A 114,298-nucleotide genomic window follows, 5' to 3' on the forward strand; every position below is an offset into this window, starting at 1 on the left:
CGGAACCCGTGAAGGCCACCTTCCCGAGGTGGCCTTCACGGCTTTTCCGTGGTTTGCGGTGCGGGAGCGCTGACTGACCTCGCGTTTTCAGGCGGCTTCCCCGGCGACGACGGCCACCGCTCTGACGCTCGTCATCCGGCTGTCCACAGCCCACGGCGATTGTGGATGGATCCGGCCGCGGACCCCTCGGATCGCCAGGATTGTCCGGGCTCACCGATAGACTGAGCGGGGCTCGTCCCCCAGGGATGGGTGGGGCGCGGTAGGTGGGGGCCTGGTGGCCGGAAAACACCTCCGGGGCCGTCACCGCACCTCGTCGCCGAGGTCCGCCGCGACCAGCCGGGACGGTCGCAGGTGCCGGGATTTCCGTGCCGGTCCACCGCTTTTCGTCGGCACCCAGCCGCGCGCGACGTCGAACGGACGCAACTCTGCATCGCCGGTCGCCGCCTGCGGACGACTCACGTGTCACGCTCGCGGTGAGCACGATTCGCGGCCGCGCCGGCAGTGTGACCACGGGCCGGTCAGAGAACGCGTTGTCTTCCCGCAGGTATCACGTGGACGGCCGCCGGTGGCCGGGTGAAGGAGTCGTCCGATCGATCAGGTGACCAGCAGCGTCTTTCCCACCGTGGCGCGGGATTCGATCGCCGCGTGGGCGTCTGCCGCCTTCTCCAGGGGGAATCGCTGGCCGATCACCGGGACCAGTCTTCCCGCCGCTGCCTCCGCCAGGGCCGACTCCGTGAACGCCCGCATCCGGTCCGGGCTGCCGATCGAGCGCACCAGGGAAACTCCGCGGGCCGCAGCGTCCTCTTCGGACACTTCGGTCCAGGCGCCGCCCGCCAGGCCGTACAGCGCCATCCGGCCGCCCGGGCGCAGCAGGCCGAACGCCGCCGTGCCGATCCGGCCGCCCACGCCGTCGAACACGACGTCCACCGGGTCGATCGAGGACGTCCAGTCCGGCCGCAAGTAATCGGCCACTGAATCGGCACCCAGCACCCGGGCCACCTTCGCCGGGCCGCCCGCCGCTCCGATCACCGTTGCGCCCGCCGCCTTCGCCAGCTGGACCAGGAGTCCGCCCACGCCGCCCGCCGCCGCTTCGACCAGCACTCGATCGCCCGGGCGCACGCTGGTCGCATGCACCAAGCCGGTCGCGGTGCGGCCGTCCGCGAGCACCGCCACCGCCGCGTCGAGGTCCAGGGCGGGCGGCACCTCGAACACCGCCGCCGCATCCACCGCGACGCGCTCGGCGTACGCGCCGGACCCGCCCGTCGACGTGACCACGCGCCGGCCCGTCAGCTCCGGGTCCACGCCCGGGCCGACCGCGCTGATCACGCCCCCGACGCCGTTGCCCGGGATCACCGGCAACGCGACCCGGAACGGCCCCGGCGCGCCCGACCGGAGCTGCGTCTCCACGAACGTCGTGTTCGCGAACACCACCTCCACCACCACCTGGCCCGGCCCGGCGACCGGGTCCGGCGCCTCCCCCGGGACGAGCACTTCCGGACCACCGAACTCCCGCAACCACACTGCACGCATGGGATGACCGTGCGACTTCAAGTGAAGTTGAAGTCAAGGGGCTTGTCCGCACAGCACCACGATTCCCGCGAAGAACTGTCCGGTCAGCACGATGACACCGCCGTCCGGGTGGTTCACCGTGAGTGGCAACACCGCACCGAATCCGGACGCAGACCGACCCAGGAGGCCGACCGTGCGTATCGCCGTTCCCCGTGAGATCAAGAAGCACGAGTACCGGGTCGCGCTGACCCCGGCGGGCGTGCACGAGCTGGTCGGCCGCGGGCACGACGTCTTCGTCGAGACCGGCGCCGGTGCGGGTTCGTCCATCACCGACGACGAGTACGTCGCCGCCGGCGCGAAGATCCTCGCCACCGCCGACGAGACCTGGGCCGAAGGCGAGCTCGTCCTCAAGGTCAAGGAACCCATCGCCGAGGAGTACCCCCGGCTGCGCGCCGACCAGGTGCTGTTCACCTACCTGCACATCGCCGCCGACCGGCCGCTGACCGACGCGCTGCTGGCCGCCGGCACCACCGCGATCGCCTACGAGACGGTGCAGACCGTGTCCGGCGCGCTGCCGCTGCTCGCCCCGATGTCCGAGGTCGCGGGCCGGCTCGCCCCGCAGGTCGGCGCGTTCTCGCTGATGAAGCCCAGCGGCGGCCGCGGCGTGCTGCCCGGCGGCATCCCCGGCGTCCACCCGGCGCGCGTCGTCGTCATCGGCGGCGGTGTCGCGGGCCTCAACGCGGCCCGCGTCGCGCTCGGCCTCGGCTCGGACGTCGAGATCCTCGACACCAACGTCGACCGCCTCCGTCAGATCGACAACGACTTCGGCGGCCGCATCCGCACGGTGACGTCGAACCGGCTGTCGGTCGAGGAGTCCGTGCTGCAGGCCGACCTGGTCATCGGCGCGGTGCTGGTCCCCGGCGCGAAGGCGCCGAAGCTGGTCTCGAACGAGCTGGTGGCCCGCATGAAGCCGGGCAGCGTGCTCGTCGACATCGCGATCGACCAGGGCGGCTGCTTCGCCGACTCGCGCCCGACCACGCACGACGACCCGACCTACACCGTGCACGAGTCGGTCTTCTACTGCGTCGCGAACATGCCGGGCGCGGTGCCGCGGACGTCGACCTACGGCCTCACGAACGTCACGCTGCCGTACGCGGTGCAGCTCGCGGAGCACGGCTGGAAGGCCGCGCTGCAGGCCGACGCCGCATTGGCGAAGGGCCTCAACACCCACGCCGGCGCGCTGACGAACGGCCCGGTCGCGGTGGCCCACGACCTGCCGCACACGCCGCTGGACACCGTCCTCGCCTGAGCCATCCCACCCGAGCGGGCCCTTGTCGCACTGCGGCAGGGGCCCGCTCCCCTTTTCGGCACGCCTGCCCTATCACCGATAGAGACAACCGACAGACTGCGTCCCTATCAGTGATAGAGGCGCCAGAAAGTGGTTACCCAGCACTAACAACGTGATAGCCGGCCCCACGCAAGGTCCGGATGGTCTCCACTCCGAACGGCAGATCGATCTTCCGACGCAGAACACTGACGTGCACCTCGACGAGATTGGCGCTGGCCGAAGACGCGAAATCCCAAAGGTTCTCAACGAGTTCAGCCTTGGTGACGACCTGCCCGGCCCGCTGCATCAGGTAGGAAAGCGGCGCAAACTCCTTGAGCGCGCGAAGCCGCGAAAGAAGCACCCCGTACGAAAACGGCTAGGCCAGGAAGTCATCGGCCCCGGTATCAAGGGCCTCGATCTCGTCGTCCTTACCGTCTTCGGCGGTGAGCATCAGAATCGGGGTGGAGTCCCCCGTTCCCGAAGCCGCCGGCACACGCGGTACCCGTTGAGCCCGGGCAGCATGATGTCGAGAACGATGGCCCCATAGGAGTGCTCCCCGGCAAGCCAGAGAGCATCCCGCCCGTCCCCGCAACATCAACGGCATAACCTTCGGCCCCCAACCCGGCCCGAAGAGCTTCAGCAAGCCGCCGTTCATCCTCAACGAGCAAGATCCGCATCCCCAACGATCCCACGCCCACACACACGGCAGAGCCCAATCCATAAGGCGGCACGCACACACCGGGAGACGCCCCTGCCGGACAACGCTGGAAGGGGAACCAGAGGCACCGTGGGGGGTCCGGGGGGCTCGGCCCCCCGGGCAGAACGACAAAGTCGAAGCGAAGCGAAGACGAAGGGGCGACCCGCTCAACCAGCCTGGGGGTCACTGGGAGCGGGCCGCCGGGTCCTAGCTTAGAGGGGTTGGGGCGAGTTTGCTCCACCGGGTCGGCAAGTCGCACGAATTCTTTACCGAGTTGATCTGACGGCCCCCGCAAAGGCCCCGGTCAGGGCTTCGGCACCGGTACCGGCCGGTAGCGGAACGTGACGAAGGTCGCTCCGGGCGGGTTCGGGTGTTCCGTGCGCGCGGCCTGGGTGGTTAGGGCAGGATGACGGCCCATCAGCGGGGAACGTTAGGGGACGGTATGCACGACGGCAGTGGCCGGATTGTGGTGCAGAACCTGAGCAAGCGGTTCGGCACGGTGAACGCCGTGCAGGACCTGAGCTTCACGGTCGAACCGGGTTCGGTGACGGGGTTCCTGGGGCCGAACGGCGCCGGGAAGACGACGACGTTGCGCATGCTGCTCGGGTTGGTGACGCCGACGTCGGGGTCGGCGACGATCAACGGGCGGCCGCACTCGCAGCTGGGGAATCCGGCGCGGGTGGTGGGTTCGGTGCTGGAGAACGAGGGGTTCCACCCCGGCCGGACGGCTCGCAACCACCTCCGGGTGTACGCGGCGGCCATCGGCGTGCCGGACCGGCGCGCGGACGAGGTGCTGGGCCTGGTGGGGCTGGGCAGTGCCGCGGACCGGAAGGCGGGCGGGTTCTCGCTCGGGATGCGGCAGCGGCTGGCGCTGGCGACGGCGTTGCTGGGTGATCCGCAGGTGCTGGTGCTGGACGAGCCGACGAACGGCCTGGACCCGGAGGGCATCCTCTGGCTGCGGAACTTCCTGCGCTCGTACGCGCGGGAGCAGCGACGGACGGTGCTGGTGTCGAGCCACCTGCTGAACGAGGTCGAGCAGCTGATCGACCAGGTGGTGATCATCAGCCAGGGTGTCACGCGGTACTACGGTCCGCTGGAGCAGCTGCGGAAGGGCCAGCAGTCGCGGGTGCTGGTGCAGCCCGCGGATCCGTCCGCGCTGGTGAAGGCGTTGCAGGAAAACGGTGTCCAGCAGGTGTCGCCGACGCCGGACGGCCGGGTCGCGGTCGCCGGGTCGAGCGTGCAGCAGATCGGTGACCTGGCCGCGAAGGCCGGGATCGCGGTCTACGGGATGCAGGAGGAGCACGCCGATCTGGAGCGGATGTTCTTCCAGCTGACGCAGGGTCAGTACACCGGTGGCCCGGCCGGGTACCCGCCGCCGCAGCAGTACCAGGGGCCGCCGCCCGGGTATCCGCCGCAGCAGTACCCGCCGTCGGGTCCGCAGCAGCAACAGCAGTACTGGGGAGGGCCGCAGCGGTGATGGGCAATCTGGTCAAGGCGGAGTTCCGCAAGACGCTTTCGCTGAACACGTGGTGGGTGCTGCTGATCCCGCTGGCGCTGGTGGCGTTCTGGCTGACGTTCGTGTGGGGCAAGATCACGAACGACTTCGCGGACTTCATCGGGTCGAGGGACGCCCGTGAGGTCGCGGGCGCGGTCGGCCTGGACGCGAGCAAGCTGCCGGTCGGGCTGCTGGCGTTCGCGCACGGCGTGAACATCGCGCAGCTGATCCCCGGCCTGTTCGGGGTGTTCGCGCTGGCCGGCGAGTACCGCAGCAAGACGATCACGACGACGTTCCTGACCGCGCCGAACCGGATCGCGGCGCTGACCGCGAAGATGCTGACGTACGTGGCCTGGGGCGCGATCTACGGCCTGGTGAGCTTCGGCGTCTCGGCGATCGCGGTGATGGCGTCGGTCGACTCGGGCCGCTGGCCGTCGGCCGGGCAGTGGCTGGCCGCGCTCGGCGGGACGGTGCTGGCCTCGGTGCTGGTGACGTTGTTCGGCATCGGGTTCGGCGCGGTGCTGCGGAACGTGCCGCTGGCCGTGGTGCTGTTCCTGGTGTGGTTCCTGATCGTGGAGAACGTGCTGGTCATCGCGCTGTGGGGGCCGGCCGACATCCTGGGCGGGATTCTGCCGAACGGCACCGCCAACGGGATCGTGGGCGGGATCGCGGCGGACGCGTTCGGGATCAACTCGCTGAACCTGCCGGGCGGGGTCGACCACTGGTCGGCGCTCGGCCTGCAGCTCGCGGCGGGCGCGCCGGGCGTGCTCTCGTGGTGGGCGTCGGCGCTGATCTTCTTCGCGTGGACGATGCTCTTCTTCGGCCTCGGCTGGGCGGGCAACCAGAAGCGCGACATCACGTAGTCCCGCTGTCGTCGAAGGCCACCTCGAGCAGGTCGAGGTGGCCTTCTCGGCATTCGGGGAAATATTTTGTCGGTGGTGGCGCTTAGTGTGACAACGTGACCATCGCTCCGCCCCGCTCCCGTCAAGAGCTCCCACCCGCCGAGACGACCGGCTGGATCCGCCGGCTGTCCGCGGCCGCGTGGGAGCACCGCCTGCTCGTGGTGCTGTCGCTGCTGGCCGCCGCGTTCGGCGTCGGCGTGCAGGCCGCGACCCCGCTGCTGGTGCGCACGGCGGTGGACGACGCGGTGGCGGGGCGGACCGGCGGACTGCCCGGGATCGCCGTCTTCCTGGTGGCGCTGCAGGTGATCGCGTTCGGCACCGCGTTCGCGCGCCGCTACCTCGGCGGGAAGCTGGCTCTCGACGTCCAGCACGACCTGCGGCAGCGGGTCTTCAACGCCGTTTCGCGGCTGGACGGCGGCAAGCAGGACGCCCTGCGCACCGGCCAAGTCGCTTCGCGCGCGATCTCCGACCTCCAGCTGGTGACCGGGATCCTGATGCAGGTCCCGCTGTCCTTCGGTTCGGTGGTCTTCGCGCTGCTGTCCTTCGGCGCGATGCTGTGGCTGTCGCCGGTGCTGACGCTGATCGCGCTGGTCGTCACGCCCGCGGTCGGCATCATCGTCACGCGCAGCCGCAAGCGCCTGTTCCCGGCCACGTGGTCGGCGCAACAGCGCGCGGCGGACGTCGCGCAGCAGGTCGAGGAGACCGTCACCGGCGTCCGGGTGGTCAAGGGCTTCGGCCAGGAGACGCGGGAAGTCTCGAAGCTGGAGGCGACCGCGCGCAAGCTGTTCGGGGAGCGGCTGCGCGCGGCGAAGCTGTCCGCGGTCCCGGCGGCGACCACCGCCGCCCTGCCGGCCGCCGGCCAGGTCGCCGTGCTCGGCATCGGCGGTGTCCTCGCGCTGAACGGGTCCATCACCCTCGGCACCTTCCTGGCGTTCGCGACCTACCTGGCGACGCTGATCGGCCCGGCGCGGATGCTGTCCGGCCTGGTCGTGCAGGCCCAGCTGACCCGCGCCGGCGCCGAGCGCGTGTACGAGCTGATCGACGCGCAGCCGGAGGTGGTCGACGCGCCCGACGCGCGGCCGCTGCCCGACGGCCCGCTCGGCGTCGAGCTCGACGGCGTCCGGTTCGGCTACACCCGCAGCGAACCGGTGCTGGCCGGGCTTTCGGTCACTGCGAACCCAGGCGAGACGCTCGCGTTGGTCGGCACCGCCGGCTCCGGGAAGTCCACGATCTCGCTGCTGCTCCCCAGGTTCTACGACGTGCACGCGGGCGCGGTGCGGGTCGGCGGCCTCGACGTACGGGACATCCCGCTGCGGCAGCTGCGGCAGGCGATCGGCGTCGTGTTCGAGGAGGCGTTCCTGTTCTCTTCGTCGATCCGGGACAACATCGCCTACGGCCGCCCGGACGCGAGCGAGGAGGAGATCGTCGCGGCGGCCAAGGCCGCGGAGGCGGACGGCTTCATCCGCGCCCTGCCGGAGGGCTACGACACGCTGGTCGGCGAGCGCGGGCTGACCCTCTCGGGCGGGCAGCGGCAGCGGCTCGGGCTGGCCAGGGCCCTGATCACCGACCCGCGGATCCTCGTCCTCGACGACGCGACCTCGGCCATCGACACCGTCACCGAAGCGGCGATTCACGACACCCTGCGGTCGGTCACCGCGGCCCGGACCACGCTGCTGATCGCCCACCGGCGCTCCACCCTGGCCCTGGCCGACCGGATCGCGGTGCTCGACGAAGGCCGCGTCGTCGACGTCGGCACCGAGGCCGAGCTGATGGCGCGCTGCCCGCTGTTCCGCGAGCTGGTGGCGGGCCCGGGTGACGACGTCGAAGAGAAACACCGCTGCGAGGGCCTGGACTGCGGCCAGGACGGCGTCACGCCGTCGCTGTGGCCGCGGGACGAGAGCCACGACGAGGTCGACGCCCTGGCCGAAGCCGCGCGGATGCGCAGCGGCGACCCGAACAGCAGCGGGTTCGTCGGCGGGGGCGGCGGCCTCGACGTGCCGCCGACGCCGGAGCTGATCGAGGGGGTGCGCAAGCTCCCGCCGGCCGTCGACGAACCGCGGCTGCCCGGCGTGGACGTCACCGCGCCCGATCCGAAGTTCCGGCTGGGCGGGCTGCTGCGGCCGGTGCGCGGGCCGCTGGCCGTGGTGGTCGCGCTGGTGGCGGCGGACGCGCTGGCGTCGATCGCGTTGCCGGGGCTGTACCAGTTCGGCGTCGACCACGGCGTGCGGACCGGCGTCGAGTGGATCATCTGGCTGGCCGCCGGGATCGGCGCCGCGGTGATCGCGGCCGACTGGCTGGTGGTGTTCGCGCAGACGCGGCTGACCTCGCGGGTCGGCGAAACGGTCCTGTACGCGCTGCGCGTCCGCAGTTACGCGCACCTGCAGCGGCTCGGGCTCGACTACTACGAGCGGGAGCTGTCCGGGAAGATCATGACCCGGATGACGACGGACGTCGACGCGCTCTCGACGTTCCTGCAGACCGGGCTGGCCACCGCGGTGGTCAGCGCGCTCACGCTGGCCGGGATCACCGGCGCGCTGCTGGTCACCGACGCCGGGCTGGCGCTGTACGCGCTGGCGATGGTGCCGGTGCTGGCGGTGGCCACGGTGATCTTCCGGCGCTCGGCGTCGAAGGCGTACAACGAGGCCCGCGAGCGGGTCAGCGTGGTGAACGCGGACATGCAGGAGAACGTCAGCGGGTTGCGCGTCGCGCAGGCGTACACGCGCGAAGACCGCTCCGCGCAGGCGTTCGCTTCGCGCAGCGACGACTACCGGCGCTCGCGGCTGCGGGCGCAGCGGTACGTGGCGACGTACTTCCCGCTGGTGGCGCTGCTGTCGGACCTGGCGACGACGACGGTGCTGGTGGCGGGCGCGAACCGCGTCTCGGCGGGCACGCTGTCGGCCGGTGTGCTGCTCGCGTTCCTGCTGTACCTGCAGCAGTTCTTCTCGCCGATCCAGCAGCTGTCGGCGGTGTTCGACGGGTACCAGCAGGCGAGCGTCGGCCTGAACCGGATCGGTGACCTGCTGCGGACGCCGACGTCGGTGCCCGCGGCCGAGCACCCGGTCGCGGTGCCGGCGCGGCTGCGCGGCGAGGTGTCGTTCAAGGAGGTCGACTTCGCCTACGCCGGCACGGACGCGCCGGCGCTGGAGCAGTTCTCGCTGGACGTCGCGGCCGGCGAGACGATCGCGCTGGTCGGCGCGACCGGAGCCGGGAAGTCGACGGCGGTGAAGCTGGTGGCGCGCTACTACGACGTCACCGGCGGCGAGGTCCGGCTGGACGGCACGGACGTCCGCGAGTACGAGCTGGCCGGGATGCGGCGCCGGATGGGCGTGGTGCCGCAGGAGGCGCACCTGTTCTCGGGCACGGTGGCCGACAACGTCCGGTACGGCCGCCCGTCGGCGACCGACGCGGAGGTCGAGGCGGCGGTCCGGGCGGTGGGCGCGCTCGACGGCGTCGCGGCCCTGCCGTCGGGCTTCCTGCAGCCGGTGGGCGAGCGCGGCCGGTCGCTGTCGGCGGGCCAGCGCCAGCTGGTCGCGCTGGCCCGGGCGGAGCTGGTGGACCCGGACGTACTGCTGCTGGACGAGGCCACGGCGGCCCTGGACCCGTCCACCGAGGCGGCGGTCCTGCGCGCCACGGAACACGTGGCCCGCCGCCGCACGACGTTCGTGGTCGCCCACCGCCTCGCCACGGCGGCCCGCGCGGACCGCATCGTGGTTCTGGACCACGGCCGCATCGTGGAGACCGGAACCCACGACGAGCTCCTGGCCGCGGACGGCCACTACGCCCGCCTCTGGGCCCTCGGCTGACGTACCGGGCCGGTCGGCCCGTGTACCTGCAGCGTCGGATGGCGAGCCGACCCTCCCGGTACGCGAACCGACCCCCTGGGTACGCGAGCCGACCCTCTTGGTCATTCGTGCCCTCTTGCGCACGAAAGTTCGTGGTCCGGCGGGACCGGCGCTGGGAGCATGGCGGGCATGTTCGAAGAGAAGCGGGTGCCCGACCGGCAGATCCGCGCCGCCCAGACCGGCTCGACCGTGCGGGTCTACCTGGCCTGCTCGCCCGCCGTCGCCGATGTCACGCTCGAGAAGCAGGCGCTCGGGCACGGCGGGGCGGTGCAGGTCACGCCGTCGTTCCGGCTCGCGGCGCACGACAGCGGCAACGGGCGCGAGCCCGGCCACGAGCGCATCCTGGCGGTCGACCTCACCCGCGAAGGCTTCGAGCGGCTGCTCGCCGAGCACGTCGAGTGGGTGCCGGAGCGAGATCTCGACCACACGGCGCTGGACTTCCAGGCGATCCGGATCCTCGGCGAGCCGGAAGACGAGTGGGTGACCGCGATCACCGACGTCACGCCGGTGGTACGGGACATCGCCGGGCTGCTGGCCACCGACCAGCTGCACCTGGCCGTCAAGCTCGTCCCCTACGAGCCGCCGTACGAGCCGGCCGCCGGTTGAGGCAGCGCCCGGGAACCTGTACCCGGTCCAGCGCTTAAGGTTCCCTTAGCACATCTTGATCGAGTCAGTGATTGATACCCTAGTGCGCCACGCCTCACACAGGCCGGTTCCATCACATCGCGGTCACCGAGGGGGTTAGCCTGGTAGGCGCATCAGCGGATTCAAGATCGAGATCGAGACGGATAGAGGCGAGCCCAAGCCGTGTCCAGCAGCAGCCCTGCGTCGCAGTTCGGCCCCAATGAGTGGCTGGTCGAAGAGATGTACGACCAGTTCCTCGCCGACCCCTCCTCAGTCGATGCCGCCTGGCACGACTTCTTCGCGGACTTCAAGCCGACGCAGAGCGCCCAGGCCAAGGCGGACACCGCCCGGCAGCAGGCCGACGCCAAGCCGGCCACCAACGGCCAGGCGGCGGCGCAGCCGTCGGCCAAGGCCGTGCAGAACGCGGAGTCGGCGGCCCGGCAGGCGGCGCCCACGAAGGCGGCTCCGAAGCCGGCACCGAAGGCGGCCCCCAAGCCCGCCGCCGCGAAGGCCGGGCCGAAGGCCGACGCCAAGCCGCAGGCGAAGGAAGAGCCGGAGTCGAAGCAGCTGCGCGGCGCCGCGGCGGCCATCGCCAAGAACATGGACGCCTCGCTGAGCGTCCCCACCGCGACCAGCGTGCGCGCGGTCCCGGCGAAGCTGATGGCGGACAACCGCATCGTCATCAACAACCACCTCAAGCGCACCCGCGGCGGCAAGATCTCCTTCACGCACCTCATCGGCTACGCCATGGTGCGGGCGCTGAAGGACTACCCGAACCTGAACCGGCACTACCAGCAGATCGACGGCAAGCCGTTCGCGATCACGCCGGAGCACGTCAACTTCGGGCTCGCCATCGACATGAAGGGCAAGGACGGGTCGCGCAACCTCGTCGTGGCCTCGGTCAAGGGCGTCGAGGACATGACGTTCCTGCAGTTCTGGCAGGCCTACGAGGACATCGTCAAGAAGGCCCGCAACAACAAGCTGACGGCCGACGACTTCTCCGGCACCACGATCTCGCTGACCAACCCGGGCGGCATCGGCACCAACCACTCGGTGCCGCGCCTGCAGGCCGGCCAGGGCGCCATCATCGGCGTCGGCGCCATGCAGTACCCGGCCGCGTTCGAGGGCACCAGCGAGAAGACCCTGGTCGACCTCGGCATCAGCAAGATCATGACGCTGACTTCGACCTACGACCACCGCATCATCCAGGGCGCGGAGTCGGGCGAGTTCCTCAAGCGCATCCACCAGCTGCTGCTCGGCGAAGACGGCTTCTACGACGACGTCTTCACCAGCCTGCGCCTGCCGTACGAGCCGATCCGCTGGGTCGCCGACATCCCGGACGGCCCGGTCGACAAGACCGCCCGCGTGATCGAGCTGATCGACGCGTTCCGGATGCGCGGCCACCTGATGGCCGACACCGACCCGCTGAACTACCGCCAGCGCAGCCACGCCGACCTGGACGTCCTGTCCCACGGCCTGACGCTCTGGGACCTCGACCGCGAGTTCCCGGTCGGCGGCTTCGCCGGCCAGGAGCGGATGAAGCTGCGCGACATCCTGGGCGTGCTGCGCAACTCCTACTGCCGCACGGTCGGCATCGAGTACACCCACATCCTCGACCCCGAGGAGCGCCGCTGGATCCAGGAGCGCGTCGAGATCCCGCACGAGAAGCCGGACCCCGCGGTCCAGAAGTACGTGCTCTCGAAGCTGAACGCCGCGGAGGCGTTCGAGACGTTCCTGCAGACCAAGTACGTCGGCCAGAAGCGGTTCTCGCTCGAGGGCGGCGAGACGGCGATCCCGCTGCTCGACACGCTGCTGGACAAGGCCGCCGAGCACGAGCTCGACGAGGTCGTCATCGGCATGCCGCACCGCGGCCGCCTGAACGTGCTGGCCAACATCGTCGGCAAGCCGATCAGCCAGATCTTCCAGGAGTTCGAGGGCAACCTCGACCCGGGCCAGGCGCACGGTTCCGGTGACGTGAAGTACCACCTCGGCGCCGAAGGCAAGTACTTCCGCATGTTCGGCGACGGCGAGACCAAGGTGTCGCTGACCGCGAACCCGTCGCACCTGGAGACCGTGGACCCGGTGCTCGAAGGCATCGTCCGCGCGAAGCAGGACCTCCTGGACAAGGGCGGCGAGGGCTACACGGTCCTGCCGGTCCTGATGCACGGCGACGCGGCCTTCGCGGGCCAGGGCGTCGTGGCCGAGACGCTGAACCTGTCGCTGCTGCGCGGGTACCGCACCGGCGGCACCGTGCACGTGATCGTCAACAACCAGGTCGGCTTCACGACCGCGCCGGAGCACTCGCGCTCGTCGCAGTACGCCACCGACGTCGCGAAGATGATCGGCTCGCCGATCTTCCACGTGAACGGCGACGACCCGGAGGCCGCGCACTGGGTGGCCAAGCTGGCCGTCGAGTACCGGCAGGCGTTCCACAAGGACGTCGTGATCGACCTGATCTGCTACCGCCGCCGTGGCCACAACGAGGGCGACGACCCCTCGATGACGCAGCCGGCGATGTACGACATCATCGACACCAAGCGCTCGACGCGGAAGACCTACACCGAGTCGCTGATCGGCCGTGGCGACATCTCCGTCGAAGAGGCCGAGGCCGCGTTGCGCGACTTCTCGAGCCAGCTGGAGCACGTCTTCAACGAGGTCCGGGAGCTGGAGAAGCACCCGGCGAAGGCGAGCCCCTCGGTCGAGGAGGAGCAGCAGGTGCCGGCCAAGGTCGCGACGGCGATCACGAACACGACGCTGGAGCACATCGGCGACGCGTTCGTGAACGTGCCGGAGGGCTTCACCCCGCACCCGCGCGTCAAGCCGGTCATGGAGCGCCGCCACAAGATGTCCCGCGAGGGCGACATCGACTGGGCGTTCGGCGAGCTGCTGGCGTTCGGGTCGCTGGCGATGGAGGGCCGCCTGGTGCGGCTGTCCGGCCAGGACTCGCGGCGCGGCACGTTCACGCAGCGGCACTCGGTGTTCATCGACCGCAAGACCGGCCAGGAGTACTCGCCGCTGCAGAACCTGGCCGACGGCCAGGGTCGCGTGATGATCTACGACTCGGCGCTGTCGGAGTACGCGGCCGTCGGCTTCGAGTACGGCTACTCGGTGGCCAACCCCGAGTCGCTGGTGATGTGGGAAGCGCAGTTCGGCGACTTCGTCAACGGCGCGCAGACCGTCATCGACGAGTACATCTCCTCGGGCGAGGCCAAGTGGGGCCAGCGCTCGGACGTCGTGCTGCTGCTGCCGCACGGCCACGAGGGCCAGGGCCCGGACCACACGTCCGGCCGCATCGAGCGGTTCCTCTCGCTGTGCGCGGAGGGTTCGATGACGGTGGCGGTCCCGTCCACCCCGGCGAACTACTTCCACCTGCTGCGCCGCCACGCCCTCGACGGCATCCAGCGTCCGCTGGTGGTCTTCACGCCGAAGTCGATGCTGCGCAACAAGGCCGCGACGTCGGCGGTCGCGGACTTCACCGGCGAGAGCCGCTTCATGTCCGTCATCGACGACGTCACCCCGGACCCGGCGAAGATCCGCAAGGTGCTGCTGACCTCCGGCAAGCTGTACTGGGAGCTGGTGGCCGAGCGGACCAAGCGCGAGGCCGACGACGTCGCGATCGTCCGGATCGAGCAGTACTACCCGCTGCCGAAGAAGAAGCTGCTGGCGGCCCTGGAGCGCTACACGAACGCGACGCAGGTCGCGTGGGTCCAGGAGGAGCCGGAGAACCAGGGTGCGTGGCCGTTCTTCGGCCTGAACCTGCCCCGGAAGTTCCCGGAGGTCCTCTCGGGCCTGCAGGTCGTGTCCCGCCGCCCGATGGCGGCCCCGTCGGCGGGCTCGTCGAAGGTGCACGAAGTGGAGCAGAAGGCGCTGATCGCGAAGGCGTTCGACTGATCGCTTGACCACGGCGAAGGCCCCCTCCCGGTTCACCGGCGAGGGGGCCTTCCCCGTATCGGGCCCGGAACTGTCGGTGCCCACCGCTAGCGTGGCAACCGGGGGCGCAGCCCAAACCCGATTGCCCTCGGCCGCCGGTTCGGGGCAAGGTGGCGATCATGCTGATCCGCCGGGAGACGCCCGCCGACCGGGCCGTCGTCGGGCACGTCTGCTGCAGCCGCGCCCGCCTCGGTGACGACCCGGCGGCCGCCGTCGGGCTCGGTCCGCTCGGTGTGCTGCCCGCGCATCAGGCCCGCGGGGTCGGGTCCGCCCTCATGCACGCCGTCATCGGCGCGGCGGACGCCCTCGGTTACGGCCTGGTCGTCCTACTCGGCCACCCCGCCTACTTCGGCACGGCGTCGGACCTGTCGATCACCGCCCCCGAACCGCGGTGGAGCGCGAACTTCCAGGCGCGGACGCTGGCCGCGTACGAAGCCACCCAAGCGGGCGCGTTCGAGTACGCGCCCGCGTTCTCCCGGATCTGAACAGGAGCCGCGCGTGTACGCACCGACCTCTTCCGTGGGTGTCCGGATCAACCGCGAACAACCGCCGGCCAAGCTGCGCGACCTCGCGCGGCAGGCCGAAGACGCCGGCCTCGACGAGCTTTGGCTGGTCGAAGACTGCTTCTGGGCCGCGGGCATCGCCACCGTCGCGACCGCGCTGGCGGTGACGTCGACGATCAAGGTCGGCATCGGTGTCCTGCCCGCGGTGGCGCGCAACCCGGCAATCGCGGCGATGGAGCTGGCGGCCCTCGCCGAGCTGCACCCGGGCCGCCTGATCGGCGGACTCGGGCACGGCGTGGCGTCGTGGATGCGCCAGATCGGCGCGTACCCGGGGTCCCCGCTGGCGGCCCTGGACGAAACGCTGGTGGCCGTCCGCCGGCTCCTGGCGGGCGAGCGGGTCACGATGCGCGGCCGGCACGTCGAGCTGGACGAGGTCGAGCTGGTGTTCCCGCCGAAGACGGTGCCGCCGGTGCTGGCCGGGGTCCGCCGGCCGAAGTCCCTGGCCGTGGCGGGTGCCTCGGCGGACGGGACCGTCCTGGCCGAGCCGTCCCCGCCCGAGTTCGTCCGGACGGCGCTGGCCGGCATCGCGGCGAAGGGCCCGCACACCGTGGTGACGTACAACTGGCTGGCCCTCGGCGACCGCGAGCGGGCGCGCACGACCGTCGCGGAGTCCCTGAACCCGGGCTCGCGCGTGCAGGTGGAGGGCCTGCCGTTCGCCGCGGAACTGCTGGACCTGATGGATTCGACGTCCACAATGGACGAGCTGGCGGCCGGCCTGCGTCCGGAGTGGATCGATCGGCTGGCCATCTGCGGCGACCTGGACACCTGCGCGGCCGCGGTCCGCTCCCTCCACGAAGCCGGCAGCGGCTCGGTGGTGCTGCTGCCGCTGCCGGAGGAGCCGCCGGAGCGGGGCATAGAAGACGCGGCCCGCGTCGCCGCCGCCGTGCGCGGCTAAGGCGGCCGAAAAAGGGGTTCGTGCGCGGCGGCCGGCGTGCCAGGATCGGGTCATGCCGGTCGACCAGCACCTCCTCCTGGCCTTCCTGGTGACCACCGCGGTCGCGATGGTCACGCCGGGGCCGGACATGCTCTTCATCCTCGGCTGCGGCATGCGCGGCGGCCCGAAGGCGGGGCTGCTCGCCACCGCCGGGGTCGCCACCAGCGAGGCGATCCACGTCGCCGTCGCCGCGGCCGGGCTCGCCGCGCTCTTCGCCGCCGTGCCGGTCGCCTTCACCGTCGTGCGGCTCGTCGGGGCCGCCTACCTCATCTACCTCGGCGTCCAGGCCATCCGGAAGCGCAAACCGCTCGTCGAACGCAAAAGCGACCGCGCTTACCTCAGCGGCCTGCTCACCAACCTGCTCAACCCGAAGATGGTCACCTTCACCATCGCGTTCCTCCCGCAGTTCGTCGACCCGGCACGCGGCCACGTCTGGCTGCAGTTCGCCGTCCTGGGCGCGATCATGATCGTGTTCGAGTTCCTGGTCGACGGCGCCGTCGGCGTCCTCGCCGGCCGCGTCGGCGGGTGGGTCCGGCGGAAGAAGAACCAGCGGCGGATCGAGGTCACCACCGGCGGCATCTTCATCGGCCTCGGCGTCCGGCTGGCCGTCGAGCGCTAGTTCCGCGCGAGGAACTCCTCGGCGATGTCGAGCGGGTTCCGCTTTTCCTCGCTGAACTCGACGTTGAGCCGCGTGAGCTGTTCGGTCGTCAGCGCCGCCGAGACGCGGTTCAGCGCGGCCACCTCGGCCGGGGACAGCGTGCCCCGCGCCACCAGCGGCACGATGTTCTGCGCCGGGAACATGTTCTTGTCGTCGACCAGGGGCACGAACCCGTTCGCGGCGATCGTCGACGACGTGCTGAACAGGTCCGCCACCTGCACGTCACCGGACTTCAGCGCCGCCACCGTCACCGGGCCGCCCGTGTCCGTCGTGCGGATTTCCTTGAACTCGCAGCCGTACAGCGTCTTGATCTTGTCCTTCCAGCGGCTGCTCCACTGGCCCGGACCGCCGAACACCAGCTCGCCGCAGCGCTTTCCCAGGTCGGAGAACGTCTTGATGCCCGAGGAAGCCAGTTGCGGCCCGACCACCAGCAGGTCCTTGTCCTCGGCCGGCGCCTGGTCCAGCACCTCGAACCCGGGCGGGAGCTGCCGCCGCAGCTGCGCGTAGACGTCCTGCGACGTCGTCGCCGTGGTGTTCTTGTCGAAGTATCGCAACAGGTTCCCGCTGTAGTCGGGCACGACCGACAGCGACTTGTCCTGCAGGGCCTTGACGACGACCTCGCGGCTGCCCACCGGCGGCCGCACGGTCACGTTGGAAGCACCCGCCTGCCGCAGCGCGCCGGCGTAGATCTGGGCCAGCAGCAGGCTTTCCCCGACGTCGGACGCCCCGATGATGATGTCCCCGGACGCGCCGCCCTCGCCGCCGCCCGCCAGCGGGTTGCCGCAGCCGGCGGCCAGGAACAGGACGGCCACCAGGGAAACCAGCCGCTTCACGCTGCCACCTTCTTCACGGCCGCCGCGAGCCGGACGCCCCGGGGCACCAGAGCGCGGTTCAGCACCGCGAACAGCAGGTCGAGGACGATGGCCAGCACCGTCGTCAGCAACGCGCCCGCGATCACCTCGGCGTAGTCCAAAATGGCCAGTCCGTCGAGCAGGAACCGGCCAAGGCCACCAAGTCCGACGTAGGCGGCGACCGCGGCGGTCGCCACGAGCTGCAGCACGGCGTTGCGGATGCCGCCGAGCACGAGCGGCAGGGAGATCGGCACCTCGACCTTCCACAGCCGCTGCCAGCCGGTCATCCCGACCCCTTCGGCGGCGTCGACCACGCCGTGGTCGGTCGCCTGCAGCCCGGCGTACGTGCCGGCCAGGATCGGCGGCACGGCCAGCACGACGAGCCCGATGATCGTCGAGGTGACGCTCTCGGTGAAGAGCAGGAACAGGAACGTGACCAGGCCCAGCGTCGGCAGGGCGCGGATCGCGTTGCCCGCGCTCACCAGCGCGACGCCGCCGCGGCCCGTGTGGCCGACGAACAGTCCCAAGGGGACGGCGATGACCAGCGCGATCACCAGCGACAGCGCGGTGTAGCCGAGGTGCTCCAGCAGCCGCTGCGGGATGCCGTCCGGGCCGGACCAGTGCGCCGGGTCGCCGAACCAGTGCAGCAGATCGGTGATCATGCGGCAGTCACCCGTTCCCACGGCGTCAGGAGGTTCCGGATCCCCACCAGGACGAGGTCGACGACCAGCGCCAGCAGCAGCGTCAGCACGATACCGACCACGATCGGCGAGAAGTACTCGCGCTGGAAGCCGTCGGTGAACAACACGCCGAGCCCGCCGGTGCCGATCAGCGCGCCCACGCTGACCAGGCTGATGTTGCTGACCGACGCGACCCGCACGCCGGCCGCCAGCACCGGCACCGACAGCGGCAGCTCGACGGCGAAGAACCGGCGCACCGGCTTGTACCCGACGGCGGTGGCGGCGGCGACCACCGGCGGCGGCACCGCGTCGAGCGCGTCCAGCACCGGGCGGACCAGCAGCGCCGTCGTGTAGACGGTCAGCGCGACGACGACGTTGACGCTGTCGAGGATCTTCGACCCGATCAGGCCGGGGATGACGACGAACAGCGCCAGCGACGGGATCGTGTAGAGCAGGTTCGCCAGCACCATCAGCACCTGCCGGGCGGGCGGCCAGCGGTGGCCGAGCCAGCCGGCCGCGATCGCCAGCACGACGCCGAGCACCAGCGGGAGCAGGGCCAGGTACACGTGGTCGCCCAGGTCGCCGAGGAGCTGGGCGCGGTTGTTGGCGCTGCCGAGGTAGCGCCCGAGCTCGTCGAAGAAGCTCATGACGCCTGCGGGGTCGCCTCGATCACGTCCAGTACCTGCCGCGCGACCACGGCGCCGAGCACGCGGTGTTCCTCGTCGACCACGACGCCGAGACTGGCGGGCGACGACAGCGCCGCGTCCAATGCGCCCCGGATCGGCGTGCCCCGGATCCAGAGCGAACCGCCGGCCACCAGGTCGTCTTCGTCCAGCGGACCATCCACAGTGGAGCCTGGGGGCAGCCAGCCGCGGGGGTGCTTGTCGGCGTTGACGGCGAGCCGCCAGCCGTCGCTCGCCGGGACGGTGGTGCCGACCTCGACCAGCTCCAGCTCCTTGACCTCGACGCCTTCGGCGGAGAGGAAGGACAGGCCGCGGTAGCCGCGGTCCCGGCCGACGAACGACGCGACGAAGTCGTCCACCGGGTGGCGCAGGACGTCGGCGGGCGTGCCGTACTGGGCGAGCTTGCCGCCGACGCGCATCACCGCGACCTTGTCGCCGAGCCGGACGGCCTCGTCGATGTCGTGCGTGACGAACACGATCGTCTTGCCCAGCTGCGACTGCAGCCGCAGGAGCTCGTCCTGCAGGCCCTCGCGCACCACCGGGTCGACCGCGGAGAACGGCTCGTCCATCAGCAGCACCGGCGAGTCCGCGGCGAGCGCGCGGGCGACGCCGACACGCTGCTGCTGACCGCCCGAAAGCTGCGCCGGGTACCGCTTGCCGAGCTCGACCGGCAGGCCGATGATCTCCAGCAGCTCGGCGGCCCGCTTGCGCGCCTTCGCCTTGTCCCAGCCGGAAAGCAGCGGCACGGTGGCGATGTTGTCCAGCACCGTCCGATGTGGAAAGAGCCCGGCGTGCTGGATGACGTAGCCGATGCCGCGGCGCAGCAGCGCCGGGTCGCCCTCGGCGACGTCCTTGCCGTCCAGCAGCACCTGCCCGCCGGTCGGCTCGACCATCCGGTTGATCATCCGCAGCGACGTCGTCTTGCCGCAGCCGGACGGGCCGACGAACACGGTGATCGTGCCGTCTTCGACCGTCAGGTTCAGCTTGTCGACGGCGACCGTCCCGTCCGGATACTGCTTGGTCACGTCGCGGAATTCGATGGTCACTGCCACTCCCCACGTCCCGGTCGGTTCGACCGTAGCCGAGTCGGCGGTGGTTGGCACGCTGTTCCGGCAGGTGGTGACTACGCTCTGAATCCGTGAAGGCTCTCGACGACGTCCTCGCCGCGCACGGCGTCGGCGTCCGCCCGCTGTACCGCGTCCTCGACCTGCTGCGCACCGGCGACCACGACCTCGGCGAGCTGGTCCGGCTGTCGACGGCGCCGCGGCGCAGCGTGGAGGCCGTCCTCACCGCCCTCGGCGACGACCTGGACCGCAGCGGCGACCGCCTGCGGATCGCCCCCGGCGTCGCGGCGTCGTACCTGCAGTACACCGCGCCGCGCTTCGCCGACCCGCTGGACGAAGCCGTCGCGGGGCACGAGCTGCTGCCGAAGGTCGCCGAGTGGGTGGCCGAGGTGCCGTCGCCGCTGGCCGCGCTCGACCACGTGCAGGCGACGCCGGAGACCGTGCTGCGCCGCGCGCTCTGGCTCGACGCGCAGTACGACCTCGCCTCGGCACGGGTGCTGTTCCTCGGCGACCACGACCTGACGTCGCTGGCGGTGCGGGCGGTCTGCCCGGCGGCGTCGCTCACCGTCGCCGACCTGGACGAGCGCGTCCTGGCCTACCTCGACGACCGCGGCGGCCGCGAGATCCGGACCGCGCACGCGGACCTGCGCGTCGGCCTGCCGCCGTCCCTTTTGGGCGGCTTCGACCTGGTGTTCAGCGATCCGCCGTACACGCCCGAAGGGATGGGGCTGTTCGCGGCGCGCGGGGTGCAGGCGCTGCGGGAGCCGAGCGAAGGACGGCTGCTGCTGGCCTACGGCTACAGCCCGCGCCACCCGGCGCTGGGCGCGCAGGTGCAGCGGTCGCTGGCCACGCTGGGGCTGACGTTCGAGGCGATCCTGCCGGGCTTCAACCGGTACTTCGGGGCGCAGGCGATCGGCAGCGCGGCGGACCTGTACGTCTGCCAGCCGACGGCGAAGGCCAAGAAGATGCGCGGCGGCAAAGCGATCTACACGCACGGACCGCAGTCGGTGGAGGCGGCCGGGACGAAACCGGCGTTGCTGGAGAAGCTCAGGGAGATCGCGGTGGCCGGCGGCCTGGCGCTGGAGTCGCGGCCGGTCGACTGGTCGATTTCCGGGCCCGAAGGCGACGCGATCGCGATGGACCTTTCGGGCGACCCGGGCCCGTGGCTGCTGCGGACGCTGCTGGGCACGAACGCCCGGCGCCTGGCCCTCCTGCTGCCCAACGCCCACCCGGACCTCGCGGACGAGCGGTCGCAGACGGCCCTCGCGGACCTCATCCGGGGCAAGTACACCCTGCGCTACCTGCGAAGCACCCCGGACAACCGGCACGCGGTGGTGGTCGCGGACGCGGTGGAGCACCAGGACGAGATCCTGACCCGCGCCCACGCCCGCTTGGCGAACGTCTCCCTCGACGTCCCCGAGGACCTGGTCGACCTCCGCCTGGTCGACGTCCCCCGCCACCGCCTGCCCGACCTCCTGGCCTGACCCCGGCACTTTGGTGCTGGAGTGGGGTCAAGCTGTGACGCCGTCGGCTTCGGCCGCCTTCGCGACCGCGGCCGCGACCTCCGGGGCCACCCGCGGGTCGAGCGGGGACGGGACGATCCGGTCCGGGCCCAGGTCGTCCATCGCCACCGAGACGATCGCCTCGGCCGCCGCCAGCTTCATGTTCTCCGTGATCGCCCGCGCGCCCGAGTCGAGCGCGCCGCGGAAGACGCCCGGGAACGCCAGCACGTTGTTGATCTGGTTCGGGAAGTCGCTCCGGCCGGTGGCCACGATCGACGCGTACCGCGCCGCCGCCTCCGGGTGCACCTCCGGGTCCGGGTTGGACAGTGCGAACACGATGCCGCCGCCCGCCATCCGGCCCAGCAGCGACTCGTCGATCGTCGCGCCCGACAGGCCGAGGAACACGTCCGCGCCTTCCAGCGCCTCCGCCAGGCCGCCCTGGAGACCCGCCTTGTTCGTCGACGCGGCCAGGCGCTCCTTGACCGGGTTCAGGCCGTCGCGGCCGGCGTGGATGATGCCGCGGGAGTCGAGCACCGTGACGTCCCCGATGCCCGCTTCCTGCAGAATCTTCGCGCAGGCCACGCCCGCCGCGCCGGCGCCGGAAACGACCACGCGCTGGTCGGCGATCGCCCGGTCGAGCACCAGGTTCGCCCCGCGCAACGCGGCCAGCGTCACGATCGCCGTGCCGTGCTGGTCGTCGTGCATGACCGGGCAGTCCAGCGCCGCCTTGAGCTTGTCCTCCAGCTCGAAGCACCGCGGGGCGGAGACGTCCTCGAGGTTGACGGCCCCGAACGACGGCCGCAGCCGGACCAGCGTCTCGACGATCTCGTCCACGTCGGTCGTGTCCAGCACCAGCGGGATCGAGTCCAGCCCGCCGAAGGTCTTGAAGAGCACCGACTTGCCCTCCATCACCGGCAGCGACGCGCTCGCGCCGATGTCGCCGAGGCCGAGCACCGCCGTCCCGTCGCTGACCACGACGACCAGCCGGTCCGCCCACGTGTAGCGCTTGGCCTTCGCCGCGTCCTCGGCGATCGCGCGGCTCACTTTCGCCACCCCGGGGGTGTACGCGATCGAAAGGTCACGCGGGCTGGAAATGGGGCGGGTGGCCGCCACCGAGAGCTTGCCACCCTCGTGCCCGGTGAAGATCTCTTCGTCGGTGACCGGCGCGACAGTGCCGGTGGGGTCGGTCATGGGGTTTCCTGTCGTCGTTTCCGTCATTCGTCCAGTGGGAATGACGGAACTCGCGGTTCGGACGTGGGTCACTGGAATTCTCCTGGGCATGCGAGCTGGGACCACGGTCCGCAGGGGGGAAACCGTGGGGGATTCCCGGCACGGCAGCCCAGCGCGGTAGCGCCGGCCTGTCGGCGAGGCGTCACGTCGGCCATCGGTGCCGTGGGTCTGGCGATGGCCGCGGACGCGGCGGTCCCGTCATTGTGACAGGTCCCGTGCCGCGGGTGACCCCTCGGTGCGGTTCATGTCACACCGGCGCGCTTTTCCCGGCAATTCCCAAGACGTCCGTCCGGTTTTGTAGCGCGCCCGATAAGGTGACGCCATGCAATTCCGCCGGCTGCGCGTCCCGGACGCCTACGAGTTCTCCCCCCGGGCGTTCCCCGACGACCGGGGCCTGTTCGTCGCCCCGTTCCAAGACGACGTCTTCCGCGCGGCGGCCGGCCACCCGCTGCGGCTCGGCCAGGCGAACCACAGCGTGTCCCGGCGCGGCACGATCCGCGGCATCCACTTCGCCGACACCCCGCCCGGCCAGGCCAAGTACATCTACTGCCCGCGCGGTTCGCTGCTCGACGTCGTCGTCGACCTCCGCGTCGGGTCGCCGACCTTCGGCGAATGGGACACCGTCGTCCTCGACGCCCGCGAATTCCGCGCGATGTACCTCGCGGAGGGGCTCGGGCACGGATTCGTCGCCCTCGAAGACGACACCGTGATGTCGTACTTCTGCTCGGAGCCGTACAACCCGGCCGGCGAGCACGGCATCACGCCGCTCGACCCGACCCTGGACCTGCCGTGGCCCACGGACATCGAGCCGGTCCTGTCCGACAAGGACCGCAACGCGCCGACCCTGGCCGAGGCCGTCGACCGCGGCCTCCTCCCGGTGTACGCGGACTGCGTCGCCTACTACGACAAGCTGCGCTCGGCCCACTGAGCACCGCCCGGCCGGAAGGCCGCTTGCGCGTTTAGTAAGCGTGCATATAGTCTGCTCGCATGGCACTTTACGAGTACGAGCACAGCGAGACCTCCGCCGCCCCCGCCGCCGCGATCTGGCCGCTCTGGGCCGACACCACCCGCTGGCCGGAGTGGGACGCGGGTGTCCGGTCGGTCGTCATCGACGGCCCCTTCGCCGTCGGGACCGGCGGCACGATGACCATGGACGGCATGCCGCCGATCCCGTTCACCCTCACCGAGGTCACCGAGGGCCGGAGCTTCACCGACGAGACCGTGCTGCCGGACGCGCACCTGCGGTTCGAGCACGTCCTGACCGACATCGACGGCGGCACGCGGATCACCTACCGCGTCACCATCGACGGTCCGGAAGGCTTCGGCCCGCAGGTGACCGAAGACACCCCGGACGCCATGCGCGCGCTGGCGAAGCTCGCTGAGGCGGTGACATCCGGGGCTTCGCCCCGGGCCGGGGGCTCCGCGACCCGGAACCCCCGAAGGGCAGGAGCCCGGGTATGACCGCCCCGGAGTCCCGCCTGCCCGGCCCCGAGCGCAGCCCCGGCTTCCTGCTGTGGCGCGTGACCCTGGCCTGGCAACGGGCGATGCGGGCCGCACTGGCCCCGCACGACCTCACGCACGTCCAGTTCGTGCTGCTGACGACGACGTGGTGGCTCACCCGCGCGGGCGAGCCACCCACCCAGCGGCAGCTCGCCGACCAGGCCGGCACCGACACGATGATGACCAGCCAGGTCGTCCGCAAGCTCGCCGATCGCGGCCTGCTCGCGCGCACCGACGACCCGGCCGACGCCCGCGCGAAGCGTCTGGAAGTCACCCCGGCCGGCCTGGAACTGGTCGCGAAGGCGCTGAAAGACGTCGAAGCGGCGGACGCGGAATTCTTCGCGTCCGCCGGCGACGGTTTCGTCGACGCATTGGCCCGGCTCGGCCCGTGAGGAAATCCCGGGCCTCCCCTGGGGGCGATCCCGGATGTCCGGAATGCGCGAGCCGAGCAGGCTCACCGCCATGAAACTTCTCGCACTGGGGGCGGCCGCGGCCGCCATGGCCGCGCTGGCGTTGACGCCCGGAACCGCGTCCGCCGACGAAGTCCCGGCCTTCGACTTCACCGATTGCCCGGCACCGCCGTCGAACGCCGATCCGGGCACCTGGCGCTGTGAAGCCTTTGTCTCGCAGGGGAAGCTGTCGATCGACGGCCAGGAGATCGCCCTGGGCGAGATGCGGCTCACGTTCAGCGAAGGCCGGGTGAACGGCCAGTACGCGCAGGTGTTCGGCGCGCTGCGGCACGCCCCGGTGACCGTCCCTGGCCTGGCGGGGACGACGCTGCAGCTGCACTACGGCGGCTACTCGGACTTCCAGAGCAACGACGCGCGACGCGGCGAACTGGACGTCTACGCGACACTGCGGCACCCGTTGCTGCGCAAGGGCTGCACCCTCGGCGTGCTGCACACGGTCGTCCACGACGACCCGGCGGTGCCGCCGACGGTCATCTCGAAAACCCCGCCGACCATGCACTTCGGTGTCGTGGACCCGGATCTCGCGCTGCCCGCCACGCACGGCTGCGGCGTGCTCGGCCCGCTCGTCGACCGGCGGCTCGGCCTGCCGTCACCGTCCGGGGCGAACACGTTCCACCAGACGACGTACGTGCAGTACAAGCAGCTCTAACGCTTCTTCGGCGTCACCCAGATGGTGATCGTCCCGGTGACCACCGGCCGGCCGTTCGCGTCCGAAATGGTCACCGGGACTTCGAGGTCGAAGCCGTCGGCGCCGAACTCCGGCAGCTCGGGCAGCGCCGCGACCGCGCGCAGGCCCGTCTCCGCCTTGGCGACGTATCGGACGTTCATGCCCTTCGGCAGCCAGCGGTGCGTCGTGGGCACGGTGGCCTCCGCGAGCATGCCCATCGCGATCTCGGCGAGGTTGCAGGCGGCGATCGCGTGGAACGTGCGGATGTGGTTGTAAACACCCCACCACTTCGGCGCGGTCACCTCGCAGTGACCCGGACGCAACTCGCGCACCGACGGCAGCACCGTGCGGAAGTACGGCACCCGGAGGCACATCGCGGCGCTGAACAGCTGTTTCCCGCCCGGTTTCCCGGCCAGCCGGTGCCACATCGCGAACGTCGGCGTCTGGGACATGGGATCTCCTCGAACTAAGCTACCGTTCAGTAGCTAAGCAGACGGCCAGCCGACGCGCAAACCGCCGGATATATTCGGGCCCGTGACGAACCGTCTCTTCCTCCTCCGGCACGGGCAGACCGAATGGTCGCTGAACGGGCGGCACACCGGCCGCACGGACATCCCGCTGACGCCGGCGGGCGAAGGCCAGGCGCGCGCCGCCGGCGGCACCCTCCGCAGCCTGGTGGGCGGCCCGTCGCTGGTGCTCTCGAGCCCGCGCGCCCGGGCGCTGCGCACGGCCGCGCTGGCCGGGCTGCGCGTCGACGACGTCACCGAAGACCTCGCCGAGTGGGACTACGGCAACTACGAAGGCGTCACCACGCCGAAGATCCGCGAAACCGTGCCGGGCTGGACGGTGTGGACCCACCCGAGCCCCGGCGGCGAAAGCGCGGCGGACGTCTCCGCCCGCGCGGATCGCGTGCTGGACCGGGCCCGTGGCGACATCGAGGCCGGCGACGTGATCCTGGTGGGCCACGGGCACTTCAGCCGGGTCCTGGTCGCGCGCTGGCTCGGCCTGCCCGCCACCGCCGGCGTCCACTTCGGACTGGACGCGGCCGGCATCGCGGTGCTCGGCGACGAGCGTGGCGAACCCCAGATCGAACACCTCAACCTGCTGCCCGCGGAGGACTGACGTGCCCGACGACCGCATCCGCCGCATCCGGCCCGACGACGTCGAGGCCGCTGTCCGCCTGGTGTACGACCTGGCGGAGTACGAGCGCGCGCCGGACGAGTGCCACCTGACGGTTCCCCAGCTCCACGAGGCCCTGTTCGGCGAAGCGCCGAAGCTGTTCGGGCACGTGGCCGATGTGGACGGCGAGATCGCCGGCTTCGCGGTCTGGTTCCTGAATTTTTCCACCTGGCGCGGCGTGCACGGGATCTACCTGGAGGACCTGTACGTCTCCTCGGCCCACCGCGGTTCCGGGCTGGGCAAGGCGCTGCTGGCGGCGCTGGCCGCCGAGTGCGTCGCGAACGGCTACGCGCGGCTCGAGTGGTCGGTGCTGGACTGGAACCCGGCCACGGAGTTCTACAAGGCCCTCGGCGCGGTCCCGATGGACGAGTGGACCGTCAACCGCCTCACCGACGCACCCCTGCAGGCCCTGGCCGCCCAGGCGTAACTCACGTGATCCGAACCGGAACTCGCGTGATCGAGCCCGGATCTCGCGTGATCGAGCCCGGAACTCGCGTGATTGAGCCCGGATCTCGCCAGTTACGGGCCTGATCACGCGAGTTACGGGCCTGATCACGCGAGTTACGGGCCTGATCACGCCAGTTACGGGCCTGATCACGCGAGTTGCGGGGTTGGGCAGGGCGGGAACCCGGGTTCAGTCCTCTTCGGGGCCTTCGCGCTCGGCGCGGCGGCCGGCGAGGCCGCCGCGTTCGGCGGCCTCCGTCTCGGTCTCGCCTTCGCGCAGGCCCAGCGCCCAGGCCCGGGACGGGCGCCGGAACAGCAGGGCCAGCGCCGCGATGCCGAACAGCGCGACCGGCACGCCCCACAGCGGCTCGCCGGACGGGCCCAGCAGGTACCAGCCGAGCCCGATCACGATCAGCGCGATCACCACGCCGGGCGAGCGCGCCCACGTCTGACCCAGGACCAGCCCGGCCGACGCGGCCAGGAAAGCCAGCGCGACCACGATGAACGTGCCCGACTCGACGAACACGTTGTTGCCCGGCTGGGCCGGCGTCCCCAGGCCGTTCACCAGCACGATCACCCCGAACACGAGCAGGGCGAGCGACGGCACCGCGGTGACGGCGCCGGCCAGCCGGACCTCGCGGGGAGCGGGCGAGAGCTTCACTGCGGCGGCCTTCCGGAGCGGCTTCGGGGAGTGCTTTGCGCGAGCACAGTGGACTCCACCAGGGCGAGTCACCGTGCGTGAGCTCTTTCGATCGTATGCCACCCGGTCGGCCGTTTTCCCGGGGCCGCCCGGGCGTCGAAAATCCAGGGGTCGTCGATGAGCGGGCGGTCGGCCCGGGTGCACTTGTCACGACGAGCGGACACTCGTGTGCGTGAAGGAGGACCGCCCGGCACAGGGTCTCGAAGGTGCGGATCCCCGGGGTTGCGCCCGTCACCATGGGGCGCCGGAAGGTTCTCGGGCCGCCGGAAGTCACTTACCCTGCGGTGGTGCGCGCAATCCTCGTGGTTAACCCCCAGGCCACCTCGACCACCGCCGGTGGCCGGGACGTGCTGGCGCACGCGCTGGCCAGCCAGGTGAAGCTCGACGTGGTCGAGACGGACTACCGCGGCCACGCGATGGCCGTCGCCCGCTCGGCCGCCCGGGACGGCATCGACCTGGTCGTGGCCCATGGCGGCGACGGCACGGTCAACGAGGTCGTCAACGGCCTTCTAGCCGACGCAGTGACATCCGGGGCGCCGCCCCGGGCCGGGAGCTCCGCCACCCGGACCCCCGAAGGACGTAGGAGTGGCGACCCCGCCGAAATAGGGCACGTCCCCGCCCTGGGCGTGGTGCCCGGCGGCTCGGCCAACGTGTTCGCGCGGGCCCTCGGCATCTCCGCGGACTCGTTCGAGGCCACCCACCAGCTGCTCAACGCCCTGGAGCACGACCGCTCGCGCCGGGTCGGGCTGGGCCTGGCCGACGGGCACTGGTTCACCTTCAACGCCGGCCTCGGCTGGGACGCCGACGTCGTCGGCCGGGTCGCCAAGCGCCGCGGCAAGCAGACCACCGCCGGCCTGTACCTGCGGGCCGCCGTCCGCTCCTACTTCCGGCCGCCGCTGGGCCGGCCGCCCCTGACGATCCGCGTGCCGGGCGAAGAACCCGCCGAAGCGTTGACCGCTTTCGTGTCGAACACAGATCCGTGGAGCTATTTGGGGCAGCGCGCGGTGCACCTCAATCCGGGTTGCTCGTTCGAGACGGGATTGGGTTTGTTCGCGTTGAACGGTCTGGGGTTGCCCACGGTGTTCAAGCATGTACGCCAAGCTTTGGCTACGAAGAGCAACCAGCGCGGCCGGCGTCTCGTGCGTCACGACGACGTGCCGATGGTCCGCATCGACGCAGCTGAACCGGTAAACTTCCAGGTGGACGGCGACCTCGTCGGCCAGCGGACCAGAGTGGAATTCTTCAGCGTCCCGGATGCACTGTCGGTAATCGTGTGACGACGGGACCGCTGATCGCCTGCGGCAAAGTAACAGGTGCCGTTCGTCGACGGAGAAGCTCCACTCAGCGCATCAGCCTTCCCTTCGGCGGGCTGTTTCGGAGAGAAACCGCAGGTCAGAGGGGTCGCTCGGCCGGGTGACCTGACTCACCGATCTCCACGAAACCCTTGTCGAAAGCGGTGCTTCGTGAAAGCATTCACAAGCACCCAAAAACGACCGCCATGACGACTGTGGCGCGGCCCTCCCGCGCCATATGAAGGAGCTCACGAACATGGACTGGCGCCACGACGCGGCCTGCCGAGACGAGGACCCCGAGCTGTTCTTCCCGGTGGGAACCAGCGGTCCTGCTCTGTCGCAGGTTGCTCAGGCGAAGGCCGTGTGCCACCGCTGCCCCTCCGCTTCCGACTGCTTGGCCTGGGCTTTGGCCAGCGGCCAGGACGCGGGCGTGTGGGGCGGTATGAGCGAGGACGAGCGACGCGCGCTCAAGCGCCGCCGTACGCACATCGGCACGCGTACCAACGCCTGATTTTTGCTGCTTGCACCACCGAGCCGTGCAGGAATTTTCACCCGGCGGGCACAGCTGTGCCCTCGCTGTCTGGGGTGATACCTACCCGGTTCAAGCCTAACAAGTGAGGCGAAACCACCTGGCAACGGGTGCGCTGAAACCTCACCGGGACTTCAGGTCCCTCCGCAAACGTCGAACGGCCCGGCACCACGCACCTGGTGCCGGGCCTTCAACGTCTCACCCCACAACATCCCGAGCCGACCCTCCAGGTACGCGAGCCGTCCGTCTGAGTACGCGAGCCGACCGTCCGGGTACGGCCCGCGGTCAGAGCCGGCGCGACAGCGGGATGCGCAGCGCGGCTTCCGTCCCCGACGCCCGGGGCGACGACGCCTCCGCCCGCACCTTCCGCAGCGAAAGCGAGCCCCGCAGCTCCGACTCCACCAGCGTCCGCACGATCTGCAGCCCCAGGCCGTCCGACCGCTCCAGCGAGAACCCCGCCGGCAGGCCGCGCCCGTTGTCGCGGATCACGACGTCCAGCCAGCGGGCGGAACGCTCCACGATCAGCTCGACCTTGCCCGAGCGGCCCGCCGGGAACGCGTGCTCGATCGCGTTCTGCACCAGCTCGGCCAGCACCATCACCAGGGGCGTCGCGATCTCCGCGACCACCACCCCGAACGAGCCCTTGCGCGACAGCCCGACCTGCGACTCCGCCGTCGCCACCTCGCCGACCATCGGCAGCACGTTGTCGAGCAGCTTGTCGAGGTCGACGCGCTCGTCCACGGAAATCGACAGCGCCTCGTGCACCAGCGCGATCGACGTCACCCGGCGCACCGACTCCGCCAGCGCCAGCCGCGCCTCCTCCGACGTCGTCCGCCGGGACTGCAGCCGCAGCAGCGCCGCCACCGTCTGCAGGTTGTTCTTCACCCGGTGGTGGATCTCCCGGATCGTCGCGTCCTTCGACAGCAACGCGCGGTCACGCCGTTTCACCTCGGTGACGTCGCGCACCAGCACCAGCGCGCCCGCCGCCTGGCCCGCCGGCCGCAGCGGCAGCGCGCGGAAGAGCACCACGGCGCCGCGCCGCGAATCGGCCTCCGTGCGGCTCGACGGCTTCCCGTCGAGCGCCTCGATGATCCGGTGGGACACCTCCGTCGCGTCGAACGGGTCGCGGATCAGCGACCGCGTCAACGGCGCCAGGCGCGTCCCGACCAGGTCGGATTCGTGGCCCATCCGGTGGTACGCGGACAACCCGTTCGGGCTGGCGAACACGACCGTGCCGCTCGAGTCGAGCCGGATCAGCCCGTCGCCGACCCGCGGCGACGTGTGCGTGTCGGTCGCGTTGGTGCCGTTCGGCGGGAACGTCCCGTCGACGATCATCTGGCACAGGTCGCCGGCGCTGCCCAGGTACGCGATTTCCAGCGGCGAAGGCACCCGCGGCGCGGCCAGGTTCGTCTCGCGGCTCATCACGGCGATCACCTGGTCGTGGAACCGGACCGGGATGGCCTCGCGCCGCATCGGCAGGTCGCGGTACCAGTGTGGGTCCTCTTCGCGGCAGATCCGCACTTCGCGCATGGCCTTCGCCAGCTGCGGGTGCTCGTCGACGGTGAACCGCGTGCCGACGACGTCCTCGGGGTGCGCGGTGGGCGCCGTCGTCGGGCGCGCGTGGGCGACGCAGACGAAGTCGCCGCCGTCGGGCTGCAGTTCTTCGGTCACCGGGACCCAGAGCAGGAAGTCCGCGAAGGACAGGTCGGCCAGCAGCTGCCACTCGGCGACGACGGTCTGCAGGTGGTCCGCGGCCTCACCGGGGAGGCCGGTGTTGTCGGCGAGCAGTTCGGCGAGCGTGGACACGTCCCCCATCCAACCAGAACGGGACGTCATGACACACTTGAGAGGTTGACCAGCTTTGACGACGAGGAGTGAACATGTCGAAGCGCGCCCGCAAGCGTCGCAGCCGGAAGAAGAACGCCGCGAACCACGGCGGTAAGCCCAACTCCTGAGCCGGCGCCGGCACGCAAAAGGCCCCCACACGATCGTGCGGGGGCCTTTGTCGTGCTCGGGCGCGTTATTCGGAGCGCTGCTCGAGGGTGATCTCGGTGCGTTCCACGGTGACGCCGCCGCGCGTGGCCACGGTCTGGCGGATCGACGCGCGCAGCCGGCTCTTCAGCTCGGCCGGGGCGTGGTCGCCGCCGCACTTGCGGGCCAGCAGCTGCTTGATGTGCTCGTCGATGCCGTACTCCTCGAGGCACGGCGGGCAGTCGTCGATGTGGGCGCGCAGGGCGGCGTCCCGCTCGGGGCTGCACTCGCGGTCGAGCAGCAGGTAGATGTCGGCGAGCGCCTCTTCGCAGCGGACCTTGTCGGACGCGCCTTCGCACATGTCGCTCATCGCCCCGCCACCTCTTCCTGGGCACCCCGGACGAAGCCGCGCTCACGCGCGACGTCGGCGAGCAGGTCGCGCAGCTGGGCGCGGCCGCGGTGCAGGCGGGACATCACGGTGCCGATGGGCGTGTCCATGATCTCGGCGATCTCCTTGTACGCGAAGCCCTCGACGTCGGCCAGGTAGACGGCCAGCCGGAACTCCTCGGGCAGCTTCTGCAGGGCGGCCTTGACGTCGGTGTCGGGGAGGTTGTCCATCGCCTCGACCTCGGCCGACCGCAGCCCGCTGGAGGTGTGGTTCTCCGCCTTGGCGATCTGCCAGTCGGTGATCTCCTCGGTGGGCGCCTGCACGGGCTGCCGCTGCCGCTTGCGGTAGCCGTTGATGTAGGTGTTGGTCAGGATGCGGTACATCCACGCCTTGAGGTTCGTGCCGGCCTTGAAGGACGCGAAGGCGGCGTACGCCTTCAGGTAGGTCTCCTGGACCAGGTCCTCGGCATCGGCGGGATTGCGGGTCATCCGCATCGCGGCCGAGTACAGCTGGTCGAGCAGCGGCATCGCGTCCCGCTCGAAGCGCTCGGCGCGCTCGGCCTCGGTCGCTTCTTCCGGCGCTGAGTTCTGCGTGCTCGGCAAACCGTTCCCTTCCCGCTCGGCGTCGATGCGCGTGCGCGCATACGGCGGACCCGAGTTTACGCGGGGACCGGGCACGCCGCGGTTCGCCGGTGCCTCGGGACGGCGGCGGCTGCTGCGTGAGCGTGTGGTGGCGAGCGTTGTGGTCACGTCCCGTACAACCGATCGGGCGGATGGGGCATTCCCTAGACTTCCGCCATGGCTGGCAAGGGCACCCCGGCAACGGCGCTGCTGGTGAAGCGGAAAGTGGCACACGACCTGCACGCGTACGACCACGACCCGCGCGCGGAATCGTACGGCCTGGAGGCGGTGGAGGCCCTGGGCCTGGACCGGGCGCGGGTGTTCAAGACGCTGGTGGCGGAGGTGGACGGCCGCCTGGTGGTGGGCGTGGTCCCGGTCACGGGCCAGCTGGACCTGAAGGCGCTGGCGGCCGCGGCGGGCGGGAAGAAGGCGAAGATGGCGGATCCGGCGGCGGCCCAGCGGGCGACGGGGTACGTGCTGGGCGGGATTTCACCGTTGGGACACCGGAGCCGCCTGCCGGTGGTGATCGACGCCTCGGCGGAGGGGTTCGAGACGGTGTTCTGCTCGGCGGGCAGACGGGGGCTGGAGGTGGAGCTGGCCCCGGGCGACCTGATCCGGCTGACCGGGGCGGTGGTGGCGTCGATCGCGGCTTGAGCTGCTTCGAATCTCACCGGAGCGGGCCGAACACACTGGCCGGCGGCCTCACCCAGACCTCCCCCGCCACCCCGATCCGTAGCCACAATCGGGCTTCGGGGTGGTGGGCCCATTGGCCGATCACGGCCTGACCGGCGGATCTCCGTCACCGGAGCAGTAGGCCGAGCGCCCCGAGCAGCATCGCACCAGCCAGGAGCTGGATCGCCGCGGTCACGAAGCGATACTTGCGCACGGCGGCTCGCGAGAAGGCCCAGATGTGCCGGCTGAGGTTTTCGGCCAACCGATCAGTGTCGGCGAGAATCGTCGCGGCGGCGTTCCGGTAGTCGGCGGCCGACCTGAAGGCGGCAATGGTCCCGTAGTGGGAAATCGATTCGGTCTTCAGCCACCGTGCCCGCGGCACGACGGTCCAGATAGCCAGGAGGACGCTCGCGGAACCCAGCGCAATCGCCGCGGTCAGTGCGATGACGGCGAGCACGCCGGGGCCCGGCGAGTCCCGAAACCGGGAGGTCACGACGGCCAGGATCGCGCCGTCGATGGCCAAGGTCGCCCCGGCCTTCGTGTCGGCGGTCCGGATCCACTCGCTCACGATCTGCAGGGTCCGCCAGAGGTCGTCGTGCGCGGTTCGATCCGCATCGCTGCCCATGGCCGGAACATCGGTCGGCAGGCCGCGACGATTGCGCCCCCGGTGGCGGCGGCACCTGGCTGGGCCAGCGAATTCACGCCAACGGCCGCAGCACCCGCGAAAGCCACTCCGTCGCCGCCCGGGAAACCGACTCCAGATCCGCCGACAGATTGTGGTCCCCCTCGACGACCACGACCTCATGATGCGGCCCCGCCGCCGGCCGCCCGAACGGGTCCCGCTCTCCCTGGACCACCAGAACCGGCACCTCCACCGCGTCCAGCTCCGGCTGGCGCGTCTTTTCCGGCTTGCCCGGCGGGTGCTCCGGGAACGCCAGGCACAGCACCGCCACCGCCTGCCCCGCCGACGCCGTCCGGCAGGCCACCCGCGCGCCCGATGAGCGGCCGCCGAACACGAACGGGAGGCCGTCGAACCGGTCCGACAGATCGTCCGCCACCGTCAGCCAGGCCGTGTCCAGCTGGTTCGCCGGGGCCGGGGCTCGGCGGCCCGCCACCCGGTACGGCTGCTCCACCAGGGCCACGTGCACGCCCGCCGCCTGGGCCGCGCGCGTCACCTCCACCAGGTCCTTCGCGCCGAGGCCGCCGCCCGCGCCGTGGCCGAGCATCAGGACCGCCGTGCCCTCCTCCGCGCAGTGCAGGTACGCCCGCGCCGGGCCGTAGGCCGTCTCGATCGGGATGGCCGTCATGACTTCGGCGCGTCGAACAGCGCGCCCTCTTGCGCCGGTTCGACCCGCTCCAGTAGCTCGGGCCCGTTGTTGCGGACGTTGTTGACCCGGGTCGAGATCGGTCGCAGCTCCAGCGACGCCACGATGTCGTCGGGCGTCGGCACCAGCAGGTCGGTGACGTCGTCGCGGTCCGGGTCCAGCCAGCCGTCCCAGTGCGAGCGGGGCACGATCAGCGGCATCCGGTGGTGGACGTCGGTGAGCTGCCCGGACGCGTCGGTCGTGATGATCGAGAACGTGATCAGCGGCGCCGCGTTGTCGTCGTCCTTCGGGCGCCAGCTCTCCCAGATCCCGCCGAACGCGATCGACGAGCCGTCCGGCTCCGTCATGTAGAACGGCTCCTTCTCCTTGCCGGTGCGGCGCCACTCGAACCAGCCGTCGGCCGGCACCAGGCAGCGGCGCGACACCAGCGCGCGGCGGAAGGCGGGCTTCTCGGCGGCTGTCTCGGCGCGGGTGTTGATCATCCGCGAGCCGACCGACGGGTCCTTGGCCCAGAACGGCACCAGGCCCCACTTCATCATCCGCAGCGAGCGCTCGGCGGGCTCGTCCTCGAGGACGTGGCCCTCGCCGTCACGCGGGTGCCGCTGCACGACCGTCACCACGTTCTTCGTCGGCGCCACGTTGTGGTCGGCGCGCGCGTGCCCCTCGGTGAGGTCGATCGCGTCGAACTCCTCGATCAGCTTCGCCGGGTCCTTCGTGGCGGCGTAGCGCCCGCACATGACCAACCTCCTAGTGCCGGATACGTCCGGGACGCCATCGTTACACGCAGGCCAGGGCCCTGGCGAGCGACGTGGGATCATTCGGGTGGGCACCGGCGCACGAGAGGACGAGGGTTTGGCGCGCAACGACTGGAGCAGGCTGGACGAGTCCGACGTCCGCGTGCGTCCGGGCAAGGGCACCCGGCCCCGCAGCAAACGCCGTCCCGAGCACGCCGACGCCGTCACGGCCATGGTCATCGGCAAGGACCGCGGCCGCTGGACCTGCGCTATCGACGCCGATCCCGGCCGGGTGATCACGGCGATGCGAGCCCGCGAGATGGGCCGGACCCCGGTGGTCGTCGGCGACCGGGTCGGCATCGTCGGGGACGTCTCCGGCAAGCCGGACACCCTCGCGCGGATCGTCCGGGTCGACGACCGCAGCAGCTCCCTGCTGCGCACGGCCGACGACACCGACCCGTACGAGCGGCTGGTCGTCGCCAACGCCGAGCGCCTGCTGATCGTCACCGCGCTCGCCGATCCCCCGCCGCGCACCGGCTTCATCGACCGCTGCATCGTCGCCTGCTACGCGGGCGGCGTCGAGCCGGTCCTGTGCCTGACGAAGGCCGACCTGGCCAGCCCGGACGAGCTCCTGGCGGGGTACGCGGGCCTCGACGTCCCGGCGATCGTGACCCGGTTCGACGAAGAGCCCGAAGGCCTCGCCGACATGCTGAAGGACCGCGTGACGGCGCTGGTCGGGCATTCCGGCGTCGGCAAGTCCACGCTGGTCAACCGCCTGGTGCCGGCCGCCGAGCTGGCCACCGGCGTGGTGAGCGCGGTCGGCAAGGGGCGGCACACGTCCGTCGCGGCGGTGGCGCTGCCGCTGCCGGACGGCGGCTGGGTGATCGACACCCCCGGCGTGCGGTCGTTCGGGCTGGCCCACGTCACCGCGGACGACATCGTCGACGCCTTCGAGGAGTTCGCCGAGGCCGCCGAGGAGTGCCCGTCGGGCTGCGGGCACCTGGGCGCGCCCGAGGACCCGGACTGCGCGCTCGACGACGTCGTCACCGAAGGCCGGGCGAGCGCGGAACGGCTGACGTCACTGCGGCGGCTGCTGGCCTCCCGCGGCGGCCACGAGGTGACCCGCATCACCGAATCCTGAGACAACCGGGAACCGACTGCGGATCGTCACCGTCACAGGTGTAATTATTCGCCCGTTCGGGCGATATGCCGAGCGGACCCATCCGACTCTGAGGGGATTTCGATGCGCAAGACCACCCTGGTCGCCGCGAGCGCGGCCGTGCTGGCGCTGACGCTGACGGCGTGCAGCGGCAACTCCGGCACCGCCCAGCCGGTCGCCGGCCAGTCCCAGGCCGACGGCGGCAGCAAGGGCCTCGCGTCCCCGTTCACCGACGCGATCCAGCTGGCGTCGGCGTCGAAGCAGGGCACCGAGCAGTCCAAGTCGGCGAAGTTCAGCATGGAGGGCTCGGCCGCCGGCCAGACCATGACCGCCACCGGCGCGATGGCGTTCGGCGGCACGGACACCAAGTTCTCGATGACCACCACCTCGGCCGGCCAGACCACCGAGATGCGCATGGTCGACAAGGTCATGTACATCAAGCTGCCCGCCGACGAGCAGAAGCAGATGGGCACCGACAAGGCGTGGGCCAAGATCTCGGCCGACGGCACCGACCCGGTGTCGCAGTCCCTGGGCGGCGCGCTGTCGCAGTCGGCGGACCAGAGCGACCCGAGCAAGATGCTCGAACAGATCTCCAAGGCGGGCCGGATCATCTCGTCCGACCAGACCGAGCTGAACGGCGAGCAGGTCAACCACTACAAGGTGGAGCTCGACGTGGCCAAGGCCGTCGACCAGTTCACCGGCCAGGCCCCGGCCGCGACGCGCGACAAGATCGCCGACATGCTCAAGGGCAAGGACATCAAGATCCCGGCCGAGCTGTGGCTGAACAAGGACAACCTGCCGGTGCAGGTCACCATGGACCAGGGCCCGATGATGCAGGCGCTGGGCGCGCCGGCGGGCGACTCGAAGTTCACGATGAAGTACAGCGACTGGGGCACCCAGGTCGACGTGACGGCCCCGCCGGCCGACCAGGTCGTCGACTTCGGCGAGCTGATGAAGAAGGCCGGTCGCTGACGCCGGCGACACCGCGTAGCAGCGGCTCCCCCGAACGAGTTCGGGGGAGCCGCTGTGTTTTTGTTGGCGCCATGCGCAAAGCCGCCGTGGTGCTGCTGTTCGCCCTGCTCGCCGGGGCGTGTTCCGACCCACCGCCGCGACCGGCGTTCGACGACGCGCGGGCCCTGGCCGACGCGGCCACGACGGCCACGACGACCGCGGGCTCGGCGAAGTTCGGCACGGACGTCGCCGTCGGCTCGGTCCGCTCGAAGGGCCAAGGCCGGGCGCGGTTCGGCGCGGGCGGAACGGCCCAGGTGATGACGACCGACTTCATCGGCGAGCCGATGGAGCTGCGCGCGGTCGCCGGGAAGCTGTACGCGAAGGTGCCGGAAGGCTCGCGCGACGAGGTCGGCGCGGGCAAGCCGTGGATCGTGGTCGCGGCGGCCGGGACGGACCCGTTCTCCCAGGTCCTCGGCGGCAGCCTGACCCAGCTGACCACGCAGAACGACCCGGCGCACACGCTGGGCGAAATCCGCACGGCGGGCACGCTCGTCTCGGCGGAGCGCGGGCAGCTGAACGGCGTGCCGGCGGAGCACTACCGCGTCGACCTGGACCTGGCCCGCCTGGGCACCGACCTGCCCGCGGGCCTGCCGCCGGACGCGGCGGGCCGGGTGGGCGGCAAGTTCCCGGTGGAGCTGTGGCTCGACGACGCGCACCGGCCGCTGCAGATCGTCCTCGACCTCTCGCCGATCCTGCCGGGCTCCGAAGCCCGCATCACCACGCGCTATTCGGACTGGGGCACCCCGGTGGACGTCCAGCCGCCGCCCCCGGGCGAAGTGGGGTAGTCACGTTTCCGCCCGCTGTCTCGTCCGGGGGTCATCAGGAAGGAGACGGACATGCGGGTGCTGGTGATCGGGGCAACGGGCGTGCTGGGCGCGCCGGCGGTGGCGAAGCTGCTCGCGGCGGGCCACGAGGTGAGCGGCCTGACCCACTCGAAAGGCGTGGCGGCGACCGGCGCGAAGCCGGTGACCGGGGACTTGTTCTCGGCGGATTCGCTGGTCACGGCGTTGCGCGGGCACGACGCGGTGGTGAACCTGGCCACACGCATCCCCCGCAAGATGACGAGCAAGGCGGCGTGGGCGGCGAACGACCGGGTGCGGGTGTCGGGAAGCGCGGCGCTGGCGGAGGCGGTCCGGCAGGTCGAAGAGGTGCGGATCGTGGTCCAGGAGGGCATCTCGTTCGTGTACGCGGACGGCGGTTCCCGGCTGCTCACCGAGGACGCTCCCCTGCGTCCCGGGGTGGTGACGGCGTCTTCGCTGGTGGCGCACGAGAACGTGGCGGCGCTGACGGACCGCACGGTGGTCCGCCTGCGGATCGGCCAGCTGGTGGGCCCGGACGCGGCAACCTCGGCCCTGCTGGCGGCGGCCCGCCGCGGAGCGCCGCTGATCATGGGCGCGCGGGAGGATTGGACAACGGCGATCCACCCGTCGGACGCGGCAGCGGCGGTGGTGGCGGCTCTGGAGGCCCCGGCAGGGGTCTACAACGTGGGGGCGCCACCGGTGTCGAAGGCAGAACTGGGGGCGGCCATGGCCGCGGCGGCGGGGGTGCGGCGGGCGCGGGCGTTGCCGAAGTGGCTCGTGTCGCGGATCGCGCTGGCGGAGCCGATGGGACGGTCGCAGCGGGTCGACTCGGGGAAGCTGGTGGATGCGACCGGGTGGAAGTGTGAACGGCCGGTTCCGGGCCCGGAGTGGTTCGTGGACTGAGGTTCTTTGCGGTCCGACAACCGGGGCTCAGGGCGGGCGGCCAGTACCCCTCGACCTGCTCGGCCACCGGTTTTCCGTTGCCGGAGAGAAACTTTCGCGATCGCGGTGAGTTCGCGGTAACCGGCCTTGGCGATGCCGGCCACCGCAACGGGACAGCAGCTCCAGCACCGCCGGGTGGCTGATGCCGGGGCCGATGGCATGTTCAAGGGTGGGATGAAACCTCACCAGCTCGGCCAGCGTCTCGTCGCCGGCATCAACAGGCCGCAGGGTGTGGCGCCGGGAACGTCTTCGACCGGCCCGGATGGAGATCGGCGATACGGCGCATCGCCAGGCCAGCAGGTGGGTGACCTGAGGACCGGCCGTGCGCACGACCGCCACCGGCGGCGGAACCCCTACTTCGAGCCGAGTTGTCCACAGGTGACCACACCTGTGGACAACTCAGAGCAGCTCCAGCAGGAACGGCAGCTCCTGCGGCGCGTACCAGGCCAGCTCGTGGTCCTCGGCATCGCCCAAAGTGAACTCCGCGTCCGGGTCGCCCAGGTCCGCCGCGTCGATCACCGCCGCCGCGGCCGAGACCGCCTCGGCTGCCTCGGGTGCGTCCACGTGGATCGCCGCCACCGCTTTCAGGGGGATCGGGCCGCCGATGCGGACCACCGGTGCGTCCAGGTCGGGGCGCAACGTCACGCCCTCGACGTCCGCCGAGACCACCACGCGGCGTGGCTCGCCCTTCTCCTCCGCCGCGATCAGGCGCAGGGATGCGCGGGCCGCGTCCAGCAGGGCCGCGTACTCCAGCTCCTCGTCCGAACCGCTCACGTACGCCTCGCGCAACGCCGGCGTCAGCGCGAAGGCCGTTCCGCTGCGGGCGCGGAACTCCCCCGATGACTCGAGGTCGCGAAGCATCGCGATGGTCGCAGGCAGATAGACCCTCACCAGTGCGCACCCTTCAGCTCTTCCAAGGACTCTTCGATCATCCCGGCCACCAGGTCCACGTCGAACGCGGCCTTGCGGTCGCCGTTGAGTCCGAAGTAGACGCCACCGTGGTAGGACGTCACCCCGATCGCCAGCGCCTGCGTGCGCATCAACGGCATCACCGGGAACATCTCGACCAGTCTGGCCTCTCCCGCGTACATCGGCACCTGCGGGCCCGGTGAATTGGTCACCATGACGTTGAAGATGCGCCCGGACAGCGACCCCGCCGCGCGTGCGCCGAGGGAGTGCAGGGTAGCCGGGGCGAAGCCGCCCACCTTGAGCAGGCCGCGCGCCGCCACCGAACGGCCCGAATCGAGGTGCTCGGCCATCGCGTGGCCGATGTGCTGCAGCCGCAGGACCGGGTTCGGCTCGCCGACCGGCAGGTCCACCAGGTACGCCGCCACCTGGTTGCCGACCAGGGCCGGCGTCGAGAACTCGGCCGTCTCCGCGTCGCGGACCGCCAGCGGCACCAGCGCGCGGATCGTCGTGTCCGGCGTCAGCTGCTCCTCGCGCGAGAGCAGCCACTCGCGCAGCGCGCCGGTGATGGCGGCGAGGACGACGTCGTTGACCGTGCCGCCGTGCGCCGCGCGGATCTTGCGGAAGTCCTCCAGGCGCGTGCGCACCACCGCGAACACGCGGCCGCCCGAAACCCGGACGTTCAGCGGCCCGGGCGGCGCCGGGCTCACCAGCGTGCGCAGCGTCGACGCCACGCCGCCGACCGTCTCGGCGAACTTGCCCGCCGCCGCGAACGCGTCGTTCGCCGCCGAGCGGACGTTCTCCACCACCTCGCCCGGCCGCTGGACGCCCTCGCTGATCGCGTCCATGACCAGCTGGGTGCGGCTCGGCTCGCGGCGCGGTGCCCAGATGTCCTCGAACGGCTCCGGCTCGGCCGGCGCCGGGTCGAGGATGAGCTGGCCGAGGTCGATCGTGCCGACACCATCCACAACGGACTGGTGAGTCTTCGTCACCAGCGCCACCCGGTCGCCGGCCAGGCCCTCGATGAAATACGCCTCCCAGAGCGGCCGCTCCGGCGCCAGCCGCCGCGACATCAGCCGCGCGACCAGGTCGAACAGCTGCTCGTCGCTGCCCGGCTGGGGCAGCGCCGAACGCCGGACGTGGTAGCTGAGGTCGAAGTCGACGTCGTCCACCCACACCGGCCGCGCCAGGTGGCCGGGCACCTCGAGCACGCGCTGGCGGTACCGCGGCAGGTACGCCAGCCGGCCCCCGATGAGGTCGAGCAGCTGCGCGTAGCCGAACCCGGACCGCGGCCGCTCGAAGATCGCCACCCCGCCGACGTGCATCGGCGTCGCGTGGTCCTCGAGGTAGAGGAACGAGGCGTCCAGCGCGGAAAGGCGGTCGGGCATGGGCCGATCCTTTCATGACGAACCTTATTCTGGTCAGGCCGGCGCCACGGGCCGCGACCTGCACATCCATCGCAACTGTCGCGCCGGCCGACGGCTGAACAAGGTTCGATGCGAGACTGCCGGTGTGGGTGATGAGTCGACGATCTCGCCGAAGGACCGCTTCCTGACCGTCTACGGCCGGAAGCCGGTGCTCGAGGCGCTGGCGGACGCCGGTCTGCGCGTGGACAAGGTGATCCTCGCCGACACCGCGCGCGGCCCCGGCGCGGCCGAGATCCAGCGCGCGGCGAAGGCCGCCGGCGTGCCGGTGCAGCGCGCCAGCGAGCACCGGGTCAAGGTCCTCGCCGGCAACGGCAAGCAGGACCAGGGCGTGCTCGCCGACGTCGTCGCGCCGCGGATGCGAGCGCTTTCCGCGGCGCTGGCCGACCGGCGCCCGCCGTCGCGGGTGCTGCTCCTGGACGGCATCACCACGCCGGCGAACGTCGGCATGATCCTGCGCACCGCGACCGCGGCCGGGCTGGACGGCGTGATCGTGCCCCGGCGCGGCGTCGCGGCGCTGGACCCGATGGTCGTCAAGGCGTCGGCCGGGGTGGCGTTCCGCGCGCCGGTGCTGCGCTGCGGGTCGGCGCGGGAGGCCGCGGAACTGCTCAGCGAAGCCGGCTACGGGGTCTACGCGCTGGGCGCGTCGGCGCGCACCACGGTGTTCGACGTGGACCTGCCGCAGCGCGCCGCGTTCGTCCTCGGCGGCGAGACGGCCGGGGTCGGGCCGGAGGTCGGCGAGCTCGTCACGGAGTGGCTGTCGATCCCGATGCCGGGCGACGCCGAGTCGCTGAACGTCTCGGCCGCCGCCGCGGTGCTGTCGTTCGAGCTGGTCCGCCGCGCGCGCTGACCCTCACCCGCCGGGGAACAGCACCGCGAGCTCCGCCAGCGTTTCGCCGACCGACCGGTGCTGCACCCCGACCATGCCCGCCTGCACGGCGCCGCGGATGTTCGTCGCGGAGTCGTCGACGAACGCGCAGTGCGTGGCGGGCAGGCCGAGCCGGTCGGCCGCGATCAGGTAGACCGCCGGGTCCGGTTTGGCCACGCCGACCTCGCCGGAGAACACCAGAGCGTCGAAATAGTCGGACATCGTGTTCTTGACCTCGTCCGAGGCCCCGGGGGCGTTGGACAGCAGCGCGGTGCGGACGCCGCGCTCGCGCGCGGACGCCAGGTAGTCGTAGAACCGGCCGGCGTCGGGATCGGTGAGAACTCCGGCGAAATCGACCAATAGCCCTTTCAGCACCCGGCACACCATAGCCGGGGCGGCAACGCGTGTCTCGCAGTGCGCAACAACACGGCCGCCAGTACCGCATCGGGTGCGGGGAATCCACGGCTTCGGCGGTTCCGGCCCGGATCGAGCGATTCCGGTGTCCTTTTCGGCCGGTTGCCCCCTCCAAGGGAATGCCGAGTCAGGGAGGGAAGGAAAATGATCGAGGAACACCGGTTGCGGACGCTGTCCGACTACGAAGCGCCACGCCCGGCTGATCAGGCAGTGACCCCGCAGGAGCACCGCCGCGGCGGCCGGTGGCCGGTGCCGAGGCAGCTCGACGCGGGCGAACTGGGCCACCTGCTGAACATGCTGCTGGAGGCGTACGACGGCCGACGCCCGGCGGCGCAGGTCAGGGCGCTGGTGGCCCCGGAGGTCTACACCGGCCTCAGCGGGCCACGCCTGCCGAGGCCACGCCACCGGACGCAGACGATCCACACGTGCACGCCGGCACCGGACGTGCTCGAGGCGTGCGCCCGCGTGGAGGCGGACGGCCGGTCGTTCGCACTGGCGGCCCGCTTCACCCGCACGCCGACGGGCTGGCGGTGCGAGCGGTTCGCGCTGCTGCGGCCCCAGGAGCCGGGCACGCCGAGCCGGCGCGCGGCGTGAGGCGGCTGTTCGGTGCTCGCTCGCCACCGCAGCCCGAGACGGGAATCGCGCGGTGCCGGGCTGGATCGGTGCGGCGCGAGCCGGGAGATTGGCGTTCGCCGAGCCACGCCCGCCTCGGGCGGAGGCGAACCACGCGTGTGTCGTTTTCGGACACTTTGGCGCGAAACTTTTTCGGATTCAGCGCCGGCGTCCGGTTCCCGGATACGAAAAACGGGGCGCGCGGACCGGCCGCGCGCCCCGTTTCCGCTCGTATCAGCGACGCGGGCCCTTCTTGCCCTTCTTCGCCGCATCACGCTGGGCCGCACGACGGTCGCGGCGGGTTCCCCCGGCGCCGCCGCCCGCGGCCTGGGCCCCGCCCTCGGCGTGCGACTCGACCTCGCCGTCCTCGCCCGGGCCGGACAGCGTCACGCCCGAGGGCTGACCGCCGCCGCCGAGGCCCTTGCCGCGCAGCGCGGCCGGAACCGACTCGGTGTCGGTCGTCGGCGGCTGCGGGGGCGCCGGCCGCGCGTGACGGCCCTCGGTCGCCTGGCCGTTGCCCGACGGGACGCCCGTGGGCAGCGCCGCCGCGGCCTCCGCCGGCGGAGCTTCGGCGCGCTCGACCTGCAGGTTGAACAGGAAGCCGACGGCCTCCTCCTTCAGCGAGTCCAGCATCGCGCGGAACATGTCGAAGCCCTCGCGCTGGTACTCGATCAGCGGGTCGCGCTGCGCGAGCGCCCGCATGCCGATGCCCTGCTTGAGGTAGTCCATCTCGTAGAGGTGCTCGCGCCACTTGCGGTCGAGGACCGTCAGCATCACCTGGTGCTCCAGGGTCCGCATGCCCTCCGGGCCGACCAGCGCGTTGATCTCCGCTTCGCGCTTGTCGTAGGCGTTGCGGGCGTCCTGGACCAGGGCCTCGCGCAGGGTGCTCTCGTCGAGGTCGCCGTCCTCCATGAGGTCGTCCCACTCGATGTTCACCGGGTACAGCGTCTTCAGCGCCGTCCACAGCTTCTCGTGGTCCCAGTCCTCGGCGTACCCGTTGGACGTCGCACCGTCCACATAGGCGTTGACGACGTCGACGAGCATGCCCTCGATCTGGTCGCGCAGGTTCTCGCCGGCCAGCACGCGGTGGCGCTCGGCGTAGATCACCTTGCGCTGCTCGTTCATGACCTCGTCGTACTTGAGGACGTCCTTGCGCTGCTCCATGTTGATCTGCTCGACCTGGGTCTGCGCGCTCTTGATGGCCTTGGAGACCATCTTGTGCTCGATCGGCACGTCGTCGGGCAGCCGCATGGTCGTCATGACGCGCTCGACCATGGTCGCGTTGAAGCGGCGCATGAGCTCGTCACCGAGCGACAGGTAGAAGCGGGACTCGCCCGGGTCGCCCTGACGGCCGGAGCGGCCGCGCAGCTGGTTGTCGATGCGGCGCGACTCGTGCCGCTCGGTGCCCAGCACGTACAGGCCGCCCGCGTCGCGGACCTCTTCGCCTTCGGCCTTCGACTCCGCCTTGACCTGCTCCAGGACCTCGGGCCAGGCGGCCTCGTACTCCTCGGAGTGCTCGACCGGGTCCAGGCCGCGCTCGCGCAGCACCTGGTCGGCGATCAGGTCCGGGTTGCCGCCCAGCACGATGTCGGTACCGCGGCCGGCCATGTTCGTGGCGACCGTGACGGCGCCCTTCTGGCCCGCGCGCGCGACGATCAGCGCCTCGCGGTCGTGGTGCTTCGCGTTCAGCACCTCGTGCGGGACGCTCAGCTTCACCAGCAGCTTCGACAGGTGCTCGGACTTCTCGACGCTCGTGGTGCCGACCAGGACCGGCTGGCCCTTCTCGTGGCGCTCGGCGATGTCCTCGGCGACGGCCTCGAACTTGGCCTGCTCGGTCTTGTAGATCAGGTCGGCCTGGTCGACGCGGATCATCGGCCGGTTCGTCGGGATCGGCACCACACCCAGCTTGTAGGTCTGGTGGAACTCCGCGGCCTCGGTCTCGGCCGTACCGGTCATGCCGGAAAGCTTGTCGTAGAGCCGGAAGTAGTTCTGCAGCGTGATCGTCGCGAGGGTCTGGTTCTCGGCCTTGATCTCGACCTTTTCCTTGGCCTCGATCGCCTGGTGCATGCCCTCGTTGTAGCGCCGGCCGTGCAGGATGCGCCCGGTGAACTCGTCGACGATCATGACTTCGCCGTTGCGGACGATGTAGTCCTTGTCCCGGTGGAACAGCTCCTGGACCTTCAGTGCGTTGTTCAGGTACCCGACCAGCGGGGTGTTCGCGGCCTCGTACAGGTTGTCGATGCCGAGCTGGTCCTCGACGAACCGGACGCCCTTCTCGGTGACGGCGACGGTGCGCTTCCGCTGGTCGACCTCGTAGTGGTACTTCGAGTTGATCAGGTTCGTCTTCTCGACGCGCTCGCGCGACCCCATCGTGGTCGTGTCGATGCCCTGCATCAGCGGCGCGAGCCGGGCGAACTCGACGTACCAGCGCGACGACTGGTCGGCCGGGCCGGAGATGATCAGCGGCGTGCGGGCCTCGTCGATGAGGATCGAGTCCACCTCGTCGACGATGGCGAAGTTGTGCCCGCGCTGCACGCAGTCGTCGAGGCTCCACGCCATGTTGTCGCGCAGGTAGTCGAAGCCGAACTCGTTGTTCGTGCCGTAGGTGATGTCGGCGTTGTACTGGGAGCGCCGCACGTCCGGCTGCTGCTCCGAAAGGATGACGCCGACCTCGAGGCCGAGGAAGCGGTGGATGCGGCCCATCCACTCCGAGTCGCGCTTGGCGAGGTAGTCGTTCGTCGTGACGACGTGGACGCCCTTACCGGGGATGGCGTTCAGGTAGGCCGGCAGGACGCAGGTGAGCGTCTTGCCCTCGCCGGTCTTCATCTCGGCGACCTGGCCGAGGTGCAGGGCCGCCCCGCCCATGAGCTGGACGTCGAAGTGCCGCTGGCCCAGCACTCGCTTGGCCGCTTCCCGGACGACCGCGAAGGCCTCCGGGAGCAGGTCGTCGAGGGATTCGCCGTCGCCGTTCCGCTTGCGGAACTCCTCGGTCTTGGCCCGCAGCTCGGCGTCGGTCAGGTCCTTGACGTCGTCTTCGAGGGTGTTGATGTGATCGGCGATGTTGCGCAGCCGTTTCACCATCTTGCCCTCGCCCGCGCGGAGCAGGCGGTTCAGCACCATCCGGTCGACCTCACTAGCTGATCATGAGTGCGCCCAGGCCGGTCCCGGGCAGGTTCTCCCGCGGTGGCGGCCGTGTTCGGCGCCACCTTCCCACCCCCATCGTAGGGAACGCGGGCCGTCGTGTGCACACGCCGTACGTCCTGAGAACCTTATTCAGCCGTCGGCCGGCGCGAATGTCACGGAGGTGGACGGCCTGCGGTCCGTAGCGCCGGCCTGACCGGAATAGGGTTCTGACATGCGGAGGGCCCGCACGCGAGCGCGTGCGGACCTTCCGGCTGACCTCCTTTGTCCCCGGCTCAGCCGAGCCGGATGACGCCGTAGTCGAAGCCTTTCCGCCGGTAGACCACGCTGGGCCGGCCCGCTTCGGAGTCGTTGAAGAGGTAGAAGTCGTGGCCGACCAGCTCCATCTCGTAGAGAGCCTGGTCCACCGTCATGGGTTCGGCGGTGTGCTGCTTCTCGCGGACGACGCGGCCGGGCTGGTGACCCAGGTCGTCGTCGGCCCAGCTCTGCTGCTGGGGCAGGTGGAATTCTTCGGCACTCGCGAAGCCGTTCGGCTGCGGCTCGGCTTCGGGTGCGTCCAACACCGCGGTACGCGCGGCGGGACTGGCTGCGGCCGGGGATCCACCACCCGGCAGTGCCGAGGTCGCTTCGGCGACCGATTCCGGGCGGCTGCGCCCGTAGTGAACGCGCCGCCGGTCGTGTGTCCTCCGCAGCCGGTTTTCGAGCTTCGTGACTGCGGAATCGAGCGCCGCGTAGAAGTCGGCGGCACACGCTTCGGCGCGTACGGCCGGGCCTCGCCCCTTTCCGGTGATCTCGACGCGCTGGCAGCTCTTGGCCTGGCGCCGGTTGGGTTCGTGGAACAGTTCCACGTCGTACCGGATGACTTTCCTGTCGTAGCGCTCGAGGCGGGCCAGCTTTTCGCTGACAAGTGCCCGGTAGTGGTCGGGCACCTCCACGTTGCGGCCCTTAACGACGATGTCCATACACGACCTCCCTCGCTGAGATGACTGCGAGCTGTTGTGTTCACACACGGCGCCGGTATTGCGGGGACGTAAGCCCGGATCGCGGGCTGAGAAGGAACTCGGAAACGGTGGACGACGTCTCGTTCCGGTGACCGAGCGCGGACTCAGCGCACCTCCGGCGCCAGGGACATGGGCTCGTCACCTCCCTGCCTGCGGGGATTGCTGATTGCGGAGCACGTTAGCTTCCTCACGCCCGTTACAACAGCCCCCGAGCCGGGGGATGTCAGGGGATGGGACTCCGTCACCCCGCGCAGTGATCGCGAAGCAGGCACCGCAAAACACCCGCTGGTCGGACGCGGCGCGATCACCGTGCTTTCACACGGACGGCGCATCGTCGATCGACAGTGGACGCCGAGGGTGACAGCCCGATCCCCCGCAGCCGCCACTCCGGTGGAGTGGCGCGGCAGCCGAGTGATCGTGATCGACACCCTCATGCCCGGACAACGGGCACCGGTCCGTTCGCGTTCCCGGCCGACGTCACTCGTGTAGGTGATGCAAGCTCACCCGGGCGCGCGGGGTGCGGGATTTTGCGAGGTTTTGCGCGCCCGACCTGGGCGGTGGGTGTTTTCCGCGGAACCGGTACCGATGTTTTTGCGCCGGCGCCGTGCGCTTTTCCCGTCCGGGGGCCACAGTGTGGGTATGGATCACGCCTTCTCCGGTCTCCGGTTCAGCCGGCTGCGAGCAGGGTCAGGACGGCGGAGACCGTAAAGCCCTCCGCCTGAAGCGCCCGGGCGCAGGCGGCCGCGGTGGCTCCGGTGGTGACCACGTCGTCCAGCACCACGATCGGAACCCCCGGAGGCGGCCGCCCGGCCTCCCGAAACCGAAGACGGCCGGCGAGGTTGGCGATGCGCTGGTCGCGGCTCAGGCCGACCGCGTCGCGGACACCGCCGGTGAGTTCCAGGGCCGGGGCGACGGTCGCCTTGATGCCGTGGGTGGCCAGGATGTTCGCCGCCGCGTGGGCCAGGCGCTCGACGTGGGGGCCGCCTCGCACGCGCGCCGCCGATCGCCGGCTGGGGGCGGGAACCAGGCACAGGGCCCGGGGTGGGGTGGTGGGCGCCGGCCGCGCTTGCGGATGGCCGACGGCTGGAACCTGCGCTGCCGAGTGGCTGCTGGGCAGCGGGGGCGGGATGGCGGGCTCGACCCGAACCTGCCCTGCCGGAGCCGGGCAGCCGGCCGAAATCGGGGGCGCCGCCCGAATCCTCGCCGCCGACCGGGGGCCGGTCACCCGGGGCGAAACTTCCGCCGGCGGTCCCCCGCCGACCACCACCCCCAGCGGCAGCTCCACCAAAGCCTCCGCCAGCACCCGCCCCAACGACGGCGCCAGATCCCGCCGCCCTCGCTCCTTGTACGCGATCAGCAACTTCCGCCCCACCCCGCGGTACCGGGACAACGCGAACACCCGCACCAATCCCACCGTCGGCGCGCGCACCACCTCCCGGGCCGCGCCCCACACTCCCTCGCAGCTCGCACAACACGGCTCCCCGCGCGCTCCGCACGCCGCGCAGCGCCCCGGGATCAGCAGGTCGATCAGTCTCTTCAGCACACGGACAGTGTCACGACCGGCACCGACAGTTTCCGCCGCCCGGCCGTCACTCACCCGAGTGAAAAGATCAGCCCGGGTAGAAGGGGTCCGCGTCCTTCATCGTGTGGCTCTGCGGGCGCCACACCTCGCCCAGCACCGACGCCGTCCACAGGCCGTTCGCGTCCGCCACCACGATCGGACGGCTCGGCGCCGCCGTCACGCCGTGGACCGTGGGGGTGAGGTTGCTGCTGTTGAACGCGTCCATGCGCTGGCCGTCGACCGTCACCCGGACCACCGGCTGGGACGGCGACTTCGTCACCGCGACCAGGCCGTCCTGGGCGACCCAGTCCACGTCGACCACGTCCGCCAGCTCGTGCTGCTGGAGGTGGCGGGGCTCGCGCAGGGACACCGAATCGCCGTTGACGACCACCGAGGCCACCCACAACTCGCCCTTGATCACCGCCGCCACGCGGGCGCCGTCGCGGGAGAACCGCAGCTCCGTCACGCCGCCCTGCTGCACCAGGTCCGTCGCGTTGACCTGCAGGGCCGTCCAGTGGCCGTTCGGGTCGAGGACCATGCGACAGACCGTCAGCTCGTCGATCACCGTCCACACCTCGCCGGTGGCCGGGCGCCACGTCGGGCGGGTCAGGGAACTGCCGGCGAGGGTGGTCAGGGCCAGGTCGTGGCCGAGGTCGCCGATCCGCAGGCGCACGCCGCCGTCGCTGCGTTCGACCACCGCCAGGCGCTTGCCGTCGATCGACTGGGCCGCGTTCACCACGTCGTACCCGCCGTTGCCCGCCGGGCCGGGGACCGGAGCGCCGTCGCCGAGGGAGCGGACCCGCCCGCCCACCGTCATCAGGCCCAGGAGCTCCTGCCCGATCGACAGCGACGCGCCGTACGCGGGCAGCTCGTTCAGGCGCCAGTCCGGGTGGTTCGGCACCAGCGGGGCGCCGTCGGCCAGGATGCGGATCCGCGCCGACGTCACGTACTGCAGCGACAGCACGATCTGCGCGGCGATCAGGTGCCGGATGTCGTCCGGCACCCCGGTGAGCCCGGTCAGCGGCACCACCAGCGTCCCGTCGTCGAGGCTCTTGACGTTGGTGTCGATCTCGATCGGCTCGCCGAGCAGGTTCTTCACCGCGCCGGCCAGGCTCGTCGACGGCCCGCTGACCAGCAGGTCCATCACCCGCCCCGGCAGCCCGGACTGCGGTTTCGCGACGACGTACCGCCGATCCGGGACGAAGGTGTTCGACGACTCCGAGTAGAAGCTCACCGGCACCGGCGTGTAGTTCTCGCTGAAGTCGGACTCGGTCGCGTACAGGTCGGGGGGCGGGTCGACGATCCGCCACTGGCCGCTCGCCTGCTTGCGCACCTTCACCTGGAGCAACGCCGCGCTGTGGTCCGGCACGAACGCGCTGTTCTGGTCCAGCGTGCCGATGTCGACCCCGCGCACGTTGACGACCTGGGTGTTCGGGTCGGGCGGCGGGTTCGTGTCGTAGACCGTGCCGAAGGTGTCCTGGATGATCGTCAGGCTGCGGCTCGGCCGCCAGGCCGCCCGCCCCGGCTCGTCGAGGTAGGCGCGGGCGGCGGCGTTGTTCTGGCCCGGCTTGAGCGTCGCCCCGACGAAGGCGCGCACGAGCGACAGCGGATCGATGCCCGGCTGCGGCTCCGGCACGACATCACCGGAGCTCTGGCCCTGGCGCTCGCCGGGGACCACCTGCGGCTGCGATTCCAACGGCACGTTCGCGCACCCGGCGAGCAGCACCAGACACAAGACCGAAAGAAGAACGCGTGACAACCGGGGCTGCGCCCCGGGCCGGGGGCCTCGCCACCCGGACCCCCGAAAAGCGTCGCGTTTCACTGACCGATTCCTTCACGTTCCGCAAAGATCGCCTCCGGCGCCGGCGTGACGTCGATGATGCCCAGCGGCACCTCGGCCGCGAAGCGGTCCGGCGGCGGCAGGGTCAGCGGCGGGTCGCCGGCCGGCACGTCCTGGCTGCGCGGCAGCAGGAGGCGGAAGCAGGCGCCGTGGCCGGGCTCGCCCCACGCGTCGAGCTCGCCGCCGTGCAGCCGCGCGTCCTCCTGGCTGATGGCCAGGCCGAGGCCGGTGCCGCCGGTGCGGCGGTTGCGGGACGGGTCGGCGCGCCAGAACCGGTTGAACACCAGGCCCGCCTCGCCGGGCCGCAGGCCGACGCCGTGGTCCCGGACCGTGATCGCGACGGTGGTTTCGTCCGCCCCCACGGTCAGCACCACCGGCTTGCCCTCGCTGTGGTCGACCGCGTTGGCCAGCAGGTTGCGCAGGATCCGCTCGACGCGCCGGGCGTCGACCTCGGCGATCACCTCGTCCTCGGGCAGCACGAGCTCGACCGAGGAACCGGCGTTGCCGGCGATCACCCGCACCTGCTCGACCGCGCGGGTGGCGATCGGGCGGACGTCGATGAACTCCGCGGCCAGCTCCTCGACCCCGGCGTCGAGGCGGCTGATCTCCAGCAGGTCGCCGAGCAGCGCTTCGAACCGGTCGAGCTCGTCGACCAGCAGCTCGGTCGACCGGGCGAGCCCGGCCGGGAACTGCTCGCGGGACGCGTGCAGCACGTCCGCGGCCATCCGGACGGTGGTCAGCGGGGTGCGCAGCTCGTGCGAGACGTCGGAGGTGAACCGGCGCTGCAGGCCGCCGAACTCCTCGAGCTGGCGGATCTGGCGCTGGATGCTGGCGGCCATCTCGTTGTAGGACACCGCGAGCTTCGCCAGGTCGTCCTCGCCGAGCACGGCGAGCCGCTGGTCGAGGTCGCCGCCGGCGAACTGCTCGGCCGCCGCCGCGGCCTGGCGGACCGGCCGCACCACCTGCCGCGTCACCAGGTTCGTGATGCCCGCCAGCAGGAGCAGCAGCACGAGCCCGCCGACCAGCAGCGTGTTCTGCACGGTCGACACCGTGTTCTGCTCGGTCGTCAGCGGGAACAGCAGGTACAGCTGCAGCGGGCTGGCCACGGTGTTCAGCGGCGTGCCGACGATCAGGTACGTCGTGCGGCCGCCGCCGGCGTCGGTGACGGTGTGCTCGAGCCAGCTCGTCTGGTCGGCTTCGACGAACTGGCGCAGCCGCGGCGGGACGTTCTCGAACGGGCCCGCCGACGACGGGTCGCTGCCGGCCTGGTCGCGGCCGCCGCTGGCGAGCACCGGGACGAACGTGCCCGCCGCCGAACCGGCCGCGTCCTGGCTGGTCGGCGTGATCGCGATCTTCTTCAGCGCGTTCTCGAGCCGGTTCTTCAGCGCGTCGGCGTTCTCGGCGCCGAGGCCGACGAGCTCACCCGCGGCCGTCTCGGCCGCTGCGCGGGTCTGCGCGATCGCCGCGTCACGCTTGGTGTCGAGCAGCCGTTCGGTGATCTGGTTCTGCAGCACCATGCCCAGCACGAAGACCACGGCCGACGACAGCGCCAGCGTCGACACCGTGACGCGGAACTGCAGCGAGTGCTTCCACAGCTCGTTGAACGCGACCGCCCGGCGGCGCGCGAAAACGACGACACGCCGGAGCAGGCGTGCCGTCGAACGCGCGAACGCGGGCAGCCGTCTGCCGCTCGCGGGAGTCATCGACCCATCACGGCGGGCCGGCCTTGTACCCGACACCGCGAACGGTCAACACCACCTCGGGGTGTTCCGGGTCCTTCTCGACCTTGGACCGCAGGCGCTGGACGTGCACGTTCACCAGCCGGGTGTCGGCCGCGTGGCGGTAGCCCCAGACCTGCTCCAGCAGCACCTCGCGGGTGAACACCTGGCGCGGCTTGCGGGCCAGCGCCACCAGCAGGTCGAACTCCAGCGGGGTCAGCGGGATGGCCTTGCCCTCGCGGGTGACCTCGTGGCCCGGCACGTCGATCGCCAGGTCGCCGATGGTGAGCGACTCCGCCGGCTCGGCCTCGGTGCGGCGCATCCGGGCCCGCACCCGCGCGACCAGCTCCTTCGGCTTGAACGGCTTGACGACGTAGTCGTCCGCGCCGGACTCCAGGCCGAGGACGATGTCCACGGTGTCGCTCTTCGCGGTGAGCATGACGATCGGCACCCCGGACTCGCCGCGGATCGCCTTGCAGACGTCGATCCCGTTCATCCCGGGCAGCATCAGGTCGAGGAGGACGAGGTCGGGTTTCAGCTCACGCAACGCGGGCAGCGCGCGCGAGCCGTCGGCGACCACGGCCGTGTCGAACCCCTCCCCGCGGAGCACGATGGTGAGCATCTCCGCGAGTGCGGGGTCGTCGTCGACCACGAGAACACGTGCCTTCATGTCCACATATTCGCACTAGTTCCGGCGCCCGTACGCACGACCCGCGTGTTTGACCACCAGAAAGATCAAGATCGCCGCCTCCTCCTGCTCCATCCGGGTGCCGGTGGACGGTCCGCGAGGGCCGCGCCGGGGGCTGGGAGTCCCCTCGGCGCGGCCCTCGCGGACCTGCGGGAGAAAGGTTCGGGGAAGGGCCGGGGCCGGCGTCATCGGGGGCTCCCGGAGAACGACTGGCGGAATGCCGGGACGGTAGGTGAAAGTTGCGCAGTGCGAGACGCCGTGCCTCTTGCGCAACAATCCGGGTCCGGGGGTGTCCTCGTCAAGAGATTCGCCCACTCAGCCGATAGGAAGTCCACGAAACGGATACTGTTGCGCTATGCGGAACCAGGACCCGGGCAACGCAACTCAGAGCCAGGTGCAGTCGGTCGACCGGGCCATCAGCGTGCTGGAACTGCTCGCGCGCAACGGCGAAACCGGCATCACCGAGATCGCGGGCGAACTGGGCGTCCACAAGTCGACGGCGTCGCGGCTGCTCAGCGTCCTGGAGACGAGAGGGCTGGTCGAGCAGCTCGGCGAACGCGGGAAGTACGCCATCGGGTTCGGCGTCGTCCGGCTGGCCGGCGCCGCGACCGGGCGGATGGACCTGGCGAAACTGGGCCGGGCCAGCTGCCTGGCGCTGGCCGGGGAACTGGGCGAGACGGTCAACATCGCCATCGCCGACGACGGCGTGGCCATCAACATCAGCCAGGCCCGCGGCTCGGCCGCGATCACCACGCAGAACTGGACGGGCCAGCGGACGCCGCTGCACGCGACCTCCAGCGGCAAGATCCTTCTGGCGTACATGGGCGAACCCGAGCGCAAGCGGGTGCTGAAGCGGAAGCTGGAGCAGTACACCCCGCGCACGACGGTCGAGCCGGAGGAGCTGCTGACCGAGCTGGACCGGGTGGTCGAAGACGGCTACGCGGCCTGCTACGAGGAACTCGAACTCGGCATGCACGCCGTCGCCGTGCCGATCCACGGCCCGGGCGGGGACGTCGTCGCCGCGATGAGCGCTTCCGGGCCGTCGTACCGGCTTTCGAAGCAGCGCGTGAAGCAGATCGTGAAGCCGATGGCCGAAGCGGCGGACGAGCTTTCCGCGCAGCTGGGGTACTTCCGGGACTAGGGGTACAGCCCCGCCATCGCGCGGATCGTCTTTCCCATGTGCGCCACCAGTTCCGCGGGGGCCAGCACCTGCGCATCCGCGCCCAGCCGCAGCAGGCCGGCCGCGGCGTGGGGCACGCTTTCCAATGGCACGCGGGCGCGTCGCCACCCTTCGGCGTCTTCGGGTTCGAGGGTGCGGGCGACGAGCCGGGCGGCTCGCGGGCCGAGGATGTCCGGCAGGGCGGCGATCCCGGCGGCCGACAGCCGCACGAGCGCGGTCTCCCCTTCCTCGCTGTCTTCGTAGCGCTCGACGTGCGCGCGCCAGAACCCGGCCAGCTCGAACCCGGCCGGGCGGGTGAAGTGCTCGTCGAGCGCGCGGAACTCCTCGATGTTGCCGACGCGGTAGGTGCGCGGCTCCGGGCCGGCGACCAGGTACCAGACGCCGGCCTTGAGGACCAGGCCGAGCGGGTGCAGCCGCCGCGTCACGACACCGGGCGTGGGCGACCAGCGGCGGTACCGGACCTCGGCGACCCGGTCCTGCCACAGGGCTTCCGCGGCCGCGAGCAGCTGCGGCACCGGGTCCGCCTCGCGGTACCAGCCGGGCGCGTCGAGGTGGAACCGCTGCCGGATCCGCATCGACGCGTCCCGGTACGGCGTCGGCAGCGCGGCCATCAGCTTGAGCTCGGCCGCCGCCACCTGGGCACCCAGGCCCAGCTCGGCGGCCGGCTGCGGCAGCCCGGTGAGGAACAGGGAGCCGGCCTCGCCCTCGGTCAGGCCGGTCAGCCGGGTCCGGTAGCCGTCCATCAGCCGGTAGCCGCCGTCCGGGCCGGTTTCGGCGTAGATCGGGACGCCGGCCGCGGCGAGCGCTTCGACGTCCCGGTACACCGTCCGCGGGCTCACGCCGAGCTCCGCCGCCAGCCGCGCGGCGCTCATCCGCCCGCGGTTCTGCAGCAGCAACAGCAGGGACACCAGCCGGCTCGCACGCACCCGGCGAAGTCTGCCAGCGACCACTGACAGAAGGTGTCAGTGGTGACGGCCCAAGATCGCCGTCATGAACGACTTCGGCTTCTTCATCGGCTCCTGGACCGTGACGAACCGGCGGCTCACCAAGCCGCTGACCGGCAGCGACGACTGGACCACCTTCCCCGGCACGTCGACCTGCCGGCCGCTGTTCGAGGGCGGCGGCAACTTCGACGAGATCACCTTCCCCACCCTCGGCTTCCGCGGCTGCACCCTCCGGCTCTTCGACGTCGGGCGCGAAGAGTGGTCGCTGTACTGGGCCAACAGCCGGACCGGGGTGCTGCAGCCGCCGGTCACCGGGCGCTTCGACGGCGGCCGCGGCGACTTCTACGGCGACGACACGCACGAGGGCGAGCCGATCAAGGTCCACTACGCCTGGACGGGCACCACCACCGGCACCCCGCGCTGGGAGCAGGAGTTCTCCGCCGACGGCGGGCGGACCTGGGAAGCCAACTGGGTCATGGAGTTCGCCCGCGCTTGACAAGCGCGTCGCGCACCACGCACGTTGTTGCTGAAGACGCAACTGCGGAAGGGTGCCATGACGCACTACGACGTGATCGTCGTCGGCCTCGGCGGGATGGGCAGCGCCGCGGCGTACCGGCTGGCGCAGCGCGGGCAGCGGGTGCTCGGCATCGACCAGTTCGCGCCGGTGCACAACCGCGGGTCGAGCCACGGCGGTTCGCGGATCACGCGCCAGGCGTACCTCGAAGGCCCCGAGTACGTGCCGCTGCTGCTGCGAGCCCACGAACTGTGGGACGGCCTCGAACGCGACAGCGGACGGCGGCTGTTCACCCGCTGCGGCGGGCTGATGGTCGGCACGGCCGATTCGCGGACCGTCACCGGCAGCGCGGCGTCGGCGCGGGCCTTCGGCATCCCGCACGAACTGTTGGACGCGCCCGGAATCCGCCGCCGGTTCCCGACCATGACGCCGTCGGGGGGCGAAGTCGCGTTGTACGAACCGGGTGCCGGGCTCGTGTCGCCCGAAGGCACCGTCGCCGCGCACCTGCAGCTGGCCGCGCGGTGCGGTGCCGAACTGCACCACGAGGAGAAGGTGTTCACCTGGAGCACGATGGCCGGCGGGGTGCGCGTCGGGACGTCGCACAGCTACTACACGGCCGACCGGCTGGTGCTGTGCCCTGGCGCGTGGGCCGCCGAACTGCTGCGCGGCTTCGGTGTCGCCTTCACGATCCGGCGGCAGGTGCAGTACTGGTTCGCGCCGTCCGGCGGGATTGCGCCGTTCCGGGAGCACCCCGTCTACATCTGGGAAGGCGACGGCTACACGTTCTACGGCTTTCCGGCGCACAACGCACCCGCGGACGGCGTGAAGGTCGCGTTCCACGGTGGCGGCCGGACGTGCACCGCCGACGGCATCGACCGGACGGTGTCGGGCGACGAGGTCCACGAAATCGCCGCGGTGCTGAAGCGGCACCTGCCGACGTTGCCCGGCGCGTTCCTCCGTGCGGCGACGTGCATGTACACCGACACGGCCGACGAAAGCTTCGTGCTCGCCCCGCACCCGGCCGAGGAGCGGGTGGTGCTCGCGTGCGGCTTTTCCGGCCACGGCTTCAAGTTCGCCCCGGTGATCGGCGAAATCCTCGCCGATCTGGTGGTCGACGGCGCGACGGCGTACCCGATCGCGCAGTTCGACCCGGCCCGGCTACTGGCCTAGCAGCGACGTCGCCAGCGCTTCGGAATCGACACCCGCGACGCCGTCCAGGACGTGCCACGGCGCGAGCCAGCCCGACGCGGCGAGCTCGTCGTAGACGGCCGCGCACCGCCGCTGCAGGCCGTCGTCGGTCTCGAAGGCGTCGCGCTCGCGGCCGGTTTCGGTCTCCGCGCGGCGTTCGGCGCGCTCGGCCGCGACCGCCGGCGCGACGCGCAGGAGCAGCTGCGCGTCCGGGCGGGGCAGGCCGAAGCGGTCGACTTCCAGCTCCCACACCCACTTCACGACTTCGCCGGTGGCGTCTTGGCGCAGCCGCGCGGCCGCGTACGCGGCGTTGGAAGCGACGTACCGGTCGAGCAGGACGACGTCGTGCGTCTCCCGCAGGGCGCGGATCTCGTCGGCGGCGCCGCTGCGGTCCAGGGCGTAGAGCATGGCCATGCCGTAGACCGAGTCGGCGAGGTCGCCGTGCCCGCGGTGCAGCGCCTCGCGGACGAGGTCGGCGTGCACGCTCTTGCCGTAGCGCGGGAACGCCAGGGACGTCACGCTCGCACCCTTGGCGCCCAGCGCCGCCGTCAGCCCGTCGGCCAGCGTGCGCTTGCCCGCACCGTCGAGCCCTTCGATGACCACCAGTCGACCCACGGGCGTCACCCTAGCGTTGGTGGACCGGCGGGCTCGGTGGAAGGGATCGACGCCGAGCCCGCCGGTTCGTCTATGCGGGGTTACGCCGCAGGTGGAACACGTAGCCGGCGCCGCTGACCGCGAGCACGCCGACGAGGATCAGCAGCGGCACCCAGCCGGTGTCGTGGCCGGCCGGTGCCGGGCCGCCGTCGCCGCGGGGCATCACCTGCGAGGTGGCGTCGTAGCCGCCGGCCTCGCCGTTGCGGTCGTACGCCGAGCCGGGGAGCTTGTCGGCGTAGCGGGCTCCGACGGTCCGCTGGTAGCCGGCGACCGGTTTGCCGTCGGCCAGCGACGTGACACGGCCGCCGTCGACCGCGTACCAGGCGTCGATCTGCGGTTCGTGCAGGAGCTGGGCGCCGGCGGGCAGCTTACGGGCGTACTCGCCCTCGACGTCACCCGAGGCGATGTTGCCGATCTGCCAGCTGCCGTCCGCGCCGCGGACCGACCAGAGCGTCGCGGTCCGGCCGTCGGAGGCCCGCGCGGGGATCGCGAAGTAGGCGAAGTCGCCCGGGGCCGCGCCGGGCTTGCCCGCGACGAAGTCCGGCGAGAGCTCGTAGACGGGGAAGGCGTCCGGTGCGACTTCGACCGTCACCGGTCCCTTGGCGTCCGGCGCCTCGGCGAAGAACCGCACGAGGGTGTCACGGAGACCCGCGGCCGCGGTGTGCGCGGCCACGGCGTCGGCGCTGCTGATGCCGGCGGCCTGGGCCGCGCCTGACACCGGAGCCGTCATCAGCAGCGCCGCGCCGGTCAGCACGGCGAGCACGAGCGCCCGCCTGCTCATCGGGCGATCCCGGTGAGCGTGTGCGTCCAGGTGAACGACGAGTTGTGCGTGTAGTAGCCGTAGGTCGACCAGTTGTAGCGCTTGGCCGCGCCCGGGTCGGCCCAGAACACCCAGCCGCCGCGCGAGTCGTAGCCGTAGAGGACGTTCGCGTGGCCGCCGCCCGAGCGCCAGCCGACGCGGGTCTCCACCGGCCGGTTCGCCGCGGTCTGCGTCCGGACGTCGGCGTAGGGGATGCGCCGGTCGAGGTAGCGGCCCGGCGAGGTGAAGCCCAGCCGGGCGAAGGCGCGCTGCGGGTCGGCGAGCGTGCCGGGGAGGTTCGCGCAGTCCGCGCCGGATCCGCCGTGCGCGAGCTGGCAGAACCGCGTCTGGCTGACGACCGCGCCGTGGAAGGCGGCGATGGTGTTGCCCGCGCCCGCCCAGCACCACTGGTTCTTCTGCTGGGCCTGGACGGTGATCTGGGTCCGGTAGGTCGACGGCACTCCGGGCGCGGCTCCGGCGGTGACCGGCGCGACCAGGCACAACAGCAGGCTCACAGCCAGCACGGCGTGGACCTGGCTCGACTTCACCAGCACAGACGGCCTCCGGTGGAGGAGTGGGCGAACCAGCGGTGGTCACAACGGTGAACAACGCGGTCACAAGGAGCAAGAACGCCATCCGGAGGAACGGACCGTTCCGGGGCCCAGCCGGAACGCGGAACAGTCACCTCAACGAGGCCAACCACCCTGAACGGGGGTCGGCACGCCCACCCTACGCTGCTAACGTGAACGTTCCGCGGTGTTCACGCCCAGCGCACACACTGGTCGGGTGAAGGGACGAGCGGTGGCACAAGACGGGAACCTCCCACTGATCATCGATGGCGCCCGCACGACCCGGGCATCGGTCGCCGAACTGCCCAAAGAGCTGACCGAGGCGCTGCGCACCGGCGAGTTCCACCACGCCCTGCGGCTGGCGATCGCCTACCGCGGGCTGTCACTGGCCCGGCTGCGGGCGCACCTCGCGCTGCGCGGAGTCCAAATCGGACAGTCGACGCTGAGTTACTGGCAACGCGGGCTGCGTCAGCCCGAGGTGCCGAAGGCGCTGCCGGCGGTCCGGGCCCTGGAATCGGTCCTCCAGCTGCCGGCGGACGCCCTGGTGGTGCTGATCGGGCCCCGCCTGGTCCGCCGCGGCCACCAGCCGGCGGCGTCGTTCCACGACCTGCGTTCCGGCGACATGGGCTCGATCGTCGAGGACCTCCTGGCCGAGCTGGGCGCGTACCCGTCGTCGAACCACTACAACGCGGACCTGGAGCTGCTGTCGGTCCACGACACGATCACGTTCGACGCGGAACACCGCCAGGTGAGTTTGCGCACCCGCCTGGTGACGCGCGCGCGACGCCACGGCCCGGACCGGTACCTGACGGTGTACAACGGCGACCCGGGCTGCCGCATCGACGACGTCGAGCTGATCACGGACGAGGGCTGCCGGGTGGGCCGCATGCGCCGCAACCCGGACGCGGACACGATGGCAACGGAGCTGCTGTTCGACCGCAAGCTCGCCGAGGGCGACATCCACGTGTTCTGCTTCGAGGTCCGGGACGACTCGGGATCGGCGTCGCCGGGCTACTACCGGATGCTGCGCGACCGGTGCGCGAGTTACCTCGTGCAGCTGCGGTTCGACCGGAACGCGCTACCGGCACGGTGCACGCGTCAGGTGCGGGCGCGGGATGACGCGTTGCCGGTGGTGGCGGAGGAGCTGGCCTGCGATATGGGCGGGGTGAGCAGCGCGTTCTTCAGCGACGCCGGGCCTGGGTTGGCCGGGGTTGCCGTGGAGTGGAACTGACGTAGTCGCCAGTCACGCGAGATGCCCCTTCAATGACGTGAGATGTCCTCCAGACACGGATGATGCCCGGTTGAGCGCGGTCGGCTCGCGTACCTGGCGGGTCGGTTCGCGTGATCCGGGGCGTGACTCGCGTGATTGAGCGCGTCACTCGCGTGATTGGACGCGTGACTCGCGTGTTCTCGGCCGCGTGCTGGGTGACCGCCTCGCGTAAAGCGCGCTGGGCGGCCGTGCCGATGCCCTCGTCGTCCTGCGCTTTCTTCGCCGGTTTTGCGAGACGCCCGGCGTTGAGACGGGCCGTCGGACGCTGGTCGAGCGGGACCGGCGGGGCCTCCAGGCGTGACGGATCAGCCTGGCGTCACCGGTTTCCTGGAACGGTACAACGAGCCCTGTGCGAGCCGCCCGGACTACCCACCGGGCCGTGAGGTTCGTGATGCCAAGAACGGCGGTGAGTCTACGCGAGCGTCACAGCACTTCGAATCCGTTGGCCTTGGCCGCGTCGGCCTGCCGCTGGTCGCGGGTCACGAACGTGACCGGTCCGCCGGCGGTCAGCTCGGCCGTGGAGTGCATCGCGACCGCGATGTGGATCGCATCGAGCGTGCGTACCGGGTAGTTCTCGGTGACCAGGCGGCGCGCGGCGGGAATCACCCGGCCCGGGTCGAACGGGATCAGCGCCAGGTCCCCGTCCGGCGAGGCCAGGTGGTCGAAGTGCGCCAGCACCGCCGCAGGATCGGGGATGCGGCCGGTCCGCTTGGCGGCCGTCATCGCGCCGGCGAACTCGATGCGGGTGAAGTCGCTGCTCATGATCGGGTCACCGCCTTCGAGGAGCAGCTCGCGGAACTTGTCGTGCTCCGGCTCGTCTGCCATGTAAGCGGTGACCAGCGCACTGGTGTCGAGGTACAGCACGGTCACCACTCCCCTCGGGTCCAGTCGAGCGCCTCGCTGACCGCCGCGCCCCACCCGCGGGACAGTTCTTCGATTTCGTCGAGCGTCGGCACCTGAGCCGGCGGCTCCACGTGCACGACCTTGCCTTCGGCGATCAACCGCCGCTTCCAGTCCGCTCGGGTTTCCGTCTTCGCCACTACGCCCCTCAACGCTTCCGTGACCAGGTCGTTCATGCTGCGCCCTTCGGCTTCGGCTCGGGCCTTCAGCCGGGCGTGCAGCTCGTCGTCGATCCTCGTGATCAACTGTTTCACCCCACCATGATAACACTTCACCCATTCGTGCTATCACTGTTCACGGCGCATGACAAAGGCCGCCCCGAACGTTCTCGGGGCGGCCCTGAACTGCGGAAACCTCAGTACCGGTAGTGCTCCGGCTTGAACGGGCCCTCGACGTCCACGTCGATGTACTCCGCCTGGGCCTTGGTCAGCTTCGTCAGCTCACCGCCGAGCGCGTCCAGGTGAATCTTCGCCACCTTTTCGTCCAGCTTCTTCGGCAGGCGGAACACCTCGTTGTCGTACTCCTCGTGCTTGGTGAACAGCTCGACCTGGGCGATCACCTGGTTCGAGAAGCTGTTCGACATCACGAACGACGGGTGCCCGGTCGCGTTGCCCAGGTTCAGCAGGCGGCCCTCCGACAGCACGATGATCGTGTTGCCGTTCGGGAACACCCACTCGTCGACCTGCGGCTTGATGGTGATGCGGCGGATGCCCGGGTAGCGGGCGAGGCCCGCCATGTCGAGCTCGTTGTCGAAGTGGCCGATGTTGCCCAGGATCGCCTGGTGCTTCATCTTCGCCATGTGCTCGACCAGCACGACGTCCTTGTTGCCCGTCGTCGTGATGACGATGTCGGCCTCGGGCAGCGCGTTCTCCAGCGTGCGGACCTGGTAGCCGTCCATCGCCGCCTGCAGGGCGCAGATCGGGTCGATCTCCGTCACGATCACGCGCGCGCCCTGGCCGCGCAGGGACTCCGCCGCGCCCTTGCCGACGTCGCCGTAGCCGCAGACCACCGCGACCTTGCCGCCGATCAGGACGTCGGTGCCGCGGTTGATGCCGTCGATCAGGGAGTGGCGGATGCCGTAGCGGTTGTCGAACTTCGACTTCGTCACCGCGTCGTTGACGTTGATCGCCGGGAACAGCAGCTCGCCCGCCGCCGCCAGCTGGTAGAGGCGCAGGACGCCGGTCGTCGTCTCCTCGGTGACGCCGCGGATGCCCTCGCCGATCTTCGTCCACTTGCCGGTGTCGGCCGCGACCGACGTGCGCAGCAGCTCGAGGAACACGCGGAACTCGTCCGAGGTGTTCTCGTCCGGGGTCGGCACGACGCCCGACTTCTCGAACTCGGTGCCCTTGTGCACCAGCATCGTGGCGTCACCGCCGTCGTCGAGGATCATGTTCGGGCCCTCGCCGTCCCAGGTGAGCATCCGCTCGGTGCACCACCAGTACTCCTCGAGCGACTCGCCCTTCCACGCGAAGACCGGGACGCCCTTGGGCTCCTGGGTCGTGCCGTGCGGGCCGACGACGACCGCGGCGGCCGCGTGGTCCTGCGTCGAGAAGATGTTGCACGAAGCCCAGCGCACCTCCGCGCCCAGCGCCACCAGCGTCTCGATCAGCACCGCGGTCTGCACCGTCATGTGCAGCGAGCCGGAGACGCGCGCCCCGCGCAGCGGGTAGACCTCCGCGTATTCGCGGCGCAGCGCCATCAGTCCGGGCATCTCGTGCTCGGCGAGGCGGATCTCCTTGCGGCCGAATTCGGCGGCATCGAGGTCGGCGACGGCGAACTCGATGCCGTTGCGGGTCTCGTGCCGCTTGGCAACGCTTTCGGGGGTCATAGTGGCGATTCCTCCAAGACTCGATGACACACGAACACTACCGTTGTCCGCTCGACTGTCCCTAGAAGTGTTAGGAGGCCCTTACCGTGCCCATGCCCGGCCCCGACACCCGCGTCGTGGAAATCCGCGTCGCCGGTCTCGTGGGCACCAGCGGCGAGACCCTGCTCGACGCCGTCTCGACCGTCGACGTCGCCGGCGACGGCCTGGGCCGGGTGGTCCGCCCGGCGGACCGGCTGCGCCGTCCCGCACCCGGGCCGGTGCTGCCGGCACTGGGCCGGTCGATCCCGCGGACCCTCGAAGGCTACCTGTGGCACGGCATGACCTCCGGTGGCGCCACGAAGGCCACCTGGGCACTGCTGTTCCCGTTCTCGCTGGCCAACGTCGCCTTCTGGATGCTGCCACCGGTCCCGGACCGCCGGCTCGCGCGTGTCCTCGGCGTCGTGTGCCGCGGCCTGCTGCGCGTCGGTGCCCTGCTGCTGACGATGCTGCTGATGGGCCAGCTCGCGGCGATCGCGCTCGACCTGTTCGCCACGCAGTGCCTCGCGCCCGCCTCGGGCTGCCTGCCCGCGGTCCCCGACGTGGTCCGCACGGTGCCCGCCAGGATCGCCGTCGGCGTGCTGCCGCTGCTCGCCGTGATCTTCGTCCTGCACCGGATTTCCAGCGCGACCTGGGCGGTGCACGCCGACGGCGACCTCACCGGCGGGCCGCTGCGGATGCGAGCCGACCCGGAAACCCCGGCCCTGCGCTGCCTGCACACCGTCGCGGCGCTGGCGTCGGTCGCGTTGCTGCTGCTCGGCGGCCCGTTCCGGGTGCCGGGCGACACCGTGGACCTGATGGCCTGGATCGTCACGCTGGCCGTGGTGTTCGCCACCGTCGTCGCCGCCGCGATCGGCGTCGACACCGGGCGGTTCGCCCGCCCCGGCGTGCTCGCCTTCGCGACCCTGCTCGTGGTCGTCGCCGCGGTGCGGTTGCGGCCGGGCGCGGCCCCGCTGCCGGGCACGAACGGCGTCGTCGAAGGCCTCGGCGCCGCCCTGGTCGCCGTCACGGTGCTGTTCGCGCTGTTCCTCGCCCCGGCCGCGCTGCTGGCCCGGCCCGGCTGGCAGCAGAAGCCGCAGCGGCTGCGGCCGTGGATGGGCGGCTGGGCGGCCGCGCCGGCGCTCGCGCTGGCCGGCCTGCTCGGCGGCGGCTTCGGCGCCGGCCTCGCCGAAGCCCTCCGGCGCCTGTCCGGCGCGGAACACCTGCAGGTGCCGACCACGTACCTGCTGGTCACGGTCCTGTGGGGGGCGGGGCTGGCGCTGGCCGCGGTGCTCGGCGTGCTGGGCTTCGCGGTCGCAGTCCCGCTGCGCCGGCTGCGGCGCGGCGTCCCGGAGATCGTCGAGCTGATGGAGCACGACCACCGTCAGGAAGCCCAGGCCGCGGCGGCGTGGGCGCGCTCGGCGTGGGAACGGCGGCACCTGCACCACCTGGCACTGGCGGTGGCGTCGGCGATGTCCGCGGGCGGCGCGGCCCTGCTCGTGCTGCGGTTCGGGTTCGGGCTGGTCCCGGGCTGGTTCGGCCCGCTGTCGGCGATCGGCGTGTTCGCGCTCGGCGCGCTGGCCGCCGGCCTGCTGCGGGTGGTCTACACGGCCGCGCGCACCCCGCAGCGCAGCCGCCACCTCGGCGCGCTGGCCGACCTCGTGTGCTTCTGGCCGCGGGCGGCGCACCCGACGGTGCCGCCGTGCTACGCGCTCAAGGTCGTTCCCGAACTGGCCGCGCGGGCGCGCGAGCACCTCGCCGAACCCGGGACGCGGGTGGTGCTGTCCGGCTACAACCTCGGCAGCCTGCTCACGCTCATGGCCGCCGCCCGCCTCGCCGCCGAGCTGCCGGCGGCCGACCTGGAACGCGTCGGCGTGCTGACGGCCGGTTCCCCGCTGCAGTGGGGCTACCAGCGCGCGTTCCCGGCGTTGCTGCCGCAGGAGGCGCTGGAGCGGCTCTTCGCCGACCTCGACGGCCGGTGGCGGGCCCTGTGCCGCGGGACCGACATCTTCGGCGGCGGCGTGACGACCTGGCGGCACTCGGTCGCCGGCCGGCGGCTGCACGGCGTCGGGTTCCTCGCCGAGGGCGGCTGCGGCCCGGTGTCGGCGACGGCGGACGGCAACGGGGTCCTGATCCTCGGCGGCGACCACTGGCTGCCGGACCCGCTGCGCGGCCCGACCGGGCGGCACCGGTGGGCGCCGGGGGTGCTCAAGCACCAGGACTACGTGGTGGACGCCGAGTGGGACCACGCCGTCGCGATGGCCGCCGGCCTCGGCAAGCCGTCCTGGGGCGAGCAGGGCTCGCTGTTCGGCGACATTCCCCCAAAACGGTGAAGGCCCCTCGCGCGCGGAGCGAGGGGCCTTCGACCGTGGACTAGCTCAGCTTCACTCGGAAGCCTTGCGGCGGAACTTCAGCAGCGCCAGCAGGCCGCCACCGGCGACCAGCAGCAGGCCGGCCACCCAGATCAGCCAGCTGTTGTCGAAACCGGTGTTGGCCAGGCCGCCACCGGTGCCCGACTCGTTGCCCGCCGGGACGGCGGCCGGAGCGGTGGTGGTGCTGGCCGGCGAGACGGAGGTCTCCGAGGTCGCCGGGGCGCTCGGCTTCGTGGTCTCGGTCGGCTTCGACGGCTTGGTCGGCGGCGCCGTGACGGTCTCGGTCGGCTTGGTGACCTTCTTGCCGCACAGGAACCACTTGTCGATCGTGGTTTCCTGGCGGTGGCTGGTCAGCGTCGGCTTGAGGTTCTTCCAGGGCGCGTCCTTCGACAGGCCCTTCTTGCCCGGGATGTACTCGTTGAAGCCGTCGTCGCCACCGATGACGACGATGCGGTTCACCGTGACGCCGTCGTGGACCTTCGTGATGGTCAGAGTCTTCTGGCCAACGCCGGTCGCCTTGTCGATGTCGACGTCGTCCTGCGTGAGCTTGTCCTGGCCTTCCGCGCACTTCGAGTGGCTGCGGTCCGGGATCGGGTTCGACCGGTCGTCGGGGCTCCAGCAGGCCAGCGCGGAGCCGGCGGTGCCGACGAGGGCTGCGGTGGTGAGCGCCATGACCGCAACGGCGCCGCGGAAGGTACGTCTGCGCATTGAGTGTCTCCTGTACCGAACGGGGGAAGAACGGCAAATTCGGGGGATCGTTGCGCCACCGCACGTGGTAATCACGCGGCTGTAATTCACCCGTCAGTGGCACACGAGGCTCGAAAGGTATCGCACGTCACCCCGGCGCTCACGCGGGGTCCCCCGTTACGCACAAACCGCAAGATCGTCTTGATCGAGCCGTAACCTCGCGTTTGCTACCCGAACACAAAAAAACCCCGCCGACCTGGGAATCCAGGCCGGCGGGGCTTTTCCGCCGCAAGTCAGGTGCGAGGCGCGTTCACGGGCTCGTCGAGGCCGCCGGCCTGCCGCTTGCCGACCAGCGAATGCCGCCGGCTGTAGGCGAAGTAGAACACCACGCCGAGCACCATCCAGGCGAGGAACCGCAGCCAGGTCAGCACGGTCAGGTTCAGCATCAGCCACAGGCAGGCGAGGATGGCCAGGATCGGGACCAGCGGCACCAGCGGCACCTTGAACGCGCGGGGCAGCTCCGGCCGCGTCCGCCGCAGCACCAGCACCCCGGCCGAAACGAGCACGAACGCGAACAGCGTGCCGACGTTGACCATTTCCTCGAGCTTGTCCGCCGGGAAGAAACCGGCCGCGACCGCGACCAGGCCGCCGACGATGAGCGTCGCGCGCTTCGGCGTGCCGTGCTCACCCGTCTTCGCCAGCCCGCGCGGCATCAGGCCGTCGCGCGACATCGCGAAGATGATCCGGACCTGGCCCAGCATCAGCACCATGACGACGGTGGTCAGGCCGGCCAGCGCGCCGAAGGAGATGATGTTGGCCGCCCAGTCGACGCCGTTCGCGGAGAACGCCGTGGCGAGGGTCTTGTGGCTGCCGTCGCCCGCCTTGGTCGCGAGGTCCTTGTACGAGGTCATGCCGACGACCACGAGCGAGACGGCGACGTACAGCACGGTCACGATGGCCAGCGACCCCATGATCCCGCGCGGGACGGCCTTCTGCGGGTTCTTCGTCTCCTCCGCGGTGGTCGCGACGATGTCGAAGCCGATGAACGCGAAGAACACCAGCGAGGCGCCGGCCAGCAGGCCGAAGACGCCGAACGAGCTGCTCGCACCGCCCGCGACCAGGGAGAACAGCGACTGGTCGACCCCGGTCTGGCCGGCCCCGCCGGTCTCGCCCGGCGGGATGTACGGCGTGTAGTTGGCGCCCTTGATGTAGAAGAGGCCGAGGATGATCACGAACAGCACCACGGCGACCTTGATGCCGGTGATCACCATCGACACCCGCGACGACAGTTTGGTGCCGACGACCAGCAGGAGCGTCAGGACCGCCACGACGAGCAGCGCGCCCCAGTCGACCGTCACGCTCCCGAGGTCGAACGTCGTCTTCGTGCCCTTGCCGAACAGGTAGCCGAGCACCGTCTCGAGGTACACCGACCAGCCCTTGGACACCGCGGCCGCGCCGACCGCGAGCTCGAGGATCAGGTCCCAGCCGATGATCCACGCCATGAACTCGCCGAAAGTGGCGTAGGAGAACGTGTACGCGCTGCCCGCGACCGGCACGGTCGAGGCGAACTCCGCGTAGCACAGCGCCGCCAGCGCGCAGGCGATCGCCGCGAAGACGAAGGCCAGCGAAACCGACGGGCCGGCGTAGTCACCCGCCGTACGGGCGGTCAGCGTGAAGATGCCGGCACCGATGACGACGGCGACGCCGAAGACCGTGAGGTCCCACGCGCTCAGGTTCCGCCGGAGCTTGGTGTCCGGCTCGTCGGTGTCCGCAATGGACTGTTCGATCGATTTGGTGCGCCACAATCCCGTTCCGGGCACGGTTGACCTCCTGCGGCTGGCCTGCATGTATCGCGGTAGGTCACCCTATCGGGTCAGGTCCGTGACGGCTTGCCGAAGACGGCGAAGTGGATCTTGGCTACCGGGTGAGGCTGCGGTCCAGGTCCGGCTCGAGGTAGATCAGCTTCGCGACCGGCACCTTGGCGCGGACGCGCGCTTCGGCGTCGTCGATGGCCGTGGCCAGCCCGGCGGTGTCGAGCCCCGGCACCATGGCCAGCTTCGCCGCGACGAGCAGCTCGTCCGGGCCCAGGTACTGGGTGCGGATGTGGATGACCCGCTCGACATTGCCCGCGGCGAGCTCGTCGACGATGGTCGCGAGCACGCCCTCGGTGGCGCCTTCGCCGATGAGCAGGCTCTTCATCTCGATGATGAGGATGATCGCGATGACGCCGAGCAGCGCACCGATCGCGAGGGTGCCGACGCCGTCCCAGACCGGGTCGTCCGTGACGACCGACAGCCCGACGCCGAGCAGCGCGAAGACCAGGCCGAGCAGCGCGCCGGCGTCCTCGAGCAGGACCACGGGCAGCTCGGGTTCCTTCGCCTGGCGGATGAACCCCCACCAGGTCGCGTCGCCCTTGATCTTCTTCGACTCGCCGACGGCGGTGTAGAAGCTGTAGCCCTCCAGGCCGACCGCGACCAGGAGGATGATCACGGCGACGATCGGCGACTCGAGCGGCTCCGGGTGGCCGATCTTGTGGATGCCCTCGTAGATCGCGAACGCGGAGCCGAGCGTGAACAGCATCAGCGCGACGATGAAGGAGTAGAAGTACCGGTCGCGGCCGTAGCCGAACGGGTGCTCTTTGTCCGCCGCCCGCTTCGACGTCTTCTGGCCGAGCAGCAGCAGGCCCTGGTTGGTCGTGTCGGCGAGCGAGTGCACGGACTCGGCCAGCATCGACGACGACCCGGTGACGAGGAAGCCGGCGAACTTCGCCGCCGCGATCCCCGCGTTCGCCCCCAGTGCCGCGATGATCGCCTTGGTTCCGCCTCCAGCTGACACGAGCGCTCCCCTGCCGACGTTCCCGAATTGCCGGTTTGGAGCCTAGAGGACCCACCCCGGTTCCCGCCGCACCGGCCGGTTTTGTCGGACCCCTTCGCTACGGTGGCCGTTCCGGCACGGGAGGGTGGCCATGGCTCACTTCGGCGTGCTCGGGCCGCTCGCCGTCGAAGGGCCGCCCGGGCACTGGGTCGCGTTGCGCGGCGAACGGCAGCGCACGCTGCTGGCCGTCCTGCTGCTCAACGCCGGCCGCGCCGTCCCGGCCGACGTGCTGGTCGAGGCGCTGTGGCCGGACGGGCCGCCGAAGTCGGCCACCTCCAACCTGCACACCTACCTTTCGCGGCTGCGCGAGCGGATCGACGGCCTCCGCGTCGAGCACGGGCCGCTCGGCTACCGGCTGGTGGTCGAGCCGGCGGAGCTCGACCTGCTCGGCTTCCGCGCCGCCGTGGCCGCGGGGCGGCAGGCGGCGGATCCGGTCGCCGCCGCGGGGCACTACCGGCGCGCGCTCGGGCTGTGGCGGGGGCCGGTGCTGGCCGGGCTGCACGTACCGCGGCTCGACGCCGACGTCGCCCGGCTGGAGTCCGAGCGGCTCGCCGTGTTCGAGGACTGCGTCGACGCGGAGCTCACCGCGGGGCGGCACGGGGAGCTGACCGGCGAGCTGCAGGCCGTGATCACCGAGCACCCGCTGCGCGAACGGCCGGCCGCGCAGCTGATGACCGCCCTGCACCGGGCCGGGCAGCAGGGCAGCGCGCTGGAGGTCTACCGGCGGCTGCGGGCCACGCTGATCGAGGAGCTCGGCGTCGAACCGGGCGCGGAGGCCCGCCGGGTGCACGCGGCCGTCCTGCGCGGCGAGGACCCGGTGCCGCGGCTGCCGCCCGCGGTATGGCCGGTGTGCCAGCTCCCGCCGGACATCGGCGACTTCACCGGCCGCGACACCGAACTGGCGGAGCTGACCCGCGTGCTCGGCGCCGGCGGCGGCGTCCCGGTCGCGGTGCTCAGCGGCGAGCCCGGTGCGGGCAAGAGCACCCTCGCCGTGCGCGCCGCGCACCGGCTGCGCCGTCAGTTCCCCGACGGCCAGCTGTACGTGCCGCTGGCGGGCCGTGACATCGGGGAGGTGCTGGCCGACCTGCTGCGCGCGCTGGGCGTTCCCGGGCCGGCCGTGCCGGACGACGTCCGGGCGCGCGCGGCGGTGTTCCGCGGCCGGCTTTCCGACCGGCGGGTGCTGGTGGTGCTCGACGACGCCGTCGACCCCGGACACGTCCGCACGCTGCTGCCGGGCACGCCGGGCTGCGCGGTGCTGGTGACGAGCCGCCGCCGGCTGAGCGGGCTCGCGGGCGCGCACCGGCTGGCCCTCGGGCCGCTGTCCGGCACCGACGCCGCCGAGCTGCTGGACCGGCTGGCCGGCGCGCGGGTGGCCCGGGAGCGCGCCGACGCCGAGCGGATCATCACGGCGTGCGCGCGGCTGCCGCTGGCGCTGCGGATCGCGGGCAGCCGGCTGGCCATCCGCCCGCACCTGCGGCTCGGCGAGCTGGCCGACCGGCTGGAGGACGAGGTCCGCCGGCTCGACGAGCTGACGGTCAGCGACCTGGCCGTCCGCAGCAGCATCGCGTTGAGCTACGAGGGCCTGCGGCCGCCCGCGCGGCGCGCGTTCCGGCTGCTCGGCCGCTGCCGGCTCGCCGACCTGCCGGCGTGGGCGGTGACGACCCTGGTGGACGACCCGGACGCGGACGAGGCGGTCGAGGAGCTCGTCGAGGCGAGCCTGCTGGAGGCCCGCGGACCGGATCCGACCGGCGAAGGTCGTTACCGGATGCACGACCTCGTCCGGCTGTACGCCGCGGAGCTGGCCGAGCCGTCGTCCGCCGAGGGCGTCCGGACGGTGCTGGCGGCGACGCTCGCCCTCGCCGACGCGGCGGCGGCCCGGCTGCCGCGCACGGTGCCGATGCCGTCGCCGGCCCACGAGCCGCCGCCGCAGCCGTTGCCGGCCGAGCTGGTGGAGCGGCTGCTCGCGCGTCCGGACGACTGGTTCGCCGCCGAGCGCGCGAACCTCGTGCTGCTGATCGGCACGCTGGGCGCGCGGGACGCGCTGCTGCTGCTCGACCGGTTCGGCGTGTACCTGTACCTGCACGGGCAGTACGCCGACATGCGCGCGGCGTACGAGACGGTCACGGACGCGGATCCCCCGCTGGCCACGGTCGCCGAGGCCACGCTGACGTTGTTGCGGCACGCGCGTGGCGAGTACGAGGAGGCCGCGGTCCGCTACCGGGCGTGCGCCAAGGAACTCGAGGCCCACGGCGACCGCCGCACGCACGCGTGGGTCTCGGCGAACCTGGCTCACTGCCTGATCGGCCTCGGCCGCGCGGAGGAGGCCCTCGAGACGGCGGCCCACGCCCGCGAACTGTTCACCGCCGACGGTTCGCCGGCCGAGCTCGGCTGGGTATGGGCCGCGGAGTCGGCGGCCCTGCTGCGGCTCGGCCGCATCGCGGACGCCCGCGAAGTCGACCGGACAGCACTGGCGGCGGCCCGCGCGGCCGGCGACGCCCGCGTGATCGGCGAGGCCCTGCACGGATTCGCGTGGTCATCCCTGCTGACGGGCGACGACCGGGGAGCAGCGGCGGCGATCACGGAGTCGGTGACGTTGCTGCGCGGCACGAAGGCGCGCTCGGCACTGGCGAAGTCGTTGCGCACGTTGGGCGCAATCGCGGCGGCAACGGGCTCCCGGGAGGAGGCGACGGCGGCGTTCGAGGAGGCGCGTTCACTGGCCCGGGAGCTGGACGAGCGGCCACGGGAGCTGTCGTGCACGAGGGCACTGGCGGCAGGCTGGATCGGCGAAGGCCGCGCGGCCCAGGCCATCCCGGTGCTGCGCGCGTGCCTGGACGAGTTCCGCGAGATGGGCGGCCGCCCCGCGGCGGGGCTGACGCTCCTGGTGCTGCACCGCGCGTATGTGGCGGTGGGTGAGGCGGAGCGGGCGGAGGAGGCAGCGGAGCAGGCGGCAGAGTTGCTCGACCCCCGCGACGCCAGCGCGGCGGCCCTTCGCCGGGCATTGCTGGCCCTGACCGAGCCGACCTGACGGCACCGGGGATCGGCTGGCGCTGCCCGCGCCGGTCCACCGGAACGCTGGCGGGTGATGCCGCATGCGCGCACCGGCCCGCCTGCCGTCCTTGCCCGCACTGGCCCCACGGGAGGCCGCGAAGAGGGGTGCTGCCTGCGCGCACCGGCCCACCGAAGCCCTGGAAACCAGGGTCGGGCCCTCCCCGCACTCGGCCCACGGACCCCGCGAAGCGGGGGGTGCCCCCTCTCGGACCGGCCCACCGAAGCCTTGGCAAAACGGGATACCGCCCCTCCCGAAGCGGTCCGGCCGGTACCCCTGGCGAGGCGGGGTGGTGCGCCCCTCACCGCACCACCCGCCTCGCGTCCGCCCCCTCGTCCGGCTGGCGGCCACGGAGGTGGTGCCGCCCCCTCGCGGCACCACCTCAAGCCCACGGGCGCCGGGCGAAAATCCGACCGGCGCCACCCCCAGCGGACTGGCCGCGCGCACCAGCGCACCAGGGTCCCCCGTTGGTGTCGATCGTGGCGGATGCCGCCACACGGAACGCACACAGAAACCCGGCCCGGCCCGCGCACCCAGACGGTCGGCTCGCGTACCCAGGCGGTCGGCTCGCGTACTCAAAAGGTCGGCTCGCGTACCTGCACGGTCGGCTTACGAACCGACCCCCCAGGCACGACAACCGACCCTCCAGATACGCGAGCCGCCCCTCCGGGTACGGCGGCCGAAACCGGGCGGGTCAGTCCTCGCAGGTGCCGGCCGTCGCGCGGAAGAGCTGGGCTCGGGATCCGCCCACCGGGCGGATCTTCACCGGGGGGTCCGCCGCCGGCAGCCACACCGACTGGCCCCTCCGCAGCTCGACCTTCTCGCCGTCGTCCGCCGTCACCAGCAGGTCGCCCGCCGTGCACAGCAGGATCTGCGGGCCCACGCTGTCGACCGAAATCTCGTCGTCCTGGCCCTCCGGCCACTCCACGCGCGACAGCTCGAACTCCGGGGCGTCCGTGTGGTACACCGCCACGCGCCCGCCGGAATCGCCGCACTGGACCGGCATCTCGCCGCACGCGAAGTCCACCACCCGCAGCAGCTCCGGGACGTCCACGTGCTTCGGCGTCAGGCCGCACCGCAGGATGTTGTCCGAGTTCGCCAGGATCTCCACGGCCGTCCCGTGGAGATACAGGTGCAGGTTGCCCGCCGGCAGGTAGATCGCCTCGCCCGCGCGCAACGTCAACCTGTTCAGCAACAGCGCCGCCAGCACACCCGCGTCGCGCGGGTGCGCCTCACCGAGCTCCAGGATCGTCCGGCACTCCACCGCGAACTCGCCGTGCTCCTGGACGTGCCGGACGCACGCGTCCAGCACCTCCGGCAACAGAGCGTCCAGCGACGGCTGCGGCAGCGTGATCCACGTCGTGAACAGCGCGCGCAGCCCGGACGGGTCCGGCTGGGCCTCCAGCAGCCCCGTGTACTTCGCCAGTCCCGGCGTCTCGATGGCCTTCAGGAGCTTCACCGTCCGGTCCGGGGTGCGGAACCCCGCCAGCGCGTGGAACTCCGTCAGCGCGCACACCAGCTCCGGCTTCGCCGTCGGGTCCGGGTAGTTGCGGTTCGACGCGTCCCGCGGGATGCCCAGCCGCTCCTCGCGGGCGTGGCCCTCCGCGGCCTGCGCCGCCGACGGGTGCGCCTGCATCGACAGTGGCTCCTCCGCCGCGAGGATCTTCAGCAGGAACGGGAGCCGCCCGCCCCAGCGCTTCGCGCACCGCTCGCCGAGCTGGGTCACCGGGTCGGCCTCCACCAGCTCGAGCAGGCTCCGCTCGGTCCCGTCGGGGCCGATGACGTGCGACGGGTCGCCCGGGTGGGCGCCCATCCACAGCTCGGCCTCGGGGTGCGGCGCGGGTACCGGACGGCCCAGCAGCTCGGGGATCGCCGTCCGCGATCCCCAGGCGTAGGGCCGCACCGCGTTGCGCAGCAGCTCCACTGTCACCTCAACTCCACTCCTTCGGCACCGGCCGGGGCCGGTGCTCGGCGGGTCTCACGCCGTCGCGGGTGCGAAGCGGCCCGCGCCGCCGATGCTGCCCGCGGCCAGCCCGAGGTAGACCGCCGCCAGTTCGAACCGCAGTGCCAGCACCGCGGCCCGCACGATTTCGTCGGCCTCGATCTCCTCGGCCGGCGCGATGACGTCCGCACCCGGCAGCAGATCCTCGGCCTGGAAGCGCGCCGCGTCCGTGGCCGGACCGGTGCGCACCGAGAGCAGCAGCACCCGGGTGGGGATGTCACCAGAGGGATCGTCCGGATCGGCGAAGATGTCACGCTCTCCGCCGCCTGATTGCGCCGCGCGCCGCAATGCGGGACGCGCCAGCGCCTGACGATAGTCCTCGACGTCGCACACGGTAGCCGCGTGGGCCGCAAACGCGTGCGCAGCGTGTTCGCCGACGGCGACCGCGACCGGGTCCAGCCCCCACAGCAACGGCACGCGATCGGCGACGCGCAGCGCCAGCGCCTTGGCCGGGTTCGCGAACGACTCCCGGGCCAGGTAGTCCTTCTCGGCTTCCAGGTCCAGCTGGTCGGCCAGCGCTTGGACGTCGGAAATAAGCAGGCCCAGCGCGTTCGCGGTGAGCAGCCCGGCGGCCAGGCCGCGCGGGAACGCCAGCTCCGGCGGCACCGGGATGCGCGGCGCCAGCAGGATGCCCTTGCCGGCCACGGCGGCCGCCACCGGGCCTTCCGACGGCGCCGAGAGCACCACCGAAGCGCCATAACGGGCCGCGCGCTCCAGCGACGCGGCGAGTTCCCGGTCACCCGGGTCGTCGGTGTGCGCGAAGACGACGTCGAGCGCACCGATCCAGCTCGGCACCACCTCGGCGACGACCACCGGCACCGGGCACGACGGCGCCAGCAGGGCGGCCAGCAGCCGCGTGAGCGTGCGGCTGACCCCCGGCCGGTCGATCAGCACGACGGCGCGCGGGCGGCCCATGTCGAGCCGTTCGGACAGCTCCAGCTCCGCGGCCAGCTCGGCGGTCGCCCGCACCTGGGCGCCGGCCATCGCGGCGGCACGGAGCAACCCCGCGCTGTCGGCCTCGGCCAGCCGCGCGGGATCGTCGAGCAGCGAGTCGTCAAGCACTGTCGGCATCGGGATTTCCGCCGTTCCCGGGCAGGGTCGCCTCGTCCAGGAGCAGCACCGGGATGCCGTCACGGACCGGGTACACGCGACCGCACTGGGTGCACGTCAGCGCGTCGGCCTCGGGGTCGTCCGGGGTGCCCGGCCGGAGCGGGGCGTGATCGGGCGACGGGCACGCCAAGATCTCGAGGAGCTGGGCGTCGAGCGTGATGGCCATGGTTCCTCCATACCACGCTGGGAGGTGTGATGAAGGGCACCTTCAGGACACAGTTCGGCCCGGCGGCCCGCCCTTCATCGTGGACGGGGTCAGTTGCGGATGATCGCGAGCACGTCTTCCACCAGCGCCTGCACGGCTTCGGCGTTCGCCGCTTCGACGTTCAGCCGGAGCAGCGGCTCGGTGTTCGACGGGCGCAGGTTGAACCAGGCGCCACCCGGCAGCTGCACGGTGAGGCCGTCCAGCTCGTCGAGCTCGACGCCGGAGCGGGTGCCGAAGATGTCCTTGACGGCCATCATCTTCGCGACCTGGTCGTCGACCGTGGAGTTGATCTCACCGGACGCCGCGTAGCGCGAGTACGCGCTGGTCAGCTCGGACAGCGGGCCGTTCTGCTCGCCGAGGGCGGCGAGGACGTGCAGCGCCGCCAGCATGCCGGTGTCGGCGCGCCAGAAGTCGCGGAAGTAGTAGTGCGCGGAGTGCTCGCCGCCGAAGATGGCGCCGGTGCGGGCCATCTCGGCCTTGATGAACGAGTGCCCGACGCGGGTGCGGACCGGCTTGCCGCCGTGTTCGGCGACGATCTCCGGCACGCCCTTGGACGTGATCAGGTTGTGGATGATCGTGCCGCCCGGGTCCTTCGCCAGCTCGCGGACGGCGACCAGCGCGGTGATCGCGCTCGGCGAAACGGGTTCGCCGCGCTCGTCGACGATGAAGCAGCGGTCGGCGTCGCCGTCGAAGGCGACCCCGGCGTCGGCGCCGACCTCGCGCACCTTCGCCTGCAGGTCGACGATGTTCGCCGGGTCCAGCGGGTTGGCCTCGTGGTTCGGGAAGGTGCCGTCGAGCTCGAAGTACATCGGCACGACGTCGATCGGCAAGCCGTCGAAGACGGTCGGGACGGTGTGCCCGCCCATGCCGTTGCCGGCGTCGACCACGATCTTCAGCGGCCGGTTGCCGGACAGGTCGACGAGGTTGCGCAGGTAGGCGGCGTAGTCGGCGAGGACGTCCCGCTCGGTGATCGTGCCGCGCTGGCCCTCGAAGCCGGGCACGCCCTGCTCGACGGTGTCGCGGATCTCGGCGAGGCCGGTGTCCTGGCCGACCGGCGACGCGCCGGCGCGGCACATCTTGATGCCGTTGTACTTGGCCGGGTTGTGGCTGGCGGTGAACATCGCGCCCGGCATGTTGAGCGAGCCCGAAGCGAAGTACAGCTGGTCGGTGCTGGCCAGCCCGATGCTGACCACGTCGAGCCCCTGCGAGGTGACGCCCTCGGCGAACGCCGCCGCCAGCGCCGGTGAGGAGTCGCGCATGTCGTGGCCGATCACCACCGAGGGCGCTTCTGGCTTGATGAGCAGGGCGAACGCGGCGCCGAAGTCGCGGACGAGGTCCGCGTCGAGCTGCTCGCCGACCACGCCGCGAATGTCGTAGGCCTTCACGATGCCCGAAAGGTCTGGCACGCCGTCTCCCCGCGAATAGTCGTCCCGGCGCCCGCTGCGCCGCGCGGAAAGCCTACCGGCGAGGTGAGTGGGTTACGCGTTCAGGCGCGACCGGGCAGGACCCGCAGGTGGCCGCGGCGCCCGGACGGGCCCTCCGGCTCGGGCGCGGGGGCCGGTTTGCCGGGGCGGCCGGCCTCGCGCACGGCCTCGGCCAGCGCGGTCAGTTCGTCGGCCGACGGGTCCGGCGCGGCGAAGGCCCCTTCGTGCCGGACGACTTCCCACCCCTTGGGGACGGTCAGCCGCAGCGCGTGGGCTTCGCAGAGGTCGTACGAGTGGGGCTCGGAGGCGGTGGCCAGCGGGCCGACGACGGCGGTGGAGTCGCTGTACGCATACGTCAGCGTGGCCACAGCTGGCTCGAGACAGCCAGTACGCGAACACTTCCGTACGCTCCGCACGAATCGAAACGATAGCGCGTCGCCGCAAGCTCCCGAGGAGCGACACGCACTGGGACACGCCGACCGCATAGACTTCGGTGGTGGCGACGGCTCGTGACTACCGACAGCGGCGGCGCTCGCGACGGGACCGGCACGGCCGGGGCCTGCGCGGGACGCTGTATCCGGCGACCCTGCCCGCCGCCGCGAGCCGCGCGGAACGCTTCGACGCCCTGGTGCTGGACGCCCTGGAGCCGATCGAAGCCCGCTGGCGCCACGAGCTGACCAAGCTCGACGTGGCGGTCGACGACGTACCGGAGGTCCGCGAGAACGGCCACTCCCCAGCGGACGGCGTGCTACACGACGGCGCGGTGCCGTTGTCGCGGCTGGTCCCGGCCGGGGTGGACCGGACGGGACTGCCGACACGGGCGCGAATCGTGCTGTACCGGCGGCCACTGGAGGCGCGGGCGAAGGACCCGTCAGAACTGGCGGAGCTGGTGCACGACGTGCTGGTGGAGCAGGTGGCGGGGTACTTGGGCGTGGAGCCGGACGTCATCGAAGGCGAGTAGCGCCCACTCGACGGCCGTTGCGGCTCTACGGGCTTTACGGGGCCCGCTGCAGAACCGCCGGCCGGCAACGGAAGACGACCAGAGACGTCACCAGACCTCCCCCGGCCCTCATCCCAGCCGCAGTTCAGTCGACCCACAACCCCCGCGCGCGTAGTGGGGACCCCCGGTTCTTACGCTACCGCCCACCACCGACAGTTTCCGGCCGCCGCCGAGGCGGAACGGCCGTCAACAGCGTGAACAGGACCGCCGCCAGCTGGGCCAGCAGCAGCAGATTTCGTTCCGTTCCCGGGTACTCCACCGTCACCTCCGACGACGCCGGCGGCACCGACACCGCCACCTGGTGGCCCCACGCCGGCACGATCGGTACCGGTTTGCCGGCCACCGCCGCCTTCCAGCCCGCCTCCTGCTCCGCCGCCAATACCAGCAACCGCCCGGTGGGGCCGTCGGATACCCGGACCCGCACGTCCGGGAGGTCCGCCCGGACCGGCGCCACGCCCGGAGCGTTGCCCGGTGCGCCGCCGCCCGTGACCGCCGCCTTCGCCTGTTCCGGGGAGATCAGGATCACCTGGCCCGCCGGCGGGAGGAGGCGGAGCACCGCGCGGCCGTCCGATGTCGGCGCCGCCACCGAGAGGAGGTCCTTGGCCAGCGGCAGGTACGCCTGCGGGTCCACGCCGGGCGGGAGCACCACGTACTCCACGCCCGCGGCCGCGGCGGCGGCCAGCACGCGCTGGACCGCCGCCGCGTCGCCTTGGCCGAGGTCGTGGCGCCACGCCGCCAGGCGGGCCGGTGTTCCCGGGGTGGGGGCCAGCTCGTCGTCGCCGTAGTGCGGGAGGCGGCCGCCGATCTGGCGGGTTGCGTCCGGGGCCACGTCGAGCACCGAACGGCCGGACACCGCCAGCTCGGCCGCGACCTCCGGGGCGAGCGACGGGCGCTCGCCCGCCCGGAGCGGCCCCTGAGAGCCGACCAGCACCGCGCCGGCCGCCAGGGCCAGGAACACCGCCACGCCGGCGACCGCGAAAACCTGCGGTAGCCAGGTCGCCGGGACGCCGGCCGACCCGCCGCGCTGCCACGACCCGAGCACCACCCATAGCAGCCCGGCGCCGACGATCAGCAACGGCACACCCGCGTAGCCGTGCGCCGGGGCGCCGCCCTGCATCGGGACCGCGGTGACCAGCCGGACCAGCACCAGGCCGCCGCCGCCCAGCGCCGCGAGCGCGAGGCCGCCGGCGGCAAGCTTCGTCGGCCGGACCACCACGGCCACCAGCGCCGCGGCGATCACTGCGACACCGATGGGCCACGCGCCCGGCCCGCCCGGGTCGAGCCCGGCGAGATCGGTGCCGGAAACCGCCGCGGCCGCGCCGCCGAGCCCCTGCACGAGCAGTTCCGGGTGCCGGAGCAGCACCGTCGGCCACGGCAGCAGCAGCGCCAGCGGCAGCAGCACCACGATGCCGACCGACGCGATCCGGCGCGCCAGGCCGGTCGGGGCGGGCAGCACGACGAACCCGACCAGCAGCCCGGCGAGCGCGAGTGCGTGCGCGAGCGGCGAGAACGCGCCGAGCAACGCCATCCCTATCGCTGATAGAGCGGACACGTGCAGCCAGCGCGTGTCCGCGTGCACGAGCAGCCCCGCGATGCCCGCGGCCACCAGCGGCAGCACCAGGTGCACGACGACGACGTCGAGCCGGCCCTGCGCCACTCCGGCGGTCGCGGCCGGCAGCACCGCGTACGTCGCCGCGACGACGGCACGCACCCAGCGGCGCACGCGCAGCCGCCGAGTCGCGACGTATGCCCCTATCGCTGATAGAGGGATGTCGCCGATGAGCAGGATCGCCACCAGTGCGGGCGGACCGCCGAGCGGAGCGAACACCGCGCCGAGCGTCCCTATCACTGGTAGGGACGCCGCCGCCGGTGCGCCGGTGCCGCCCGCGATCGCGTGCCACGGCACCAGGTACGACGACCACAGCTCGCCCAGGCCGGCGACGGGCAGCAGCTTGCCGCCGAAGAGGTCGAGGCCGAGCCGGGCCCGGTTGACGACCAGGCCGAGCGCCGTCAGCACGACGAGCAGCACGACCGGCGGTGCGAAGACCGTGGCCGCGAGCACCCGGCGGCGGTTCACCTCGACGAAGACGAGCTCCGGTTCCGGCTCCGGGGCTTCGGGGGTGTCTTCGGCCACCGGCGCCGGGGTTTCCGGCAGCGCTACGGCGACGAGCGTGCCCGGCTTGCGCAGCCCGGACCCGCGGGCGCTGAGCCCGCGCAGCGCGCCCGCCGGCAACGCGTCGGGGCCGACGGGGCGGTTCTCGCGCGCGTCGAGCGCCTCCGGCGTCACCCACGCCGACTCGGTTTCGACGGTCTCGGGCACCCGGCCGAGCGCGACTTCGTTCTCGACGCCGCGGCGCACCAGGCCGACGACGCCGGCGCGGACGGCGTTGCGCAGCCGCGTCCCGCGGCCGGTGAAAAGGCCGCGAACCGTGCCAGGCCGCGGATTCCGCCGTCGTCGGTCGCGTGCGGCGCGCAATCCGCCGCGTCCACTGAGGAGGTACCCGGCCGCGGCGAACTCGGCCCGCGCTTCGCCGGTGCGGCGCAGCAGCACGAAGGCGAGCGCGCGCAGCACCGAAAGGAGCGGGAGCCGGATCATGCCGAGCCAGAAGGAAAACGGCGAGCAGTTCACCAGGAACACGCGCAGCCCGTGGGCGCGGTTCGCGGCGGGCAGCGGGCCGGGGAGGGCGTCCGCCGGCCGCCGGCCGGTGGTGAGCGCACGGGCGTGCCGGACGCGGGCGACCGGGACGGACAGGACCATGCCGCCGGCCGCGTTCGCGCGCCAGCCGAAATCGAGATCCTCTCGCAGCAACGGGAATCCGGGATCGAAGCCGCCGAGGGTGTCCCAGGCGTCGCGGCGCACGAGCGAGCCCGCGCTGGGCACGGCGAGCACCTCCACCGGGTCCTCGCCGGTCGCGGCGATCTGCTGGCGGTGCCCGGAGGCGTCGGTGGACAGGCCCGCTTCGACGATCAGCCGGGGGTCGGTCCAGTCGATGCCGAGCGGGCCGAGCACGGTCGCCGACGGCGTCTTCGTGGCGACGTCCAGCAGCTGTTCGAGGCAGTCGCGCTCGGGTGCGCAGTCGTCGTGCAGGAGCCACAGCCACGATCCCGGGTCGTCGCCCCAGCGTTCGGTGGCGTGCTCGACGGCCGCGGCGACCGCGGCGGCGAAGCCGGTGTCACCCGGCAGCGTGATGACGCCGGAGAGCACGGGAGAAGAATCCGGGCCCGGGTCGGCGACGGCGTCGGCGAGCAGCCGCGGGGTCGCGTCGGTGGAGCCGGTGTCGACGGCGAGCACGTACCGGGGCCGTACCGTGCTGCGGCGCAACGAGGAAAGGGCCAGCGGCAGCCAGGTTTCACCGTTGTGACAGACCACAATGGCCAGAACGGGGGCGGTGCGCGGGACGGGCGGCGCGGCGGTGCGGGGCAACGAACGCTCCAGATCAGGCGGCAGTCGGTCCGGCCACCCTACGGCCCCGGTCCGTCACCCGATGGTGAACCCACGCCGTCCCGCCAAAAGAGAAATCGCCGGTGACGCAAGCATCACCGACGATTTTCACAGCGACCAAGACCCGATCCCGACCCATCCACGCCCAGCCGAGCATCCACGCAGACCCGAGCCTTCCACGCAGGCCCGACCCGGCGGGGGGTCCGGGGGCGTGCCCCCGGGCGGGGTCTGGGGGTTGCACCCCCAGAAGACACCTGAAGCGCGAGCGTGGTTCGCGCTTTCCGCGAACACACCTCGCCCCTCGAACCGCTTCAGACGGCTCGTTTCTTCAGCTTGCGGCGCTCCCGCTCGGACAGACCGCCCCAGATGCCGAAGCGTTCGTCGTGGGCCAGTGCGTACTCAAGGCACTCGTCCTTGACCTCGCAGCCCAGGCAGATCCGCTTGGCTTCCCTGGTGGAGCCGCCCTTCTCGGGGAAGAACGCCTCCGGGTCCGTCTGCGCGCACAGGGCGCGTTCCTGCCAATCCTGCTCTTCTTCGGTGGCATCGATGAGCTCGGTGAGATCTCCCAGAGCCTGCTCCGGGATCTCGCCCCAACTCATGACGTGCCCCCATTCCTTCCCATCGGCTTCCAACCGCACGTCCGCCTCCTCGCTCCCTAGCACTCCCCAGGCTGGCGGTGGTGAAACGACACTCGCCGTCCCCTCTCGGCGGCGAATGACATCACTGTGATTACACCCGTGTAGTGCGGTCAGGTCAAGCGGAGTAGCGAGTTCGGGGGACGTTCCGGCCCGATCGCGCAAGGGGACACGCCGGTAACTTCACACCGGGCATACGGAAGACTGGAGCACGTGCAGAAGTCAGCAGTGCGCCCCAGCCCGGTCTTCCTCGGCATCCTCGCGCTCACCGTCGCCGGCGGTGTGATGGCCGCGTTCGGCTACGTCGACCCGTACTTCGTCCGAGATCACGACACGCTGGCCGTGGCCGGTGTGGTGATCTTCGTCGCCGCCGGCTGGGTGGCGTCGCTGACGCTGCACGAGTTCGGGCACGCGATGGTCGCCTACCGCGGAGGCGACTACAGCGTCGCCCACAAGGGTTACCTGAACCTCGACGTCCGGCGGTACACCGATCCCGTCCTGTCGATCGTGCTCCCGCTGATCTTCCTGTTCATCGGCGGCATCCCGCTGCCGGGTGGCGCGGTCTGGATCAACCGGGGTGCGCTGCGCTCGCGGGGGACGTCGTCGTGGGTGTCGCTGGCCGGCCCGCTCAGCAACCTGGCCGTCGGCGCGGCGCTGTGCCTGGTGGTCGCGCTGATCCCGATGGCGCCCGGCCTGGTGATCGCGATGTCGTTCCTCGCGTTGCTGCAGGTCGTGACGTTCCTCCTGAACATCCTGCCGATCCCGGGCCTCGACGGCTGGGGCGCGATCGAGCCGTACCTGCCGCCGCAGGCGCGCGCGTTCGGCGCGCAGGTTCGCCCGTGGGCGCCGATGATCCTGTTCGCGATCCTCTGGCTGTTCCCGCCGGCGAACGCCGCGCTGTGGGACGGCGCCGGCTGGATCTTCGACGCGCTGGGCGGCTATTCCGGCGCCGAGAGCGGGTTCTTCCTCTTCCAGTTCTGGAAGTACTGAGGTTTGAACCGGGCACCGCGCGGGAATGATCAGCGCGGTGCCCGCGGTCAGCGGCGCTCGGTCAGCCAGACGTGCGCGCGCTTCCAGACCACCCGCAGGCCCGAGCGCTCCCCCAGGTAGTCGCCCGCCGCGCCGACGACCGGGAGCATGCCGAGCGCGCGGTGGAACAGGTTGCCGCGGGGGCGCTTCTCCAGCTCGCCCGTGATGCCCAGCAGGCCGCGGCCGAGGCGCCAGAGCGTGCGGCCCGCCGCCTTGACCGTCGCCTTTCCGTGCTTCTTCTCCGACGCCGTCAGTTCCTCGGTCAGGCGGGCGGCTTCGTCCGCCTCCGCCGCCTCGTCGTGATCCGCGTGCCGGCCCGCCGCGAGGTCGGCGTCGATCTCGCGCTCGAACAGCACCCACGCGATGAGGCGCACCCGCGTGCCGACGTCGGTGACGCCGTACTCGCCCGCGATCGCGCACAGCAGCAGCCCCTGCGACGCCGCGCCCAGGGTGTCCTGGACCGGGAGGCGGTCGGCCAGTGCGCCGCCGAGGCCCGGGATGGACGTCAGCAGCGCCGTGAAGCGGCCGACGCGGTTCATCCACCAGCTCGACCGGTCGTAGCCGGTCATCCGGGCCCACGCCGCCGTGCCGGGAACCTTCACCGACGTGACGCCGTGGATCAGCTTCGCCTTGAGCCCGGACTCGACCTCGGCGAGGTCGTCGGCCGCCCGGGCCTGCAGGCCGAACGGGTCGGACTCGCGCAGCGCGTCGAGCATCGGGCCGCACGCCCGCACGAACGGCCGCAGCACCGCCACGACCTGCCGGTCGGAGATCGCCTCAGCCACGTCCCGGTCTCCTTCCCACCGCCCGGCCCGGCCCGCCGCCGAGCACCATGGCGCCCGGCAGCGCACTCGCGCCGAGCAGCAGCAACGCCCGCCAGTCCTGGATCAGCACCAGGTCCCCACCCGGGCCCAGCAGGCCGACCCCGAACACGACGAGCACCCACACCGCGAGGGGTACCCAGGAAAGTCCCGGCCGCACCAGCTTCGCGGTGGTCCACACCAGCCACGGCGTCGTGACGGCGCCCACGAGCACGGTCACCGGCACCGGGGCCGCGCCGATCCGCAGCGGCAGGAAGAACAGTTCCAGCAGCGCGAGCAGCACCGTGTCGACGGCGAGCAGCGCGAGCAGCAGGCCCTGCTCGAGCGTCAGCCGGTCGTCCACGGTCACAGCCCGCCGAACAGGTCGTGCTCCGCGCCTTCGGCCGGGCCGTGGGCGAGCACGAAGGAGTCCCGCGCGAGGATCGGCTGGGCGATCTCGTTGGTCAGCGCGAAGTACGGGACATCGCCGTCGACCACGGCCAGCTGGGTCGCGTGGGCGCGCAGGGCCGCCAGCTTCGCGGGCAGGTACGCGGCGACGTCGAGGACCGTCGTGATCTCTTCGTCCGGCGTCGTGGGCAGGTCGTCGTCCTCGGGCACGTCGAACACCGGGTCGTCGGCGCGCAACGCGGCCAGCCCGGCACGCACCGCGCCGCGCGGCGCGACCGTGTGGAAGACGCGCTGCACCGACCCGGCCCGCGTCGCCGCCGCCATCGTGATGTCGTGGGCGCGGATGTGGTCGGGGTGGCCGTAGCCGCCGAAGGCGTCGTAGGTGACGACGACCTGCGGCTGGACCTCGTCGAGCAGCTCCCCCAGCTGCGCGGCCTGCTCGGCCACGGAACCGCCGGTGAACGCCCGCGGGTGCGACGCCGACGGCGTGCCCGCCATGCCCGAATCGCGCCAGCGGCCGAGCCCGCCCAGATAACGATGCCGTGACACCCCCAGCGCGGCGCACGCGGCCATCAGCTCGTGGACGCGGTAGCCGCCCAGCTGGTCGGCGGTGTGGGCGCGCAGGCCCTCCAGCTCGCCGAGGTCGGCCATCACCTCGCCCTCCTCACCGAGCGTGCAGGTCACCACGGTCACCTCGGCCCCTTCGGCGGCGTATCGTGCGATCGAGGCGCCGGTGGTGATGCTTTCGTCGTCGGGATGGGCGTGGACGAACAGCAGCCTGCGCGATACCGGGGAGATCACGGGTTGAGCGTAATTCCCGTGCTCCGACCTTCGTCGGGGACACCCTCGGTTATCCTCGCGCGAGTCGCGACCGCCGCGTCGTGACCGTCTGTACCCCCACGAAGGGCATCTGGTGAGCACTGAAGCAACTTCGGCGGACGTCGCCGGCGTGTCAGGATCGGTCCTGTCCATCTCCGACCTGAGCGTGTCGTTCCAGACCGAGGACGGCGTCGTGGACGCCGTCAAGGGCATCGGGTTCGACGTGCAGCCCGGCGAGATCGTCGCCGTGGTCGGGGAGTCCGGGTCCGGCAAGTCCGTCACGTCGATGTCGGTGCTGGGCCTGCTGCCCAAGACCAGCCGGATCGCCGGCGAGCTGCGCCTCGGCGAGCGCAACCTGGCGGACCTCAAAGAGAAGGACATGCAGAAGATCCGCGGCAACCAGGTCGCGATGATCTTCCAGGAGCCGATGACGGCGCTGAACCCGGTCTACACGGTCGGCTGGCAGCTGCGCGAGGCCCTGCGGTCCCACCTCGACATCGCCAAGGACGCCGCGGACAAGCGCGCGGTCGAACTGCTCGACATGGTCGGCATCCCGAACCCCGAGCTGCGGTTCAAGCAGTACCCGCACCAGCTCTCGGGCGGCCTGCGCCAGCGCGTCGTCATCGCCATGGCGATCGCGTGCGACCCGAAGGTGATCATCGCCGACGAGCCGACCACGGCGCTGGACGTCACGGTCCAGGCGGAGATCTTGGGCCTGCTGCGCAAGCTGCGCGACACCCTCGACACGGCGATCGTGCTGATCACCCACGACATGGGCGTCGTCGCCGACATGGCCGACCGCGTGATCGTGATGTACCAGGGCGAGATCGTCGAAGAGGCGCCGGTGCGCGAGCTGTTCGCGTCGCCGAAGGAGGACTACACCCGGCGGCTGCTGGCCGCGGTGCCGGTGCTCGGCCAGCGTCCCGAGGGCCGCCGTCTGCTCGACGACGCCGGCATCGCCACCGACAGCACCGAGGCGGCCAAGATCGCCGAGGAGATCCGGCTGGCCGACGAAGAGCTCGAGGCCGTGATCGAGGAGGCCGCGCCGGCTCTGGAGATCAAGAACCTCGTGCTCGAGTACCCCGGCCGCCGCGGCCAGAACAAGAACCGCGCGGTCGACGACGTCTCGCTGACCATCGCCAAGGGCGAGATCGTCGGCCTGGTGGGCGAGTCGGGCTCCGGCAAGTCGACGGTCGGCCGCTGCGCGGTCGGCCTGCTGCGCGCGACCGAAGGCACGATCGCGATCGCGGGCAAGGACATCACGACGATGTCGGCGAAGGAGATCCGGCCGCTGCGCCGGTTCTTCTCGATCGTGTTCCAGGACCCGGCGTCGACGCTGGACCCGAAGATGACGATCGGCGAGTCGATCTCCGAGCCGATGGTGCTGCACAAGGTGCTGTCCGGCAAGGCGCTGTCGGCGCGGGTGCGGTCGCTGCTCGACAAGGTCGAGCTGGGCGGGCACTACATGAACCGCTACCCGCACGAGCTCTCGGGCGGCCAGCGCCAGCGCGTGGCGATCGCCCGGGCCCTGTCGCTCGACCCGGCCCTGCTCATCGCGGACGAGCCGACCTCGGCGCTGGACGTGTCGGTGCAGGCCCGCGTGCTGGACCTGTTCCTGGACCTGCAGCAGTCGCTGCAGTTCGCCTGCCTGTTCATCAGCCACGACCTGGCGGTGGTCGACCTGCTGGCCGACCGCGTCGCGGTGATGCAGCACGGCAAGCTGGTCGAGGTCGGCACGCGTGACCAGGTGCTGCACTCGCCGCAGCAGGAGTACACGAAGCGCCTGCTGTCGGCGGCCCCGGTCGCGGACCCGATCCTGCAGGCCGAGCGCCGCGCGGCCTGGGAGGCCGGCCGGCTGGCCCCGGTGGCCGACTGACGGACGAACGGCGAAGGGCCCGCACTCCGCTGGGGTGCGGGCCCTCCGTCGTGTCTGAAGGGTCATCACACGCGATCAGGCGGCCATCTCGCGTGATCGGAGGGTCGACACGCGTGATCGCGCAGGCATCAGCCGACGCGGATGCGGGGGTCCAGGATGCCGTACAGGAGGTCGGCGATCAGGTTGGCGATCACCACGCTGGCCGCGATCACCACCAGCCAGCCCATCAGGACCTGGGGGTCGTTCTTGTTGACCGCCTCCACCAGCAGGGTGCCCATGCCGTGCCAGTTGAACACCGTCTCCGTGATGATCGCGCCCGTGACCGTGGCGCCGAAGTTGACCGAAAACAGCGTCATCACCGGGATCAGGGCGTTGCGGAACGCGTGGCGCCAGATCACGCGGCTGTTCGACACGCCCTTGGCGCGCGCGGTGCGCACGTAGTCCGCGTTCAGGACCTCCAGCATCGACGCCCGCTGGAAGCGGCTGTACGCGGCGAACGTGATCGCCATGATCGACAGCGTCGGCAGGAGGAACGCGCCGACGTACTTCGCGAGGGCGTCGCCGACTCCGGTGGCCGAGAGGCTCTCCGGGCTCGTCGTGCGCAGCCACGGGTCGCCGAGGACGTCGGACAGGCCCAGGTCGCGGACCCAGATGTTGGCGCGGATCGCGTAGCCCTTGAGGACGATCGCCACGCAGAAGATCGGCATCGAGAACATCAGGAACGCCAGCGTCGTCGCCAGGTAGTCCCAGATCGAGTACTGCCGGACCGCGGCGAGGACACCCACCAGGACGCCGAAGAACAGGGCCAGCACCGAGGCCGTCAGCACCAGCTCCAGCGTCACCCGGAACGCCGCCATCACCTTCGGCTGGACCGGGGCGAACGCGTTGCCCTGGGCGATCGAGATGCCCCAGTCACCGGTCAGGAAGTGCCCGAGCCAGCTGAAGTAGCGGGCGACGACGCTCTGGTCCAGGCCGAGCTTGTGCTCGGTCTCGGCGATGGCCGCCGCGCTGATCCCCGGTTTGCTGCGGATCTCGCCGAGCGGGTCGCCGGTGTTGGCCACCATGACGAAGCAGAGGAACGTGCCGACCAGCAGGACCGGGATGGAGATGACCAGCCGGCGGAACACGTAGAGCACGAGATTCATCCGAAACCCCCAGGTCCGGCGATCCCTCGCGAAAACGGACGCGGGGGCGACCGGAACCGGTCACCCCCGCGTCGTGCGTTCAGGCCTTCATTCTCCGCTGACGCGGGTCGAAGGCGTCGCGGAGACCGTCACCGATGAAGTTGATCGTCAGTGAAATCAGCACGAGCACGACGAACGGCCCGAAGAACAGCGCCGGCCGCGTCTGCAGCTGGGCGTAGTTCTCCAGGATGACGCGGCCGAGCGAGGTGTCCGGCAGCTGGACACCGAGGCCGATGAACGACAGCGCGGCTTCCGCCAGCACGGCCTGCGCGACCGCGAGGGTCGCGTTGACCGTGATGCTGCCGACCATGTTCGGCACCAGGTGCTTGAAGATGATCCGGAACGTCCCGGCGCCCGAAGCGCGCGCCGCGTCGACGAACTCGCGCTGGGACAGCGACATCGCCTCGGCGCGGGTGATCCGGGCGATCTGCATCCAGCCGAACGCCGCCAGCACCAGCGCGACGATATACCAGGAACCACCGCCGAACACCTTGGCGAGGATGGCCGCCGCGGCGATCTGCGGGATGATCAGGAACAGGTCCGTCACCCGGGAGATCGCCGAGTCGGAGAACCCGCGCAGGTAGCCGGCGACCGCGCCGAACACGACGCCGATCACGGTGGCCAGGATCGACACCGTGAGCGCGATGAGCAGCGAGTACTGCGTGCCGCGCAGCACCTGCGACACCATGTCCTTGCCCACCTGCGTCGTCCCGAGCGGGAAGTCGGCGTTGGGCTTGGCGAACGACGGGAACGAGCTGTCCTGGTAGCCGTGCTTCCAGAAGATCGGCATCAGGATGCTGACCAGCACGATCAGGAGCAGCACGGCCGTCGACGCCATCGCCAGCTTGTGGTGCAGGAACTTGCGCAGGACCAGCTTGCCCTGGCTCCGCGGCTCGGGCAGCGCGTCCGGGGGCAGCGTGCCCTCGGCCGAAGCGGTTTCGCTCGCGAGAAGAGAGTTCAAGTCAGCCAACGCGAATCCTCGGGTCCAGGATGCCGTACATCAGGTCGGCGATCAGGTTGGCGACGATGACACTGCTGGCGATCACCACGAGCCAACCCATCATCACCTGAGTGTCGTTCTTCGTGACGGCTTCCACCAGCAATGTGCCCATACCGTGCCAGTTGAACACCGTCTCGGTGATGATCGCGCCGGCCAGCACCGAGCCGAAGTTGACCGAGAACAGCGTCGACACCGGGATCAGGGCGTTGCGGAAGGCGTGCCGGAAGATGACCCGGCCGTTGGCCAGGCCCTTGGCCCGCGCGGTGCGCACGTAGTCCGAGTTCATCACCTCGAGCATCGAGGCGCGCTGGAACCGGCTGTACGCGGCGAAGCTGATCGCCATGATCGACAGCGTCGGCAGCAGGTACGCGCCGATCGTGCTGGTGATGAAGTCGCCGACGCCGTCGGTGCGCAGCTGCTCCGGGCTGGTGGTGCGCAGCCACGGGTTGCCCAGGACGTCGGACAGGCCGAGGTCGCGGACCCAGCCGTTGATCTCGATCGCGTAGCGCTTCAGCACGATCGCGACGCAGAAGATCGGCATCGAGAAGAGCAGGAAGGCGAGGGTGGTCGCGAGGTAGTCGATGATCGAGTACTGCTTCACGGCGGCCAGCACGCCGACGATGATGCCGATGATCAGCGCGAGGATCTCGGCGCCGACGACCAGCTTCAGGGTGACGCCGAAGGCGGCCATGACCTTGGGGGCGACCGGCGCGAGGGCGTTGCCCTGCGCGATGGAGATGCCCCAGTTCCCGCTCAGGAAGTCACCGAGCCACGTGAAGTAGCGGGGCACGATGCCCTGGTCGAGACCGAGCTTGGCGGCCGTCGCGGCCAGCGCTTCCTTGCTGATCGTCGGGTTCTGCCGCAGCTCGCCCAGCGGGTCACCGGTGCCGGCGACCATGACGAAACACAAGAAAGTCCCGACCAGCAGGACGGGAATCGATATCGCCAGACGGCGAAGGATGTAGATCACCAGGTTCAACGAACTGCTCCTCATCCGGGCCTGGTCGTCAGAAGTGCGCTGGACCGCTACCCGGTTGTCTACCGTAGTGGCGGTAACCCTACGGTCAACAGCTACTTCCGGTGGGTACCGGGGCCCGGCTTGTGGCCGGACCCCGATACCCGCCAGGTCATCTGGAGCGAGGGGAGTGAAGAGGCGGGGCGAGCCCTACTTCTTCTGCTCCCACTCGCCGGAGTTCCACAGGACACCGTCGTACGACTGCATGTAGACGCGGTCGATGCCCTTGAACGCCCACATGCTCGGCGTCTGGAACAGCGGCAGGGTCGCGTAGTCGTCGGCGATGGCCTTGTCGGCCTCCTGGTACTTCTGCAGCTTGACCTGCTCGTCGGTCGCCTTCACCGCAGCGTTGTAGGCGTCGTCGATCTTCGGGTCGCACAGCGCCTGGTAGTTCTGCTCGCCGCCCTTGTCCGGGCAGATGTAGATCGAGCGGGACTCCGCCTTGAACGGCTGGGCCGACCAGCCGAACAGCGCGACGTCGTAGTCACCGGTCGAGACGCGGCCACCCTTGAGGAAGTTGGCGTCGGTCTCGTCCTTGACCTCGATGCCGGCCGCCTTGGCCTGCGAGATGATGATCTCGACGGTCTGGCTGCGGCGCGCGTTCTGGTTGTGCGTGATCTTGAACGAGGCGCGCTGGCCGCCCTTGGCGAAGATGCCGTCGCCGCCCTTGGCCCAGCCGGCGTCGGTCAGCGTCTTGGCCGCCGCGTCGGCACCCAGGCCGGCCTTGCTGCTGTACAGGTCGGTGTAGCCCTCTTCACCCTGGAAGAAGACGACGCTGTTCAGCGGCTCCGCGTCCGCCTGGACCTCCTTGAGCAGCTTGTCCGTGATCTCCTTGCGGTTGATCGACTCGATGAAGGCCTTGCGAAGGTCCTTGTCGGCGAACATGCGCTTGAAGTTCAGGTCGAGGTGCTCGTAGGTCAGCTGCGGGGCCGAACCGTAGACCACGCCCTGGGCCGCGAGGCCCTTCATCGTCTGCGCCGCGGTGGCGTCCGGCTGGGTCGACGCGGCCACGTCGATCTCACCGTTCTGCAGCGCGGTCGCCATGGCCTTGGTGTCTTCCATGGCCTTGACGATGATCTTCGACGGGCCGCCCTTGCCGCCCGCCCACATCGGGTTCTTCTCCAGCGTGACGGCCTTCTGGTTGGCGTCGAACGCGGTGAGCTTGTACGGGCCCGACGACGGCATGATGTCCGCCTTGAAGCCCTTCCACTCGTTCGTCCAGAAGTCACCGGCGGCCTTGATCTGGGCCGGGTCGCCGGTCGGGGCCAGCTTGGTGATGTCGGCGATGCCGGTCTTCGACTCGAGGACGTGCGCGGGCATGATCGCCGGCGCGTTGAACAGGCCCTTGTAGTCGAGGTAGGGCTCGCTGTAGTCGGTGACGAAGGTCAGCGCGTCCTTGCAGGTCGCCGTCTTGATCAGCGAGTACCCGGTGGTCGAGGCCGAGTTGAACGGGTTCTTGCCGTCCGGGCCCTTCGCGAAGCCGCTCTGCGACAGCCACGCCAGGTACATGTCCTTGCAGTCGTACGGCTGGCCGTCCGACCACTTGATGTTCGGCTTGATCTTGTAGGTGACCTGCTGCGGGTCCTTCTGCGTGATGTCCCACGACTCGAAGATGTCGTTGTTCAGCAGCACCTTGTTGTTGCCGTCGAGCTTCAACGTACCGGAGAGCACCGCAGCCAGGACGTAGTTGTTGTACGAGCTGTTGGTGTCCGGGGTCTGGTTGTTGTACCCCGAGTACCCGTCGTCGATACCGATCGTGACGGTACCGTCGTACGGCTTCGTGTCCGCGAGCTTGAACAGGTCACCGGTTTCGGCCTTGCCGACAGCCATCGCCTTGACGTCGGTCGACGATCCGTTCTGGTCGGTGTTGCCCGAGCCCGAATCGCCGCCGCTGCAGGCGCTCAGCAGCAGCGAGGCGCCGGCGACGAGCGACAAAGCGGAGACTGCTTTGGATCTCCTCATGAAGTGTGCCCTCCTAGCACTGAGCCCTTGAATATCGGGACAAGGGCCCACACCGCTCCGGTTTGGATGGGCCGGAGCCTACGACACGCCAAGCGACACTCAACTGGCGCACTGCGGGAGCACGCTAGAAAGGAAAAGCACCGACAGTCACCAGTTCAGGGTCGATCGTGACCAAAGGGTGACTTCCAGTCGACATCCAGAAATACGACGGTTACCTCATGGATTCACAACGTCCCACTCGAACGCGTTGGTGAAGATCACCCGGTAGTACTGAATGCGTAGCCAAGCGATTACTTCGGGCCGCGAGTCCAGTTCACCGCCGACCCGAACGGGCCCACCAACGGGGGACCTGGGGTAACGCCCGAGATGCCCGATCCGATCGCCAGGGTGTCAGCCGATTGGAACAACGGGATTACCACGTTCTGACGCCAAAGTTCAGGCTCAAGGGTGGTCAGCGCTTCGGCGATCGGCGTGGCGCCGGACAGCGCCGCGTCGATCGACGGCTGCAGCGCCGGGTCGCAGAAGCCGGCCGAATTGCCCGGGACGACCGGCTTGGTCTTGTCGGCGCCCGCGGCCGTCTGCTCCGGGCGGCAGCCGAAGGTCGACGCGAGCACCGATGCGGTGTCGCCGCCGACGGCCTGCGGGACGACGGCGATGTCGACCCCGACGTTGCCCGCCGAGTCGCCGGTCGGCTGCTGGACCCCGCTGACCACCGGCATGGCGAGCAGGCCGCTGAACAGGTCGCGCGGCTGCGGCGCGATCGTGCTGACCTCGATGCCCTGCGCGGTGAGCTCGTTGGTGAGCTCCTTGGCGATCGTCGCGTACGGCTCCTGGGCGCCGGGCGAGGCGATGACCAGCGAGAGGGCCTTGCCGTTCTTGCGCCAGGTGCCCGCGGTCTTGGTGTAGCCGGCCGCCTTCAGCGACTCCTCGGCCTTGGCGACGTCGGGCGCGGTCGGCGGGCCGGGCGGGATGGTCGCCGCGTAGCCCTTCGCCGACGGCGGCGTCACCTGGGCGTCGGCGTGGAGCGCCGACGACGGGCCGCCGTTGACGCCCTCGGTGATCAGCTTGGGGCGGTCGATCAGCGCGGCGATCCCGGCGCGGACCTGGGCGTCCTGCAGCGTGGCGCTGACCGGGCGCAGCAGCACGTCGGCGACCAGCGGGCGGGCGACGGTGTGCAGCCGGACCGCGGAGCCGAGCTCGCCGAGCAGCTTGAGCTCGTCGCCGGTCGTCCTGGCCAGCGCGAACTGGTCGTTGCCGCTGCGCAGCGCGGCCAGCAGCGTGCTCTGGTCCGACCGGCGGAGCACGATCCGGTCGATCGCCGCGGGCTTCTCCCAGTAGCGGTCGTTGCGCTCGAGGATCACCTCGCCGCGGGCGGTGTCGAGGCTCTTGATCGAGAACGGGCCGGCAACGGCCGGGAAGTTCGACGCGAGCGCCCCGCGCCAGCCGTCGGGCGCGTCCTTGAGCAGGTGGGCGGGCAGCAGGTCGGAGAACAGCGTCTGCCAGCCCGGGTACGGCTTGGCGAAGGTGACCTCGACGCGCTTGCCGCCCTCGCGGGACTGCAGGTCGGTGATCTGCCGGTAGCCGGCCGGCCCGATCACGCCGGGCTGGTCGCGCAGCTGGGTGCGCAGGTAGTCGAAGTCCTCGGCGGCGATGGGCGCGCCGTCGGACCAGGAGGCGTCGGCCCGGATGTCGTAGGCCACCACGAACGGCTGCTGCGAGACCACCTGCGCGGCCTTCATCAGGTTCTTGTCGAGCTGGGTGGTGCCGTCGTCCTTCTGGCGGAACACCGAGGGCAGCAGCAGCTGCGAGAGCGCGGAGGTCACCTGGGAGGAGTCCGCGAGGTTGTGCGGGTTGTACCCGCCGAGCACGTCGTCGACGCCGACGACGATCTGCGACGGCGTCTTGCCGGTGGTCGGCACCGGCGCGGCCGAAGACGACACGACCGGTGGCGGCGGGGTGTTCGAGCAGGCGGTGAGCAGCACGGTCGCGAGTGCCAGTACCGGCACCGCCTTGCGATTCACCCGCACGCCCCGTTCCTCCCAGAATCCACCGATCGGGTTAGCCATGCTCCCACGACCGCCTCCGCCGCCGGAACCGAGATTCCCATACCCGGATCGGCCGGGTCCGCCACCCCGTGGTGCCACTACGGGGAAGGACGCGCGGACCGCCGTCCGGGTTCCCGGACCGTTCCGGAACGGCGGAACGAACACGGGCCGGACACGGGAAAGGTTCACCTCGGTGGCCGGCACCAGGCGATGAGGCCGGCGGAACCCCTATAAAGATATAAGGAGAAGAACCGCGGAATTCGTGACGATGGGTTCTGCCCGGCCGACCCAGCGTAAGGGAACGGGCACGAAAAAACCTCCCGGCCGCACGGACCGGGAGGTTTTTCCGAAAGCTCGCGGGATCAGCCGTTGTCGCGGCTCTTGGCGCGCGAACGCTCCTTCGCGCGGGTATTCACGTCCAGGGTGACCTTGCGGACCCGGACGACCTCGGGCGCGACCTCGACGCATTCGTCGACCGAGCAGAATTCGAGCGCCTCTTCCAGGCCCATCTTGCGCGGGCGGGCCAGCGTCTCCATCACGTCGGCGGAGGACTGACGCATGTTGGTCAGCTTCTTCTCCTTGGTGATGTTGATATCGAGGTCCTCGAAGCGCGGGTTCTCGCCCACGACCATGCCCTCGTAGACGTCGGCGCCCGGCTCGACGAAGAACGTGCCGCGGTCGGCCAGCTGGATCATCGCGTACGCGGTGACCGGGCCGGACCGGTCGGCGACCAGCGAGCCGCTGTGCCGGGTGCGGATCTCGCCCGCCCACGGGAAGTAGCCCTCGAACACGTGGTTCGCGATGCCGGTGCCGCGGGTCTCGGTGAGGAAGTCGGTGCGGAAGCTGATCAGGCCGCGCGACGGGAGCACGTACTCCAGCTTGATCCGGCCGGTGCCGTTGCCGCTCATGTCCTCCATGCGGCCCTTGCGGGCGGCCAGGAGCTGGGTGATCGCGCCGAGGTGCTCCTCCGGCGAGTCGATGTAGAGGCGCTCGAACGGCTCGTGCAGCTTGCCGTCGATGGTGCGCAGGACCACCTGCGGCTTGCCGACGGTCAGCTCGAAGCCCTCGCGGCGCATCTGCTCGACGAGGATGGCCAGCGCCAGCTCACCGCGGCCCTGGACCTCCCAGGTGTCGGGGCGCTCGGTCGGCAGGACGCGGATCGAGACGTTACCGATCAGCTCCTGGTCGAGGCGGGCCTTGACCAGCCGCGCGGTGACCTTGTCGCCGCCGTTGCGCCCGGCCAGCGGCGAGGTGTTCACACCGATGGTCATCGAGATGGCGGGCTCGTCGACGGTGATCCGGGGCAGCGCGACCGGGTTGTCGGAGTCGGCGAGCGTGTCGCCGATGGTGATGTCCGGGATGCCCGCGATGGCGACGAGCTCGCCCGCGCTGGCCTCGGTCGCCGGGACGCGGGTGAGCGCCTCGGTGACCAGGAGCTCGGAGATGCGGACGTTCTGCACGTTGCCGTCTTCGCGCATCCAGGCCACGGTCTGGCCCTTGCGCAGCTTGCCGGCGTGGATGCGGATCAGCGCGATGCGGCCGAGGAAGTTGGACGCGTCGAGGTTGGTGACCAGCGCCTGCAGCGGCGCGTCGAGGTCGGCCGCGGGCGGCGGGACGTGCCGGAGCAGCGTGTCGAACAGCGGGTCGAGGTTCTCGCTCTCGGGGATCTCACCGTCGGCGGGCTGCTCCAGGCTGGCCTTGCCGGCGCGCGCGGAGGCGTAGACGACCGGGAGGTCGAGGATGGCGTCGTGGTCGGCGTCCTCGATGTCGCTGGCCAGCTCGAGCAGCAGGTCGTGGGTCTCCTCGACGACCTCGGCGATCCGGGCGTCCGGCCGGTCGGTCTTGTTGACCAGCAGGATCACCGGCAGGCCGGCTTCGAGGGTCTTGCGCAGCACGAACCGGGTCTGCGGGAGCGGGCCCTCGGACGCGTCGACCAGCAGGACGACGCCGTCGACCATGGCCAGGCCGCGCTCGACCTCGCCGCCGAAGTCGGCGTGGCCGGGGGTGTCGATGACGTTGATCGTCACCTGGCCCTCGGGCGTCTGGCGGTGGATCGAGGTGTTCTTCGCGAGGATCGTGATGCCCTTTTCGCGCTCGAGCTCCCCCGAGTCCATCACGCGGTCGACGACCTCGGCGCGCTCGGCGAAGGCGCCGGACTGGCGGAGCATCGCGTCCACCAGGGTCGTCTTGCCGTGGTCGACGTGGGCGACGATCGCGACGTTGCGCAGGTCGGGCCGGGTCTTACCGGTCGGCCGGCCGGTTTCGACGGTAGCGCTGGCTGCGGGCACGCGAGAACTCCTGAACTTCAAGGGTTGGATGGCCGCGCAAGCCGCTCAGGCATCCCGTGACCGGCTCTGGTCACACGCGGACCTCACCCAGGATACCTGCCACCCTTGTGTGAGCGGCCCCACGCCCCCCTGGCGGTTAGGCTGACCTAACGTGGAAACTCCGGGAAGGACGCCGATCCGGAAGGTGCGTGCGCGTGGGCAAGAAGCCGAAGGACCCGCGGAAGGTCGTGCGCAAGCTCATGAAGGCCGGCAAGGTCAAGAAGAAGTGCTGCCGGTCGAAGCCGCGCTGCAAGAAGTGCCCGGTATTGGCTCTGAAGAAGGCGAAAGAGGACTTGGCCGCCGCTTAGCTCAGTGCGGCACGGCCTCGTTGAGCTGCCGGAGTTCCGGCGCGGTCTTCGTCGGCGAGAACTCGATGACCTCGTACTTCGCCAGGTGCTTCACGCAGAACGGGTCGGACGCGAGGATCGCGTCGAGCTTCCCGCGGGCCATCGGCCGCGTGACGATCACGCCGCCGGTGCGCGGCTTCCGCGCCCCGGACGCCAGGAAGTGGCCGTGCTCGTACTGCTTGTTCAGCCACTCGGCGTGGTCCGGGAGCGTGTAGTCGATTTCCTCGATCGGGGCCGTGTAGTTCAGCAGGACGACATACATGGTTAGACGGTAGACCCGCACGCCACTTCGCGCCTATGCTCGCCTTATGCACGTGCAGACGTCCTGGTGGCCGCCCTCGGCGGCCGACTAGTCCTGCGCTGATCACCAGCGGCCGCCCCGGACGGGCGGCCTTTTTCGTGCCTTCTCCGGGGTGGCCCCACCCCGGGAGGAACCCACGATGAGCAAGCTGTCCGGCATCACGCCCTCCGGCCACGTCCACCTCGGCAACTACCTCGGTGCCGTCCGCCGCTGGGCGCGCGAGGGCGGCGCGGACGACCTGTACTTCGTCGCCGACCTGCACGGCATGACGACGCCGCACAACCCGGCGAAACTCCGGTCGCTGGCCCGCGAGCAGCTGGCCGTGCTGATCGCCGCCGGCATCGACCCGGAGCGGGTGTTCGTCCAGTCCGACCTGGCCCGCGAGCTGGGCGCGCTGACCTGGGTCCTGGAGTGCACCTGCAACTACGGGGAGGCCGCGCGGATGATCCAGTTCAAGGAGAAATCCAAAGGCCAGGCCGGGGTCCGGCTGTCACTGCTGACCTACCCGGCGCTGATGGCCGCGGACATCCTGCTGCAGGGCGCGGACGAGGTGCCGGTCGGCGAAGACCAGCGCCAGCACGTCGAGCTGACGCGCACGCTGGCCAAGCGCTTCAACGGCACGTACGGGGACGTGTTCACCATCCCGCGCGCGGTGCTGCCCCCGGCCGGCGCGCGGGTGAAGGACCTGGCCGACCCGACGCGCAAGATGTCGAAGTCGGCGCGGGACGCGGTGGGCGTGGTGTTCGCACTCGACGAGCCGGACCAGATCCGCCGCAAGATCCGCCGCGCGGTCACCGACGGCGGATCGGTACCGGTCCACGCGCCGGAGACGCGGCCGGGGATGGCCAACCTGCTGGAGATCCTGGCCGCGTGCCGGGGCGGGTCGCCGGCCGAGCTCGCCGACGAGTTCACCTCGTACGGAGCGGTGAAGGACGCCGTCGCCGACGCGGTGATCGAGGAGCTGCGATCTCTGCGTGAACGAGCGTTAACGCTGCTCGGCGACGTCGCCGAGCTGGACCGCGTGCGGAAGGCGGGCGCGGAACGCGCCCGCGAGCGCGGCTCGCACCGGCTCGACGCGGCCCTGCGGATGATCGGCGCTAACTGAGCAGCGCGCGGAAGGCGGGGAGCAGGATCCGGTCCGCGGGCAGCCAGTCGACGCCGTCGAGGTCGTCGGGCCCGAGCCACTGCACGGCTCGGTGCTCGACGGCCCGCGGCTCCTCGCCGGGCGAAACGAGCGTCGCGGCGTAGATGCGCAGCACCTTCTCGCCGGGTAGCGGAACGTCCTGGCCGACGCGGCGGCCGACCTCGATGACGACGTCGAGTTCCTCGCTGCACTCGCGGGCCAGCGCGAAGGCCTCGGACTCCCCCTCTTCGACCCGGCCGCCGGGCAGTTCCCACTGCCCCGCGTGCTTCGGCGGCCACGCCCGCTGCTGGGCCAGCAGCTTGCCGTTCCGCACCAGGGCGGCTCCCACGATCACAGCGTTCACAGTCCCGGAACTTACCCGGAAGCCCCGCTCCCGTCCGCGCGCCAGACGACCACGAAGCGCGCGCCGCCGTCCGGGGAGTCGGTCACCTGGACGCGGCCGCCGCGGCGGCGGACCGTCTCCGCCACCATCGCCAGGCCGAGGCCCGTGCCGCCGGAGGTGCGGGCGCGGTCGTCCGCGATGCGGTAGAACCGGTCGAACACCTTCTCGCGGTGCTCCGGGGCGATTCCCGGGCCGTCGTCGTCGACCACGACCCGCACCGAAGACCGGGACGCCAGCACCGAGACCACGATCTGCCCGCGCGCGTAGCGGCACGCGTTGCGCAGCAGGTTGTCCAGCACCAGCTCCACCTCCGCGTGCGCCGAGGACGCCCACGCCTGCGCGACCGCCGTGCTCACCCGGGTCTCCGGCGCCCCCGCCGGGAGCCGGGCCACCGCCGACCGCACCTCGCTCACCAGCTCGACCGGCGACGCGGGCGGCACCTCCCCCGCGTCCGAGCGGGCCAGCGACAGCAGCCCGTCCAGCAGGGACGACAGCCGCTCGGCCTCGGTGAGGATGTCCGACAGCGTCTCCTGCGCCAGCTCCGGATCCGGGTTGGTCACGGCCACTTCGGCCTGGACCCGGATCGACGCGACCGGCGAACGCAGCTCGTGCGCCGCGTCGCCGGTGAAGCGCCGGAGCCGTTCGCTCGCCTGCTCCTGCCGCTCCAGGAGCGCGTTGAACTCCTCGGCCAGGGCCCGCAGCTCGTCGTGGGAGTCCGGCAGCGCCAGCCGCGCGCCCGGGGGCAGCGACCGCACCGAACCGCGCATGCGCGCGACCGGGCGCAGCGACAGGCGCACCACCAGCCACGTCGCGAAGCCCGCCACCAGCGCGCCGACCGAGGCGACGACCACCAGCCAGACGCCGCCGTAGTGCACCGCCGCCGCGAAGCCGACCAGGCCGGCGCCCGCCACGACCAGGCGTTGCGCCCCGTCCGGCGCGCTCACCACCGTGCCGAGGTACCGGGCGCCGTCGCGCTGGACCGGCTGGCCGGCCTTGAGCGTCGAGACGTCCTCGGGGGAAAGCCCGGCCGGGGTGCCGCCGTCGACCGGGGTGCCCGCGATGTCCAGCACCCGCAGCGTCACCGGGGCCGCGCCGGACAGCGGCCGGCCGGCGCTCACCTCGGCGCCGGCCGGGCCGAGCGCGCCGGACAGCTCGCGGTCGACCGAGCCGATGAGCAGCGGCGAGAGGTTCGCCGCGGCCAGCGCGGCCAGCCCGAGCAGGCAGGCCAGGGTGATCGTCGCGGCCAGGACGGTGATCCGCGCCTGCAGGGACCGGCCCCGCCACCACGAGCTCACGGGGTGATGACCTCGTCGAGCTGCGCGTCGGAGGCCAGGTAGCCGTGCCCGCGCACGGTCCGCAGCAACGCGCCCGCGCCGGCCGCGTCGAGCTTGCGCCGCACGTACCCGACGTAGACCTCGACGAGGTTGCGCGTCACGGCCTGCTCCTCGCCCCAGACCGCGCGCAGCAGCTCGTCCTTCGTGACGACCGTGCCCGCCCGGCCGACGAGGACCTCGAGCAGCGCGAACTCGCGCGGGCTCAGGCCGACCTCCGCGCCGTTCCAGTGCACCTGCCGCAGCCCGCGGTCGACCTCCAGCGCGCCGAGCCGCAGCGTGCCGCGGCCCGCTTCCGGCCCGGCCCGGCGCAGCACCGCGCGGACCTGCGCGACCAGCACCACGAAGGAGAACGGCTTGACGAGGTAGCCGTCGGCACCGAGGTCGAGGCCGTCGGCCTGGTCGATCTCGCCGTCCTTGGCCGAGACGAGCAGCACCGGCGTGGTGACGCCGTCCTTGCGCAGCCGTTCCAGCACGCGGTAGCCGGACAGGCCCGGCAGCATGATGTCGAGCAGCACGACGTCGAACGAACCCGTGCTCGCCAGCTGCAAGCCGGTGGGGCCGTCCGCGGCGGTGACCACGTCCATCCCCTCCGCGCGCAGCCCGCGTTGCAGGGCCTTCCGCACGCCCGGTTCGTCGTCGACCACCAGTACCCGAGGTTTCACGAGACTCATCATGGCCGGTTTTCGCAGGTCGTGCGTCGGTTCTCAGCGCGATCTCAGCGTCGGGGGGCGAACCTTCAGGGGTATCTCAGCCTCGAGAGGGAAGCGTCGGTGCCAGGGAGCCGGGCACACTCGAGTCCGGGAACACCACAGGGAGAGACGCATGAAACCGAAGACGAAAGGCATCACCGCAGCGGTCCTCGGCACGGCGCTCGGCGCCGGCGGGCTCGCGTTCGTCGCGATGCCGGCCAGTGCCGACGACAAGCCGGCCCTGCCGCAGGTGAGCGCCGAGGACCTGGTGCAGTCGGTGGTCAAGGCGAAGCCGGGGGCGTTCGACGGCACGGTGAAGGTGAGCAACGACCTGGGCCTGCCCGCGGTGGGGAACGCGGTGCCGGGCGCGTCGGCGCTGACCATGGACTCGGCGCACATCTTCAGCGACGGCGCGGGCAAGAGCCGGCTCGCCGTCACGCAGGGGGCCAGCCAGGAGACGGTGGTCCACGACGGCACGACCGTCTGGGACTACAGCTCCCGGACGAACACCGCGACGAAGGTGACCATCCCGGCCGACGTGGCCAAGCAGAAGGGCGCGGGCAGCGAGAAGACCGCCGACCCGGTGGCCGCTTCGACCGAGCTGCTCGCGAAGGTCCGGGAGAGCAGCACGGTGTCGGTCGACGGCACCGCGAGCGTCGCGGGACGCGCCGCCTACGAGCTGGTGCTGACGCCGAAGCCGGCCGAGCGGACGCTGCTGCGCGAGATCCGCGTCGCGGTCGACTCGCAGACGCGGATGCCGCTGCGCGTGTCGGTGCTGAGCAACGGCACGGCGACGCCGGCGCTGCAGGTCGCGTTCACGCAGATCGAGTTCACGCAGCAGCCGGCCGACCTCTTCGCCTTCACCCCGCCGAAGGGCGCGAAGGTGCAGGAGAAGACGCCGACCGTCGACCAGCAGCACAAGGACCTCGCCGAGCAGGCCAAGCAGGACACCAAGATCGTCGGCGACGGCTGGGACACCGTCGTCACCGGCAAGGTCCCGGCCGACGCGCTGAACGCGGCGCCGAAGCAGCAGTCCGGCCGGGAGGGCCGGGGGGCCAACGCCGACCCGAAGGCGCTGCTCGAGCGGTTCGCCAAGAAGGTCAGCGGCACGTGGGGCAGCGGCTACCTCGTCACCACGAAGGTCGGCAGCGCGGTGCTGACCGACGACGGCCGCTTCGCCGCCGGTGCGGTGCCGGAGCAGGTCCTGTACGAAGCGCTGGGTCAGAAGTGACCAGCACGGCTCTCCAGTCCGGGGCGGACGTCTCTTCGGAGGCGTCCGCCCCGGCGGTCCCGCTCGCCGCGCGGACCCGGGGACTGCGCAAGGTCTACGGCAGCACGGTCGCGGTGGACCACGTCGACCTCGACATCCCGCAGGGCGCCGTCGTGGGGATGCTCGGGCCGAACGGCTCGGGCAAGACGACGACCATCCGGATGCTGCTCGGCCTGGTCCGGCCGACCGAGGGCGAGGTCGAGCTGCTCGGCCGCCCGATGCCGGACGCCGCCGCGCACGCGCTGCCGGACGTCGGCGCGCTGGTCGAAGGGCCGGGCTTCCACCCGTTCCTGTCCGGGCGCGACAACCTGCTGCGCTTCGCCGCGGCGGAACCGCGGCTGGCGTCGGCCGGGATTCCGTCCGCTGTGGACTCCGCGCTGGAGCGCGTCGGCCTGACCGCCGCCGCGCGACGGCGGTACAAGGGGTATTCGCTCGGCATGAAGCAGCGGCTCGGGCTCGCTTCGGCGTTGCTGGTGCCGCGGAAGATGGTCGTGCTCGACGAGCCGACCAACGGCCTCGATCCTGCTGGTACCAGGGAGATCCGCAGGATCGTCGCCGAGCTGCACGCCGAGGGCGTCACCGTGCTGGTGTCGTCGCACCTGCTGGCCGAGGTCGAAGCGACCTGCACGCACGTCGCCGTGCTGCAGAGCGGGAACGTCGTCGCGCAGGGCGAGCTGGCGGAGCTGCTGGAGTCCGGGAACGCGGCCCTGCTGGTCCGCACGCCGGACGCGGAACAGGCGGTGGAAGTGCTGCGGGAGCAGCGGATCGGCGCCCGGCTCACGCCGGACGGCATCCGGGCCGACCTCACCGCGGCCGAGGCGCCGCGGGTACTGCAGGTCCTGGTGGGCGCGGGGGTCGCGGTCCACGAGGCGACGCGGGCCCGCACCGGCCTGGAAGACCTGTTCGCACGGCTGACCGAGGGGGCGGAATGACAGCGGCGGTTCTGGACGCACCGGCGGCCCGCACGGGCCACGACACGGTGCCGCTGCCCCGGCTGCTGGCCGCGGAGCTGCGCTGGATCTTCCGGCGGCCGCGGACGCTCGCCGTCCTGGGCCTGCTGGCACTGATCCCGGTCGTGATCGGCATCGGGCTGACGCTGGTCAGCGACCCGTCGGACACCGGCGGCGGCCCCGACAACGGCGGCGGGGCACTGCTGGCGTCCGCGGTCAACAACGCGTTCGTGCTGCCCATCGCGGCCATCGTGATGTCACTCGCGCTGCTGCTGCCGCTGGCTTCGGCCATGGCGGGTGCGGACGCGATCGCGGGCGAAACCGCGCACGGCACGTTGCGCGGCTGGCTGATCGCCCCGGTCGGGCGGGGCCGGCTGCTGGCGGTCAAGGCGTTCGGCGTCGCGACCGTGTCGGTGGCCGCGGTGCTGGCGATGTGCGTGACGGGCGTGGTGACCGGGCTGATCATCAACGGCACGGATTCGCTGTTCACGCTGTCCGGCACGACGCTGTCCCTCGGCGGCGCGCTGGCGCGGATCCTGCTGGTGGCCGGCTGGGTGGTGCTCCAGATGTGGGCGGTCGGCGCGGTCGCGCTGGCGATCTCCAGCTGGACCGAGCACCCGATGCTGGTGGTGGCGTCCGTGCTGGCCGCGGACATCGTGTTCACCATCCTCGGGTTCCTGTCCTCCCTGGACTGGCTGCACCCGTTCCTGCTCACGCAGAACTGGTCAGTGGCGCCGGCGGAGGTGCTGCAGGATCCGATGGGCACGCAGCTGCTCGGCGAAGGAGCCCTGCGGGCCGTCTGCTACATCGTCATCGGGCTTTCGCTGGCCTACGCGCGGCTTTCGACGCGCGACGGCTGATCTTCCGTCACGTCGGCCACGTCGTGTTCTCTTCGTGGCCGGCGGACGGTGAGACGTCGCGCAGCGCGCGCACGCGGTGTTCGGCGACCGCCTGCTGGAACAGGGTCAGCGCCTGCCGCGCGGCGACGTTGAACAACCCCATCGTGGTGTCCCGTTCGCCGAGCACGACCAGCAGGATGCCGGACTGCACCGGGAAAACGCCGATGTGGCCGGACTCGCCTTCGAACACCGCCGCCCGCGGCGCGCCGACACCGGCCTGCTTGGTGAACTGGATGGCCAGCCCGACCGACGTGGCCGCCATCGCGGCGACGCTGTCGACCTCGACGTCACGGGTGTCGCTGCACACCACCAGCCCGTCCCGGCTGGCCGCGAGGAGGCCCTTGACGTTGGTCCAGTCGATCCGACCCCGGATGTCGCGCAGCGCCTCGTTCGCCGCGGCCGCGTCGGCCGGCGGAACCGTCGACGCCACCCTCCGTACCTCCGGCAGAACCGGCGTGCTCCCGCGCTTGGGCAGCGGCACGGCCCCTCCTGCGTGCATTTCGCTCATACGACCAAGTCGGCTTCGATGCGCTTCAGCTGGAGCCGCGCCATGGCGAGGTTCGCCCGTTCCCGGTCCAGCACCAGGTACAGGAACAGCGTCGCGGTGTCCCGTTTGGACGGATCCATCAGCCGGATCAGGTGGTACTGGCGGCGCAGGGTGATGAGGATGTCCTCGATGTCGTCGTTGAGCTGCAGCGCGGCCATCACGCGCAGCTTCGAGCGCACGACCTCGGTGTTGCCCGCCGCGGCGACGTCGAGGTCCAGCCAGTCACCACCGCCCAGGGAGCCCAGCGACATCCCGCTGTCGTAGTCGACCACCGCGGCGCCCACCGCACCGGTGATGGTCATCGCTTCCTTCAACGCCGTGTCGATGTTCATGCAGAGGTGCTCCTCGTTGATCAGCGTTCGGTCACTTTAGGCCGCGATCAGGAGGAGGGCATGGCCCATTCGGAGTAATACCGATCAACGCGACACCGTCCGCGTCGAACGACAGCCGCACCGCGTCGCCGGCCCGCAGGTCCGAAGCGGCCGGCGCGACCGCGTCCACAGTGGAGTTTCCGAGCCGGACGACCAGCCGCAGGTGTTCACGCCGGTGCACCGCCGCCACGACCTCACCCGGCACGCCCTCGGCCGCCACCCGCAGCGCGTGGGGCCGCAGCCCGAGCCGCACCGGGCCGTCGCCGGCGTCGGGCAGGACGACCTCGCCCAGCGGCGTGCGCACGCGCCCGGCCGCCGCGACGCCGTCGGCGAACGTCGTCACGCCGAGGAAGCGCGCCACGTCGTCGTCCGCCGGGTTGCGCCACACCCGCCGGACCGCACCCTCCTGCCGGACCTCGCCGGTGTCGAGCACCGCGACCCGGTCCGCGAGGGTGAACGCCTCCTCCTGGTCGTGCGTGACCAGCAGGGCGGTGATCTTGCTGCGGCGCAACAGGTCGGCCAGGTCGATGGCCAGCTGCTCGCGCAACCCGGCGTCCAAACCGGACAGTGGCTCGTCGAGCAGCAGCAGCCGCGGCTTCGGCGCCAGCGCCCGGGCGAGCGCCACCCGCTGCGCCTGGCCGCCGGACAGCTCCGTCACCCGCCGCTTCTCGAACCCGGACAGGCCGACCAGAGCCAGCAGCTCGGCCACCCGCGGTGTCCACTCCGCCCGCGGGACGCCGTGCATCCGCAGGCCGAACGCGATGTTCGCGGCGACATCGCGGTGACCGAACAGCTGGCCGTCCTGGAACACCAGGCCGAAGCCGCGCCGGTGCACCGGCACCGCGCCGAGGTCCTCGCCGTCCCAGCTCACCGAGCCGCGCGCCGAGGGTTCGAGCCCGGTGATCGCGCGCAGCAGCGTCGACTTGCCCGAGCCCGACGGGCCGAGCAGCGCCAGCACCTCGCCGTCGGCGATGTCCAGCCGGACGTCACGCACCGCCGCGAACGATCCGTAGCGGACGGTCAGGTCCCGCACCGACAGCGCCATCAGAACTCCCCCACCCGGCCGCGCGCGGCCCCGAGCCGGTCGATCAGCGCGACCGCCAGCACCGTCACGAGCATCAGCAACGCGCACGCCGCGTACGCCATCTGGTTGTTCAGCTCGCCCGGGCGCGCCATCAGCGTCGCGACGGCGACCGGCAGCGTCGGCGCCGCCGGCCGGGCGAGGAAGCTCGTCGCGCCGAACTCGCCGAGCGCCACGACGAAGCCGAACCCCGCCGCCGCGACCAGCGGCCGCAGGGTGAGCGGCAGGTCGATCTCCCGCCAGACGCGCAGCGGGCTCGCGCCGAGCGTCGACGCGGCCTGCCGCAGCCGGACGTCGACCGAGCGCAGCACCGGCAGCACCATCCGGACGATCAGCGGGATGATCACCAGCGCCTGGGCCAGCGGCACCAGGTAGGGCGACGTCCGGAGGTCGCCGGGCAGCGCGTCGAGCGTGACGAGGTAGCCGAAGCCGACGGTGACCGCCGAAACCCCGAGCGGCAGCATCAGCACCGCGTCCATCGTCTCCCCCAGCCCGCGCGCGGCTTTCGCCGGCGAGCGCCGCAACGCCACGAGCACCACCGACGCGAGCACGCCGACGACCATCGCGAGCAGCGTCGCGTCGATCGCCACCTTCAGCGAGTTGAGCGCGGCGTCCCAGCCGGACACCTGCAGCGCGCCCTTCTCGCCGGTGCTCGTGAGAGCCCGGTACCCGGCCAGGCTCCAGCCGTCCTCTGTGGACAGTGATTCGGCGAGCAGCGCGACGATCGGCGTCACCAGCAACACCAGCACGGCACCCGCGGCGCCGACGACCCACCACTCGCCGCCTTCCGGCCGCCGGGCCCGGACCGAGCCGATGCGGGCCGCGCTTTCCTTGCGCCGCCGGGCCAGCCCGCCGAGCACGAGCGCGGCGACCACGGCCGCGAACTGGATCAGCGAGAGCGCCGCCGCACCCGAAAGGTCGAGGAGGTCCACCGTCCGCAGGTAGATTTCGGTTTCCAGGGTCCGGTAGCGGGCGCCGCCGAGAATCAGCACGACACCGAAACTGGTGGCGCAGAACAGGAACACCACGGCCGCGGCGGACGCGATCGCGGGCGCCAGCGCGGGCAGCGTCACCGACCGGAAGGCCCGCCACGGCGAGGCACCGAGCGCGCGGGCGGCGTCGGTCGTCCGCGCGTCCAGCCGCGCCCACAGCCCGGCGACGGTCCGCGCGACGACGGCGACGTTGAAGAAGGCGTTGGCCAGCACGATCGGCAGCACGCCGCCGTCCGGCCACAGGGCGCGGAAGGCCAGCCCGACCACCACGGTCGGCAGCACGAACGGCACGAGCACCAGCGTCCGCGCCAGGCCGACGCCGGGCAGCCGCACCCGGGCCAGCAGGAACGCGACCGGCAGGCCGGCCACCACCGCGACGGCCGTCGACGCGGCCGCGCTCCCGACGGTGAACGCGGCCAGCTGCCAGGTCCGCGGGTCGCCGAGGACGGCGTCGAGACCGCCGGCCGCGAACCCGCGGCCGACGATCGCCAGCACCGGCCAGGCGAAGAAGACCACCAGGAACCCGATCGGCGCCAGGCCGAGCAGCGCCAGGCCGAGCCCGCGGGCGGTCCGCGGCGGTGCAGTGGCTTTCCTGGTGGCCGACGTCACTGCAGGAGCGTGCGCCATTCGCCGATCCACTTCTCGCGGCCCGCCTGCACCTGGTCCGCGGGCAGCGTCTGCGGCTTCTGCGGCAGCGGCGCGACCTGCGCCCAGCCCGCGGGCAGGTCGACGCCCTGGCGCGCCGGGTAGACGTACATGTTGGCGGCGACGGTCGCCTGGAACTGCTGGGAGAGCAGGAAGTCCACGACCTTGTGCGCGTTGTCGGCCTGCTTGCCGTTCGCCAGCACGCCGGCGTACTCGACCTGCCGGTAGCAGGTGTCGAGCAGCGCCTTGGTGCGCGGCTTCCCGTCGTCGCCGACCTCGGCGGCGGGCGACGACGCGTACGAGACGACGATCGGCCGCGGCCCCTTGCCCGACGAGCCGGAGAACTGCTTGGTGTAGGCCTCTTCCCAGCCGCTGACCACCTTGACGCCGTTGGTCTTCAGCTTCGTCCAGTAGTCCTTCCAGCCGGCTTCGCCGTACTTGGCGACGGTGCCGAGGAGGAACGCCAGGCCGGGCGACGCCGTCGCGGGGTCCTCGGCGACCAGCAGGTCCTTGTACTTCGGGTCGGCCAGGTCGTCGTAGGTCGACGGCGCCGGGATCCCCTTGGCGGTGAAGTAGTTCGTGTCGACGTTCACGCAGACGTCACCGACGTCGACGGCGGAGAGCCGGTGCTCCGGGTCGACGGCGTAGCGCTGCGGCCCGCGGTCGGCCTCCGGGCTGGTGTAGGGCTCGAAGACGCCCTCGCTGAGCGCGCGCGAGGCGAAGGTGGAGTCGACGCCGTACGCGACGTCGCCGATCGGGTTGGCCTTCGTCAGCACGAGCTTGTTGGTCAGCGAACCGGCGTCGCCCTGCTTGAGCACGGAGATCCTGATGCCCGACTGCTTCTGGAAGGCGTCGAGCACCTCCTGCGGCGCCAGGAACGAGTCGTGCGTCACGAGGGTGACGGTGGGCGTCTGCTGCGTGCCACCGGACCCGTCCGACAGCGAGCATCCCGCGGCCACCACGCCGACGACGGCGATGGCCGTCGCAGCCCTGCGTTTCATCTACCCTCCTGCACTTCGCCGGACGAGGAGGGGAAGCCCTCCCTTCGCCGGCATGATCCGTCTCAGGTGCGAACGGTCGCGGGTAACCCGCCTCTCAGCCCGGCTCACCGGACTCCCGTGGCAACCGTGCAGCGTAGTCCAGGACGCAGGACGATGGAGACATGACGGAAATCTTGAGCGACTCCGAAGCCGACCGGCGGCTGGGCTTCCGCGCGGGCTGGGTCCGCACCGGCGCGGTGATCTCCCGCGAAGTGGAACTGGCGAGCTTCCCCCGGGCGATCGAGGTGGTGAACCGCGTGGCGGAACTCGCCGAGGCCGCCGACCACCACCCGGACATCGACATCCGCTGGCGCACGCTGACGTTCCGCCTCTCGACGCACTCGGCGGGCGGGTTGACGGCGAAGGACTTCGACCTGGCCGCGCAAATCGACGAAGTGCTGTGATCCCGGCTACGCTGAGTGCACCATAGCGCCGCTTCGACGTCTCTCGGTTACCGGAACCTTCGGGAGGGAGACAGAGATGACTCAGGCAATCGTGGTCGGCACGGCGGCATTCGCAACGATGGTGGCGGCGGCCGGCGGTGTGCTCTGGTTCACCGCCCGCAACCGCCGTCACCTGGACGGCTGAGAGTTCGATCACAGCTGTTAACGGCGGGCATGATCAGCGCGCTGTCCCTGCGGAAGCATTCGGTTCGCCCGTAGGGAACGCCCATGAACACGGCCCTCACCACCGCCCAGCGCGCCTGGATCAACGCCCTCGCCCCCGCGGTGGTGCTGATCGTGATCGCCCTGCTGGGCCTGCTCGGCTGAGTCGCTCCGGCCTGCCGGATCCCCGGGTCCGGCAGGCTACCAAGCGATCTGCTCCGGCGGCGGGAACGCGGCCGGCGTCTCGTCCGCCGTGAACCAGTACTCGAGGCACGACAACCGGCCCTCGGCGGCGAACACGATGAGGCCGCCGCCGTCCGGGGCGTCGGCCTCGACCGCCACCGAGCTCGTCAGCGCCGCGCGGGGAGCCGCTTCGGCCACCGCGAGGTCGATCGTGGGGCACCCGCAGCCGCAACGACCGGTCACCCGGGCCGTGGCGGCCTGGGCGCGGAGTTCTGCGGCGCCGGGGAAGTCCGCCGCGAGCAGGGTGTCCAGTGCCGACCGCTCGTTGGGCGTGAGCGGGCGGGAGCTCGCCACGATCAATACCGGGGCATGTTCGGGACGGCCTTCTCGGCGACCCCGATGAGATCGTCGACCTTCGCCATGTCGGCCGTGACGTCCTCGGCGGTCACCGAAGGCACTTCGGACGACCGGTACGCGACTTCGTTGCGCCGCATCCGCATCCGGTTGAAGGGCCGCAGAAGTGGCCCGAGCGGCGGATCGAGCTGTGCGAGAACCGCCTCGTAGACGGCGATGTGGCCACCGCGGCTCGTCGCCCGCAGGCCCTGGTTCTGCAGGACGGCCGCCAAGGCCCGGCGGGCGCCGTCGTACGCCAGCGTGTAGGCGCCTTCCGGGTCCGAGTCGAGCAGCTGCCGCGCCGAAGCGACGTGCGTGCGAGCCCTCGCGAGCTCCGCATCCGCGGCCTCCCGCGAAGCCGGGACGTGTTCGAGGGAGCCGCGCGCGATGAGGGCGTCGATCGTGGCGCGTCCCTGGTTCCACCGGGTCATCGGGTCTCCTCGTCGAGGGACAGCGGGACCAGCGGACGCTCACGCACGCTGGTGAGGAACGGGTCCGGGCTGCTCGCCGCCCACGCCGCCGGCGAGATCCGGTGGACGTTGACCTCACGACCCAGCCGTCGCGACACGCCTTCGGCCAGGTCGAACAGCGCGTCGGCATCGGGCGAGCCGACGACGAGCACGTCGACGTCACCGGGCGGCGGCCCCGGTTCGCCGCGGTAGCGCGCGGCCCACGACCCGTAGATGTAGGCCTCCCGTACGCCCGCCAGCCCTGACAGAGCCTCGGCGAGCAGCGGCAGTGGCCCGAAGGTAACCGAGAGGACTTCGCTCAACGGCCGGTACAGCGGAGTGTCGGTCCGCGCCTTGACGAGCCGGCTCCGGCCCACCCGCCGGTCTTCGAGGATGCCGCCCCCAGCGAGCCGTTCGACCTCGCGCAGCACGGCCGTCGGCGTGACGCCGCAAGCCTCGGCGAGTTCGGTGATGCTGTACTCGCGCTCCGGGTGCAACAGGACCAGCGCGAGCAGCTCACCCTGCATGCGCGAACGCAGCAGCGGCAGCAGACTCGGCGAAGCTTTCATTGGACGCAGTATATCCTGCGCCCAATGAAAGCAACAGTCAGTAGTTGACGCTCACACGTTGAAGCGGAACTCGACCACGTCGCCGTCGGCCATGACGTAGTCCTTGCCCTCCATGCGGACCTTGCCCGCCGCGCGCGCCGCGGCCATCGTGCCCGCCTCCATCAGGTCGTCGTACGAAACGATCTCCGCCTTGATGAAGCCGCGCTCGAAGTCCGTGTGGATCACGCCCGCCGCCTGGGGGGCCGTTGCGCCCTGGGGGATCGTCCAGGCGCGGGACTCCTTCGGGCCCGCCGTCAGGTACGTCTGCAGGCCGAGCGTGTGGAAGCCCGCGCGGGCCAGCGAATAGAGGCCCGGCTCCGGCTGGCCGACCGACTCCAGCAGCTCGCGGACCGACTCCTCGTCGTCCAGCTCGAGCAACTCCGCCTCGACCTTCGCGTCGAGGAACACCGCGTCCGCCGGGGCGACCAGCTTGGTCAGCTCCTCGCGGCGGGCCTCGTCGGTCAGCACCGGCTCGTCGGCGTTGAAGACGTACAGGAACGGCTTCGTCGTCAGCAGGCTCAGCTCGCGCAGCGCCTCGAAGTCGACTTCCTTCTGGGCCTGGAACAGCGTGCGCCCGGCGTCGAGGATCTCCTTCGCCTTCTGGGCGTTGTCCAGCGCGGGCTTGTTCTCCTTCTTCGTCCGCGCTTCCTTCTCCAGCCGCGGCAGCGCCTTGTCCAGGGTCTGCAGGTCGGCGAGGATCAGCTCGGTGTTGATCGTCTCGATGTCGCTCGACGGGTCGATGCGGCCGTCGACGTGCACCACGTCGGGGTCGTCGAACACGCGGATGACCTGGCAGATCGCGTTGGCCTCACGGATGTTCGCGAGGAACTTGTTGCCAAGGCCGGCACCCTCGGACGCGCCCTTCACGATGCCCGCGATGTCCACAAAGGACACCACCGCCGGGACCGTCTTCTCCGACTTGTACAGCTCGGCCAGCTTGTCCAGCCGGGGGTCCGGCAGCGGCACGACGCCGACGTTCGGCTCGATCGTCGCGAACGGGTAGTTCGCGGCGAGCACGTCGTTGCGGGTCAGCGCGTTGAACAGGGTGGACTTGCCGACGTTGGGCAGGCCGACGATACCGAGGGTGAGGCTCACGACCCCGCAGTCTACGTGGCCGGGCCGGTCGGGCCCCACGCACCCAACGCCGTGGCGGATTTCCGCCAGTGACCGCGCTGACCTGCTGGCATGCTCGGATCCATGGTCACCGACACGCTCGCACTCTGGCGGGACGCCGAACGCTGCTACCGCGTGGTCACCGCCCGGGACCCGCGCTTCGACGGCCAGTTCATCATGGCGGTCCGCACCACCGGCATCTACTGCCGCCCGTCCTGCCCGGCGTCGACGCCGAAGGCGCAGAACGTCCGCTTCTTCCCGACGTCGGCGGCCGCGCAGGCCAACGGCTTCCGCGCCTGCCGCCGCTGCCTGCCGGACGCCGTGCCCGGCTCGCCGGACTGGAACGTGCGCGCCGACCTGGCCGCGCGGGCGATGCGCCTGATCTCGGACGGGACCGTCGAGCGCGACGGCGTCCCCGGCCTCGCCCGGCGGCTCGGCTACTCGGAACGCCAGCTCGGCCGGGTGCTCACCGCCGAGCTGGGCGCGGGCCCGCTGGCCCTGGCCCGGGCGCACCGCGCGCACTCGGCGCGGCTGCTCATCGAGCTGTCCGAGCTGCCGCTCACCGACGTCGCGTTCGCGGCCGGCTTCTCCAGCGTGCGGCAGTTCAACGAGACGATCCGCGAGGTGTTCGCGACAACGCCTTCGCAGCTTCGCGCCTTCGCTGCTTCACGGCGTGGGCGTCAGGGTGACGTGAGCGGGACCCGGCTCAGCCTGCGGCTGCCGTTCAGGCCGCCGTTCGACGCCGACGGGTTGCTTCGCTTCTTCGCGGCCAACGCCGTGCCGGGCGTCGAGGAAGTGACGCCGGAGTCCTACGCGCGCACCCTGCGGCTCGCCCACGGCACCGGCGTCGTGCGGCTGACGCCCGCGCCGGACCACGTGCGCTGCGAGCTGGTGCTCACCGACCTGCGCGACCTCGGGAGCGCGGTCAGCCGGGTGCGGCGGCTGCTCGACCTCGACGCCGACCCGGCGGCGGTCACCCGCGTCCTCGGCGCCGATCCGGTGCTGGCGCCGGTGGTCGCGGCCGTGCCGGGGATCCGCGTGCCGGGCGCGGTCGACGGCGAGGAGCTGCTGCTCCGCACCCTCCTGAGCGAAGTGCCGCCCGGTGCGGAGGTGCCGGGCGAGTGGGGCGTGACGCGGCTGTTCCCGACGGCGGCCGAGGTCGCCGCGGCCGTGCCGGGCCACGCCGCGATCGCGGCGTTGGCGGAAGGCCGGCTGGACGTGCACGTCGGCCGGGACGCGGCGGCGCTGCGGGCCGAGCTGCTGACGTGCGTCGACCCGTCGACCGCGGACTACGTCGTGATGCGGGTGCTCGGTGCCCCGGACGTGCTGCTCGCCGACGACCCCGCGGTCCGCCGGGGCGCCGAGGCGCTGGGCATCTCGCCGGATTCACTGCCGGAGCGGGCGCGCGCGTGGACGCCGTGGTGTTCCTACGCCGGGATGTACCTGCGGCGCGCTCAGCCCGGTTCGCCCGGCCACAGCACGGCCTGGGCGACGATGACCCGGTCGCCGTCGAACGTCGCCGCCGGCGAGCCGTGCAGCCGGTAGCCGAGGTCCAGCGCCTCGCTGACGCGGTGGCAGAACTGGGCGTCGTCCGGGCCGGTCAGCAGGCGGTAGCGGGGCAGGCCGTTCGGCGGCTGGTCGGTCATGGCTCCATCTTGTCCGAGTCGTCAGCCGGCCCGCACCTGCAGCGTCGAGCCGGTGCGGGACTTGCGGACCCGCAACCGGGTCGGAATGCGCTGCCGCAGCTCCTCGACGTGCGACACGAGCCCGACCACCCGGCCGCCGGCGCGCAGCTCGTCGAGGATGTTCATCACGACGTCGAGGGTTTCGGCGTCCAGCGTGCCGAAGCCCTCGTCGACGAACAGCGTGTCCAGCAAGGCGCCGCCCGTTTCGCCCGCGACGACGTCGGCCAGCCCCAGCGCGAGGGCCAGCGAGGCGAGGAAAGACTCGCCGCCGGACAGCGTCTTCGCCGGGCGGATGGTGCCCGAGTAGTCGTCCAGGACGTCGATGCCGAGCCCGCCGCGGGTACCGCGCGCCCCGGCCGCGTCCGAGTGCACGAACGCGTACCGGCCCTGGCTCATCGTGCGCAGCCGGTGCGTGGCCGCGACCGCGACCTCTTCCAGCCGCGCCGCCAGCACGTACGAGCGCAGCGACATCTTGCGGCTGTTCTGCCCGCGGCCGTTGACGACATCGGCGAGCGCCCGCAGCTCGGCGTACTCCGCCTCGGCCGGCGCCAGCCCGGCGAGCGTCTCGCGCAGCCGGGCGGCGAGCCGGGTCAGCTGCTCGTGCTGGGCGCTGGCCACCCGCAGCGCCGCGTACGCGGAATCGGCGCGCGCCCGGGCCAGCTGGGCCGCGTCGGCCGCGCGGCCGACGTCCGCGACGTCGTCCGGTGAGATCCCGAACAGGTCCGGCTCGGCCAGCAGTGCCCGCGCCCCGGCCGCGGCCGCTTCGGCCTCGGCGATGCCCTGTTCGAGCTTCTCGACCTGCTCGTCCGGCAGCATCGCGGCCCGCGCCTTCTTCAGCGACGTGAACCCCTTCGCCGCCACCGCCGCATCGACCAGCGCGCGCTGTTCGGCCACCCGTTCCCGCGCGCCCACGACCGCCGTCCGGGCCTCGGCGACCGCCTCCAGCGCCTCGGCCAGCCCGAGGAGGTGCGTCCGCCGCGCCCCGACGTCCGCGAACTCGCCCCGGCCGGCCTCCAGCCGGCGGTCCCGCTCGGCCAGGCGCTCCTCCAGGGCGCGGACGTCGGTGGTGGCTTCGACCGC

General features: G+C 71.4%; 106 protein-coding genes, 2 pseudogenes and 1 riboswitch (1 of these 109 cut by a window edge). Of the genes and pseudogenes, 42 read left to right on the plus strand and 66 right to left on the minus strand.

Going from position 1 to position 114,298, the window contains the following annotated elements:
* Window positions 1-594: 594 nt before the first annotated feature.
* Complete coding sequence (locus C2L59_RS05930) at window positions 595-1,530, minus strand: zinc-binding dehydrogenase (protein ID WP_103348498.1); 936 nt, start codon at window positions 1,528-1,530, stop codon at window positions 595-597.
* A 172-nt stretch (window positions 1,531-1,702) separates the two neighbouring features.
* On the opposite strand from C2L59_RS05930, the gene ald reads away from it, so the two are divergent.
* Window positions 1,703-2,818, plus strand: a complete 1,116-nt coding sequence (ald, locus tag C2L59_RS05935) for an alanine dehydrogenase (RefSeq protein ID WP_103348499.1) — start codon at window positions 1,703-1,705, stop codon at window positions 2,816-2,818.
* Window positions 2,819-2,951: 133 nt separating this feature from the next.
* Here the strand turns inward: ald and C2L59_RS05940 are convergent.
* Window positions 2,952-3,513, minus strand: a pseudogene (locus C2L59_RS05940) (response regulator transcription factor).
* Between the two features lie 462 nt (window positions 3,514-3,975).
* Here C2L59_RS05940 and C2L59_RS05945 point away from each other — a divergent pair.
* From C2L59_RS05945 to C2L59_RS05980, 8 genes are all read left to right on the plus strand, one after another.
* Window positions 3,976-5,010, plus strand: coding sequence for an ABC transporter ATP-binding protein (locus C2L59_RS05945; protein ID WP_103348500.1), 1,035 nt, complete (start codon window positions 3,976-3,978; stop codon window positions 5,008-5,010).
* A complete protein-coding gene (locus tag C2L59_RS05950) occupies window positions 5,010-5,891 on the plus strand; it encodes an ABC transporter permease subunit (protein WP_103348501.1) in 882 nt (293 codons plus the stop codon). Before C2L59_RS05945 ends, C2L59_RS05950 begins: the two co-directional genes overlap by 1 nt.
* Before the next feature lie 95 nt (window positions 5,892-5,986).
* Window positions 5,987-9,733 (plus strand): ABC transporter ATP-binding protein, encoded by a 3,747-nt coding sequence (locus C2L59_RS05955; RefSeq protein WP_103348502.1) that lies wholly within the window; start codon window positions 5,987-5,989, stop codon window positions 9,731-9,733.
* Window positions 9,734-9,901: 168 nt separating this feature from the next.
* Window positions 9,902-10,378, plus strand: a complete 477-nt coding sequence (locus C2L59_RS05960) for a DUF4291 family protein (RefSeq protein WP_103348594.1) — start codon at window positions 9,902-9,904, stop codon at window positions 10,376-10,378.
* Window positions 10,379-10,579: 201 nt separating this feature from the next.
* A complete protein-coding gene (locus tag C2L59_RS05965) occupies window positions 10,580-14,287 on the plus strand; it encodes a multifunctional oxoglutarate decarboxylase/oxoglutarate dehydrogenase thiamine pyrophosphate-binding subunit/dihydrolipoyllysine-residue succinyltransferase subunit (RefSeq protein WP_103348503.1) in 3,708 nt (1,235 codons plus the stop codon).
* A 158-nt stretch (window positions 14,288-14,445) separates the two neighbouring features.
* The gene (locus C2L59_RS05970; protein WP_103348504.1) at window positions 14,446-14,811 is read left to right on the plus strand and encodes a GNAT family N-acetyltransferase; all 366 of its coding nucleotides are present in this window, start codon (window positions 14,446-14,448) and stop codon (window positions 14,809-14,811) included.
* Between the two features lie 13 nt (window positions 14,812-14,824).
* Window positions 14,825-15,784 (plus strand): LLM class flavin-dependent oxidoreductase, encoded by a 960-nt coding sequence (locus C2L59_RS05975; RefSeq protein ID WP_103348505.1) that lies wholly within the window; start codon window positions 14,825-14,827, stop codon window positions 15,782-15,784.
* Between the two features lie 52 nt (window positions 15,785-15,836).
* Window positions 15,837-16,442, plus strand: a complete 606-nt coding sequence (locus tag C2L59_RS05980) for a LysE family translocator (RefSeq protein WP_103348506.1) — start codon at window positions 15,837-15,839, stop codon at window positions 16,440-16,442.
* Here the strand turns inward: C2L59_RS05980 and C2L59_RS05985 are convergent.
* From C2L59_RS05985 to C2L59_RS06000, 4 genes are read right to left on the minus strand one after another with little or no spacing between them, the layout of a single operon-like run.
* Window positions 16,439-17,314: an ABC transporter substrate-binding protein gene (locus tag C2L59_RS05985; protein WP_103348507.1), complete on the minus strand. Its 876-nt coding sequence runs from the start codon at window positions 17,312-17,314 to the stop codon at window positions 16,439-16,441. The two genes, C2L59_RS05980 and C2L59_RS05985, sit on opposite strands and share 4 nt — an antisense overlap.
* The gene (locus C2L59_RS05990) at window positions 17,311-17,994 is read right to left on the minus strand and encodes an ABC transporter permease (RefSeq protein WP_103348508.1); all 684 of its coding nucleotides are present in this window, start codon (window positions 17,992-17,994) and stop codon (window positions 17,311-17,313) included. The genes C2L59_RS05985 and C2L59_RS05990 overlap by 4 nt, the downstream gene beginning before the upstream one ends.
* Entirely contained in the window at window positions 17,991-18,659 is a 669-nt protein-coding gene (locus C2L59_RS05995; protein WP_103348509.1) for an ABC transporter permease, read from the minus strand. Before C2L59_RS05995 ends, C2L59_RS05990 begins: the two co-directional genes overlap by 4 nt.
* Window positions 18,656-19,741 (minus strand): ABC transporter ATP-binding protein, encoded by a 1,086-nt coding sequence (locus C2L59_RS06000; RefSeq protein WP_103348510.1) that lies wholly within the window; start codon window positions 19,739-19,741, stop codon window positions 18,656-18,658. Before C2L59_RS06000 ends, C2L59_RS05995 begins: the two co-directional genes overlap by 4 nt.
* A gap of 92 nt (window positions 19,742-19,833) precedes the next feature.
* On the opposite strand from C2L59_RS06000, the gene C2L59_RS06005 reads away from it, so the two are divergent.
* The gene (locus C2L59_RS06005) at window positions 19,834-21,243 is read left to right on the plus strand and encodes a bis-aminopropyl spermidine synthase family protein (RefSeq protein ID WP_103348511.1); all 1,410 of its coding nucleotides are present in this window, start codon (window positions 19,834-19,836) and stop codon (window positions 21,241-21,243) included.
* A gap of 27 nt (window positions 21,244-21,270) precedes the next feature.
* Here the strand turns inward: C2L59_RS06005 and C2L59_RS06010 are convergent, their stop codons facing one another.
* On the minus strand, window positions 21,271-22,452 hold the full coding sequence (locus tag C2L59_RS06010; protein ID WP_103348512.1) for an NADP-dependent malic enzyme: 1,182 nt from the start codon (window positions 22,450-22,452) through the stop codon (window positions 21,271-21,273).
* A 361-nt stretch (window positions 22,453-22,813) separates the two neighbouring features.
* On the opposite strand from C2L59_RS06010, the gene C2L59_RS06015 reads away from it, so the two are divergent.
* From C2L59_RS06015 to C2L59_RS06030, 4 genes are all read left to right on the plus strand, one after another.
* A complete protein-coding gene (locus tag C2L59_RS06015; protein WP_103348513.1) occupies window positions 22,814-23,419 on the plus strand; it encodes a dTDP-4-dehydrorhamnose 3,5-epimerase family protein in 606 nt (201 codons plus the stop codon).
* Window positions 23,420-23,478: 59 nt separating this feature from the next.
* Window positions 23,479-23,952: an SRPBCC family protein gene (locus C2L59_RS06020; RefSeq protein ID WP_233223293.1), complete on the plus strand. Its 474-nt coding sequence runs from the start codon at window positions 23,479-23,481 to the stop codon at window positions 23,950-23,952.
* Window positions 23,949-24,383 carry a MarR family winged helix-turn-helix transcriptional regulator gene (locus tag C2L59_RS06025; RefSeq protein ID WP_103348595.1) on the plus strand — a complete coding sequence of 145 codons (435 nt, stop codon included), beginning with the start codon at window positions 23,949-23,951 and terminating at the stop codon, window positions 24,381-24,383. The genes C2L59_RS06020 and C2L59_RS06025 overlap by 4 nt, the downstream gene beginning before the upstream one ends.
* A 70-nt stretch (window positions 24,384-24,453) precedes the next feature.
* On the plus strand, window positions 24,454-25,110 hold the full coding sequence (locus C2L59_RS06030) for a hypothetical protein (RefSeq protein WP_103348596.1): 657 nt from the start codon (window positions 24,454-24,456) through the stop codon (window positions 25,108-25,110).
* Here the strand turns inward: C2L59_RS06030 and C2L59_RS06035 are convergent.
* Complete coding sequence (locus C2L59_RS06035) at window positions 25,107-25,580, minus strand: hotdog fold domain-containing protein (RefSeq protein ID WP_103348514.1); 474 nt, start codon at window positions 25,578-25,580, stop codon at window positions 25,107-25,109. The two genes, C2L59_RS06030 and C2L59_RS06035, sit on opposite strands and share 4 nt — an antisense overlap.
* A gap of 82 nt (window positions 25,581-25,662) precedes the next feature.
* On the opposite strand from C2L59_RS06035, the gene C2L59_RS06040 reads away from it, so the two are divergent.
* On the plus strand, window positions 25,663-26,250 hold the full coding sequence (locus tag C2L59_RS06040) for an acid phosphatase (RefSeq protein WP_103348515.1): 588 nt from the start codon (window positions 25,663-25,665) through the stop codon (window positions 26,248-26,250).
* Between the two features lies 1 nt (window position 26,251).
* Entirely contained in the window at window positions 26,252-26,734 is a 483-nt protein-coding gene (locus tag C2L59_RS06045; RefSeq protein WP_103348516.1) for a GNAT family N-acetyltransferase, read from the plus strand.
* A gap of 207 nt (window positions 26,735-26,941) precedes the next feature.
* Here C2L59_RS06045 and C2L59_RS06050 read toward each other — a convergent pair whose 3' ends face one another.
* Window positions 26,942-27,412, minus strand: coding sequence for a hypothetical protein (locus C2L59_RS06050; RefSeq protein WP_103348517.1), 471 nt, complete (start codon window positions 27,410-27,412; stop codon window positions 26,942-26,944).
* Window positions 27,413-27,738: 326 nt separating this feature from the next.
* Between C2L59_RS06050 and C2L59_RS06055 the strand changes: the two genes are divergently transcribed.
* Both C2L59_RS06055 and C2L59_RS06060 read left to right on the plus strand, forming a co-directional pair.
* Entirely contained in the window at window positions 27,739-28,728 is a 990-nt protein-coding gene (locus C2L59_RS06055) for a diacylglycerol kinase family protein (protein ID WP_103348597.1), read from the plus strand.
* 271 nt (window positions 28,729-28,999) lie between these two features.
* Window positions 29,000-29,254, plus strand: a complete 255-nt coding sequence (locus C2L59_RS06060) for a WhiB family transcriptional regulator (protein WP_043777259.1) — start codon at window positions 29,000-29,002, stop codon at window positions 29,252-29,254.
* Window positions 29,255-29,557: 303 nt separating this feature from the next.
* Here the strand turns inward: C2L59_RS06060 and C2L59_RS06065 are convergent, their stop codons facing one another.
* On the minus strand, window positions 29,558-31,078 hold the full coding sequence (locus C2L59_RS06065) for a sensor histidine kinase (RefSeq protein ID WP_103348598.1): 1,521 nt from the start codon (window positions 31,076-31,078) through the stop codon (window positions 29,558-29,560).
* 74 nt (window positions 31,079-31,152) lie between these two features.
* Between C2L59_RS06065 and C2L59_RS50225 the strand changes: the two genes are divergently transcribed.
* Window positions 31,153-31,227: a 50S ribosomal protein bL37 gene (locus C2L59_RS50225; protein ID WP_370444718.1), complete on the plus strand. Its 75-nt coding sequence runs from the start codon at window positions 31,153-31,155 to the stop codon at window positions 31,225-31,227.
* Between the two features lie 65 nt (window positions 31,228-31,292).
* On the opposite strand, the gene rsrA is transcribed toward C2L59_RS50225, so the two are convergent.
* Both rsrA and C2L59_RS06075 read right to left on the minus strand, forming a co-directional pair.
* Window positions 31,293-31,613: a mycothiol system anti-sigma-R factor gene (rsrA, locus tag C2L59_RS06070; RefSeq protein ID WP_103348518.1), complete on the minus strand. Its 321-nt coding sequence runs from the start codon at window positions 31,611-31,613 to the stop codon at window positions 31,293-31,295.
* Complete coding sequence (locus tag C2L59_RS06075) at window positions 31,610-32,233, minus strand: sigma-70 family RNA polymerase sigma factor (RefSeq protein ID WP_103348519.1); 624 nt, start codon at window positions 32,231-32,233, stop codon at window positions 31,610-31,612. Before C2L59_RS06075 ends, rsrA begins: the two co-directional genes overlap by 4 nt.
* A gap of 195 nt (window positions 32,234-32,428) precedes the next feature.
* On the opposite strand from C2L59_RS06075, the gene ybaK reads away from it, so the two are divergent.
* Window positions 32,429-32,905, plus strand: coding sequence for a Cys-tRNA(Pro) deacylase (gene ybaK, locus C2L59_RS06080; protein ID WP_103348520.1), 477 nt, complete (start codon window positions 32,429-32,431; stop codon window positions 32,903-32,905).
* Window positions 32,906-33,050: 145 nt separating this feature from the next.
* On the opposite strand, the gene C2L59_RS06085 is transcribed toward ybaK, so the two are convergent.
* From C2L59_RS06085 to C2L59_RS06095, 3 genes are all read right to left on the minus strand, one after another.
* Entirely contained in the window at window positions 33,051-33,548 is a 498-nt protein-coding gene (locus tag C2L59_RS06085) for a Pycsar system effector family protein (protein WP_103348521.1), read from the minus strand.
* A 73-nt stretch (window positions 33,549-33,621) separates the two neighbouring features.
* Window positions 33,622-34,230 carry an alpha/beta family hydrolase gene (locus C2L59_RS06090; protein ID WP_103348522.1) on the minus strand — a complete coding sequence of 203 codons (609 nt, stop codon included), beginning with the start codon at window positions 34,228-34,230 and terminating at the stop codon, window positions 33,622-33,624.
* The gene (locus tag C2L59_RS06095; protein ID WP_103348523.1) at window positions 34,227-34,985 is read right to left on the minus strand and encodes an SOS response-associated peptidase; all 759 of its coding nucleotides are present in this window, start codon (window positions 34,983-34,985) and stop codon (window positions 34,227-34,229) included. Before C2L59_RS06095 ends, C2L59_RS06090 begins: the two co-directional genes overlap by 4 nt.
* 115 nt (window positions 34,986-35,100) lie before the next feature.
* Here C2L59_RS06095 and rsgA point away from each other — a divergent pair, with 115 nt between their 5' ends.
* From rsgA to C2L59_RS06115, 4 genes are all read left to right on the plus strand, one after another.
* Entirely contained in the window at window positions 35,101-36,123 is a 1,023-nt protein-coding gene (gene rsgA / locus C2L59_RS06100) for a ribosome small subunit-dependent GTPase A (protein ID WP_103348524.1), read from the plus strand.
* Window positions 36,124-36,225: 102 nt separating this feature from the next.
* The gene (locus C2L59_RS06105) at window positions 36,226-37,113 is read left to right on the plus strand and encodes a hypothetical protein (RefSeq protein WP_103348525.1); all 888 of its coding nucleotides are present in this window, start codon (window positions 36,226-36,228) and stop codon (window positions 37,111-37,113) included.
* A 71-nt stretch (window positions 37,114-37,184) separates the two neighbouring features.
* Entirely contained in the window at window positions 37,185-37,937 is a 753-nt protein-coding gene (locus C2L59_RS06110; RefSeq protein ID WP_103348526.1) for a hypothetical protein, read from the plus strand.
* 51 nt (window positions 37,938-37,988) lie between these two features.
* Window positions 37,989-38,855 carry an NAD(P)-dependent oxidoreductase gene (locus C2L59_RS06115; protein WP_103348527.1) on the plus strand — a complete coding sequence of 289 codons (867 nt, stop codon included), beginning with the start codon at window positions 37,989-37,991 and terminating at the stop codon, window positions 38,853-38,855.
* 95 nt (window positions 38,856-38,950) lie between these two features.
* On the opposite strand, the pseudogene C2L59_RS48610 reads toward C2L59_RS06115, so the two are convergent.
* The 3 genes and pseudogenes from C2L59_RS48610 to C2L59_RS06130 all read right to left on the minus strand — a co-directional run.
* A pseudogene (locus C2L59_RS48610) lies at window positions 38,951-39,236 on the minus strand (IS110 family transposase); the annotation flags it as partial.
* A 57-nt stretch (window positions 39,237-39,293) separates the two neighbouring features.
* Window positions 39,294-39,785, minus strand: a complete 492-nt coding sequence (locus tag C2L59_RS06125) for a hypothetical protein (RefSeq protein ID WP_103348528.1) — start codon at window positions 39,783-39,785, stop codon at window positions 39,294-39,296.
* A complete protein-coding gene (locus C2L59_RS06130) occupies window positions 39,782-41,188 on the minus strand; it encodes a wax ester/triacylglycerol synthase family O-acyltransferase (protein WP_103348529.1) in 1,407 nt (468 codons plus the stop codon). The genes C2L59_RS06125 and C2L59_RS06130 overlap by 4 nt, the downstream gene beginning before the upstream one ends.
* A 124-nt stretch (window positions 41,189-41,312) precedes the next feature.
* On the opposite strand from C2L59_RS06130, the gene C2L59_RS06135 reads away from it, so the two are divergent.
* Window positions 41,313-42,074, plus strand: coding sequence for an RNA methyltransferase (locus C2L59_RS06135; RefSeq protein ID WP_103348530.1), 762 nt, complete (start codon window positions 41,313-41,315; stop codon window positions 42,072-42,074).
* A gap of 3 nt (window positions 42,075-42,077) precedes the next feature.
* Here the strand turns inward: C2L59_RS06135 and C2L59_RS06140 are convergent, their stop codons facing one another.
* Window positions 42,078-42,452: an HAD-IA family hydrolase gene (locus C2L59_RS06140; RefSeq protein WP_103348531.1), complete on the minus strand. Its 375-nt coding sequence runs from the start codon at window positions 42,450-42,452 to the stop codon at window positions 42,078-42,080.
* 198 nt (window positions 42,453-42,650) lie between these two features.
* On the opposite strand from C2L59_RS06140, the gene C2L59_RS06145 reads away from it, so the two are divergent.
* The gene (locus tag C2L59_RS06145) at window positions 42,651-43,100 is read left to right on the plus strand and encodes an Rv3235 family protein (RefSeq protein WP_103348532.1); all 450 of its coding nucleotides are present in this window, start codon (window positions 42,651-42,653) and stop codon (window positions 43,098-43,100) included.
* Window positions 43,101-43,352: 252 nt separating this feature from the next.
* On the opposite strand, the gene secA is transcribed toward C2L59_RS06145, so the two are convergent.
* The 6 genes from secA to mtrA all read right to left on the minus strand — a co-directional run bounded on the left by secA (window position 43,353) and on the right by mtrA (window position 53,049).
* On the minus strand, window positions 43,353-46,238 hold the full coding sequence (gene secA / locus C2L59_RS06150; protein ID WP_103348533.1) for a preprotein translocase subunit SecA: 2,886 nt from the start codon (window positions 46,236-46,238) through the stop codon (window positions 43,353-43,355).
* A gap of 296 nt (window positions 46,239-46,534) precedes the next feature.
* Complete coding sequence (hpf, locus tag C2L59_RS06155; RefSeq protein ID WP_093948375.1) at window positions 46,535-47,221, minus strand: ribosome hibernation-promoting factor, HPF/YfiA family; 687 nt, start codon at window positions 47,219-47,221, stop codon at window positions 46,535-46,537.
* 706 nt (window positions 47,222-47,927) lie between these two features.
* On the minus strand, window positions 47,928-48,668 hold the full coding sequence (locus tag C2L59_RS06160; RefSeq protein ID WP_233223302.1) for a ComF family protein: 741 nt from the start codon (window positions 48,666-48,668) through the stop codon (window positions 47,928-47,930).
* A gap of 202 nt (window positions 48,669-48,870) precedes the next feature.
* Window positions 48,871-50,643, minus strand: coding sequence for an LpqB family beta-propeller domain-containing protein (locus tag C2L59_RS06165; protein WP_370444717.1), 1,773 nt, complete (start codon window positions 50,641-50,643; stop codon window positions 48,871-48,873).
* A complete protein-coding gene (gene mtrB, locus C2L59_RS06170; RefSeq protein ID WP_103348536.1) occupies window positions 50,640-52,364 on the minus strand; it encodes an MtrAB system histidine kinase MtrB in 1,725 nt (574 codons plus the stop codon). The genes C2L59_RS06165 and mtrB overlap by 4 nt, the downstream gene beginning before the upstream one ends.
* 7 nt (window positions 52,365-52,371) lie before the next feature.
* On the minus strand, window positions 52,372-53,049 hold the full coding sequence (gene mtrA, locus C2L59_RS06175; protein WP_003085616.1) for an MtrAB system response regulator MtrA: 678 nt from the start codon (window positions 53,047-53,049) through the stop codon (window positions 52,372-52,374).
* A gap of 373 nt (window positions 53,050-53,422) precedes the next feature.
* Between mtrA and C2L59_RS06185 the strand changes: the two genes are divergently transcribed.
* Window positions 53,423-54,208, plus strand: a complete 786-nt coding sequence (locus C2L59_RS06185) for an IclR family transcriptional regulator (RefSeq protein ID WP_103348538.1) — start codon at window positions 53,423-53,425, stop codon at window positions 54,206-54,208.
* Here the strand turns inward: C2L59_RS06185 and C2L59_RS06190 are convergent.
* Entirely contained in the window at window positions 54,205-55,173 is a 969-nt protein-coding gene (locus tag C2L59_RS06190; protein ID WP_103348539.1) for a YafY family protein, read from the minus strand. The genes C2L59_RS06185 and C2L59_RS06190 overlap by 4 nt on opposite strands.
* Window positions 55,174-55,237: 64 nt before the next feature.
* Between C2L59_RS06190 and C2L59_RS06195 the strand changes: the two genes are divergently transcribed.
* Window positions 55,238-55,687: a hypothetical protein gene (locus C2L59_RS06195; protein ID WP_103348540.1), complete on the plus strand. Its 450-nt coding sequence runs from the start codon at window positions 55,238-55,240 to the stop codon at window positions 55,685-55,687.
* Window positions 55,688-55,744: 57 nt separating this feature from the next.
* A complete protein-coding gene (gene solA / locus C2L59_RS06200) occupies window positions 55,745-56,875 on the plus strand; it encodes an N-methyl-L-tryptophan oxidase (RefSeq protein ID WP_103348541.1) in 1,131 nt (376 codons plus the stop codon).
* Here the strand turns inward: solA and C2L59_RS06205 are convergent.
* The 3 genes from C2L59_RS06205 to C2L59_RS06215 form a co-directional block, all read right to left on the minus strand.
* The gene (locus C2L59_RS06205; RefSeq protein ID WP_103348542.1) at window positions 56,864-57,517 is read right to left on the minus strand and encodes a dTMP kinase; all 654 of its coding nucleotides are present in this window, start codon (window positions 57,515-57,517) and stop codon (window positions 56,864-56,866) included. The genes solA and C2L59_RS06205 overlap by 12 nt on opposite strands.
* Window positions 57,518-57,578: 61 nt before the next feature.
* A complete protein-coding gene (locus C2L59_RS06210; RefSeq protein ID WP_103348543.1) occupies window positions 57,579-58,328 on the minus strand; it encodes a hypothetical protein in 750 nt (249 codons plus the stop codon).
* A complete protein-coding gene (locus C2L59_RS06215; protein WP_103348544.1) occupies window positions 58,325-58,900 on the minus strand; it encodes a papain-like cysteine protease family protein in 576 nt (191 codons plus the stop codon). The genes C2L59_RS06210 and C2L59_RS06215 overlap by 4 nt, the downstream gene beginning before the upstream one ends.
* Window positions 58,901-59,147: 247 nt before the next feature.
* Between C2L59_RS06215 and C2L59_RS06220 the strand changes: the two genes are divergently transcribed.
* Window positions 59,148-60,146: a hypothetical protein gene (locus tag C2L59_RS06220; protein WP_003085563.1), complete on the plus strand. Its 999-nt coding sequence runs from the start codon at window positions 59,148-59,150 to the stop codon at window positions 60,144-60,146.
* A 462-nt stretch (window positions 60,147-60,608) separates the two neighbouring features.
* On the opposite strand, the gene C2L59_RS06230 is transcribed toward C2L59_RS06220, so the two are convergent.
* The 3 genes from C2L59_RS06230 to ahcY all read right to left on the minus strand — a co-directional run bounded on the left by C2L59_RS06230 (window position 60,609) and on the right by ahcY (window position 62,913).
* Complete coding sequence (locus C2L59_RS06230; protein WP_233223296.1) at window positions 60,609-61,055, minus strand: type II toxin-antitoxin system VapC family toxin; 447 nt, start codon at window positions 61,053-61,055, stop codon at window positions 60,609-60,611.
* Window positions 61,052-61,339, minus strand: a complete 288-nt coding sequence (locus C2L59_RS06235) for a toxin-antitoxin system HicB family antitoxin (RefSeq protein WP_103348546.1) — start codon at window positions 61,337-61,339, stop codon at window positions 61,052-61,054. The genes C2L59_RS06230 and C2L59_RS06235 overlap by 4 nt, the downstream gene beginning before the upstream one ends.
* Before the next feature lie 101 nt (window positions 61,340-61,440).
* Complete coding sequence (gene ahcY / locus C2L59_RS06240) at window positions 61,441-62,913, minus strand: adenosylhomocysteinase (RefSeq protein ID WP_103348547.1); 1,473 nt, start codon at window positions 62,911-62,913, stop codon at window positions 61,441-61,443.
* 92 nt (window positions 62,914-63,005) lie between these two features.
* Here ahcY and C2L59_RS06245 point away from each other — a divergent pair, with 92 nt between their 5' ends.
* Complete coding sequence (locus C2L59_RS06245) at window positions 63,006-65,261, plus strand: hypothetical protein (RefSeq protein ID WP_103348548.1); 2,256 nt, start codon at window positions 63,006-63,008, stop codon at window positions 65,259-65,261.
* A 51-nt stretch (window positions 65,262-65,312) separates the two neighbouring features.
* Here C2L59_RS06245 and C2L59_RS06250 read toward each other — a convergent pair whose 3' ends face one another.
* From C2L59_RS06250 to C2L59_RS06260, 3 genes are all read right to left on the minus strand, one after another.
* Entirely contained in the window at window positions 65,313-66,008 is a 696-nt protein-coding gene (locus C2L59_RS06250) for an LPXTG cell wall anchor domain-containing protein (RefSeq protein WP_103348549.1), read from the minus strand.
* Between the two features lie 272 nt (window positions 66,009-66,280).
* The gene (locus tag C2L59_RS06255) at window positions 66,281-67,807 is read right to left on the minus strand and encodes an amino acid permease (RefSeq protein ID WP_103348550.1); all 1,527 of its coding nucleotides are present in this window, start codon (window positions 67,805-67,807) and stop codon (window positions 66,281-66,283) included.
* A gap of 97 nt (window positions 67,808-67,904) precedes the next feature.
* On the minus strand, window positions 67,905-68,822 hold the full coding sequence (locus C2L59_RS06260) for a cation diffusion facilitator family transporter (protein WP_103348551.1): 918 nt from the start codon (window positions 68,820-68,822) through the stop codon (window positions 67,905-67,907).
* A gap of 130 nt (window positions 68,823-68,952) precedes the next feature.
* On the opposite strand from C2L59_RS06260, the gene C2L59_RS06265 reads away from it, so the two are divergent.
* Window positions 68,953-71,886, plus strand: a complete 2,934-nt coding sequence (locus C2L59_RS06265; RefSeq protein WP_103348552.1) for a BTAD domain-containing putative transcriptional regulator — start codon at window positions 68,953-68,955, stop codon at window positions 71,884-71,886.
* A 715-nt stretch (window positions 71,887-72,601) separates the two neighbouring features.
* Here C2L59_RS06265 and manA read toward each other — a convergent pair.
* The 5 genes from manA to C2L59_RS06290 all read right to left on the minus strand — a co-directional run bounded on the left by manA (window position 72,602) and on the right by C2L59_RS06290 (window position 77,064).
* Entirely contained in the window at window positions 72,602-73,831 is a 1,230-nt protein-coding gene (gene manA / locus C2L59_RS06270; protein WP_103348553.1) for a mannose-6-phosphate isomerase, class I, read from the minus strand.
* A gap of 54 nt (window positions 73,832-73,885) precedes the next feature.
* Window positions 73,886-74,980: a hypothetical protein gene (locus tag C2L59_RS06275; RefSeq protein ID WP_199198930.1), complete on the minus strand. Its 1,095-nt coding sequence runs from the start codon at window positions 74,978-74,980 to the stop codon at window positions 73,886-73,888.
* Entirely contained in the window at window positions 74,964-75,185 is a 222-nt protein-coding gene (locus C2L59_RS06280; protein WP_103348555.1) for a Trm112 family protein, read from the minus strand. The genes C2L59_RS06275 and C2L59_RS06280 overlap by 17 nt, the downstream gene beginning before the upstream one ends.
* An 89-nt stretch (window positions 75,186-75,274) precedes the next feature.
* Complete coding sequence (locus C2L59_RS06285) at window positions 75,275-76,630, minus strand: phosphomannomutase/phosphoglucomutase (protein ID WP_103348556.1); 1,356 nt, start codon at window positions 76,628-76,630, stop codon at window positions 75,275-75,277.
* A gap of 80 nt (window positions 76,631-76,710) precedes the next feature.
* Complete coding sequence (locus C2L59_RS06290; RefSeq protein ID WP_026468546.1) at window positions 76,711-77,064, minus strand: DUF3499 domain-containing protein; 354 nt, start codon at window positions 77,062-77,064, stop codon at window positions 76,711-76,713.
* Between the two features lie 80 nt (window positions 77,065-77,144).
* Here C2L59_RS06290 and C2L59_RS06295 point away from each other — a divergent pair, with 80 nt between their 5' ends.
* A complete protein-coding gene (locus C2L59_RS06295) occupies window positions 77,145-77,609 on the plus strand; it encodes a metallopeptidase family protein (RefSeq protein ID WP_004559274.1) in 465 nt (154 codons plus the stop codon).
* 175 nt (window positions 77,610-77,784) lie between these two features.
* Here C2L59_RS06295 and C2L59_RS06300 read toward each other — a convergent pair whose 3' ends face one another.
* Window positions 77,785-81,072: a glycosyltransferase family 2 protein gene (locus C2L59_RS06300; RefSeq protein ID WP_103348557.1), complete on the minus strand. Its 3,288-nt coding sequence runs from the start codon at window positions 81,070-81,072 to the stop codon at window positions 77,785-77,787.
* 329 nt (window positions 81,073-81,401) lie between these two features.
* Window positions 81,402-81,689, minus strand: a complete 288-nt coding sequence (locus tag C2L59_RS06305; protein WP_161790928.1) for a WhiB family transcriptional regulator — start codon at window positions 81,687-81,689, stop codon at window positions 81,402-81,404.
* Between the two features lie 264 nt (window positions 81,690-81,953).
* Here C2L59_RS06305 and C2L59_RS06310 point away from each other — a divergent pair, with 264 nt between their 5' ends.
* Complete coding sequence (locus C2L59_RS06310; protein ID WP_103348558.1) at window positions 81,954-82,715, plus strand: site-2 protease family protein; 762 nt, start codon at window positions 81,954-81,956, stop codon at window positions 82,713-82,715.
* Between the two features lie 47 nt (window positions 82,716-82,762).
* Here the strand turns inward: C2L59_RS06310 and C2L59_RS06315 are convergent, their stop codons facing one another.
* The 3 genes from C2L59_RS06315 to mshB are packed head-to-tail and all read right to left on the minus strand — an operon-like array spanning window position 82,763 to window position 84,763.
* Window positions 82,763-83,539 (minus strand): hypothetical protein, encoded by a 777-nt coding sequence (locus C2L59_RS06315; RefSeq protein WP_103348559.1) that lies wholly within the window; start codon window positions 83,537-83,539, stop codon window positions 82,763-82,765.
* Window positions 83,532-83,924, minus strand: a complete 393-nt coding sequence (locus C2L59_RS06320; protein ID WP_103348560.1) for a hypothetical protein — start codon at window positions 83,922-83,924, stop codon at window positions 83,532-83,534. The genes C2L59_RS06315 and C2L59_RS06320 overlap by 8 nt, the downstream gene beginning before the upstream one ends.
* The gene (gene mshB / locus C2L59_RS06325; RefSeq protein ID WP_103348561.1) at window positions 83,921-84,763 is read right to left on the minus strand and encodes an N-acetyl-1-D-myo-inositol-2-amino-2-deoxy-alpha-D-glucopyranoside deacetylase; all 843 of its coding nucleotides are present in this window, start codon (window positions 84,761-84,763) and stop codon (window positions 83,921-83,923) included. The genes C2L59_RS06320 and mshB overlap by 4 nt, the downstream gene beginning before the upstream one ends.
* Window positions 84,764-84,875: 112 nt before the next feature.
* On the opposite strand from mshB, the gene C2L59_RS06330 reads away from it, so the two are divergent.
* Window positions 84,876-86,657, plus strand: a complete 1,782-nt coding sequence (locus tag C2L59_RS06330; protein WP_199198931.1) for an ABC transporter ATP-binding protein — start codon at window positions 84,876-84,878, stop codon at window positions 86,655-86,657.
* Between the two features lie 128 nt (window positions 86,658-86,785).
* On the opposite strand, the gene C2L59_RS06335 is transcribed toward C2L59_RS06330, so the two are convergent.
* The 6 genes from C2L59_RS06335 to typA all read right to left on the minus strand — a co-directional run bounded on the left by C2L59_RS06335 (window position 86,786) and on the right by typA (window position 96,151).
* Window positions 86,786-87,802 (minus strand): ABC transporter permease, encoded by a 1,017-nt coding sequence (locus C2L59_RS06335; protein WP_103348562.1) that lies wholly within the window; start codon window positions 87,800-87,802, stop codon window positions 86,786-86,788.
* Window positions 87,803-87,881: 79 nt separating this feature from the next.
* The gene (locus C2L59_RS06340) at window positions 87,882-88,811 is read right to left on the minus strand and encodes an ABC transporter permease (RefSeq protein ID WP_103348563.1); all 930 of its coding nucleotides are present in this window, start codon (window positions 88,809-88,811) and stop codon (window positions 87,882-87,884) included.
* The gene (locus C2L59_RS06345) at window positions 88,804-89,820 is read right to left on the minus strand and encodes an ABC transporter permease (RefSeq protein WP_103348564.1); all 1,017 of its coding nucleotides are present in this window, start codon (window positions 89,818-89,820) and stop codon (window positions 88,804-88,806) included. Before C2L59_RS06345 ends, C2L59_RS06340 begins: the two co-directional genes overlap by 8 nt.
* A gap of 186 nt (window positions 89,821-90,006) precedes the next feature.
* On the minus strand, window positions 90,007-91,818 hold the full coding sequence (locus C2L59_RS06350; protein WP_199198932.1) for an ABC transporter family substrate-binding protein: 1,812 nt from the start codon (window positions 91,816-91,818) through the stop codon (window positions 90,007-90,009).
* Between the two features lie 290 nt (window positions 91,819-92,108).
* On the minus strand, window positions 92,109-93,845 hold the full coding sequence (locus C2L59_RS06355) for an ABC transporter family substrate-binding protein (protein WP_103348566.1): 1,737 nt from the start codon (window positions 93,843-93,845) through the stop codon (window positions 92,109-92,111).
* A 380-nt stretch (window positions 93,846-94,225) separates the two neighbouring features.
* Window positions 94,226-96,151: a translational GTPase TypA gene (gene typA, locus C2L59_RS06360; protein ID WP_103348567.1), complete on the minus strand. Its 1,926-nt coding sequence runs from the start codon at window positions 96,149-96,151 to the stop codon at window positions 94,226-94,228.
* A gap of 194 nt (window positions 96,152-96,345) precedes the next feature.
* Between typA and C2L59_RS47750 the strand changes: the two genes are divergently transcribed.
* Window positions 96,346-96,498, plus strand: coding sequence for a hypothetical protein (locus C2L59_RS47750; protein ID WP_199198933.1), 153 nt, complete (start codon window positions 96,346-96,348; stop codon window positions 96,496-96,498).
* Window position 96,499: 1 nt separating this feature from the next.
* On the opposite strand, the gene C2L59_RS06365 is transcribed toward C2L59_RS47750, so the two are convergent.
* Entirely contained in the window at window positions 96,500-96,799 is a 300-nt protein-coding gene (locus tag C2L59_RS06365) for a YciI family protein (protein WP_103348568.1), read from the minus strand.
* A gap of 178 nt (window positions 96,800-96,977) precedes the next feature.
* On the opposite strand from C2L59_RS06365, the gene trpS reads away from it, so the two are divergent.
* Window positions 96,978-97,943: a tryptophan--tRNA ligase gene (trpS, locus tag C2L59_RS06370; protein ID WP_103348569.1), complete on the plus strand. Its 966-nt coding sequence runs from the start codon at window positions 96,978-96,980 to the stop codon at window positions 97,941-97,943.
* On the opposite strand, the gene C2L59_RS06375 is transcribed toward trpS, so the two are convergent.
* The 3 genes from C2L59_RS06375 to C2L59_RS06385 are packed head-to-tail and all read right to left on the minus strand — an operon-like array spanning window position 97,936 to window position 100,372.
* Window positions 97,936-98,325, minus strand: coding sequence for a (deoxy)nucleoside triphosphate pyrophosphohydrolase (locus C2L59_RS06375; RefSeq protein ID WP_103348570.1), 390 nt, complete (start codon window positions 98,323-98,325; stop codon window positions 97,936-97,938). The two genes, trpS and C2L59_RS06375, sit on opposite strands and share 8 nt — an antisense overlap.
* An 11-nt stretch (window positions 98,326-98,336) precedes the next feature.
* Window positions 98,337-99,659, minus strand: coding sequence for a HAMP domain-containing sensor histidine kinase (locus C2L59_RS06380; protein ID WP_103348571.1), 1,323 nt, complete (start codon window positions 99,657-99,659; stop codon window positions 98,337-98,339).
* A complete protein-coding gene (locus C2L59_RS06385; protein WP_103348572.1) occupies window positions 99,656-100,372 on the minus strand; it encodes a response regulator transcription factor in 717 nt (238 codons plus the stop codon). The genes C2L59_RS06380 and C2L59_RS06385 overlap by 4 nt, the downstream gene beginning before the upstream one ends.
* Window positions 100,373-100,520: 148 nt before the next feature.
* Between C2L59_RS06385 and C2L59_RS06390 the strand changes: the two genes are divergently transcribed.
* From C2L59_RS06390 to C2L59_RS06400, 3 genes are read left to right on the plus strand one after another with little or no spacing between them, the layout of a single operon-like run.
* Window positions 100,521-101,618: a sigma-E factor regulatory protein RseB domain-containing protein gene (locus tag C2L59_RS06390; RefSeq protein WP_103348573.1), complete on the plus strand. Its 1,098-nt coding sequence runs from the start codon at window positions 100,521-100,523 to the stop codon at window positions 101,616-101,618.
* Window positions 101,615-102,589: an ABC transporter ATP-binding protein gene (locus tag C2L59_RS06395; RefSeq protein WP_103348574.1), complete on the plus strand. Its 975-nt coding sequence runs from the start codon at window positions 101,615-101,617 to the stop codon at window positions 102,587-102,589. Before C2L59_RS06390 ends, C2L59_RS06395 begins: the two co-directional genes overlap by 4 nt.
* A complete protein-coding gene (locus tag C2L59_RS06400) occupies window positions 102,586-103,467 on the plus strand; it encodes an ABC transporter permease (protein ID WP_103348575.1) in 882 nt (293 codons plus the stop codon). Before C2L59_RS06395 ends, C2L59_RS06400 begins: the two co-directional genes overlap by 4 nt.
* Window positions 103,468-103,474: 7 nt before the next feature.
* Here C2L59_RS06400 and C2L59_RS06405 read toward each other — a convergent pair whose 3' ends face one another.
* The 5 genes from C2L59_RS06405 to C2L59_RS06425 all read right to left on the minus strand — a co-directional run bounded on the left by C2L59_RS06405 (window position 103,475) and on the right by C2L59_RS06425 (window position 108,143).
* The gene (locus C2L59_RS06405; protein WP_233223298.1) at window positions 103,475-103,936 is read right to left on the minus strand and encodes a roadblock/LC7 domain-containing protein; all 462 of its coding nucleotides are present in this window, start codon (window positions 103,934-103,936) and stop codon (window positions 103,475-103,477) included.
* Window positions 103,937-104,010: 74 nt separating this feature from the next.
* The gene (locus C2L59_RS06410) at window positions 104,011-104,385 is read right to left on the minus strand and encodes a hypothetical protein (RefSeq protein ID WP_103348577.1); all 375 of its coding nucleotides are present in this window, start codon (window positions 104,383-104,385) and stop codon (window positions 104,011-104,013) included.
* Window positions 104,386-104,416: 31 nt separating this feature from the next.
* Window positions 104,417-105,469 carry an ABC transporter ATP-binding protein gene (locus C2L59_RS06415; protein WP_103348578.1) on the minus strand — a complete coding sequence of 351 codons (1,053 nt, stop codon included), beginning with the start codon at window positions 105,467-105,469 and terminating at the stop codon, window positions 104,417-104,419.
* On the minus strand, window positions 105,469-107,034 hold the full coding sequence (locus C2L59_RS06420) for an iron ABC transporter permease (RefSeq protein WP_103348600.1): 1,566 nt from the start codon (window positions 107,032-107,034) through the stop codon (window positions 105,469-105,471). The genes C2L59_RS06415 and C2L59_RS06420 overlap by 1 nt, the downstream gene beginning before the upstream one ends.
* Before the next feature lie 68 nt (window positions 107,035-107,102).
* Window positions 107,103-108,143, minus strand: a complete 1,041-nt coding sequence (locus C2L59_RS06425; RefSeq protein WP_103348579.1) for a thiamine ABC transporter substrate binding subunit — start codon at window positions 108,141-108,143, stop codon at window positions 107,103-107,105.
* A 21-nt stretch (window positions 108,144-108,164) separates the two neighbouring features.
* Window positions 108,165-108,272: riboswitch (TPP riboswitch) on the minus strand.
* A 32-nt stretch (window positions 108,273-108,304) separates the two neighbouring features.
* On the opposite strand from C2L59_RS06425, the gene C2L59_RS06430 reads away from it, so the two are divergent.
* On the plus strand, window positions 108,305-108,586 hold the full coding sequence (locus tag C2L59_RS06430) for a 4a-hydroxytetrahydrobiopterin dehydratase (RefSeq protein ID WP_103348580.1): 282 nt from the start codon (window positions 108,305-108,307) through the stop codon (window positions 108,584-108,586).
* Window positions 108,587-108,988: 402 nt separating this feature from the next.
* Here the strand turns inward: C2L59_RS06430 and C2L59_RS06435 are convergent, their stop codons facing one another.
* Genes C2L59_RS06435 through ychF form a run of 4 tightly spaced genes read right to left on the minus strand, consistent with a single transcriptional unit; the run spans window position 108,989 to window position 111,515 of the window.
* Window positions 108,989-109,324, minus strand: a complete 336-nt coding sequence (locus tag C2L59_RS06435; protein WP_103348581.1) for a hypothetical protein — start codon at window positions 109,322-109,324, stop codon at window positions 108,989-108,991.
* 2 nt (window positions 109,325-109,326) lie between these two features.
* Window positions 109,327-109,794: a hypothetical protein gene (locus C2L59_RS06440; protein WP_103348582.1), complete on the minus strand. Its 468-nt coding sequence runs from the start codon at window positions 109,792-109,794 to the stop codon at window positions 109,327-109,329.
* Window positions 109,791-110,381, minus strand: a complete 591-nt coding sequence (locus C2L59_RS06445; RefSeq protein ID WP_103348583.1) for an ArsR family transcriptional regulator — start codon at window positions 110,379-110,381, stop codon at window positions 109,791-109,793. The genes C2L59_RS06440 and C2L59_RS06445 overlap by 4 nt, the downstream gene beginning before the upstream one ends.
* A gap of 51 nt (window positions 110,382-110,432) precedes the next feature.
* Window positions 110,433-111,515, minus strand: a complete 1,083-nt coding sequence (gene ychF / locus C2L59_RS06450; protein ID WP_103348584.1) for a redox-regulated ATPase YchF — start codon at window positions 111,513-111,515, stop codon at window positions 110,433-110,435.
* A 90-nt stretch (window positions 111,516-111,605) separates the two neighbouring features.
* Here ychF and C2L59_RS06455 point away from each other — a divergent pair, with 90 nt between their 5' ends.
* Window positions 111,606-113,078 carry a DNA-3-methyladenine glycosylase 2 family protein gene (locus tag C2L59_RS06455; RefSeq protein ID WP_233223299.1) on the plus strand — a complete coding sequence of 491 codons (1,473 nt, stop codon included), beginning with the start codon at window positions 111,606-111,608 and terminating at the stop codon, window positions 113,076-113,078.
* Here the strand turns inward: C2L59_RS06455 and C2L59_RS06460 are convergent.
* On the minus strand, window positions 112,988-113,179 hold the full coding sequence (locus C2L59_RS06460; RefSeq protein WP_103348585.1) for a DUF1737 domain-containing protein: 192 nt from the start codon (window positions 113,177-113,179) through the stop codon (window positions 112,988-112,990). The genes C2L59_RS06455 and C2L59_RS06460 overlap by 91 nt on opposite strands.
* 21 nt (window positions 113,180-113,200) lie before the next feature.
* Window positions 113,201-114,298, minus strand: partial view of an AAA family ATPase gene (locus tag C2L59_RS06465; RefSeq protein ID WP_103348586.1) — the 3' end only. It continues 1,854 nt past the right edge of the window; the window shows 1,098 of its 2,952 coding nt (coding positions 1,855-2,952); the start codon falls outside the window, past its right edge; it ends in the stop codon at window positions 113,201-113,203.

This window comes from Amycolatopsis sp. CA-128772 (genome assembly GCF_002904295.1).
In the GTDB taxonomy this organism is placed as follows: Bacteria; Actinomycetota; Actinomycetes; order Mycobacteriales; family Pseudonocardiaceae; genus Amycolatopsis.

Bases quoted from the DNA above. Each gene is read 5' to 3' on its own strand.
- C2L59_RS05930 (WP_103348498.1), bottom strand. From the start codon at position 1,530: ATGCGTGCAGTGTGGTTGCGGGAGTTCGGTGGTCCGGAAGTGCTCGTC.
- C2L59_RS05945 (WP_103348500.1), top strand. From the start codon at position 3,976: ATGCACGACGGCAGTGGCCGGATTGTGGTGCAGAACCTGAGCAAGCGG.
- C2L59_RS05950 (WP_103348501.1), top strand. From the start codon at position 5,010: ATGGGCAATCTGGTCAAGGCGGAGTTCCGCAAGACGCTTTCGCTGAAC.
- C2L59_RS05960 (WP_103348594.1), top strand. From the start codon at position 9,902: ATGTTCGAAGAGAAGCGGGTGCCCGACCGGCAGATCCGCGCCGCCCAG.
- C2L59_RS05970 (WP_103348504.1), top strand. From the start codon at position 14,446: ATGCTGATCCGCCGGGAGACGCCCGCCGACCGGGCCGTCGTCGGGCAC.
- C2L59_RS05980 (WP_103348506.1), top strand. From the start codon at position 15,837: ATGCCGGTCGACCAGCACCTCCTCCTGGCCTTCCTGGTGACCACCGCG.
- C2L59_RS05990 (WP_103348508.1), bottom strand. From the start codon at position 17,994: ATGATCACCGATCTGCTGCACTGGTTCGGCGACCCGGCGCACTGGTCC.
- C2L59_RS05995 (WP_103348509.1), bottom strand. From the start codon at position 18,659: ATGAGCTTCTTCGACGAGCTCGGGCGCTACCTCGGCAGCGCCAACAAC.
- C2L59_RS06010 (WP_103348512.1), bottom strand. From the start codon at position 22,452: ATGACCGACCCCACCGGCACTGTCGCGCCGGTCACCGACGAAGAGATC.
- C2L59_RS06015 (WP_103348513.1), top strand. From the start codon at position 22,814: ATGCAATTCCGCCGGCTGCGCGTCCCGGACGCCTACGAGTTCTCCCCC.
- C2L59_RS06020 (WP_233223293.1), top strand. From the start codon at position 23,479: ATGGCACTTTACGAGTACGAGCACAGCGAGACCTCCGCCGCCCCCGCC.
- C2L59_RS06025 (WP_103348595.1), top strand. From the start codon at position 23,949: ATGACCGCCCCGGAGTCCCGCCTGCCCGGCCCCGAGCGCAGCCCCGGC.
- C2L59_RS06030 (WP_103348596.1), top strand. From the start codon at position 24,454: ATGAAACTTCTCGCACTGGGGGCGGCCGCGGCCGCCATGGCCGCGCTG.
- C2L59_RS06035 (WP_103348514.1), bottom strand. From the start codon at position 25,580: ATGTCCCAGACGCCGACGTTCGCGATGTGGCACCGGCTGGCCGGGAAA.
- C2L59_RS06060 (WP_043777259.1), top strand. From the start codon at position 29,000: ATGGACTGGCGCCACGACGCGGCCTGCCGAGACGAGGACCCCGAGCTG.
- rsrA (WP_103348518.1), bottom strand. From the start codon at position 31,613: ATGAGCGACATGTGCGAAGGCGCGTCCGACAAGGTCCGCTGCGAAGAG.
- ybaK (WP_103348520.1), top strand. From the start codon at position 32,429: ATGGCTGGCAAGGGCACCCCGGCAACGGCGCTGCTGGTGAAGCGGAAA.
- C2L59_RS06085 (WP_103348521.1), bottom strand. From the start codon at position 33,548: ATGGGCAGCGATGCGGATCGAACCGCGCACGACGACCTCTGGCGGACC.
- C2L59_RS06090 (WP_103348522.1), bottom strand. From the start codon at position 34,230: ATGACGGCCATCCCGATCGAGACGGCCTACGGCCCGGCGCGGGCGTAC.
- C2L59_RS06095 (WP_103348523.1), bottom strand. From the start codon at position 34,985: ATGTGCGGGCGCTACGCCGCCACGAAGGACCCGGCGAAGCTGATCGAG.
- C2L59_RS06105 (WP_103348525.1), top strand. From the start codon at position 36,226: ATGCGCAAGACCACCCTGGTCGCCGCGAGCGCGGCCGTGCTGGCGCTG.
- C2L59_RS06110 (WP_103348526.1), top strand. From the start codon at position 37,185: ATGCGCAAAGCCGCCGTGGTGCTGCTGTTCGCCCTGCTCGCCGGGGCG.
- C2L59_RS06115 (WP_103348527.1), top strand. From the start codon at position 37,989: ATGCGGGTGCTGGTGATCGGGGCAACGGGCGTGCTGGGCGCGCCGGCG.
- C2L59_RS06130 (WP_103348529.1), bottom strand. From the start codon at position 41,188: ATGCCCGACCGCCTTTCCGCGCTGGACGCCTCGTTCCTCTACCTCGAG.
- C2L59_RS06145 (WP_103348532.1), top strand. From the start codon at position 42,651: ATGATCGAGGAACACCGGTTGCGGACGCTGTCCGACTACGAAGCGCCA.
- secA (WP_103348533.1), bottom strand. From the start codon at position 46,238: ATGGTGCTGAACCGCCTGCTCCGCGCGGGCGAGGGCAAGATGGTGAAA.
- hpf (WP_093948375.1), bottom strand. From the start codon at position 47,221: ATGGACATCGTCGTTAAGGGCCGCAACGTGGAGGTGCCCGACCACTAC.
- mtrB (WP_103348536.1), bottom strand. From the start codon at position 52,364: ATGACTCCCGCGAGCGGCAGACGGCTGCCCGCGTTCGCGCGTTCGACG.
- mtrA (WP_003085616.1), bottom strand. From the start codon at position 53,049: ATGAAGGCACGTGTTCTCGTGGTCGACGACGACCCCGCACTCGCGGAG.
- C2L59_RS06185 (WP_103348538.1), top strand. From the start codon at position 53,423: ATGCGGAACCAGGACCCGGGCAACGCAACTCAGAGCCAGGTGCAGTCG.
- C2L59_RS06195 (WP_103348540.1), top strand. From the start codon at position 55,238: ATGAACGACTTCGGCTTCTTCATCGGCTCCTGGACCGTGACGAACCGG.
- solA (WP_103348541.1), top strand. From the start codon at position 55,745: ATGACGCACTACGACGTGATCGTCGTCGGCCTCGGCGGGATGGGCAGC.
- C2L59_RS06210 (WP_103348543.1), bottom strand. From the start codon at position 58,328: ATGAGCAGGCGGGCGCTCGTGCTCGCCGTGCTGACCGGCGCGGCGCTG.
- ahcY (WP_103348547.1), bottom strand. From the start codon at position 62,913: ATGACCCCCGAAAGCGTTGCCAAGCGGCACGAGACCCGCAACGGCATC.
- C2L59_RS06245 (WP_103348548.1), top strand. From the start codon at position 63,006: ATGCCCGGCCCCGACACCCGCGTCGTGGAAATCCGCGTCGCCGGTCTC.
- C2L59_RS06250 (WP_103348549.1), bottom strand. From the start codon at position 66,008: ATGCGCAGACGTACCTTCCGCGGCGCCGTTGCGGTCATGGCGCTCACC.
- C2L59_RS06265 (WP_103348552.1), top strand. From the start codon at position 68,953: ATGGCTCACTTCGGCGTGCTCGGGCCGCTCGCCGTCGAAGGGCCGCCC.
- C2L59_RS06275 (WP_199198930.1), bottom strand. From the start codon at position 74,980: ATGCCGACAGTGCTTGACGACTCGCTGCTCGACGATCCCGCGCGGCTG.
- C2L59_RS06280 (WP_103348555.1), bottom strand. From the start codon at position 75,185: ATGGCCATCACGCTCGACGCCCAGCTCCTCGAGATCTTGGCGTGCCCG.
- C2L59_RS06305 (WP_161790928.1), bottom strand. From the start codon at position 81,689: ATGAGTTGGGGCGAGATCCCGGAGCAGGCTCTGGGAGATCTCACCGAG.
- C2L59_RS06335 (WP_103348562.1), bottom strand. From the start codon at position 87,802: ATGAATCTCGTGCTCTACGTGTTCCGCCGGCTGGTCATCTCCATCCCG.
- C2L59_RS06350 (WP_199198932.1), bottom strand. From the start codon at position 91,818: ATGAGGAGATCCAAAGCAGTCTCCGCTTTGTCGCTCGTCGCCGGCGCC.
- C2L59_RS06365 (WP_103348568.1), bottom strand. From the start codon at position 96,799: ATGTATGTCGTCCTGCTGAACTACACGGCCCCGATCGAGGAAATCGAC.
- trpS (WP_103348569.1), top strand. From the start codon at position 96,978: ATGAGCAAGCTGTCCGGCATCACGCCCTCCGGCCACGTCCACCTCGGC.
- C2L59_RS06385 (WP_103348572.1), bottom strand. From the start codon at position 100,372: ATGATGAGTCTCGTGAAACCTCGGGTACTGGTGGTCGACGACGAACCG.
- C2L59_RS06390 (WP_103348573.1), top strand. From the start codon at position 100,521: ATGAAACCGAAGACGAAAGGCATCACCGCAGCGGTCCTCGGCACGGCG.
- C2L59_RS06400 (WP_103348575.1), top strand. From the start codon at position 102,586: ATGACAGCGGCGGTTCTGGACGCACCGGCGGCCCGCACGGGCCACGAC.
- C2L59_RS06410 (WP_103348577.1), bottom strand. From the start codon at position 104,385: ATGAACATCGACACGGCGTTGAAGGAAGCGATGACCATCACCGGTGCG.
- C2L59_RS06415 (WP_103348578.1), bottom strand. From the start codon at position 105,469: ATGGCGCTGTCGGTGCGGGACCTGACCGTCCGCTACGGATCGTTCGCG.
- C2L59_RS06425 (WP_103348579.1), bottom strand. From the start codon at position 108,143: ATGAAACGCAGGGCTGCGACGGCCATCGCCGTCGTCGGCGTGGTGGCC.
- C2L59_RS06430 (WP_103348580.1), top strand. From the start codon at position 108,305: ATGACGGAAATCTTGAGCGACTCCGAAGCCGACCGGCGGCTGGGCTTC.
- C2L59_RS06440 (WP_103348582.1), bottom strand. From the start codon at position 109,794: ATGACCCGGTGGAACCAGGGACGCGCCACGATCGACGCCCTCATCGCG.
- C2L59_RS06445 (WP_103348583.1), bottom strand. From the start codon at position 110,381: ATGAAAGCTTCGCCGAGTCTGCTGCCGCTGCTGCGTTCGCGCATGCAG.
- C2L59_RS06455 (WP_233223299.1), top strand. From the start codon at position 111,606: ATGCTCGGATCCATGGTCACCGACACGCTCGCACTCTGGCGGGACGCC.
- C2L59_RS06460 (WP_103348585.1), bottom strand. From the start codon at position 113,179: ATGACCGACCAGCCGCCGAACGGCCTGCCCCGCTACCGCCTGCTGACC.